The sequence below is a fragment of the Paraburkholderia rhizosphaerae genome (assembly GCF_004366595.1).
GTDB lineage: Bacteria > Pseudomonadota > Gammaproteobacteria > Burkholderiales > Burkholderiaceae > Paraburkholderia > Paraburkholderia rhizosphaerae.
This window is the reverse complement of record NZ_SORE01000003.1, coordinates 230,018-345,101: the sequence shown is the minus strand read 5'-3', so window position 1 is coordinate 345,101 and position 115,084 is coordinate 230,018. Positions and strand designations below refer to the sequence as shown.

At 62.7% G+C, this 115,084-nt stretch carries 108 protein-coding genes, 1 tRNA gene and 2 pseudogenes (2 of these 111 cut by a window edge); 60 read left to right on the top strand and 51 right to left on the bottom strand.

Annotated features, from left to right (window positions below):
- Positions 1-658, bottom strand: the 5' portion of a protein-coding gene (gene gpmA, locus BX592_RS05600) for a 2,3-diphosphoglycerate-dependent phosphoglycerate mutase (RefSeq protein ID WP_134190665.1). The gene continues 89 nt to the left of window position 1, outside the view; only the first 658 of its 747 coding nucleotides appear in the window; it begins with the start codon at positions 656-658; its stop codon lies off the left edge, out of view.
- Between the two features lie 151 nt (positions 659-809).
- Here gpmA and BX592_RS05595 point away from each other — a divergent pair, with 151 nt between their 5' ends.
- The 5 genes from BX592_RS05595 (at position 810) to BX592_RS05575 (ending at position 3,937) form a co-directional block, all read left to right on the top strand.
- Positions 810-1,235, top strand: a complete 426-nt coding sequence (locus BX592_RS05595) for a rhodanese-like domain-containing protein (protein WP_134190664.1) — start codon at positions 810-812, stop codon at positions 1,233-1,235.
- Positions 1,232-1,495 carry a glutaredoxin 3 gene (gene grxC / locus BX592_RS05590; protein WP_134190663.1) on the top strand — a complete coding sequence of 88 codons (264 nt, stop codon included), beginning with the start codon at positions 1,232-1,234 and terminating at the stop codon, positions 1,493-1,495. The genes BX592_RS05595 and grxC overlap by 4 nt, the downstream gene beginning before the upstream one ends.
- A gap of 245 nt (positions 1,496-1,740) precedes the next feature.
- The gene (gene secB / locus BX592_RS05585; RefSeq protein ID WP_134190662.1) at positions 1,741-2,214 is read left to right on the top strand and encodes a protein-export chaperone SecB; all 474 of its coding nucleotides are present in this window, start codon (positions 1,741-1,743) and stop codon (positions 2,212-2,214) included.
- Positions 2,215-2,236: 22 nt separating this feature from the next.
- The gene (locus BX592_RS05580; RefSeq protein ID WP_134190661.1) at positions 2,237-3,235 is read left to right on the top strand and encodes an NAD(P)H-dependent glycerol-3-phosphate dehydrogenase; all 999 of its coding nucleotides are present in this window, start codon (positions 2,237-2,239) and stop codon (positions 3,233-3,235) included.
- Between the two features lie 147 nt (positions 3,236-3,382).
- Positions 3,383-3,937: an O-acetyl-ADP-ribose deacetylase gene (locus tag BX592_RS05575; protein ID WP_134190660.1), complete on the top strand. Its 555-nt coding sequence runs from the start codon at positions 3,383-3,385 to the stop codon at positions 3,935-3,937.
- Here BX592_RS05575 and trmL read toward each other — a convergent pair.
- Positions 3,910-4,380 (bottom strand): tRNA (uridine(34)/cytosine(34)/5-carboxymethylaminomethyluridine(34)-2'-O)-methyltransferase TrmL, encoded by a 471-nt coding sequence (gene trmL / locus BX592_RS05570; protein ID WP_134190659.1) that lies wholly within the window; start codon positions 4,378-4,380, stop codon positions 3,910-3,912. The two genes, BX592_RS05575 and trmL, sit on opposite strands and share 28 nt — an antisense overlap.
- 19 nt (positions 4,381-4,399) lie before the next feature.
- Positions 4,400-5,137, bottom strand: coding sequence for a ComF family protein (locus BX592_RS05565; protein WP_134190658.1), 738 nt, complete (start codon positions 5,135-5,137; stop codon positions 4,400-4,402).
- 203 nt (positions 5,138-5,340) lie between these two features.
- Between BX592_RS05565 and BX592_RS05560 the strand changes: the two genes are divergently transcribed.
- From BX592_RS05560 to BX592_RS05530, 8 genes and pseudogenes are all read left to right on the top strand, one after another.
- On the top strand, positions 5,341-6,306 hold the full coding sequence (locus BX592_RS05560; RefSeq protein ID WP_134190657.1) for a methyltransferase domain-containing protein: 966 nt from the start codon (positions 5,341-5,343) through the stop codon (positions 6,304-6,306).
- Between the two features lie 284 nt (positions 6,307-6,590).
- Complete coding sequence (locus BX592_RS05555; RefSeq protein WP_134190656.1) at positions 6,591-7,064, top strand: DUF2244 domain-containing protein; 474 nt, start codon at positions 6,591-6,593, stop codon at positions 7,062-7,064.
- Between the two features lie 164 nt (positions 7,065-7,228).
- Positions 7,229-8,536 (top strand): annotated as a pseudogene (gene coxB, locus BX592_RS05550) (cytochrome c oxidase subunit II); the annotation flags it as partial.
- Between the two features lie 131 nt (positions 8,537-8,667).
- Entirely contained in the window at positions 8,668-10,281 is a 1,614-nt protein-coding gene (ctaD, locus tag BX592_RS05545; protein WP_134190655.1) for a cytochrome c oxidase subunit I, read from the top strand.
- 130 nt (positions 10,282-10,411) lie between these two features.
- On the top strand, positions 10,412-10,546 hold the full coding sequence (locus tag BX592_RS33720; RefSeq protein ID WP_243849343.1) for a cytochrome oxidase small assembly protein: 135 nt from the start codon (positions 10,412-10,414) through the stop codon (positions 10,544-10,546).
- Between the two features lie 36 nt (positions 10,547-10,582).
- Positions 10,583-11,179 (top strand): cytochrome c oxidase assembly protein, encoded by a 597-nt coding sequence (locus tag BX592_RS05540; protein WP_134190654.1) that lies wholly within the window; start codon positions 10,583-10,585, stop codon positions 11,177-11,179.
- A 52-nt stretch (positions 11,180-11,231) separates the two neighbouring features.
- Entirely contained in the window at positions 11,232-11,441 is a 210-nt protein-coding gene (locus BX592_RS05535; RefSeq protein ID WP_134190653.1) for a DUF2970 domain-containing protein, read from the top strand.
- Between the two features lie 138 nt (positions 11,442-11,579).
- Positions 11,580-12,437 carry a cytochrome c oxidase subunit 3 gene (locus BX592_RS05530; protein WP_134190652.1) on the top strand — a complete coding sequence of 286 codons (858 nt, stop codon included), beginning with the start codon at positions 11,580-11,582 and terminating at the stop codon, positions 12,435-12,437.
- Between the two features lie 176 nt (positions 12,438-12,613).
- On the opposite strand, the gene BX592_RS05525 is transcribed toward BX592_RS05530, so the two are convergent.
- Positions 12,614-12,823 carry a twin transmembrane helix small protein gene (locus BX592_RS05525; protein ID WP_075155677.1) on the bottom strand — a complete coding sequence of 70 codons (210 nt, stop codon included), beginning with the start codon at positions 12,821-12,823 and terminating at the stop codon, positions 12,614-12,616.
- Between the two features lie 87 nt (positions 12,824-12,910).
- Between BX592_RS05525 and BX592_RS05520 the strand changes: the two genes are divergently transcribed.
- From BX592_RS05520 to BX592_RS05475, 10 genes are all read left to right on the top strand, one after another.
- Positions 12,911-13,672, top strand: coding sequence for an SURF1 family protein (locus tag BX592_RS05520; RefSeq protein WP_134190651.1), 762 nt, complete (start codon positions 12,911-12,913; stop codon positions 13,670-13,672).
- Positions 13,673-13,790: 118 nt separating this feature from the next.
- Complete coding sequence (locus BX592_RS05515; protein WP_377681506.1) at positions 13,791-14,456, top strand: SCO family protein; 666 nt, start codon at positions 13,791-13,793, stop codon at positions 14,454-14,456.
- Between the two features lie 33 nt (positions 14,457-14,489).
- The gene (locus BX592_RS05510) at positions 14,490-15,599 is read left to right on the top strand and encodes a COX15/CtaA family protein (protein WP_134190650.1); all 1,110 of its coding nucleotides are present in this window, start codon (positions 14,490-14,492) and stop codon (positions 15,597-15,599) included.
- A 5-nt stretch (positions 15,600-15,604) separates the two neighbouring features.
- The gene (cyoE, locus tag BX592_RS05505; protein ID WP_134190649.1) at positions 15,605-16,510 is read left to right on the top strand and encodes a heme o synthase; all 906 of its coding nucleotides are present in this window, start codon (positions 15,605-15,607) and stop codon (positions 16,508-16,510) included.
- A 77-nt stretch (positions 16,511-16,587) separates the two neighbouring features.
- A complete protein-coding gene (locus BX592_RS05500) occupies positions 16,588-17,217 on the top strand; it encodes an SCO family protein (RefSeq protein WP_134190648.1) in 630 nt (209 codons plus the stop codon).
- Positions 17,218-17,615: 398 nt separating this feature from the next.
- Positions 17,616-18,161, top strand: a complete 546-nt coding sequence (locus tag BX592_RS05495; RefSeq protein ID WP_134190647.1) for a fimbrial protein — start codon at positions 17,616-17,618, stop codon at positions 18,159-18,161.
- Between the two features lie 161 nt (positions 18,162-18,322).
- Complete coding sequence (locus BX592_RS05490; RefSeq protein WP_134190646.1) at positions 18,323-19,084, top strand: fimbrial biogenesis chaperone; 762 nt, start codon at positions 18,323-18,325, stop codon at positions 19,082-19,084.
- Positions 19,085-19,279: 195 nt separating this feature from the next.
- Positions 19,280-21,844, top strand: coding sequence for a fimbria/pilus outer membrane usher protein (locus tag BX592_RS05485; RefSeq protein WP_243849325.1), 2,565 nt, complete (start codon positions 19,280-19,282; stop codon positions 21,842-21,844).
- Between the two features lie 122 nt (positions 21,845-21,966).
- Complete coding sequence (locus tag BX592_RS05480) at positions 21,967-22,902, top strand: fimbrial protein (protein ID WP_166676304.1); 936 nt, start codon at positions 21,967-21,969, stop codon at positions 22,900-22,902.
- A 155-nt stretch (positions 22,903-23,057) separates the two neighbouring features.
- Positions 23,058-24,902, top strand: a complete 1,845-nt coding sequence (locus tag BX592_RS05475) for a methyl-accepting chemotaxis protein (protein WP_134190643.1) — start codon at positions 23,058-23,060, stop codon at positions 24,900-24,902.
- Positions 24,903-24,974: 72 nt separating this feature from the next.
- Here the strand turns inward: BX592_RS05475 and BX592_RS05470 are convergent, their stop codons facing one another.
- Positions 24,975-25,901 (bottom strand): bifunctional helix-turn-helix transcriptional regulator/GNAT family N-acetyltransferase, encoded by a 927-nt coding sequence (locus BX592_RS05470; protein WP_134190642.1) that lies wholly within the window; start codon positions 25,899-25,901, stop codon positions 24,975-24,977.
- Between the two features lie 364 nt (positions 25,902-26,265).
- On the opposite strand from BX592_RS05470, the gene BX592_RS05465 reads away from it, so the two are divergent.
- The 5 genes from BX592_RS05465 (at position 26,266) to nagE (ending at position 33,745) form a co-directional block, all read left to right on the top strand.
- On the top strand, positions 26,266-27,000 hold the full coding sequence (locus BX592_RS05465) for a GntR family transcriptional regulator (protein ID WP_134190641.1): 735 nt from the start codon (positions 26,266-26,268) through the stop codon (positions 26,998-27,000).
- Between the two features lie 72 nt (positions 27,001-27,072).
- Positions 27,073-28,176: an N-acetylglucosamine-6-phosphate deacetylase gene (nagA, locus tag BX592_RS05460; protein WP_134190640.1), complete on the top strand. Its 1,104-nt coding sequence runs from the start codon at positions 27,073-27,075 to the stop codon at positions 28,174-28,176.
- Complete coding sequence (locus tag BX592_RS05455; protein WP_243849323.1) at positions 28,160-29,176, top strand: SIS domain-containing protein; 1,017 nt, start codon at positions 28,160-28,162, stop codon at positions 29,174-29,176. Before nagA ends, BX592_RS05455 begins: the two co-directional genes overlap by 17 nt.
- 39 nt (positions 29,177-29,215) lie before the next feature.
- Positions 29,216-31,831: a phosphoenolpyruvate--protein phosphotransferase gene (ptsP, locus tag BX592_RS05450; protein ID WP_243849321.1), complete on the top strand. Its 2,616-nt coding sequence runs from the start codon at positions 29,216-29,218 to the stop codon at positions 31,829-31,831.
- Positions 31,832-31,930: 99 nt separating this feature from the next.
- Positions 31,931-33,745, top strand: a complete 1,815-nt coding sequence (gene nagE, locus BX592_RS05445) for an N-acetylglucosamine-specific PTS transporter subunit IIBC (protein ID WP_134190638.1) — start codon at positions 31,931-31,933, stop codon at positions 33,743-33,745.
- A 95-nt stretch (positions 33,746-33,840) separates the two neighbouring features.
- On the opposite strand, the gene cydX is transcribed toward nagE, so the two are convergent.
- The 5 genes from cydX to rpoH all read right to left on the bottom strand — a co-directional run bounded on the left by cydX (position 33,841) and on the right by rpoH (position 38,294).
- A complete protein-coding gene (gene cydX, locus BX592_RS05440; RefSeq protein ID WP_134190637.1) occupies positions 33,841-33,954 on the bottom strand; it encodes a cytochrome bd-I oxidase subunit CydX in 114 nt (37 codons plus the stop codon).
- Positions 33,955-34,032: 78 nt separating this feature from the next.
- Positions 34,033-35,169, bottom strand: a complete 1,137-nt coding sequence (cydB, locus tag BX592_RS05435; RefSeq protein WP_134190636.1) for a cytochrome d ubiquinol oxidase subunit II — start codon at positions 35,167-35,169, stop codon at positions 34,033-34,035.
- Positions 35,170-35,205: 36 nt separating this feature from the next.
- The gene (locus tag BX592_RS05430) at positions 35,206-36,795 is read right to left on the bottom strand and encodes a cytochrome ubiquinol oxidase subunit I (RefSeq protein WP_134190635.1); all 1,590 of its coding nucleotides are present in this window, start codon (positions 36,793-36,795) and stop codon (positions 35,206-35,208) included.
- On the bottom strand, positions 36,785-37,045 hold the full coding sequence (gene cydP, locus BX592_RS05425; RefSeq protein WP_134190634.1) for a cytochrome oxidase putative small subunit CydP: 261 nt from the start codon (positions 37,043-37,045) through the stop codon (positions 36,785-36,787). The genes BX592_RS05430 and cydP overlap by 11 nt, the downstream gene beginning before the upstream one ends.
- 313 nt (positions 37,046-37,358) lie before the next feature.
- Entirely contained in the window at positions 37,359-38,294 is a 936-nt protein-coding gene (gene rpoH / locus BX592_RS05420; RefSeq protein ID WP_134190633.1) for an RNA polymerase sigma factor RpoH, read from the bottom strand.
- Positions 38,295-38,653: 359 nt separating this feature from the next.
- Here rpoH and BX592_RS05415 point away from each other — a divergent pair, with 359 nt between their 5' ends.
- Both BX592_RS05415 and BX592_RS05410 read left to right on the top strand, forming a co-directional pair.
- The gene (locus BX592_RS05415; RefSeq protein WP_134190755.1) at positions 38,654-39,217 is read left to right on the top strand and encodes an acyloxyacyl hydrolase; all 564 of its coding nucleotides are present in this window, start codon (positions 38,654-38,656) and stop codon (positions 39,215-39,217) included.
- Between the two features lie 45 nt (positions 39,218-39,262).
- Entirely contained in the window at positions 39,263-39,646 is a 384-nt protein-coding gene (locus BX592_RS05410) for a nuclear transport factor 2 family protein (RefSeq protein ID WP_134190632.1), read from the top strand.
- A gap of 191 nt (positions 39,647-39,837) precedes the next feature.
- On the opposite strand, the gene leuA is transcribed toward BX592_RS05410, so the two are convergent.
- Both leuA and ybiB read right to left on the bottom strand, forming a co-directional pair.
- Entirely contained in the window at positions 39,838-41,505 is a 1,668-nt protein-coding gene (gene leuA / locus BX592_RS05405; RefSeq protein WP_134190631.1) for a 2-isopropylmalate synthase, read from the bottom strand.
- Between the two features lie 541 nt (positions 41,506-42,046).
- Positions 42,047-43,021: a DNA-binding protein YbiB gene (gene ybiB, locus BX592_RS05400; RefSeq protein WP_134190630.1), complete on the bottom strand. Its 975-nt coding sequence runs from the start codon at positions 43,019-43,021 to the stop codon at positions 42,047-42,049.
- Positions 43,022-43,312: 291 nt separating this feature from the next.
- On the opposite strand from ybiB, the gene BX592_RS05395 reads away from it, so the two are divergent.
- Complete coding sequence (locus BX592_RS05395) at positions 43,313-44,011, top strand: fumarylacetoacetate hydrolase family protein (RefSeq protein WP_134190629.1); 699 nt, start codon at positions 43,313-43,315, stop codon at positions 44,009-44,011.
- Positions 44,012-44,111: 100 nt separating this feature from the next.
- On the top strand, positions 44,112-44,756 hold the full coding sequence (gene maiA / locus BX592_RS05390; RefSeq protein ID WP_134190628.1) for a maleylacetoacetate isomerase: 645 nt from the start codon (positions 44,112-44,114) through the stop codon (positions 44,754-44,756).
- 51 nt (positions 44,757-44,807) lie between these two features.
- Here the strand turns inward: maiA and ftsY are convergent, their stop codons facing one another.
- A complete protein-coding gene (ftsY, locus tag BX592_RS05385; protein WP_341803417.1) occupies positions 44,808-46,178 on the bottom strand; it encodes a signal recognition particle-docking protein FtsY in 1,371 nt (456 codons plus the stop codon).
- A gap of 285 nt (positions 46,179-46,463) precedes the next feature.
- Between ftsY and rsmD the strand changes: the two genes are divergently transcribed.
- The 3 genes from rsmD (at position 46,464) to BX592_RS05370 (ending at position 48,061) form a co-directional block, all read left to right on the top strand.
- Positions 46,464-47,081 (top strand): 16S rRNA (guanine(966)-N(2))-methyltransferase RsmD, encoded by a 618-nt coding sequence (gene rsmD, locus BX592_RS05380; RefSeq protein ID WP_134190627.1) that lies wholly within the window; start codon positions 46,464-46,466, stop codon positions 47,079-47,081.
- 135 nt (positions 47,082-47,216) lie between these two features.
- Complete coding sequence (coaD, locus tag BX592_RS05375; protein WP_134190626.1) at positions 47,217-47,723, top strand: pantetheine-phosphate adenylyltransferase; 507 nt, start codon at positions 47,217-47,219, stop codon at positions 47,721-47,723.
- A gap of 80 nt (positions 47,724-47,803) precedes the next feature.
- Complete coding sequence (locus BX592_RS05370) at positions 47,804-48,061, top strand: YfhL family 4Fe-4S dicluster ferredoxin (protein WP_134190625.1); 258 nt, start codon at positions 47,804-47,806, stop codon at positions 48,059-48,061.
- 80 nt (positions 48,062-48,141) lie between these two features.
- On the opposite strand, the gene hisC is transcribed toward BX592_RS05370, so the two are convergent.
- The 8 genes from hisC to BX592_RS05330 all read right to left on the bottom strand — a co-directional run bounded on the left by hisC (position 48,142) and on the right by BX592_RS05330 (position 55,485).
- Positions 48,142-49,212, bottom strand: coding sequence for a histidinol-phosphate transaminase (gene hisC, locus BX592_RS05365; RefSeq protein WP_134190624.1), 1,071 nt, complete (start codon positions 49,210-49,212; stop codon positions 48,142-48,144).
- A 61-nt stretch (positions 49,213-49,273) separates the two neighbouring features.
- Positions 49,274-49,876, bottom strand: a complete 603-nt coding sequence (pth, locus tag BX592_RS05360) for an aminoacyl-tRNA hydrolase (protein ID WP_134190623.1) — start codon at positions 49,874-49,876, stop codon at positions 49,274-49,276.
- A 213-nt stretch (positions 49,877-50,089) separates the two neighbouring features.
- Positions 50,090-50,716, bottom strand: a complete 627-nt coding sequence (locus BX592_RS05355) for a 50S ribosomal protein L25/general stress protein Ctc (RefSeq protein ID WP_134190622.1) — start codon at positions 50,714-50,716, stop codon at positions 50,090-50,092.
- A 172-nt stretch (positions 50,717-50,888) separates the two neighbouring features.
- Positions 50,889-51,845 (bottom strand): ribose-phosphate pyrophosphokinase, encoded by a 957-nt coding sequence (locus BX592_RS05350; protein ID WP_134190754.1) that lies wholly within the window; start codon positions 51,843-51,845, stop codon positions 50,889-50,891.
- A gap of 47 nt (positions 51,846-51,892) precedes the next feature.
- A tRNA-Gln gene (locus BX592_RS05345) sits at positions 51,893-51,969 on the bottom strand.
- A gap of 52 nt (positions 51,970-52,021) precedes the next feature.
- Complete coding sequence (gene ispE / locus BX592_RS05340; protein WP_134190621.1) at positions 52,022-52,915, bottom strand: 4-(cytidine 5'-diphospho)-2-C-methyl-D-erythritol kinase; 894 nt, start codon at positions 52,913-52,915, stop codon at positions 52,022-52,024.
- A gap of 42 nt (positions 52,916-52,957) precedes the next feature.
- Positions 52,958-53,521 (bottom strand): lipoprotein insertase outer membrane protein LolB, encoded by a 564-nt coding sequence (gene lolB / locus BX592_RS05335; RefSeq protein ID WP_377681507.1) that lies wholly within the window; start codon positions 53,519-53,521, stop codon positions 52,958-52,960.
- A gap of 101 nt (positions 53,522-53,622) precedes the next feature.
- Positions 53,623-55,485: a tetratricopeptide repeat protein gene (locus tag BX592_RS05330; RefSeq protein ID WP_134190619.1), complete on the bottom strand. Its 1,863-nt coding sequence runs from the start codon at positions 55,483-55,485 to the stop codon at positions 53,623-53,625.
- A gap of 87 nt (positions 55,486-55,572) precedes the next feature.
- On the opposite strand from BX592_RS05330, the gene mutM reads away from it, so the two are divergent.
- The gene (gene mutM / locus BX592_RS05325; protein ID WP_134190618.1) at positions 55,573-56,403 is read left to right on the top strand and encodes a bifunctional DNA-formamidopyrimidine glycosylase/DNA-(apurinic or apyrimidinic site) lyase; all 831 of its coding nucleotides are present in this window, start codon (positions 55,573-55,575) and stop codon (positions 56,401-56,403) included.
- A 7-nt stretch (positions 56,404-56,410) separates the two neighbouring features.
- A complete protein-coding gene (mutY, locus tag BX592_RS05320; protein ID WP_134190617.1) occupies positions 56,411-57,499 on the top strand; it encodes an A/G-specific adenine glycosylase in 1,089 nt (362 codons plus the stop codon).
- 86 nt (positions 57,500-57,585) lie between these two features.
- On the opposite strand, the gene BX592_RS05315 is transcribed toward mutY, so the two are convergent.
- From BX592_RS05315 to kdsD, 11 genes are all read right to left on the bottom strand, one after another.
- The gene (locus BX592_RS05315; protein ID WP_134190616.1) at positions 57,586-58,221 is read right to left on the bottom strand and encodes an LON peptidase substrate-binding domain-containing protein; all 636 of its coding nucleotides are present in this window, start codon (positions 58,219-58,221) and stop codon (positions 57,586-57,588) included.
- Between the two features lie 39 nt (positions 58,222-58,260).
- Positions 58,261-59,154, bottom strand: a complete 894-nt coding sequence (gene rapZ, locus BX592_RS05310; protein WP_134190615.1) for an RNase adapter RapZ — start codon at positions 59,152-59,154, stop codon at positions 58,261-58,263.
- Between the two features lie 73 nt (positions 59,155-59,227).
- Positions 59,228-60,196, bottom strand: coding sequence for an HPr(Ser) kinase/phosphatase (gene hprK, locus BX592_RS05305; protein WP_075155712.1), 969 nt, complete (start codon positions 60,194-60,196; stop codon positions 59,228-59,230).
- 302 nt (positions 60,197-60,498) lie between these two features.
- Positions 60,499-61,014, bottom strand: a complete 516-nt coding sequence (locus BX592_RS05300) for a PTS sugar transporter subunit IIA (RefSeq protein WP_134190614.1) — start codon at positions 61,012-61,014, stop codon at positions 60,499-60,501.
- A 310-nt stretch (positions 61,015-61,324) separates the two neighbouring features.
- Positions 61,325-61,684 carry a ribosome hibernation-promoting factor, HPF/YfiA family gene (gene hpf / locus BX592_RS05295; RefSeq protein ID WP_134190613.1) on the bottom strand — a complete coding sequence of 120 codons (360 nt, stop codon included), beginning with the start codon at positions 61,682-61,684 and terminating at the stop codon, positions 61,325-61,327.
- Positions 61,685-61,856: 172 nt separating this feature from the next.
- Entirely contained in the window at positions 61,857-63,371 is a 1,515-nt protein-coding gene (locus BX592_RS05290; protein WP_134190612.1) for an RNA polymerase factor sigma-54, read from the bottom strand.
- Positions 63,372-63,594: 223 nt separating this feature from the next.
- Positions 63,595-64,377 carry an LPS export ABC transporter ATP-binding protein gene (lptB, locus tag BX592_RS05285; protein WP_134190611.1) on the bottom strand — a complete coding sequence of 261 codons (783 nt, stop codon included), beginning with the start codon at positions 64,375-64,377 and terminating at the stop codon, positions 63,595-63,597.
- The gene (gene lptA, locus BX592_RS05280) at positions 64,374-65,117 is read right to left on the bottom strand and encodes a lipopolysaccharide transport periplasmic protein LptA (protein WP_134190610.1); all 744 of its coding nucleotides are present in this window, start codon (positions 65,115-65,117) and stop codon (positions 64,374-64,376) included. The genes lptB and lptA overlap by 4 nt, the downstream gene beginning before the upstream one ends.
- 29 nt (positions 65,118-65,146) lie before the next feature.
- Entirely contained in the window at positions 65,147-65,746 is a 600-nt protein-coding gene (gene lptC / locus BX592_RS05275; RefSeq protein ID WP_134190609.1) for an LPS export ABC transporter periplasmic protein LptC, read from the bottom strand.
- Positions 65,747-65,759: 13 nt separating this feature from the next.
- Entirely contained in the window at positions 65,760-66,296 is a 537-nt protein-coding gene (locus tag BX592_RS05270) for a KdsC family phosphatase (protein WP_134190608.1), read from the bottom strand.
- Positions 66,296-67,279: an arabinose 5-phosphate isomerase KdsD gene (gene kdsD, locus BX592_RS05265; RefSeq protein WP_134190607.1), complete on the bottom strand. Its 984-nt coding sequence runs from the start codon at positions 67,277-67,279 to the stop codon at positions 66,296-66,298. Before kdsD ends, BX592_RS05270 begins: the two co-directional genes overlap by 1 nt.
- A gap of 135 nt (positions 67,280-67,414) precedes the next feature.
- On the opposite strand from kdsD, the gene BX592_RS05260 reads away from it, so the two are divergent.
- The 5 genes from BX592_RS05260 (at position 67,415) to purU (ending at position 72,725) form a co-directional block, all read left to right on the top strand.
- Positions 67,415-69,418: a monovalent cation:proton antiporter family protein gene (locus tag BX592_RS05260; protein WP_134190606.1), complete on the top strand. Its 2,004-nt coding sequence runs from the start codon at positions 67,415-67,417 to the stop codon at positions 69,416-69,418.
- A 186-nt stretch (positions 69,419-69,604) separates the two neighbouring features.
- On the top strand, positions 69,605-70,171 hold the full coding sequence (locus BX592_RS05255; protein WP_134190605.1) for an adenine phosphoribosyltransferase: 567 nt from the start codon (positions 69,605-69,607) through the stop codon (positions 70,169-70,171).
- Between the two features lie 50 nt (positions 70,172-70,221).
- A complete protein-coding gene (locus BX592_RS05250) occupies positions 70,222-70,836 on the top strand; it encodes a LysE family translocator (protein ID WP_134190604.1) in 615 nt (204 codons plus the stop codon).
- Positions 70,837-70,932: 96 nt separating this feature from the next.
- Positions 70,933-71,805 carry an NUDIX hydrolase gene (locus BX592_RS05245; protein ID WP_134190603.1) on the top strand — a complete coding sequence of 291 codons (873 nt, stop codon included), beginning with the start codon at positions 70,933-70,935 and terminating at the stop codon, positions 71,803-71,805.
- A gap of 38 nt (positions 71,806-71,843) precedes the next feature.
- Positions 71,844-72,725, top strand: a complete 882-nt coding sequence (gene purU, locus BX592_RS05240) for a formyltetrahydrofolate deformylase (RefSeq protein WP_134190602.1) — start codon at positions 71,844-71,846, stop codon at positions 72,723-72,725.
- 39 nt (positions 72,726-72,764) lie between these two features.
- On the opposite strand, the gene BX592_RS05235 is transcribed toward purU, so the two are convergent.
- Positions 72,765-74,060 carry a PepSY-associated TM helix domain-containing protein gene (locus tag BX592_RS05235; protein WP_134190601.1) on the bottom strand — a complete coding sequence of 432 codons (1,296 nt, stop codon included), beginning with the start codon at positions 74,058-74,060 and terminating at the stop codon, positions 72,765-72,767.
- A 349-nt stretch (positions 74,061-74,409) separates the two neighbouring features.
- On the opposite strand from BX592_RS05235, the gene BX592_RS05230 reads away from it, so the two are divergent.
- On the top strand, positions 74,410-76,602 hold the full coding sequence (locus BX592_RS05230; protein WP_134190600.1) for a TonB-dependent siderophore receptor: 2,193 nt from the start codon (positions 74,410-74,412) through the stop codon (positions 76,600-76,602).
- Positions 76,603-76,642: 40 nt separating this feature from the next.
- Here the strand turns inward: BX592_RS05230 and BX592_RS05225 are convergent, their stop codons facing one another.
- A complete protein-coding gene (locus BX592_RS05225; RefSeq protein WP_134190599.1) occupies positions 76,643-77,728 on the bottom strand; it encodes an AI-2E family transporter in 1,086 nt (361 codons plus the stop codon).
- Between the two features lie 26 nt (positions 77,729-77,754).
- On the bottom strand, positions 77,755-80,706 hold the full coding sequence (gene uvrA / locus BX592_RS05220; RefSeq protein ID WP_166676303.1) for an excinuclease ABC subunit UvrA: 2,952 nt from the start codon (positions 80,704-80,706) through the stop codon (positions 77,755-77,757).
- Positions 80,707-81,207: 501 nt separating this feature from the next.
- Between uvrA and BX592_RS05215 the strand changes: the two genes are divergently transcribed.
- Complete coding sequence (locus tag BX592_RS05215; protein ID WP_341803393.1) at positions 81,208-82,398, top strand: MFS transporter; 1,191 nt, start codon at positions 81,208-81,210, stop codon at positions 82,396-82,398.
- A gap of 93 nt (positions 82,399-82,491) precedes the next feature.
- On the top strand, positions 82,492-83,007 hold the full coding sequence (locus tag BX592_RS05210; RefSeq protein WP_134190598.1) for a single-stranded DNA-binding protein: 516 nt from the start codon (positions 82,492-82,494) through the stop codon (positions 83,005-83,007).
- Positions 83,008-83,153: 146 nt separating this feature from the next.
- On the opposite strand, the gene BX592_RS05205 is transcribed toward BX592_RS05210, so the two are convergent.
- From BX592_RS05205 to BX592_RS05195, 3 genes are all read right to left on the bottom strand, one after another.
- Positions 83,154-83,678: an RNA polymerase sigma factor gene (locus BX592_RS05205; RefSeq protein WP_134190597.1), complete on the bottom strand. Its 525-nt coding sequence runs from the start codon at positions 83,676-83,678 to the stop codon at positions 83,154-83,156.
- A 375-nt stretch (positions 83,679-84,053) separates the two neighbouring features.
- Positions 84,054-85,019, bottom strand: a complete 966-nt coding sequence (locus tag BX592_RS05200) for a LysR family transcriptional regulator (RefSeq protein ID WP_134190596.1) — start codon at positions 85,017-85,019, stop codon at positions 84,054-84,056.
- A 317-nt stretch (positions 85,020-85,336) separates the two neighbouring features.
- Positions 85,337-85,708 (bottom strand): BON domain-containing protein, encoded by a 372-nt coding sequence (locus BX592_RS05195; protein ID WP_134190595.1) that lies wholly within the window; start codon positions 85,706-85,708, stop codon positions 85,337-85,339.
- Between the two features lie 464 nt (positions 85,709-86,172).
- Between BX592_RS05195 and BX592_RS05190 the strand changes: the two genes are divergently transcribed.
- Positions 86,173-86,658, top strand: coding sequence for a c-type cytochrome (locus BX592_RS05190; RefSeq protein WP_134190594.1), 486 nt, complete (start codon positions 86,173-86,175; stop codon positions 86,656-86,658).
- Between the two features lie 213 nt (positions 86,659-86,871).
- Here the strand turns inward: BX592_RS05190 and BX592_RS05185 are convergent, their stop codons facing one another.
- The gene (locus tag BX592_RS05185; RefSeq protein ID WP_134190593.1) at positions 86,872-87,615 is read right to left on the bottom strand and encodes an SDR family oxidoreductase; all 744 of its coding nucleotides are present in this window, start codon (positions 87,613-87,615) and stop codon (positions 86,872-86,874) included.
- Between the two features lie 137 nt (positions 87,616-87,752).
- On the opposite strand from BX592_RS05185, the gene BX592_RS05180 reads away from it, so the two are divergent.
- Positions 87,753-88,658 (top strand): LysR family transcriptional regulator, encoded by a 906-nt coding sequence (locus BX592_RS05180; protein WP_134190592.1) that lies wholly within the window; start codon positions 87,753-87,755, stop codon positions 88,656-88,658.
- 62 nt (positions 88,659-88,720) lie between these two features.
- Here the strand turns inward: BX592_RS05180 and BX592_RS05175 are convergent, their stop codons facing one another.
- The 7 genes from BX592_RS05175 to BX592_RS05150 all read right to left on the bottom strand — a co-directional run bounded on the left by BX592_RS05175 (position 88,721) and on the right by BX592_RS05150 (position 95,046).
- Positions 88,721-89,524, bottom strand: coding sequence for a bestrophin-like domain (locus BX592_RS05175; RefSeq protein WP_134190591.1), 804 nt, complete (start codon positions 89,522-89,524; stop codon positions 88,721-88,723).
- Positions 89,525-89,705: 181 nt separating this feature from the next.
- Positions 89,706-90,506 (bottom strand): c-type cytochrome, encoded by an 801-nt coding sequence (locus tag BX592_RS05170; protein ID WP_134190590.1) that lies wholly within the window; start codon positions 90,504-90,506, stop codon positions 89,706-89,708.
- Positions 90,503-92,122 (bottom strand): b(o/a)3-type cytochrome-c oxidase subunit 1, encoded by a 1,620-nt coding sequence (locus tag BX592_RS05165; protein ID WP_134190589.1) that lies wholly within the window; start codon positions 92,120-92,122, stop codon positions 90,503-90,505. Before BX592_RS05165 ends, BX592_RS05170 begins: the two co-directional genes overlap by 4 nt.
- Positions 92,109-92,678 carry a cupredoxin domain-containing protein gene (locus BX592_RS05160; RefSeq protein ID WP_134190588.1) on the bottom strand — a complete coding sequence of 190 codons (570 nt, stop codon included), beginning with the start codon at positions 92,676-92,678 and terminating at the stop codon, positions 92,109-92,111. Before BX592_RS05160 ends, BX592_RS05165 begins: the two co-directional genes overlap by 14 nt.
- A 9-nt stretch (positions 92,679-92,687) precedes the next feature.
- Positions 92,688-92,861 (bottom strand): hypothetical protein, encoded by a 174-nt coding sequence (locus tag BX592_RS33715; RefSeq protein ID WP_166676302.1) that lies wholly within the window; start codon positions 92,859-92,861, stop codon positions 92,688-92,690.
- Positions 92,862-92,980: 119 nt separating this feature from the next.
- On the bottom strand, positions 92,981-94,300 hold the full coding sequence (locus BX592_RS05155; RefSeq protein WP_134190587.1) for a c-type cytochrome: 1,320 nt from the start codon (positions 94,298-94,300) through the stop codon (positions 92,981-92,983).
- Positions 94,297-95,046: a c-type cytochrome gene (locus BX592_RS05150; RefSeq protein WP_134190586.1), complete on the bottom strand. Its 750-nt coding sequence runs from the start codon at positions 95,044-95,046 to the stop codon at positions 94,297-94,299. Before BX592_RS05150 ends, BX592_RS05155 begins: the two co-directional genes overlap by 4 nt.
- Before the next feature lie 405 nt (positions 95,047-95,451).
- On the opposite strand from BX592_RS05150, the pseudogene BX592_RS35120 reads away from it, so the two are divergent.
- A pseudogene (locus BX592_RS35120) lies at positions 95,452-95,883 on the top strand (hypothetical protein); the annotation flags it as partial.
- Here the strand turns inward: BX592_RS35120 and BX592_RS05145 are convergent.
- Positions 95,881-96,843 (bottom strand): hypothetical protein, encoded by a 963-nt coding sequence (locus tag BX592_RS05145; protein WP_134190585.1) that lies wholly within the window; start codon positions 96,841-96,843, stop codon positions 95,881-95,883. The pseudogene BX592_RS35120 and the gene BX592_RS05145 sit on opposite strands and share 3 nt — an antisense overlap.
- A 706-nt stretch (positions 96,844-97,549) precedes the next feature.
- Here BX592_RS05145 and BX592_RS05140 point away from each other — a divergent pair.
- The 7 genes from BX592_RS05140 (at position 97,550) to BX592_RS05110 (ending at position 106,420) form a co-directional block, all read left to right on the top strand.
- Complete coding sequence (locus BX592_RS05140) at positions 97,550-98,182, top strand: response regulator (RefSeq protein ID WP_134190752.1); 633 nt, start codon at positions 97,550-97,552, stop codon at positions 98,180-98,182.
- A 156-nt stretch (positions 98,183-98,338) separates the two neighbouring features.
- Positions 98,339-99,049: a response regulator gene (locus BX592_RS05135; protein WP_134190584.1), complete on the top strand. Its 711-nt coding sequence runs from the start codon at positions 98,339-98,341 to the stop codon at positions 99,047-99,049.
- A 181-nt stretch (positions 99,050-99,230) separates the two neighbouring features.
- Complete coding sequence (locus BX592_RS05130) at positions 99,231-99,872, top strand: response regulator (protein ID WP_134190583.1); 642 nt, start codon at positions 99,231-99,233, stop codon at positions 99,870-99,872.
- Positions 99,873-100,118: 246 nt separating this feature from the next.
- Positions 100,119-100,871: an aquaporin Z gene (gene aqpZ / locus BX592_RS05125; protein WP_134190582.1), complete on the top strand. Its 753-nt coding sequence runs from the start codon at positions 100,119-100,121 to the stop codon at positions 100,869-100,871.
- The gene (locus BX592_RS05120; RefSeq protein WP_134190581.1) at positions 100,871-104,728 is read left to right on the top strand and encodes an ATP-binding protein; all 3,858 of its coding nucleotides are present in this window, start codon (positions 100,871-100,873) and stop codon (positions 104,726-104,728) included. Before aqpZ ends, BX592_RS05120 begins: the two co-directional genes overlap by 1 nt.
- 115 nt (positions 104,729-104,843) lie before the next feature.
- Positions 104,844-105,278 (top strand): CHRD domain-containing protein, encoded by a 435-nt coding sequence (locus tag BX592_RS05115; protein WP_134190580.1) that lies wholly within the window; start codon positions 104,844-104,846, stop codon positions 105,276-105,278.
- A 179-nt stretch (positions 105,279-105,457) separates the two neighbouring features.
- The gene (locus BX592_RS05110; protein WP_134190579.1) at positions 105,458-106,420 is read left to right on the top strand and encodes an alpha/beta hydrolase; all 963 of its coding nucleotides are present in this window, start codon (positions 105,458-105,460) and stop codon (positions 106,418-106,420) included.
- On the opposite strand, the gene BX592_RS05105 is transcribed toward BX592_RS05110, so the two are convergent.
- Positions 106,387-107,220, bottom strand: a complete 834-nt coding sequence (locus tag BX592_RS05105; RefSeq protein WP_134190578.1) for an EcsC family protein — start codon at positions 107,218-107,220, stop codon at positions 106,387-106,389. The genes BX592_RS05110 and BX592_RS05105 overlap by 34 nt on opposite strands.
- A 146-nt stretch (positions 107,221-107,366) precedes the next feature.
- Between BX592_RS05105 and BX592_RS05100 the strand changes: the two genes are divergently transcribed.
- Together BX592_RS05100 and BX592_RS05095 are read left to right on the top strand one after the other, a co-directional pair.
- Positions 107,367-108,962: an MFS transporter gene (locus BX592_RS05100; protein ID WP_134190577.1), complete on the top strand. Its 1,596-nt coding sequence runs from the start codon at positions 107,367-107,369 to the stop codon at positions 108,960-108,962.
- 55 nt (positions 108,963-109,017) lie between these two features.
- Positions 109,018-109,482, top strand: coding sequence for a MarR family winged helix-turn-helix transcriptional regulator (locus BX592_RS05095; protein WP_134190576.1), 465 nt, complete (start codon positions 109,018-109,020; stop codon positions 109,480-109,482).
- Positions 109,483-109,603: 121 nt separating this feature from the next.
- Here BX592_RS05095 and BX592_RS05090 read toward each other — a convergent pair whose 3' ends face one another.
- Positions 109,604-110,881 (bottom strand): amino acid deaminase, encoded by a 1,278-nt coding sequence (locus BX592_RS05090; RefSeq protein ID WP_134190575.1) that lies wholly within the window; start codon positions 110,879-110,881, stop codon positions 109,604-109,606.
- Between the two features lie 169 nt (positions 110,882-111,050).
- On the opposite strand from BX592_RS05090, the gene BX592_RS05085 reads away from it, so the two are divergent.
- Genes BX592_RS05085 through BX592_RS05075 form a run of 3 tightly spaced genes read left to right on the top strand, consistent with a single transcriptional unit; the run spans position 111,051 to position 113,859 of the window.
- Complete coding sequence (locus BX592_RS05085) at positions 111,051-111,941, top strand: MurR/RpiR family transcriptional regulator (protein WP_134190574.1); 891 nt, start codon at positions 111,051-111,053, stop codon at positions 111,939-111,941.
- A gap of 3 nt (positions 111,942-111,944) precedes the next feature.
- Positions 111,945-113,444: an N-acyl-D-amino-acid deacylase family protein gene (locus tag BX592_RS05080; protein ID WP_134190573.1), complete on the top strand. Its 1,500-nt coding sequence runs from the start codon at positions 111,945-111,947 to the stop codon at positions 113,442-113,444.
- A gap of 28 nt (positions 113,445-113,472) precedes the next feature.
- A complete protein-coding gene (locus BX592_RS05075) occupies positions 113,473-113,859 on the top strand; it encodes a RidA family protein (protein WP_134190572.1) in 387 nt (128 codons plus the stop codon).
- A gap of 163 nt (positions 113,860-114,022) precedes the next feature.
- Here BX592_RS05075 and BX592_RS05070 read toward each other — a convergent pair whose 3' ends face one another.
- Both BX592_RS05070 and BX592_RS05065 read right to left on the bottom strand, forming a co-directional pair.
- Positions 114,023-114,748, bottom strand: coding sequence for an alanyl-tRNA editing protein (locus BX592_RS05070; protein WP_134190571.1), 726 nt, complete (start codon positions 114,746-114,748; stop codon positions 114,023-114,025).
- A 69-nt stretch (positions 114,749-114,817) separates the two neighbouring features.
- Positions 114,818-115,084, bottom strand: partial view of a DMT family transporter gene (locus BX592_RS05065; RefSeq protein ID WP_134190570.1) — the end only. It continues 693 nt past the right edge of the window; only the last 267 of its 960 coding nucleotides appear in the window; its start codon lies off the right edge, out of view; it ends in the stop codon at positions 114,818-114,820.

Below are 115,084 nucleotides of genomic sequence, written 5' to 3'. Positions count from 1 at the left end.
GCGCTTCGTCGAGTTCGTAGACGAGCGGCACGCCGTTCGGAATGTTCAGCCCGACGATGTCCTTGTCCGAAATATCGTCCAGATATTTGACGAGCGCGCGAATCGAGTTGCCGTGCGCGGCGATCAGCACGTTGCGGCCCGACTTGATAGCCGGCGCGATCGATTCGTTCCAGATCGGCATGACCCGCGCCACCGTGTCTTTCAGGCATTCGGTCAGCGGCAGCTGCTCGCGTGGCACCTTCGCATAGCGCGGGTCGTTGTACGACGTGCGCGGATCGTTCGTGTCGAGCGCGGGCGGCGGCGTGTCGTAGCTGCGGCGCCAGACCAGCACCTGTTCGTCACCGTACTTCGTCGCCGTCTCGGCCTTGTTCAGACCCGCGAGCGCGCCGTAATGGCGTTCGTTCAGACGCCACGAATGAACGACGGGCAGGTACATCAGATCCATCTGATCCTGAACGTGCCACAGCGTGCGGATCGCGCGCTTGAGCACCGACGTGTACGCGATGTCGAACGTGTAGCCGGACGCCTTCAGCAGGTCGCCCGCCTGTTTGGCCTCGCGGACGCCCTGTTCGGTCAGGTCGACGTCGACCCAGCCAGTGAAGCGGTTTTCCTTGTTCCACGTCGATTCACCGTGGCGGATGAGAACGAGTTTGTGCATGTGTGTTGCCGGTCGGTAGTAAGGAAGCGGTAATGCGAGGGCGCGAGCCGCGGTATTCCGGCGCTCGCCATCGGAACAGGTGATTATTTTATAATGGCGGGATTGCCCTTTTTTATTTCTCCCCTTTTCTTACTTTTCCGGCGGATTTTCCGTGACGTTTTTCACCGATTACTCGAACCTTGTCCTGATCGCGATCGCCCTCATCTCCGGGGCGTTGCTCCTGTGGCCGGTGATCGCCCGCCGCGGCCGCGGCGGCCTGTCCGCAGCGCAGGCGACGCAGCTGATCAACCGTCGCAATGCTGTCGTTGTTGACCTGCGTCCCGCCGCGGAGTTCGCGAATGGCCATTTGCCGTCGGCGCGCCACGTGGAATTCGCGGAACTGCAGGCCAAGGTCGGTCAACTGGTGAAGAACAAGAGCAACCCGGTGCTGCTGGTGTGTCAGACCGGCCAGCATTCGAACAAGGCGGCACGTATCGTGCGCGATGCGGGTTACGCCGAGGTTCATGTACTTGAAGGCGGCGTCAACGCCTGGCAGCAAGCCGGCATGCCGGTTGTGAAACAAGGAGCAGCGAAGTGAACAAAGTGATCATGTACAGCACGCAAGTGTGCCCGTATTGCCAGATGGCCGAGCGCCTGCTGAAGTCGCGCGGCGTCGAGCATGTCGAGAAAGTGCTGATCGACAAGGACCCGACGCGGCGCGCGGAAATGATGAACCGCACTGGGCGGCGTACCGTGCCGCAGGTGTTCATCGGCGACACACATGTCGGCGGGTACGATGACCTGTCCGCGCTCGACCGCGCAGGCGGCCTGACGCCGCTGCTCGAAGAAGCCGTCTGACTGTTTCCGCGTGACCATTCGCTTGTAAAGTCGATTGCGCTGAACGGCGTCAGTCGAATCGCTTCGCCGCCCATCGGGCTTTACGCCGGCGTTACATGTCGGCCTCACCGATGCCGGGCAGATTCCGGAACCGGCACCCGAACCGATACCGGGAACCGGTTGCGTGGGCGAGCGCATCAATCCATGCCTATAATCCGGCGGGCCGCGACGGCCCGTTGCAACGTACCGAGAGGGAGCACCGTATCATGTCCGACGAGAACAACCAGCCGTTCTTCAACATCCAGCGCATTTACCTGAAGGACATGTCGCTCGAGCAGCCGAATTCGCCGGCGATCTTTCTCGAGCAGGAAATGCCGTCGGTCGAGGTTGAAGTCGACGTGAAGGCTGAGCGTCTCGCCGATACCGTGTTCGAGATCCTCGTCACCGGCACCGTCACCGCGAAGGTGAACGACAAGGTCGCGTTCCTGATCGAAGCTAAGCAGGCCGGCATTTTCGACATCCGCAACATTCCGGCCGAGCAGATCGATCCGCTGGTCGGCATCGCGTGTCCGACCATTCTGTTCCCGTACCTGCGCTCGAACATTGCCGATGCGATCACGCGCGCCGGCTTCCCGCCGATCCACCTCGCGGAAATCAATTTCCAGGCGCTTTATGAGCAGCGTCTCGCTCAACTCGCGTCGCAAAACGGTGGCGGCGCGCAAAGCGGCGCAACCCACTGAGTTGCTGCGAACGGTGCCGGTCATGAAGGTCGCTGTTCTCGGCGCCGGCGCATGGGGCACCGCACTCGCCGGTCATCTGGCCACGCGGCACGATACGGTGCTGTGGGCGCGCGACGACGCGCTAGTGGCGGAACTTTCGTCGACGCATGAAAACGCACGCTATCTGGCGGGCGTTGCTTTGCCGGCGGCGCTGCGCTATGAGGCGGATCTGAGCGCGGCGCTCGACCACGCGCTCGCCGACGCTGCACTGTGTGTGGTCGCGACGCCGGTTGCTGGCCTGCGCCCGCTGTTTCGTGCGATGCACGACGCGCAGCGGGTGCCGGCGAACGTAGTCTGGCTGTGTAAAGGCTTCGAGGCGGATACGCAATTGCTGCCGCATCAGGTCGTCGCGCAGGAACTGGCTGGGCATCCGGCCAACGGGGTCCTGTCGGGACCGAGCTTTGCGCGCGAAGTAGGCCAGAACCTGCCGGTCGCGCTGACTGTCGCGAGCACATCGGCCATCTGCCGCGAACGCACGCTGGCCGCGTTTCACCATGGCGCGATGCGCATCTATACCGGCGACGATGTGATTGGCGTTGAAGTTGGCGGTGCGGTAAAAAACGTGCTGGCCATCGCAACCGGCATTGGCGACGGTTTGGGCCTCGGGCTCAACGCGCGCGCCGCGCTCATTACGCGCGGGCTGGCGGAAATGACACGCCTTGGCGTGACGCTTGGCGGTCGCGCCGAAACGTTCACCGGCCTCACCGGCCTTGGCGATCTGATCCTGACCGCAACCGGCGATTTGTCACGCAATCGCACGGTCGGGATGCAACTCGCGGCGGGCCGCTCACTTGCCGATATTCTTGGCGCGCTCGGTCACGTGGCGGAAGGCGTGCGCTGTGCGCAAGCGGTGCTTGCGATTGCTCGCGCTCATTCGATCGACATGCCGATCACGCAGGCCGTCTGCGCGGTACTGTTCGACGGCGTCGCGCCGCGCGACGCGGTAAGCGCGCTGTTGCGCCGCGACGCGAAAGCGGAATAGACGACGCGCCGGCGGGCGGCGTCGCCGCGCGCGAGCGCAAGCGGTGCGCCTGGGCGCGCAACGAATGTCGCGCGTTTGTGTTTGCCCAGCTCGCGTCTTTTCGTCTCGCTAACTGCGCCTGTCGTCGCATCGAAGCCGGAGGTTCCCATGCTTACCATCGGTTATTGCACGCTCGAAGCACAGGTCGTCGACATCACGACACTCGATGTCGATGCGATCGTCAATGCGGCGAATACGTCGTTGCTGGGTGGGGGTGGCGTCGATGGCGCGATCCATCGGGCGGCGGGCCGCGAGCTATTGCGTGAATGCGAGATGCTCGGCGGCTGCGCGACTGGCGACGCGAAAATCACGCGCGGTTACCAGCTACCGGCGAAGCATGTGATCCATGCGGTTGGACCGGTGTGGCACGGCGGGGCGCGCGGCGAGCCGGAACGGCTTGCGTCGTGCTACCGGCGCTCGCTCGAGCTTGCGCAACAGGCGTGCCTCAGCAGCATTGCGTTCCCGGCGATCAGTTGCGGCGTCTATCGCTACCCACCGCAAGACGCAGTGCGCATCGCGGTTACGACGGTGATCGACACCTTGCCGCACGCATGCGGCATCGAGCGCGTGATCTTCGCGTGTTTTGACGACGCGATGTTCAGCCGCTATCAAGCCGGACTCACGGCGCGGCGCGATCAGCCGCCGCCTTCGAAACCGGCCTGACGCCATGCCTCGAACACGACCACCGCGACCGTATTCGACAGGTTCAAACTCCGGTTGCCTGGCCGCATCGGCAAGCGTACCCGCTGTGCCGCGCCGAAGCAGCTCAACACCGCATCGGACAGGCCGCGCGTCTCCGCGCCGAACACGAACCAGTCGCCCGGCGCGAATGCGTGCGAGTGAAACGGACTCGAGCCGCGCGTCGTGAACGCGAACATTCTCGCAGGGTCAGGCGTTTCGGTGGCGACGAACGCGTCCCAGTTGCGATGCACGTGCATGTTCGCGTATTCGTGATAGTCAAGGCCGGCGCGGCGCATTTTCGCGTCGTCGAGCGGGAATCCGAGCGGTTCGATCAGATGTAGCCGCGCGCCGGTATTCGCGCATAGACGAATCACATTGCCGGTATTGGGTGGAATTTCGGGTTCGACAAGAACGACATTGAACATGGTCAACGAATCTTCAGAACTAGTGTTTCGGCGTACGCAGCACGACGAAATTCGTCACGCGTCGCGCGCCGGCCGCCTTTAGCGCACGGGCAAGTGCCTCGAGGGTTGCGCCGGTCGTCATCACATCGTCGACGAGCGCGACGTGCAGCCCATCCAACCGTTTGGCGACCGCGAACGCGTGGCCGACGTTCTGGCGGCGCGCGTTCAGGTCGAGCGTCGATTGCGGCACGGTTTCGACGACGCGGCGAATCAGCGTTGCATCCGCTGGCACGTGCAATGCCTTGCCGAACGGACGCGCGATTTCCCATGCCTGGTTATAGCCGCGTTCGATCAGCCTTCCGGGCGCAAGCGGAACCGGCGCGACAATGTCCGGCCGATGCGAGTGGCCGAGCGCGTCGTCGGCGAGTGCGGCAAGGCGTGTCGCGAACTCGCGGGCGAGCATCAGACGCGCGCGAAACTTCAGGCCAAGTGCCAACGCATCGAGCGGCGCGCGATAGTCGGCGAGCGCGAAAGTCGCATCGAACGGCGGCGGGTCGGCGCGACAGGCGGCACATTGATAACGCGCGGCGCCGATGCGTCGTGACGAACCGGTCAGCGGAAACGCGCAGACCGCGCAACGCAGCCGCGCTTCGTTCCAGTAAGCGGCGTCGCAGCCGTCACACAATGTTTTCTGCGACATATTGCCGCATAACGTGCACAGGTTCGGCAGCAGTCCCTGCACCACACGTGGCCAGAGATGCTTCGACCAGCGGATCATTGCACCTGACGATGGCCATATCGGTCGCAAAAACGATCGCGCACCGAACCCCGACCTTGCACGACGCAAGGTACGACGAATGGAGGCCAAAAATAGCCGCAAAAGTGGCCTGATGCGCATGAATCACCGCCTGGGCAAGCCGCTGACACTGAACGGATGGAAGCGAGCGAGTATACTTCGCACTCTTCGTCAGTACGACTCCCATGTCCCCGTCTTCAAGCCAATCCAGCCGTCCGGCCTATGATTCGCGACGCCTGAGGCGGATTTTCGATCGCCGCGCCGCGACCTTCAGCGAAGTCGCGTTCCTGCCGCGCGAAATCGCGCAGCGCATGCGCGAACGGCTCGATTACATCAAGGTGGCGCCCTCTCACGTGCTCGATGCAGGCTGCGGCGCGGGCGACGACCTGCCGGTGCTGCGTCAGCGTTTTCCCGAGGCGCCGGTATTCGGCACGGACCTGTCGTGGCAGATGCTCGCGCGCGCGGTGCATCACGATGTCGGCGATACGAGCTGGCGGCGCTTCCTGCCTGCCTCGCTCGGCAAGGCGCTTGGCGCGCGCGGCCCGCGTTTCACGCAAGCGGACTTCTCGGCATTGCCATTCGCGGCCAACGCGTTCGACCTGATCTGGTCGAATCTCGCGCTGCATTGGCATGCGCGCCCGGATCTCGTGTTTCCCGAATGGCAGCGCGTGCTCAAGGTGGGTGGCCTGCTGATGTTCAGCACGCTAGGCCCGGATACGCTCAAGGAATTGCGCGGCGCGTACGCCGAGGTCGAAGCTGCGCACGGCGGCCCGTCGCGCACGCACGTGATCGACTTTGTCGATATGCACGATCTCGGCGACATGCTGGTCGAAAGCGGTTTCGAGATTCCGGTGATGGACCAGGAGACGTTGACGATTACCTATCAATCTCCGCAATCGTTATTGACGGATGTGCGCCGCTGGGGCGCTTACCCGTTCGAACCCGCGGCGTCGTCCGGCGTGCCGGCGCGGCGCTTGCACAATGCGTTGCTGGCGGCGCTCGAAGCGCGCCGGTGCGCGGATGGCACGATTGCGCTGACCTTCGAGGTGATCTACGGACATGCGTGGAAGGCCGTGCCGCGGACGACCGCGGAAGGCCACGGTATTGTGCGTATCGAAGACATCGGACGCGGTCCTTCGAAGAGCCGTTGACGAAAAGCGCTAAAGGTGAGAGCGAGCGAATCCGTTATGTCGGCAATCGGGGCGGTAAAAAAAGACCTGCGCAAGGTGCGGCAAAACGGCGCAGAGGCTTGTCGCATATGGCTTACAGGCCGATAGGCGCTTGCTTGTGGATGCCATAGAACCCGCCTATAATGCGTCAGTTTGTCGCCCGGGGGGTCCCCACTTTGGGGCGGCAGGCGCAACGCGAGACAGGCGGTCGGTAGCGGGTAGCAGCGCCGCGGGCAGGTGGCGGCGAGCAGTACGAGGAGGCAGCGATGGAAGCAACCGATCTGCTGACAAGTTCTGAACCGGTCATGAAAGACTGGCTGATGAAGCGCAACTGCGCGGTGTCACCGCGGCAGTTCGTGTGGTTCTACATGTCGCTCGCGTCGTTCTCGCTGTTTATCGCTTTCATGCTGGTGCTGTGTGGCGCTTGGCTGGTGCTGCCGTTTACCGGCATTGAGTTGTTGGCGGTGGCGGTTGCTTTTGCGATATATGCGCGGCATGCGGTCGATTACGAACGCGTCAGGCTTTATCCGAACCGGCTCGTCGTCGAACAGGTCAGCGCGGAAGATGTCACGCAGTTCGAGTTTAATCCGCGCTGGGTGCGGGTCGAACCGGGAGCAACGCCACGCGATCGGATCAAGCTGGTCTCGCGTGGCGAGACGATCATGATTGGGCAGCACCTCGCGCAGTATCGGCGCGCCGAGTTCGCGAACGAACTGCGCAGGTGGCTCAGGCAGTGTTGACGGATGTCACGCGGGGAACAGCGGGCGTTCGCGGTGTATGTCGCACCGCATGTCGCACCGCATGTCGCACGTTACGCGCACACGATGCGCACGCAATCGGACGAACACTGCACCGCGCCTTCAGGGGGGTGCGGGACAGCCTTCCAGCGGGGTCGAGGGTTTGAATGGAAATTTTGGGTAAGGAAGCTATGAAAACAATCAAGCGAGCCCTGACGGGCGTGCTGGCGTGTAGCGGGCTGCTCTTCGCCGGTGCCGCCCTTGCAGCAGTCGGCGACGCTCCAGGTGGTCCGCGCGTCAACCAGATCAACCTGCAGCCGCCTGTGACGAAGATCGCTGAAGAGCTCTACAGCCTCCACATGTCCATGCTGGTGCTCTGTACGGTGATCTTCGTCGGCGTGTTCGGCGTGATGTTCTACTCGGTGTTCGCGCACCGCAAGTCGAAGGGCCATAAGCCCGCCAATTTCCACGAAAGCACTACCGTCGAAATCATCTGGACGATTGTCCCGTTCATCATCGTCGTGCTGATGGCGCTGCCCGCCACGAAGACGGTGGTTGCGATGAAGGACACGTCGAACGCGGACCTCACGATCAAGGTGACCGGCTACCAATGGAAGTGGGGCTACGACTACGTGAAGGGCCCGGGCGAAGGCATCCACTTCCTGTCGACGCTCTCGACGCCGCGTGCCCAGACGGATGGCCGCGAACCGATCGGTACGCTGTACCTGCAGGAAGTCGATAACCCGCTCGTCGTGCCGGTCAACAAGAAGATCCGCATCATCACCACGGCCGATGACGTCGTGCACTCGTGGTACGTACCCGCGTTCGGCGTGAAGCAGGACGCGATCCCGGGCTTCGTGCGCGATACCTGGTTCAAGGCCACGCAGACCGGCACGTTCCGCGGCTTCTGTACCGAACTGTGCGGCAAGGAACACGCGTTCATGCCGGTCGTCGTCACCGTGTTGTCGGATGAAGACTACGCGAAGTGGGTCGACGGCGAACAGAAGAAGCTGGCCGCCGGCGCGGACGATCCGAACCGCACCTACACGCTGACCCAACTGACCGAGCGCGGCGCGAAGGTCTACGCGGCCAATTGCGCGGTGTGCCACCAGCCGACCGGCAAGGGCGCGGGCCAGTTCCCGGCGCTCGACGGCAGCAAGATCGTCAACGGTCCGATCGCGCAGCACGTGAGCATCGTACTGCACGGCAAGGGCGCGATGCCGTCGTGGGCGCCGACGCTGAACGATGTCGAGATCGCATCGGTCATCACGTTCGAGCGCAACGCGTGGGGCAACCATACCGGCGACATCCTGCAACCGAAGCAGATCGCGGATGCGCGCAACGGCAAGCTGCCCGAAGGCGGCGATCACCTGGCCGGCGCGGCAGCGGCGGGTGCCAGCGACGCCGCAGCGGCAGGCGGCGCAGCGTCCGGCGCGTCGGACGCTGCCGGCGCGGCGCCGGCAGCCCCGGCATCGGGTGCACAATGAAGCGAAAAAACATCATGGGCGGCGCCCGCAGCAACAGCAGCGACGCCTCGTGTATCGAATCAGCCCTGCGGCGCGACGCTTCGCTGTCGGCCGAGCAGTATTTGTTTTAGGAGATTGTCATGTCTAGCATCGGACACGATGTTGTCGCAGGGCACGAACACGTGCACGGCGATCATGCGCACGGCACGCCGACCGGTTGGCGCCGCTGGCTGTTCGCCACAAACCACAAGGATATCGGCACGCTGTATCTGCTGTTCTCCTTCATCATGTTCCTGTCTGGCGGCGTAATGGCGCTCGCCATCCGCTCGGAGCTGTTCGAGCCGGGCCTGCAGATCATGCGCCCCGAGTTCTTCAACCAGTTGACCACCATGCACGGCCTGATCATGGTGTTCGGCGCGATCATGCCGGCGTTCGTCGGCTTCGCAAACTGGATGATCCCGCTACAGATCGGCGCGTCCGATATGGCGTTCGCGCGGATGAACAACTTCAGCTTCTGGCTGCTGCCGGCCGCTGCGGTGCTGCTGGTCGGTTCGTTCTTCGTGCCGGGCGGCGCGACGGCAGCCGGCTGGACGCTGTACACGCCGCTGTCGACGCAGATGGGCCCGGGCATGGACTTCGCGATTTTCGCGATCCACATCATGGGTGCATCGTCGATCATGGGCGGTATCAATATCGTCGTGACGATCCTGAACCTGCGCGCGCCCGGCATGACGCTGATGAAAATGCCGATGTTCGTCTGGACGTGGCTGATCACCGCGTACCTGCTGATCGCCGTGATGCCGGTGCTCGCAGGCGCGATCACGATGATCCTGTTCGATCGCCACTTCGGTACGTCGTTCTTCAACGCGGCAGGCGGCGGCGACCCGGTGATGTATCAACACATCTTCTGGTTCTTCGGTCACCCCGAGGTCTACATCATGATCTTGCCGGCGTTCGGGATCGTGTCGCAGGTGATCCCGGCGTTCTCCCGCAAGCCGCTGTTCGGCTATAGCTCGATGGTGTACGCAACGGCATCGATCGCGATCCTGTCGTTCATGGTTTGGGCGCACCACATGTTCGCGACCGGTATGCCGGTGACGGGCCAGCTGTTCTTCATGTACGCGACGATGCTGATCGCCGTGCCGACCGGCGTGAAGGTGTTCAACTGGGTCGCGACGATGTGGCGCGGCGCGCTGTCGTTCGAAACGCCGATGCTGTTCGCGGTGGGCTTCCTGTTCGTGTTCACGTTCGGCGGTCTGACGGGCCTGATGCTTGCAATGGCGCCGCTCGATATCCAGTATCACGGCACCTATTTCGTGGTCGCGCACTTCCACTACGTGCTGGTGGCGGGTTCGCTATTTGGCCTGTTTGCCGGCTGGTACTACTGGGCGCCGAAGTGGACCGGCTGGATGTACAACGAGACGCGCGGCAAGATCCACTTCTGGTCGTCGCTGTTCTTCTTCAACCTCGCGTTCCTGCCGATGCACTTCGTCGGGCTCGCGGGTATGCCGCGTCGTTACGCCGACTATCCGGCGCAGTTCACGGACTGGAATCAGGTAATCACGATCGGCGCGTTCGGCTTTGGTCTCGCGCAGGTGTACTTCCTGTTCGCGGTCGCGCTGCCCTGCTATCGTGGCGGCGGCGATCTCGAGAAAGCGGGCGACAAGCCGTGGGACGGCGCGACCGGCCTCGAATGGACGGTGCCGAGCCCGGCGCCGTTCCATACGTTCGAAAACCCGCCGACGGTCGAGTAAGCCGATCCGGTAACAGAGATAGAGCGATCCTTCGGGTCGTCCCGGTTTCCGCGCCAGAACGCGCGGTCACCGGAACACCGCAAGATCGCCGGCCGAACAAGTAGCGATGGAAGTGACCCGAAACACCAGCATGACCCGGAAACCACCGAAAAGGCGTACACCCGACGAAATTCGTGCAGGCAGCCGGCGGCTTGGTTTGATCCTGTTTGCTATTGCTGCCACCTTCTTCGTGGCGGCCTTTATCAAGCAGATATGGTTTTCGTAGCCGTTTGACGGTTCAGACGGCGCATAAGGAAGTTCGATGTCGATGCAATCGCCGGACGAGCTTAATCGCTCGTTCAACCGCTCGATGCTGGTCAAGCTCATCGTCGTGGCGTTCCTGATGTTCGGTTTCGGTTTTGCGCTGGTGCCGATGTACCGCGCCATCTGCCAGGTCACCGGTCTCAACAACCTGGTGCAGCGCGATACGAGTGCGGCCGAAGCGAAGAACACGCAGGTCGACATGACGCGCACGATTTCGGTCGAGTTCGACGCCAACGCGCGCGGGCCGCTGGCTTTCAAGCCGGAGCAGAACAGCATCGATGTGCATCCGGGTGAAGTGACGACAGTGATGTACCAGGTGACCAATCCGCAAGGACGCATCGTCGATGCGCAGGCTATTCCAAGCTACGCGCCGCGCGAGGCCACCGAGTACTTCAAGAAGATCCAATGCTTCTGTTTCACGCAGCAAAAGCTCAACGCGCACGAGACGAAGTTGCTGCCGGTGGTGTTCGTGGTCGACCCGAAGTTGCCGAAGGACGTGAAGACGATCACGTTGTCGTACACGTTCTTCGAACTGGATGCGCCAGCGGCGCCGGCGAAGGGTAACGCAGCAGCGCAGGGCTCGAATCCTGCCTGACGCGTGCTGGTAACAGCGGCTGCAAGTGCAGCGCGACGGGGAGGCGCAAAACATGAGCGACAACGGCCGGACCGGCAGGAAGAGCAGCTTTGGCCAATCGTTGAAGGCCGTGATGTGGTCGTTTTTCGGGGTGCGCAAGCGGCGCGATCTCGAAGCGGATGCGACGCAACTGAATCCGCTGCATGTGATCGTCGCGGCGCTGATCTGCGCGGCCGTGTTCATTGGCTTGCTGATTCTCGTGGTGCACGCGGTGGTGGGTTGATGCGGAACGGTTAGTGCGGTTGGGTGCGGTTGAGTGATACGCAGGACGATTAAAGCGAAGCGGTGCGGGGTACCCACGCGCCGTCGAAGATACAGCCGGGCAAGCCCGGAACAACTGGACTGAAGTGGAGAATCAAGAATGAGCGGTCAAAACGAGAGCCCGTACTATTTCGTACCGCACCCGTCGCGGCACCCGATCAGCGCGGCGGTGGGGCTGCTGATCATGCTGATATCGTTCGCCTCCTGGGTGAACGGCGAGCCGTGGGCGCCATTCACTTCGCTGGTCGGTCTGCTGTGGCTGCTCTTCACGCTGTGGCACTGGTTCGGCGACGCGATTTCCGAGTCAGAAGGCGGGATGTACGGCAAACGTGTCGACGTGTCGTACCGCTGGAGCATGAGCTGGTTCATCTTCTCCGAAGTGATGTTTTTCGGCGCGTTCTTTGGTGCGCTGTTCTACGCGCGTGCAATCGCGATGCACCAGTTGGGCAGCCTCGACTACAAGCTGATCTGGCCGGACTTCACCGGTGTATGGCCGAATATCGGACCGGCGGAACTCGTGTCCCACTTCAAATCGATGACGCCGTGGCCGGTACCGACCATCAATACGGCGCTGCTGCTGTCCTCGGGCGCGACGCTGACGGTGTCGCACCACGCGCTGCGCGACAATCACCGCAAAAAAGCGATCGCATGGCTCGCGGCAACGGTCGTGCTCGGCCTGACGTTCCTGTTCATGCAAGGCTTCGAGTATTTCCACGCGTACAACGAACTGAACCTGACGCTCGCGTCGGGCGTGTACGGCTCGACGTTCTTCCTGCTGACCGGATTCCACGGCTTTCACGTGTTCCTCGGCGGTACGATGCTCACCGTGGTGATGATCCGTTTGATCCGCGGGCATTTCACGGCGGAACACCACTTCGCATTCGAAGGGGCTGCGTGGTATTGGCACTTTGTCGACGTCGTGTGGCTGGGCCTGTACGTCGTCGTCTACTGGCTGTAATGCGGTTGTGAAGGCGCTTGCGCGCACCGACGGTTCAAAACACGGTGCGCGAGCAAGCAAACAGGCAAGCAAGGATCGCAGGGCAGGTAAAGACGGCAGTATTGAAGATCAAAAAAGCGCCGCCCTCGACTGTGTCGGGGCGGCGTTTTGCTTCACACAGCTCTGCGCGGTATTTCCTACCGGCCGTATGGAATGCCGGTCGACTGAATCCAGCCCATCCAGTGTGCGAACAGGATGAACAGGAACAGCGAAATGGATAGTCCGACGCGCGTCGCAAGCGACCAGACCATCCGCTTCGTGCGGCCACGGTCGTGCATCATGAAGTACAACGCCGAGATCATGCTGGCGATGATCAGCGCAAAAGCGATGGGAACGAGAATGTGCATGAAACCCACGGAAATTCAGGAAAGCAGAAGTAACTGTTGCATTATCGCACCGCGCGCAACGGTTCGTCGGATCGCGGGGTGGGGGCGATGAAGTTTCGTTGGCTGCCGGCGCTGCTGATCCTGATCGTCGTGGCGGTGACGGTGCGTCTCGGCTTCTGGCAGCGCGACCGCGCACATCAGAAGGAAGCGTTGCAGGCGCATATAACGCAGTTCGAGAACGCGCCGGCCGAACCGGTCGGCGCAACGGCCATTCCGTTAAAGGACATCGAGTTCCACCGCGTGCGGGCGGTTGGTCAGTTTATGCCCGAGCAAGTGGTGTACCTCGATAACCGGCCGTATAACGATCAGGCCGGGTTTTACGTCGTGATGCCTTTTAAACTGCGCGACGGCGGCTATGTGCTGGTGAATCGCGGCTGGCTGCCGCGCAACGCCGACGTGCGCACGGCGATCGGACCCTACGACACGCCTAAGGGCGACGTGGAAATTGAAGGCATTGCGCGCGCCGATGCGAGCCGCGCATTCGAGCTCGGCGAAGGCGGTTCCGCGCCGCACCAGAAGATTCGGCAAAATCTCGACGTGCAGGCGTATGCGGCCGAAACCGGCCTCCCACTGCAGCCGTTTGTGATCCAGCAGATCAGCGACGACGGCGACAAGCTGGTGCGCGACTGGCCGGCGCCCACCACGGGCGTCGAGCGCAACTACGGGTACATGTTCCAGTGGTGGGGCATGGCGGTCGCCGCGGTGGCCTTCGGTCTGTATGCGGCACGACGCGCCGCGAAGAAAGAGCAGCCGGAGCCGGACCCGAAGCAAGACCCGCAACAGAAACAGCAGCGCACAAGCGATGTGTGACCGATCGCCGCACCCGACGCGATGCGGGTCGTTGCGTCGTGTTGTCGCAGGCGGTGCGAGCATGAATGAGAACGGCCTACCCGGCCGCGCAATTAATTGAAGAGGTTACGCAGTGTCGATGCAAAAGCCGCAGTCCCAGTCATCCGCCGGACAGACGAAGTCGGGCGCGCGTTCGCCTTCCCCCGAGTCCTCTCCGAGGCGGGGCTCGTGGCAGCGCGGCCGCTGGATGATGCTGTTGATCGCGCTGATTTGCGCGGCGCCGGTGATCGGCTCTTATCTCACGTACTACGTGATCAAGCCGACCGGCGGCACGACAAGCTATGGCACGCTGATCGAACCGCAGCGGCCGATTCCCGACTCGCTCGTCGTCACCGGCGAAGACGGCAAGCCGATGAAGCTGGCCGCGCTGCGCGGCCGCTGGTTAATGATCTCCGTCGATAGCAGCGCGTGCGACAAGGCCTGCGCGACCAAGCTTTACTTCATGCGGCAGATCCGCGTGACGCAGGCCGGGGAACGTGAGCGCATCGTCAATGTGTGGCTGCGCACCGACGCGGCGAAGGTGCCGGAGGTGATCGCAACCGCTTATCCCGATACGCAAAAGGTGGTTGCGCCGGTCGCGGACATCAGCGCATGGCTACCCGTCGACAACGGTACGCAACTGACCGATCACATTTACATGGTCGATCCGAACGGCAACCTGATGATGCGTTTCCCGAAAGACGCGAATCCGAGCAAGATCAAAGGCGACGTGTCGAAGCTGCTGCGTAATTCAAGCATCGGCTGAGCTCATCCACGACCGCGGTAAAGGTAGATTCAGATGTTCGTATTGCAACTCGGCCTGATCGGACTGTGCATCGCGCTGCTGCCGCTCTCATACGTGTGGGTGAAGGCCGACGACGACAAATTCCGCAAACTGGTCTGGGTCACCACGTTTCTGACGTTGGACCTCGTGATGTTCGGCGGTTTCACGCGCCTGACCGACTCCGGCCTCGGCTGCCCGGACTGGCCCGGCTGCTACGGCACGTCTTCTCCGTTTATCGCGCATGCGGCGATTTCGGCCGCCTATCAGGCCATGCCGACCGGTCCGGTCAGTATGACGAAAGCGTGGATCGAAATGATTCACCGCTACTTCGCGATGGCCATTGGCGTTTTGATCATCGCGCAGGTGGTCATTACGTGGAGCGCGCGCCTTCGGCGGCGTCCACTGCATGTATCGCCGTGGTGGCCGACGGCGCTGCTGTTGCTGATCCTCGTGCAGGGCCTGTTTGGCGCACTCACGGTGACGATGAAACTGCAGCCGGTGATTGTTACCACACATTTGCTGCTCGGCCTTGCGCTGCTAGGCGCGCTTGGCTGGCTCGCCGCACGGCAAACCCCGCTACCGGTGTTCGAACCCGCCGCGGGCCGATGGCGCGCCGCCGCGCTGGCCGGACTCGTGCTGCTGATCGTGCAGATCGCGCTTGGCGGTTGGGTCAGCACGAACTATGCGGTACTCGCGTGCACCGACTTTCCGACATGCAACGGCCAATGGCTGCCGCCGATGGATTTCGAGCACGGATTTCATCTGTGGCGCGCGCTCGGCATGAACGGCGAGGGCGATATGATCACGCAGAACGCGCTCGTCGCGATCCATTGGACGCATCGCACTTTCGCGATCGTCGTCGTTGCGTACCTGCTGTGGCTGGCACTGAAACTGCGTCGTTTCGAATCGCTGCGGCGGCCGGCTAACGGCGTGCTGCTCGTGATCCTGATCCAGTTTTTTACGGGGCTGTCGAACATCGTTTTGCAATGGCCGTTGCCGATTGCCGTCGCGCATAACGGCGGCGCCGCAATCCTGCTGCTGCTACTCGTTATGTTAAACTTTCGAATCGCTTCTAGCCGTCCCGGCCGCGCAATGTTGCCCGCGCGCGATGCCGCACCAGCGTGACCCACATGGACAGCACAACACTTCCCCATTCTTCCGGTAGCCGGATTTCCCAATACCTTGCGCTGACCAAGCCGCGTGTGACGCAGCTGGCGGTGTTCTGCGCTGTGATTGGTATGTTTCTGTCGACGCCAGGCATGGTGCCATGGAAGGTATTGATCGGCGGCACGATCGGCATCTGGCTGCTGGCAGGCGCTGCGTTCGCGATCAACTGTCTGGTCGAACAGAAAATCGACGCGATGATGCGTCGTACCGCGTGGCGCCCGTCTGCGCGCGGCGAGATCACGACCGTGCAAATCCTGCTGTTCTCCGCGGTGCTGGGCGGCCTCGGCATGTGGACGCTCTATACGTTCACGAACCCGCTGACGATGTGGCTCACCATCGCGACCTTCGTCGGCTATGCAGTCGTGTACACATTGCTGCTGAAACCTTACACGCCGCAGAACATCGTGATCGGCGGCGCGTCGGGCGCGATGCCGCCGGCGCTCGGCTGGGCGGCGGTGACCGGCCACGTGCCGGGCGATGCGTGGATCCTCGTGCTGATCATCTTCGTGTGGACGCCGCCGCATTTCTGGTCGCTCGCGCTCTATCGCCGTAAAGACTATGAAAACGCCGGCCTGCCGATGCTGCCGAACACGCACGGCGAACAATACACGCGGCTGCACATCTTCCTCTATACGGCTATCCTGTTCGCGGTCACGCTGATGCCGTTCATCTCGAGAATGAGCGGGATCGTTTATCTGAGCGCGGCGGTGCTGCTTGGCGCCGTGTTCCTTGGCTACGCGTGGAAGATTTACCAGGAATATTCGGACGCGCTTGCGCGTAAGACCTTCCGTTACTCGATCATTTATCTGTCGCTGCTGTTCGCGGCCTTGCTGGTCGATCACTATGCGCGCGCGCTGATTGGCGCGTAAAGGTGGACTGGCCGGCAGCCCGATTGCATCGCAGGTTGCCCAGTCCACTTCATCAAGTCGCTGTTGCCTGACACATCATGCTGAACAAGAACCGGTTTGCCTTCGCGATGCGCGCCGCGCGCATCGCCGTTGCGGTTTGCGCGCTCGGCGGCGCCGCGTTGGTGGCCGGCTGCGGCCAGGACGCGCCCGCGTTCCAGAACGTCGATATCACTGGCAACAAGCAGTTCGCGACCGATTTCTCACTGCCCGACGCAAGCGGAAAGATGCGCACGCTGGCAGACTACAAGGGTAAGGTGGTCGTGCTGTTCTTCGGTTACACGCATTGCCCGGATGTATGCCCGACGACGATGGCTGAACTCTCGCAGGCGTTGCAGCAACTCGGGCCGGCGGATGCGAAGCGCGTGCAGGTGCTGTTCGTCACCCTCGATCCGCAGCGCGATACGGATGCGCTGCTCAGCCAGTACGTGCCCGCTTTCAACCCGACCTTCGTCGGTTTGCGGCCCGCGGATCAGGCGCAGCTCGACAAGATCACCAAGGACTTTCGCGTGTACTACGCGAAGGTCCCGGGCAAGACGCCCGACAGCTACACGATGGACCACACCGCGGCGAGCTACGTGTTCGACCCCGAAGGCCGGCTGCGGCTCTTCGCACGCGACGGTCAGGGCGCGGCGCCTTGGGTTCACGATATCAAGTTGCTGCTAGGCTAGAAGACGTCGCGCATTACCCCGTTTCGCCGCATTCGATGAGTTGGACCGCATGGCTAATGCCGTGCGGTCCATTTTTTTTGCTGTATCGCTTCAACGCGTATCGGCGCTTAAATCGAACGGCCGTCAACGTCGCAAAACATCTCGCGATGTATCTGACCTTCTCACGCGATCTCGCGATACAAATTAAATAGCACTCGGGAATTTAGGCCTATTCCTATCGGATTCCTAGATCGTGAATAGGAAAATTCGTTGCCTCGCGCAGCAATATTCGCGGGATCTCGACGCACCGCAGCCTCGAAACCATTCGGTTAGCGAAAAATTCGCCTGGCTCCCAATCGAATCAGGCGATCAAGCGGTTGACGTCGTCTCACAACGTTATTTTCCTAGTAGGTATCTGAATGAAGAAGTCATTCCTCTCGATCGCAGCAATCGGTGCGCTCGCGGCAACCGCTCTCGCTCCGATGTCCGCCAATGCGTACGACGGCACCATCACCTTCAATGGCAGCCTGTCCGCGCAAACCTGCACGATCAACGGCAACGGCACGTCCGCCAAGAACTTCACGGTGAGCCTGCCGACCGTTTCGACCAGCTCGCTGGGCAGCGCCAGCTCCACCGCCGGTCGCACGCCGTTCAACATTTCGCTCTCCAGTTGCACGCCGGGCACGGGCAATGTCGCGACGTACTTCGAGCCGGGCAACACGGACACGTCGAACGGCAATCTGCTGGTTAATTCCGGCGGCGCGGGCAATGTGGAAATCCAGTTGCTGAACAACGATGGCTCGGCGATCAAGGCGGGTTTTGCGAAGGACTCGCAGAATTCGAAGGCCGTCGCGCTGGACTCCGGCGCCGCGACGTTGAGCTACTTTGCGCAATATTTCGCGACCGGCGCGACCACGCCGGGTGCAGCCGTTTCGCAAGTCAACTACACGATCACGTATCCGTAAGCGATTCGGCTGATCGCCAATCGACCACTCACAATCCACCGCCTGCATGGCGGTGGCCTGGCGACCGGCGGCGCGCGACATCGCGTGCATGGCGGTCCCGCGCATCCTGCATCAAGTCGGGGCTGCGCGGACGTCAGATGCTCGCGATGAGGAAAAACGCGATGAAGTACCGCACATTCAATCTGATTTTCAAAGTTGCAATCCTGACCGGTCTCGCAGTTGCGAGCTTCGCCGTGACGACCGTTGCGCGCGCATCGATCGTCATTGGCGCTACGCGCGTTATCTACGGCGCCGAGGCAAGCGAAGTTACTGTCAAGCTGACCAACCAGGGCCAGGCCGCCGCGCTCGCTCAGACATGGATCGACAATGGCGATCCCAAAGCGGCGCCGTCGACGGTTTCCACGCCGTTCGCATTGACCCCGCCGGTTTCGCGTATCGATCCGGGCAAGGCGCAGACCATCCGTATTTTCCGCATCAACAACGCACTGCCGGATGACCGGGAATCCGTTTTCTACCTGAACGTACTCGAAATTCCACCGAAGCCGGGCGTCGATGAAGCAGGAGAGAACCATTTGCAACTCGCGTTTCGCACGCGCATCAAGCTGTTCTATCGGCCCGCAGGAATAAAGTCGTCTGCTGCCGACGCACCAAAGCAATTGAACTGGCAATGGTCTCGCGACGAGAGCAAAGCGACGCTGACCGTTACCAATCCGACGTCGTATCACGTGACCATCGCTTCATTCGAAGTGAAGGATGCAAACGGCGCGACGCTCGGGAAATCTCTCGACTCCGACATGATCGCGCCCGGTGCAAGCCGCTCGGTGCCGGTTGAGGATGCTCAGGTTCGCCCCGGCGAAGTCGTGCGCTTTTTCACAATCAACGACTACGGCGGCGAAGACCAGCACGAGACGCCGATCCGTTGATCGTGTCCCAAGCGGGCAGTGCGCGGCGCTTGTCGCGCACATGACCGCTTGAACGCACGAGAGCGCGCGAACGCCGGCCACGTCCGGCAGACGCGCCGCCGTTTCCCAGTCACCCACCGATTCAAGCGCCACGCTACGCGCGGCGCGTGGCTTCGCACGTCCCTGCTTCCCATGAAAAGGCAATCTGAATCCTCCGTGAGCGCACCTCGGCTAAAGCTCCTTGCAGCGCTCGTGCTGTCTATCGTCGCGGCGAGCGCTTATGGTTCCGTGACTGCGGTTGCGGAGCCGACGGGGGCAACGCCTGGGGTTGCCGACGTGCAGTTCAATGAACAGTTTCTGCTTGCGCAGGATGGCACGCGTGTCGACATTGCCCGATTCAATAAGGGCAACGTCGCATTGCCGGGCACGTACAAATCGGAGTTGTACGTGAACGAAGTGTGGCGTGGACGGGTTGACGTGAAGCTGGGCGATGTCGGCGGCGGGCGCGTCGAGCCGTGCTTCGACAACGAGTTGTTGCAGCGTGTCGGCGTTGATATGCGCAAGCTTTCTGAGCAGGCGCTCGCCGCGCCTGTGCGGTCTTCGTCGACTGGCGCCTGTATGACGCTGCCTTCGCTCGTCAAGGATGCAACCGCAACCTTCGACAACTCGGAACAGCGGCTCGATGTGAGCGTGCCGCAGATCGCCCTCGATAACAAGTCGCGCGGCTATGTCGATCCGAAGTACTGGGATAACGGCGTGACCGCGGCGATGCTGCAGTACAACGCGAACGTGTACCGCTCGAACTCGGGTGGCCTGTCGTCGACGCAAAGCTACGTGGGCGTCAATGCGGGTGTCAATGTCGGTGCGTGGCGGTTTCGCAGTCAGGGCAACGTGACCCAACGTACCGGAACGCCCACGCGGTACCAGAGCGTCGCGGTGTATGCGCAGCGCGGCATCACACCGCTGAAGGGGCAGTTGACGATTGGCGATTCCTTTACCGACGGTGCGGTCTACGACAGCTTCGGCCTGCGCGGCGTGCAACTGACCAGCGACGACCGGATGCTGCCGGAGTCGCAGCGTGGTTATGCACCGGTGATTCGCGGCGTCGCGAACAGCAACGCGAAAGTGCAGATCCGGCAGAACGGCAACATCATCTACGAGACCAACGTTGCGCCGGGCGCGTTTGCAATCGACGATCTTTATCCGACCGGATACGGCGGGGATCTGCAGGTCGTCGTGACTGAGGCCGATGGAAGCGTGCGTACGTCCACGGTGCCTTTTTCGTCCCCGGTTAATGCATTACGCGCTGGTGTGACGCGTTATAGCTTCGTCGCGGGCCAGTACCGCAATCCGTCGCTGCACGATAACCCGCCTGTGTTCCAGTTCACGCTGCAACGCGGCTTGAACAATACGGTGACCGCATACGGCGGAGCGGTAGTCGCACAAGACTACGTGTCCGGCGTGCTCGGTGCGGCGATCAACACGAAATATGGCGCCTTCGGCTTCGACGTAACACAGTCGTACGCAACCTTCGGCGGGCGCATGCCCGCGCGCAGCGGACAGAGTTATCGGTTCAGCTACTCGAAGCTCGTCGCTCCGACCGACACCAATGTCTCGGTCGCCGCGTACCGCTATTCGACAGGCGGCTTCCTGAGCATGCAAGACGCGGCCGCATTACGCGACCCGAATTATTCGATGCAACCGGACATGTACACCGCGTTGCAGAAGTCGCGGCTGGAATTGACGCTCAATCAGAGCCTCGGTGAAAAGCGCGGCACCCTGTATCTGACCGGCTCCACGCAGAACTACTGGAATCGAGGCGGCACCGACACGCAATTTCAGGCCGGTTATAACAATTTCTACAAGCGCATCGGCTACGGCGTATCGGTTTCTCGCGAGTTCGACTCGACAAACCGAAAGTGGGACACGCGTGTGATGGCCAACGTGACGATTCCGCTCGGCACCGGCGGCCACGCGCCGACTGCGACGACCATGCTGCAACACGATAGCGCGAGCGGTGGCACGCTGTTGCAGCAGTCGGTGGCGGGCACGCTCGGCGACGCCAATGCGGTTTCGTATGGCGTGAACGCGAGTTACGCCGGCGGTGGCTCGACGGGTGCGTCGACGACCGCAGGCGGCAACGTCTCATACACCACACGCTTTGCAACGCTGACAGCGAATGCGGGCGCCGGCACCGGCTATACCCAGGCGGGTGCGGGCATCGCCGGTGGAATTGTCGCGTATGGCGGCGGCATTGCGTTCGCTCCGCAACTCGGCGACACGTTCGGCATCGTCGAAGCGAAGGGTGCGGACGGTGCGCGCGTGGCCAGTGCGAGCGGCGTACGCGTCGATCCATGGGGGCATGCGGTCGTCTCTTCGCTGACGCCGTACGCGTCGAACGATGTCGAACTGGACCCGAAGGGGCTGCCGGTCAATGTCACGCTGAAGTCGACGGTTCAGCACGCGGTGCCGACGCTAGGTGCGGTCGTACCGCTGAAGTTCGAAACCGAAGCCGCAGGACGCGCGTTGCTGCTGCGCGTACGCCTGGGCGACGGAACACCGCCGCCATTCGGTGCGCCGGTGTTCGACGCGGACGGCGCTAACGTCGGCACCGTCAGTCAGGACGGCCTTGCGGTTGTCACCGGGTTGACGCGCAACGAAGGCGACCTGTCGATCAGATGGGACGCACCGGCGAGCAAGGCTTGCACGATTCACTACACGCTGCCGCAACAGCGCACGCGCGACGTGTTGCCCGCGCTTGTCGAAGTGCCATGCATGTAATGGCGCGCACTTGCCGCGCGCTCAATTTTCAAGGTTCAACGATGTTTTTCTTCATTGACACGAATGTCACGCTTCTCACTTCATTGCGCGCGCGATCGTCTGCCGCTGGCCGGTTCGTACGGTTGGCGCTTCGAACGGCCGCGCTGGCATTGATCGGTTCGCTGCTTGCTCCCGCCGCACACGCGACCTGCAAGTTCGCGTCAGGCGGCCCCGTAACGGTGACCATCCCGGTGGACGCGGTCGTCAATGTGCCGCGCGATGCGCCGAATGGCACGGTGGTCTACACGTCGCCGTATATCACGTCCGCGCCAACCGGGAAAACAAGCTGCAGCAACGATCCGTTCGGCGTTCAGAGCCTGATCGGCACGCAACCCGCTGCGATGCAGACGGTCTTTCCGATTGGCAACACCGGGCTGTCGTTCTCGTGGAAGTATGTGGACAGCGGGTCGGTTTATAGCTGGGTGAGCTATGGCAGCGCGAAGGGCAACGGCGGCGGGTCCACAACGATGCCCAATGCGTTCCAGCTGATCAAAACCGGACCGATTGCAGCAGGCGCTACCGTACCGGGCGGAGCAGTCGCCGTGTTGAAGTACGGCACGCTCGCGGTGACAACGATGTCGCTTGCCAACCCGATTTCAGTCGGCCAGGCGTCATGCGCGACACCGAACGTCACGGCGACCCTCGGCACGCACAATCTGTCGGAACTGGCGGCGGTCGGCTCAACGACGTCGTCGACAAAGTTCAGCATCGCGCTGAATAACTGTCCGTCTGGCATCAATACCATCAAGTACCAGATTGATCCGACCACGACCTTGCTGGACAGCGCGAATTCCGTGGTCGCACTGGATAGCGGTTCCACGGCGTCTGGCGCTGGGGTGCAGTTGCTGGACGCTGCCGGAAAGGCCGTGCCGCTCAGCAAACAGATCGCGTTCACGGACTTCGTCCCCGGCGCAGCGGGCAGCTATACGCTCCCGCTGAGTGCACGCTATTACCGCACCGGCGCCACCCGGGCGGGTACGGCCAATTCGTCAATGACGTTCACGATCAACTATCAGTAACCGCAGCGGCAGTCGCGGCCAGAGGTTCGTCTACCGCGTTTGGCGCATCCCTCAAGTCTCGTTTGAATTCTGCCGTTATCCCGTAAGCAATCGTTTGCGTCGCGTCCGCGCGTCCGGCGATTGCCGCGCAAACCACACGAAAAGAGACCAAAACAATGAGCGGGATGAGTCTGAATCGCAAGCTGTGGCTGTCGCTCGCGCTTGTCTGGCTGGGCTTGCTGGGCATCGGCATGTTGAGCGCGGTCGAAACGCGCTCGACGATGCTGGACGAGCGCAAGGCCGGCATGGTTAATCTCGTCGACTCGGCGCAGGGCGTCGTCAGCGGCTACTACGCGTTGACGCAGGCAGGCAAGATGAACGAAGCCGACGCGCAGCGCGAAGCGCTCGCGCGCCTCGCGACGATGCGCTATGGCGACGCCGGCTATCTGTTCGTGATCGACTCGAAGCCGGTCGTGCTGATGCACCCGACGTTGCCGCAAATGGTCGGCAAACCGGTGGGCGACTTCAAGGATCCGGACGGCAAGCTGCTGTACATCTCGGTGCTGGACAGCGCCAAGGCAACCGGCCGCGGCTTCACCGCGTATCGCGGCCGGCTGCCGGGCAGCGAAACCGCGTTGCCCAAGCTGAGCTATGTCGAGCGCTTTGCGCCGTGGGACTGGTACATCACGAGCGGCGTGTTCGTGCGCGACATCGATACCGAATACTATCGGACGATCGCCGAGCATCTGGTCGCGGTGGCCGTGATTGGCGCGTTGATCACGCTCGCGATGATTGTACTGATGCGCAGTATCCGCAATGGTCTCGGCGGTGAACCGCAGCAGGCCGCGCAACTCGCCGCGCGTATCGCGACCGGCGATCTGACGCAGATCGTCAGTGTGCGGGCAAACGACTCGTCGAGCATGATGGCGGCGATGAGCGCGATGCAGGATCGCCTGCAGCGCGCGATCGGCGAAATACGGCATTCGGCGGAAGCGATCGCGTCGGCCACGCAGCAAATTGCCGCGGGCAACAACGACCTGTCGCAGCGCACCGAACAGCAGGCTGCGTCGTTGCAGGAGACGTCGGCCAGCATGGAGCAGCTGACCGCGACCGTGAAGCAGAACGCCGATAACGCGCGGCAGGCGAGCGGTCTTGCGAATAACGCATCCGATATCGCGACAAAGGGCAACGAGGTGGTGAGCCGCGTGATCGGCACGATGGGTGAGATCAATGACAGCTCGCGTCAGATTGCCGACATCATCGGTGTGATCGAAGGCATTGCATTCCAGACCAATATCCTTGCGTTGAATGCGGCAGTCGAAGCGGCCCGGGCGGGCGAACAGGGACGCGGCTTCGCGGTGGTGGCGGGCGAAGTGCGCAGTCTCGCGCAGCGCAGCGCAACCGCCGCCAAAGAGATCAAGCAGTTGATCGGCGCATCGGTCGAGCGGGTCAACAACGGCTCGACGCTCGTTGAACAGGCGGGCGCGACGATGGGCGAAATCCTGCAGGCGGTGCGGCGTGTGACCGACATCATGGGCGAGATCGCGGCGGCGTCCGAAGAGCAGAGCAGCGGCATTTCGCAGGTCGGCCGCGCGGTCACGCAAATGGACGAAGTGACACAACAGAACGCGGCGCTCGTCGAACAGGCGAGCGCGGCCGCCGCGTCGTTGCAGAACCAGGCCGCGCGGTTGCGCGACGCGGTCAATGCGTTCCGCGTTGGCGATGCACAACTCGCGACCGCGCAGCGCGTCGCGCTGCCGGGTGTCGCGAAACCGGCTATCGAAAAGCCGGTCGTCAAGCAGACTCTGCCAAAGGTGTCTGCAGGATCGGTTGCGTCATCGGCGCAGTCATCGGCACCCACGCCGGCACCGTCACCGTCATTGGAGCCGGCAGCGCGTGTCGCGCACAAGTCGCCGGTGCCGGGACCGGCCGCACCCGCCGCGGCAAAAAAGACCGCAACGCCGGTGACGTCGACACCGGTTGCGAAGCCAGTCGATGACGGCGACTGGGCGACGTTCTAACGGTCATAGGCGGTCGCGTTCAGCACGCTGGTTGTGAGCGACTGAACCAACAGCCGACATGACCAGCAACCTTCAAAGATCCCGCATCCAGCGCTCCAGCACGAGCCGGCGGCCGAAGCGCTGCGCCGGCTCGGCGCTCATGCGGGTAAAGCCGGCGTGCTCGAACAGGCGCCGCGCGTCGAGTAACGCGCTTTCGGTCGTCACCGAGAGCTTTGCGTAGCCGGCGCGCTGCGCAAAGCTCACACACTCGTTCATCAACTGGGTACCGATGCCGAGCCGCTGAACATCGGGTTCGACATACAGCATCCTCACGATCGCGGTATCCGCCGCCAGCCGCGTGATCAGCGCGGAACCGGCGACCGTTCCCTGCTGTTCGGCGATCATGCAGGTCTCGATTCGCGGATCGTGGCTTTCGGAAAATTCCGCGATCATCCGCGCAAGCAAACTCTCGAACCGGTAATCCCAACCCTGTCCGCGCGCGAAGAGTTGCGCCTGCCGATGTACGAGCCAGCCATAGTCGCCGGCGCGCGGCGCGCGCAGCGTGACGTTGCGGTGCCGCGGCCCGTTATCCAGCAGACGCTCGATCAGCTTCATCGCGTCGATCAACTGATCCTGTGACCCGTCGCCGAGTCTTGCGAGCAATCCCAGCACTTCGCCGATCGCCGCTGCGTCGAGCGGTTGATATGCAGCGCGTCCCGCTTCAGTGATGGTCAGCAGCGACTGACGGGCATCGGTGACCGACGGTCTGCGATCGATCAGCTTGCGGCGCTCGAAGCCGGTCAGAAGCCGGCTCAGATAGCCGCTATCGAGGCCGAGACCGCGCGCAAGGCAAGCCGCTGTCTGGACGCGGCCGAGTGCAAGTTCACGAAGCACGCGGATTTCGGTCAGCGAAAACTCGCTGGTGTGCACATGCTCGTGGAGCTCGCCGATGTGCTTGGTGTAGAAGCGGTTGAAGTGGCGGACAGCTTGCGCGCGTCGTAGTGCGGCGGGATCGGGCACCGTAAGGACTCCAGTAGTTTTTACCTGGCGGCAACTATATTCGATCGGTGCAAGTTAAAAACCTGCACAGGTTGGCAGTGTCGTCAGCCTCGCGCGCGTGCATGCCGGGGCCACGGGCAAATGCCGTCGGTCGACGACCAACAGGGTCGACTGGTATCAGCCTGGTCTTTCATGCGGGTATGTCCTGGTCTACCCGGTTCGGTCCTAAAAAAGCAAGAATTGCGGAAAAATCGTTACAAAACAGATGGTTAAATAGAATGGACCAGCAAGATACCAGTCTGTTGACTGGTACTATTGTGGTTATATAATGGGCTCCGAATTCGTCACTCGCGAAACGACTTCGTACCTCGATCCGCCCACGCCCATGGAAACACGCTGGTCCGCCCTGATGCCCGACGCGCGCAACGTCACGCCGCTGTATCTGCAACTCGCGCGCAACCTTGCCACGGCAATTCACTGCGGCGTCTGGTCGGCAGGCGAGGCGTTGCCGTCCGAGCGCACGCTGTCGGATTCGATCGGCGTGTCGCGCATCACCGCGCGCAAGGCGATTTCGCTGCTCGTCGAGCAAGGCCTGATCCGGCGCGCGCCGGGCGCGCGCAGTTTCATCACGCCGCGCGTCGAAGACCCTCTTTCGCGCCTGACGGGCTTTACGAAGAAGATGGAGCAGCGCGGCTTCCGAACCGATTCGATCTGGCTCGAGCGCGACATACGCGCGGCGACGCGCGATGAGATCGTGCATCTCGGGCTGTCGCCCGGTGCGGCGGTGGCGAACCTGCGGCGCTTGCGCCGCGCGGACGGCATCGTGATGGCGGTCGAACACTCGGCGTTGCCTACCGCGATCGTGCCGGACCCGATCGCGATCAACGGCTCGCTATACAGCTATCTCGAGCAGCGCGGCGTCGCCGTGGTGCGCGCGTTGCAGCATTTTCGCGCGGTCAATGCGTCGAGCGAGATCGCCGAACTGATGGGCGTCGAGCCGCGCACCGCGTTGCTGCTGATCACGCGGGTCGGCTATAGCGCGGACCAGCGCGCGATCGAACTCACAGACACCTACTGCCGGGACGACTACTACGACTTTGTCGCGGAACTCCGCCTTTAACCCGGCCGCCGCTGCGGAACATCGCACCGCGACCTCAGTCACGCATTGCATCATGCTTTTCCAGAGAGACCCATGCTGACCGGAAACATACTCACCACCGATGGGTGGATCCACGGCACGCTCGAATTCGAAAACGGCCGCATCACGGCGCTGACGGGCCATGTGGCCGATCCGTCGACGAACGACGCGCCGTACATTCTGCCGGGCTTCATCGACCTGCACGTGCACGGCGGCGGCGGCGCCGACGTGATGGAAGCGGGCAATGCGATCGAGGCGATCACGCGTACGCACGCACGACACGGCACAACCAGCCTGCTCGCGACGACCATGACCGCGCCGCGCGACGAACTGATGAACGTTGTCGCCGGCCTTGGCGACGCCGCGCGCAACCGCACGCCCGGTGGCTCGCGTGTGCTGGGCGTGCACCTCGAAGGGCCGTACATCAACCCGGGCAAGCTCGGTGCGCAGCCGGACGCGGCAGTGTCCGCCGTGCTCGATGAAGTGCTGCAGTACCTCGCGCTCGGACCGATTCGCGTCGTCACGATCGCGCCGGAAATCGCCGGCCATATGGACATCATCTCGGAGATCGCGGCACGCGGCGTGCGCGTTCAACTCGGACATTCGCTCGGCACGTACGACGACGCGGTCGCCGCGATGAAACACGGCGCGCGCAGTTTCACGCACCTGTTCAATGCGATGTCGCCGCTGCATCACCGCAATCCCGGGATGGTCGGCGCGGCGCTCGCGCACGCCGAATACGCGGAAATCATTCCAGACCTGCTGCATGTGCATCCGGGCGCGATTCGCGCGGCGATGCGCGCGATTCCGCGCCTCTATGTGGTCACCGACAGCACGTCGGCGACCGGCATGCCCGACGGCGAATACCGCCTCGGCAGCCAGCACGTGACGAAGTGTCTCGGCGGCGTGCGTCTTGCAGACGGCACGCTCGCCGGCAGCACGCTGACGATGGATCAGGCGTTGCGCAACCTGTGTTCGCTCGGCCTGCCGATGGCCGATGTTTCAAACCGTCTGTCGCGCCATGCCGCCGACTACCTCGGCATCGAAGACCGCGGCCGCCTCGCGCGCGGCGCGTGGGCCGACGTGGTCGTGTTCGACCGGGAACTGGCATTGACCGCGACCTACGTCGAAGGAGAATCGATTGTCGAATATGCTTAAAGAGGCGCTGGCGTCCGCACAAGCGGTCGCCGCACAACTCGCCGACCCGTCGCCTGTCGAGTCGCTCGCCGTGCGTCTGTCGACGCGGCCGCGCGATGTCGCGCTGACTGTCGCGCGCGGCAGCTCCGACCATGCGGCGAGCTACTTCGCGAGCCTTGCGATGAGCCGGCTCGGTGTGCCGGTCGCATCACTGCCGATGTCGGTCGCGACGCTGCAGCAGGCGCCGCTGCGCGTGCGCGACCAGCTTGCGATCGCGTTTTCGCAATCGGGCAAGAGCCCGGATCTGGTCGGCACGATGGCCGCGCTGCGCAATGCGGGCGCGTTGACCGTGGCTGCGGTCAACGCGCCGCAGTCGCCGCTCGCGGATATCTGCGAATGGCAGTTGCCGCTGTCCGCGGGTCCGGAGCTCAGTGTCGCCGCGACCAAGAGCTATATCGCGATGCTGTCGGTTTCCGCTCAACTGGTCGCGCGCTGGCAGCGCGACGCAGCGTTGCTTGACGCGCTGCAATCGTTGCCCGACGCGTTGGAGAAGGCCGGTGTGCTCGACTGGTCGAAAGCGGTCGACGAATTGCGCGGCATCGAGCGGATGATCGTGGTCGGGCGCGGCCTTGGCCTTGCGATCGCGCAGGAAGCGGCGCTCAAGCTGAAGGAAACCTCCGGCATCCAGGCCGAAGCGTTTTCGAGTGCCGAAGTGCGGCATGGTCCGATGGAACTGATCGATCGTGACTATCCGCTGCTTGTGTTCGCGCTGCCCGGCCCGGAGCAGGCGGGCCTGCTGCAGCTCGCACGCGACATGCAGGCACGCGGTGCGCGCGTGCTGCTCGCGGCGCCCGACACGGTCGCGGAGCGCACGCTGCCGCTCGTGTCGACGGCCCATCCGGCGCTCGATCCGATTGCCGCGGTCCTTTCCTTCTATGTGATGGCGGCTGACCTTGCGGCCGCCCGCGGACGCAACCCTGATGCGCCTCGCCATCTGAACAAGGTCACCGAAACTCACTGATCGAGGAACCAGATGCGACGCGTCGAGGAGACAGTTTTGATGAGCCATACGGCCAGCCCTGCGAACCGTCAGCCGGCTAACGAGCTCGCAGGCCATATCGTTTTATTCGCACCATTGACCGGACCCGCGGTACTGCTCGCGGACGTGCCCGACCCGGTATTTTCGGGCGGCATGTTCGGTGACGGGATCGCCGTCGACCCGCTCGAAGGCAAACTGGTCGCGCCGTGCGACGGCGTGATCACGCATATCGCCCGCACCGGGCATGCGGTGACGATCGTCACCGCGGAAGGGGCGGAAGTGTTGCTGCATATCGGCATCGACACGGTCGCGCTGAACGGCAAAGGCTTTGCGCCGATGATCGAATCAGGCGCGCAGGTGCGCGCCGGCGACGTGCTGATCGAGTTCGATCAGGACATCATTGCGCGCGCGGCGCCGAGTCTCGTGTCGGTGATCGCGATTGCCAACTCCGAAGCGTTTGAGATCGTCGAGCGCACTAGCAATGCCGGCAAGCTGAAAGCGGGCGAAACGCAGTTGCTCGTGCTGCGGGCGCGAACTGCCGCGGCTGCGCAAGCCGCGCGCGAAGCAAGCGCGGTGACCGACGAAGCGCGCCGGCAAGTCACGCTGACGCACGCCGGCGGTCTGCATGCACGGCCCGCTGCGCGTGTGCGCGAAGCGGCGCGCGGCTTCGATGCACGCGTCGAAGTGCGCTACGCCGGGCGCAAGGCGCCGGTCGAAAGCGTGGTGGGTTTGCTCGGGCTTGGTGCGGGTGAGGGGACAACGGTCGAGATCGTCGGCCTTGGCGCTCAAGCGGCCGCGGCCGTTGAAGCGGTCGCGAACGAACTGACGCGCGAAGCGCACGGCGAGAACGAAGAAAAGCCGGCGCGGCAAAGCTCGCCGGCGCCGCAAGCGGCGGGCTCGGCCGGCATCGGCGCGGTGTCGAATGCGACAATGCTGGTGCCGAACACGGTGGCGGGCGTATGCGCGGCGCCGGGTGTCGCAGTCGGCAAGCTGGTGCGCTGGGACGATGCCGAGATTGTGCCGCCCCAACAGGCGGACGGCACGCCCGCATCGGAAAGCCGGCGTCTCGACAAAGCGATCGCCGCGGTCGACGCTGAATTGAACACGACAGTGCGCGACGCATCGCAACGCGGCGCGGTCGGCGCAGCGGGCATTTTCACCGTGCATCGCGTGTTGCTTGAAGACCCGACGCTGGTCGACGCCGCGCGCGATCTGATCAGCCTCGGCAAGAGTGCGGGCTTTGCGTGGCGCGAGGCGATCCGCTCGCAGATTGCGATCCTCTCGAATGTCGACGATGCGCTGCTCGCGGAACGCGCGGCGGACCTGCGCGACATCAGCAAACGTGTGCTGCGCGCGCTGGGCTATGCGAACACTGCCGCGCGCGCACTGCCCGACGAAGCGGTGCTGGCGGCCGACGAATTCACGCCGTCCGATCTGGCGTCGCTCGATCGCACCCGCGTGACCGCGCTCGTGATGGCGCGCGGCGGCGCGACCTCGCATGCGGCGATCATCGCGCGGCAGCTGGGCCTGCCGGCGCTGGTCGCGATGGGCGACGCGCTGCACCGGATCGCGGAAGAGTCGCAGGTGATCGTCGATGCGACCAACGGCCGGCTTGAATACGCGCCGAGCCCACGCGATGTCGAGCGCGCGCGCAATGAATGCCGGCGTCTTGCCGGCGTGCGCGAAACGAACCGGCGCGCGTCGCACCAGGTGGCGGCGACGCGCGATGGCCACGGCGTTGAAGTCGCGTCGAACATCGCGACCCTCGACGATGCGAAGACCGCTGTCGACAACGGCGCCGATGCGATTGGCCTGTTGCGCACCGAATTGCTGTTTATTCACCGGCAGTCGGCGCCGAGCGTCGATGAGCATCGGCAGAGCTACCAGGCGATCGTCGATGCGCTCGCGGGGCGTACCGCGATCATCCGCACGCTCGACGTCGGCGCGGACAAGGAAGTCGACTATCTGACGCTGCCCCCCGAGCCGAATCCGGCGCTCGGCTTGCGCGGCATCCGGCTCGCGCAGGTGCGTCCGGATCTGCTCGATGATCAGTTGCGCGGTTTGCTTGCGGTGCAGCCGGTCAACGCGGTGCGCATCCTGTTGCCGATGGTGACCGACGCGGGAGAGCTCGTGCGCGTGCGTCGCCGTATCGACGAACTCGCACGCGAAGCGCGACGCTCCGCGCCGGTTGAAGTCGGCGTGATGATCGAGGTGCCGTCGGCGGCGCTACTGGCCGACCAGCTCGCGCAGCACGCGGACTTCCTGTCGATCGGCACCAACGATCTCACGCAGTACACGCTCGCAATGGACCGTTGCCAGCCCGAACTCGCCGCGCAGGCCGACGGTCTGCATCCGGCGGTGCTGCGGCTGGTCGATGCGACCGTGCGCGGCGCGCGGAAGCACGGCAAGTGGGTCGGCGTGTGCGGCGCGCTCGCGGGCGATCCGCTCGCGGTGCCGCTGCTCGTCGGCCTCGGCGTGACCGAGCTTTCAGTCGATCCGGTGTCGGTGCCGGCGATCAAGGCGCGGGTGCGCAACCTCGATTACCAGCAGTGCCGTCAGCGCGCGCAGGATGCGCTCACGCTCGATTCGGCACAAGCGGTAAGAACGGCGAGCCGGCAACACTGGCCGCTCGATTAAGTGACAGCGCGAATGCGCGGCACCACGCGCCGCGCTGACGCGTGCCCGATGGACGTCGATCGACGTCGCGTTGAAAAGAAAGATGGAATGGAGCGGACAATGGATGCAAATCCTTTTCTGAAGGTGCAGCGCCTCGGTCGCGCGCTGATGCTGCCGATCGCGGTGTTGCCGGTTGCCGGCCTGCTACTGCGGCTGGGCCAGCCCGACGTGTTTAACATCAAGATGATCGCCGATGCGGGCGGCGCGATCTTCGACAATCTGCCGTTGCTGTTCGCAATCGGCGTTGCAGTCGGTTTTGCGAAAGACAATAACGGCGTCGCCGCGCTGGCCGGTGCGATCGGCTATCTCGTCGAAGTCGCGGTGATGAAGGACATCAACGACAAGCTCAATATGGGCGTGCTGTCGGGGATTATCGCGGGTATCGTCGCCGGGATGCTGTACAACCGGTACAAGGACATCAAGCTGCCCGACTACCTCGCGTTCTTTGGCGGCAAGCGTTTTGTGCCGATTGTCACGGGCGTGGTGTGTCTGGTGCTAGGCATAGTGTTCGGCTATGCGTGGGCGCCCGTGCAGTCGGTGATCGACACCGCGGGCCACTGGCTGACGACCGCCGGCGCTGTCGGCGCATTCGTGTTCGGGCTGCTGAACCGGTTGCTGCTCGTGACGGGTCTGCATCACATCCTGAATTCGCTCGCGTGGTTCGTGTTCGGCACGTTCACGCCGCCTGGCGGCGCCGCGGTGACCGGCGATCTGCATCGCTTCTTCGCTGGCGATCCGACTGCGGGCACGTTTATGACGGGCTTCTTCCCGGTCATGATGTTCGGCCTGCCGGCTGCGTGTCTGGCGATGTTCCATGAGGCGCCGAAGGAGCGCCGCGCGGTGGTCGGCGGCCTGCTGTTCTCAATGGCGCTCACTTCATTTCTGACCGGCGTCACCGAGCCGATCGAATTCAGCTTCATGTTCCTCGCGCCGGTGCTGTACGCGATTCACGCGGTGCTGACCGGCCTGTCGCTCGCGATCTGCTCGGCGCTTGGCATCCACCTCGGCTTTACGTTCTCGGCCGGGGCGATCGACTACGTGTTGAACTACGGGCTGTCGACGAAAGGCTGGATGGCGATTCCGATCGGGCTCGCGTACGCGGTTATTTACTATGGCCTGTTCCGCTTCTTTATCCGCAAGTTCAACATGGCGACCCCTGGCCGCGAGCCGGAAAGCGCCGATTCTGTCCAGGCGGCCTCCGCGGCGGTGACGGGCGGTTATGTCGCGCCGGCGACGGGCGCAGCGTTGCCGCGCGCGCAGCGGTATATCGCGGCGTTGGGCGGCGCGGACAATCTGACGGTCGTCGATGCGTGCACGACGCGCTTGCGTCTGTCGGTGCGGGATGCGGAAAAAGTGTCGGAGGCACAGTTGAAGTCGATCGGCGCACGCGGTGTGTTGAAGCGCGGTTCGACCAACGTGCAGGTGATCATCGGGCCGGAGGCGGACATCATCGCCGATGAAATCCGCGCGGCAATCGCGGCGGGTGTTGGTGCGGCGGATAGCCGTGTTGCTGCGGCAGGCAGCGCTGCGCATTCGGCGGCGGTGTCATCGGCGGCTGCGGCCGAGACGGTGGCGGTGGTTGCCGCAGCGTCGGCAGCGGCGAATGGCCCGCTTGACCCGGATCCGCTGCGCTGGCTTGCGGTGTTCGGCGGCGCGACCAATATCGCGTCGCTGCAGGCAGTCGCGGCGACGCGCCTGCGCGTCGTTGTGCGCGATCCGTCGGCGGTCGATCGTCAGCGGCTCGGCACCCTTGATGTCGCGTGGGTGTCGCCCGATACGTTCCACGTAGTCGTCGGGCGCGCTGCGCAGCGTTATGAGCAGCAGATGGCGGCGCGCTTGCCGGCGATCGGCGGCGCGGCGGCACAGCCGGCGTAAGAAGTCCTTCGGAACAGCTGCGCAACAGCGACAAAACAATACGCAGCCTGGAACGTACACGCGGCGCCCTGCACATCCGGGGCGCCGCGTTGCGTTTACCGCTTCGTCGTTGCCGCGGCGGTTGAACGCCGCGCTTCAAGCCACATCACGTTGATGATGCCAAACGCCAGTGCGACGCCAATCCCGAGAATCCAGCTGAAATACCACATTGACTGCTCCTGTTCCGGTTCATTTGACGCGCGACACGCACTGCAAAGCAACGCGGCACAGCGCGTCGCGCGTTCTGGTCAATACATCGAGTGACGGTTTTGCTCAAGCGCGGCCGCGGTCACCTTGCCGCGCATCACGCGATAGACCCAGCTCGTGTACGCGAGAATAAGCGGCAGAAAGATGACCACCGCGACCAGCATGATCTGCAGTGTCATACGGCTCGACGTCGAGTCCCAGACAGTCAGGCTGCTGCGTGCGTCGAGCGATGACGGCATGATGAACGGGAACATCGAGAACCCAGCGGTCAGAATTACGCCGATCACCATCAATGACGTCGCGAGAAACGCGGTTCGCTCAAAGCGCGAGTTCGCTAGCAGCGCGGCGAGCAGTCCGCCGAGCACACCGGCAATCGGCGCGGCCATCATCCACGGATACGACGCATAGTTCGTGAGCCACAAACCCGGCGCGCCATTCACGCTTTTCAGCAGCGGATTCGCGACGGTATCGAGCGGCGGCGCATCGACGATCTCATAGCCACCGATCGCGGTCGCGATCAGCGCGCCCGCGAGCAGAAACAGCACCACGGCGACGAGCGATGTGATGCGTAGCGCGCGCGCCGCGCGTTCAGCGATCACGCCGTCCGATTTCGTTCTAACGAACGCCGCGCCGTGCGCCGCGAGCATCGATACGCTGACGAGTCCGCACAGCAGCGCAAACGGATTCAGCAACGCGAAGAAGCTACCGTGATAACTCGCGCGCAGGTCCTGGTCGAACGCGAATGGCACGCCCTGCAGCAGATTGCCGAACGCGACGCCGAACACGAGTGCCGGCACGAAGCTGCCGGTGAACAACGCCCAGTCCCATGCGGTGCGCCAGCGAGGATGCTCGCGTTTGCCCCGGTAGTCGAATCCGACCGGCCTGAAGAACAACGCGAACAGCACCAGCAGCATCGCGAAGTAGAAACCTGAGAACGACGCCGCATAGACGAGCGGCCACGCGGCGAACATTGCGCCGCCCGCGGTGACCAGCCACACCTGGTTGCCTTCCCAGGTCGCGCCGACTGTATTGACGACGATGCGCCGTTCGTCGTCGGTCTTGCCGATGAACGGCAATAGCATGCCGGCGCCCATATCGAAGCCGTCGGTGAGTGCGAAGCCGATTAGCAGCACGCCGATCAGTACCCACCAGATCAGTTTGAGGGTTGCATAGTCCATGTTGATGTATTCCGTTTCTGTGCGGACACAGGTGGATCAGGCGTCCGTTTTGATCATGACCGGTTGTCCGGTGAGCGTTTCGTGGTGGTATCGACCGGTGTGCAGCGACGACGGCCCGAGCCGCGCATACTTGAACATCAGCATGATCTCGATGATGAAAAGCGCGGTATAGAACACGACAAAGCCGGCAAGACTCACATAGAGGTCGCTCGGCGCGAGGCTCGATGCGGACAGCGCGGTCGGCAGAATACCGGCGATCGTCCACGGCTGGCGCCCGACTTCGGCGACGATCCAGCCGAATTCGGCGGCCAGCCACGGCAGCGGAATTGCCCACACGGCCCAGCGCAGGAACCAGCGACGGCTATCGAGCAGCAACGAACGCTGTGCGCAGAACCAGAACGCGAGCGCGAAGGTCGCGAGGAACAGGATGCCGAGACCGACCATCAGGCGGAATGAAAAGAACACCGGCGCAACCGGCGGAATCGACTTCTTCGCGGCCTGGCGGATTTGCTCCGGTGTCGCATCGGTGACGGTCGCCGTGAACTGCTTGAGCAGTAGCCCGTAGCCAAGGTCGGCCTTATGCGCGTCGAACGTCGCGCGGACCTCGTCGCTGGTGTCGCCTTGCTTGAGCTTCTGCAATGCTTCGTACGCGATCATCCCGTTCCTGATGCGCGCTTCATGCCGTGAAATCAGCTCCTTCAGGCCGACCACGGGCACATCGACCGAGCGCGTCGCGATCAGACCAAGCACGTATGGAATGCGGATCGCGTAGTCAGTGCGCTCTTCCGTTTGATTGGGAATGCCGATGATCGTAAACGATGCGGGCGCCGGCGACGTCTCCCACTCGGATTCGATCGCCGCAAGCTTGACCTGCTGGACTTCGCCGGTGCGATAGCCGGACTCGTCGCCGAGCACGATTACGCAAAGCGTCGACGCGAGTCCGAAACCCGCGGCGATCGCGAATGAGCGCAGCGCGAATTCGGTGTCGCGACGCTTGAGCAGATACCACGACGACACGCCGAGCACGAACATCGACGCGGTCACGTAGCCAGCGGACACCGTATGCACGAACTTCACCTGCGCGACCGGGTTGAACACGACGTCGAACAGGTTTGCGAGCTCCATGCGCATCGTTTCGTAGTTGAATTCCGCGCCGACCGGATTATTCATCCAGCCGTTCGCGACGAGAATCCACAGCGCCGACAGATTCGAGCCGAGCGCGACCAGAAACGTGACGATCAGATGCTGAACGCGCGAAAGACGGTTCCATCCGAAGAAGAACAGTCCGACAAACGTCGATTCGAGAAAGAACGCCATCAGACCTTCGACGGCGAGCGGCACACCAAAGATGTCGCCGACGTAGTGCGAGTAATACGACCAGTTGGTGCCGAACTGGAACTCCAGCGTGAGGCCGGTTGTGACGCCCATCGCGAAGTTGATGCCGAACAGCTTGCCCCAGAACTGGGTCATGTCCTTGTAGATCGGTTTGCCCGTCATCACGTAGACGGATTCCATGATCACGAGAAGCCACGACAGACCAAGCGTCAGCGGTACGAACAGGAAGTGGTAGAGGGCAGTAACGGCGAACTGAAGACGCGAAAGCTCGACGACTTCGTTAACGGGCATGGTGATCACCTTCGGACGAATTCGATGCGGGCACCGATAACAGTGCCTGTGCGACTTGCGCAGGCGGCAGCGACATCTGCTGCGCCTGCGGATGGTTGAAGCAAGCGAGCTTGAGGGCGAACAGCAGAGCGAACTTGATCGCGAGCACGATGATGATGTCGCGCGCGAAGGTCGGGCCGCGCGCCCAGCTTGCGATACGCGCGCATGCTGTGGCGCGCAGTGGGTTTCTGAGATTGAGCGTGATGGGCATGATCGGTTGATGACGACGTCACCCTTGCCGGCGGCGCGTGGCGGGCGCCGGGAAGGGCATACCGATTCTAGGGGCGGGGTTATTGCGACGCGTGTTGCGCGATGCGGCATTCGGTCGCGAAGTCGTCCTGACGATCGCGGTTTTGTGATCCGCGTTGCGCTACGTCAAGGGAACGACATTAGGGAACGACGTTGGGGGGAACGATATGGGTGCCGCGAGCGAGTGCGGCAGATCGTGAGATAAAAAAACCCTGCCGTCTTTCGATGGCAGGGCTTCGTTACTTCAGTGTCCGGGACAAAGCCCGGTTCGCGCGTTACGCGTACTCAGCGAGCGCGGTGCGCATCTTCTTCATTGCACTGGCCTCGATCTGCCGGATACGTTCCGCCGACACGCCGAACTCGTCAGCCAGCTCGTGCAGCGTCGAACCGCCCGAACCGTCGTCTTCGACTTGCAGCCAGCGCGCCTCGATGATCCGGCGGCTGCGCGCGTCGAGCGACTCGAGCGCGGTGGCGATGCCATCGCTGTGCAGCTTGTCCCGCTGGCGCTGGGCGATCACCGCGGTCGGTTCGCTGTGCGAATCCGCGAGGTACGCGATCGGCGCAAATGACTCTTCGCCATCCTCGACCTGGCCTTCTAGCGCGATATCGCCGCCGGACAGCCGGGTTTCCATTTCGGCGACTTCCTCGCGCTTCACATTAAGTTCTTTCGCGAGGCCGTCGATCTCGTCCGGCGTGAACGACTGCAACCCCTGCTTGTGGCTACGCAGATTGAAGAACAGCTTGCGCTGCGCCTTCGTGGTCGCAACCTTCACCATGCGCCAGTTGCGCAGGATGTATTCGTGGATCTCCGCCTTGATCCAGTGCATCGCGTACGACACGAGACGCACGTTCTGCGTCGGGTCGAAGCGCTTCACCGCCTTCATCAGGCCGATGTTGCCCTCCTGAATCAGGTCCGCATGCGGCAGGCCATATCCGAGGTAGTTACGCGCGATCGACACGACCAGCCGCAGGTGCGACAGCACCAGCCGCCGCGCGGATTCCAGGTTGTTCTGCTCGCGGAATTCCGTCGCGAACTGCCGCTCTTCTGCCGGCGTCAGCATCGGAATCCGGTTCACGGCCTGGATGTAGGCGTCGATGTTGCCCAACTGCCCGGGCAGAAGTGAAGCGTGCGCGAGCGTCAGTGCACCTGCCGAGCCGGCCTTAGCCGACGACGGGCTGAGAGTATTCGGAAGGGTCATTGCGTTACTCACGTAGCGTACTCCTTTAGGTCAGACAAAACGCTGTTTTAAGCAGCGCCACCAAGATGTTAGCACTCTGCTATACCGAGTGCTAACACTTAGAGACTCTAAAATCATCCAAGTTCCCGTTTTTCCTATTGAAACCTAATTCTCAATAGTATTGTACTCTCGCCTGCGCGTTTTGGCCTAGCAGGTTAGGATTCATCCGCACTGCCATTGTGGCCATCTAAGGCGCATCATGGATTCCTGAAACGGAGGAAACCATTGCCGCAATGGCAGGAATTTGGGGGAATGATGTTTGCGGCTATCTCAAAAACAACCGCTTTGCTCTCAACTCACCTGAAGGTTCAATCGGCAACTCAGGGCGCAAGATGAACGACAACAAAGAGTTTTGGCGTGATCTGGCACTAAAAAGCATGTGTGCGGCGGGTTTTCTCTGTTTTTCCGGGGCCGCTGCAGCCGATCAGTTCGGCGTTCAGCTAGCGGCCGGTACGGCGGACCACCACGTTCGCAAGCTCGATCTCGGTTTCGTGTGGGACCCGAACCTCACATGGTGGCAGATAGGAGACTGGCATTTTTCGCTGGTCGGCGAGGCACATGCCGCGTGGTGGCATACCGACGAAGGCAACGTGCACGACAACATCGGTGAATTCGGTGTGACGCCGGTTGTGCGGTTTATCAGGGGCACGGGCTGGTTCCGCCCGTATGTGGAATTGGGCGTCGGCGTGCGTCTGATTACCCACCCGCGAGAGTCGACCGACTTCACGATGAGTACGGCGTTCCAGTTCGCGGACATGGCCGGCGCCGGTGTCGCATTTGGCGAACATCAGCACTACCAGGTCGGCTATCGCTTTCAGCATCTGTCCAACGCCAGTATCAAAGAGCCGAATCCTGGTATAAATTTCCACCAAATATACGTGCAGTACAACTTCTGACAACCGCGGCCGCCCTCGGCTCCGTCGGTGAAGGGGGCGAATGCGATGGCCGCTAAAGTAATCGAGGCAATTCGCGGGCTCGAGCGCGAGCGGTTTCGCGCGATGGTCGATGGCAATGGACCGCAGCTCGACGCGTTGCTTTCCGATAGCGTGATCTACGTCCACACGAACGGCAAACGCGAGACCAAGCGGCAGTTCATCGACGCGATCACCGCTGGCCGCCGCCGCTATCGCCAGATCGAAATTCAATCGCAGGACGTACTGCCTGTGGGCCGCGAAACATGCGTGGTCACCGGGCGCGCATTGATCGAGATGGAGGCGAACAACGGCGCGCTACTCTTTCCAATTGCTTACACCGCGATCCAGGCGCAGGAAGAAGGGCAGTGGCGGCTGATTGCGTGGCAAGCAACGCGTTGCGCGCTGGAATGACGGAGAAACGCGTTCTGCTGCTTTTTGCTGCTTCTTGCTGTTTCCCCCGCCGCTGTCCATCCGGTCGTGCCTTTTGAGCCAACCGATTGTGCAAGGCATCCGATCGGAACTGCCTCGCATCGCTGGCGCCCCCCCCTTCTTTTCACTGTTCCCTTTTGTTCCTGGCGATGCCCGACGCGACACGGCGCGCATCAGGCTGCGACCTTGCTGCGTTCGGGAGATGGCCACAGCGTGGCGCGATTGACTCCGCTAATGACCGCGTCGATGACGGCTACCGCTTCGTCCATGCCGATTCCCGCGCCGTGGCGCAGCGTATCGTCGCCGATCCGGCATCCGACGAACACCGCGATGCGGCCGTCGGTGGTTCGCACGGATTCGCACGACGTGATCTCGATCCGCTGTCCGGCGGCCGTGGCGAGCTCAGCGGCAACGTGCCGTGCATGCGCGTCGTGTGTGCCGCTTGCGGCGCCCGATTGGACGCGCCCGATACGCACCGGGCGTCCGTTCCACTGCACGGTGCTGGTATCGACGCGCCGCGCCGGCCCGGCCACATCGAAATATTCGCGCGCAAACAGCGCGCAGATCGCATCGCCGCTGACTTCCGCGCCTGAACGATCAGCCACGGCCTGCACCGCGTGACTGAACTCGATCTGCACTCGACGAGGCGGCGCGAAGCCCATGCCGCGCTCGAGCAGATAAGTCGCACCGCCTTTGCCTGACTGGCTGTTCACGCGAATCACCGCGTCGTAGCTACGCCCGACGTCGGCTGGGTCGATCGGCAAGTAGGGCACTTCCCACATGGCCCCGGGCGCCTGCTGCGCAAAGCCCTTGCGGATCGCGTCCTGATGCGAGCCCGAGAACGCGGTGTAGACGAGGTCGCCCGCATACGGATGGCGCGGATGCACCGGAATCTGATTGAAGCGTTCGACGACGCGCCGCACGCCATCGATATCGGACAGATCGAGGCCTGGATCGATGCCTTGCGTGTACAGGTTCAACGCGAGCGTGACGAGATCGACATTGCCGGTGCGCTCGCCATTGCCGAACAGACATCCTTCGACGCGATCCGCGCCTGCCATCAGCGCAAGCTCGGCGGCCGCCACGGCCGTGCCGCGGTCGTTATGCGGATGCACGGACAACACGATGCTGTCGCGGTAGCCGAGATTGCTGTCCATCCATTCGATCTGATCGGCGAAGACATTCGGCGTGGACACTTCGACGGTGGCCGGCAGGTTCACGATCATCTTGTGGTCGCGCGTCGGCCGCCACGTTTGCGCGACCGCGTCGCAGACTTCGCGTGCGAACGCGAGCTCGGTCATGCTGAAGGTCTCCGGCGAGTACTGGTAGATCCAGTGCGTGTGCGGCCGTGCGTTCGCATACTCGCGGATAAGCCGCGTGCCTTCTACCGCGAGCGCCTTCACTTCGTCCTTTGACTGGTTGAACACGACCTTGCGGAACGACGGACAGATCGCGTTGTACAGATGCACGATCGCGCGCGGCGCGCCTTCGAGCGCTTCGAACGTGCGTGCGATCAGGTCTTCGCGCGACTGCACGAGCACTTCGATCGTCACGTCGGTGGGAATGCGCGACTCGGTGATCAGCTTGCGGACGAAATCGAAGTCGGTTTGCGAAGCGGACGGAAATCCGACTTCGATTTCCTTGAAGCCGATCGACACCAGCATGTCGAAGAACTCGAGCTTCTGCGCGATGCTCATCGGCTCGATCAGCGACTGGTTGCCGTCGCGCAGATCGGTGCTCATCCAGATCGGCGCGCGATCGATCGTGCGGCTCGGCCATTTGCGGCCATTCAGACGGACGGTGGGAAAGGGACGGTATTTCTCGCCAGGGTTGCGCAACATGATGGGCCTCGTTCGTTTAGTCGTACGCAATGGGGTGACGCACCGGGCGGCTGGCTCGATGCGACGGATGCACGGTCCGCGCGCAGGCGGCAAGCGCCGGCGCTAGATGCAGCAACGAACGGGCGCGGACGAACAACGGTGTGAAGAATGCCATGGCGATGATGACGCCGACGGCGTTCAGCAGCGGAGCGCTTGCAACGTGCATTTGACCCTCGCGACGCGTCCGAATGGTATGCGGGCGCGTACAGACGACTACAAGTTTGTGAAGGAATTACGGTTGGGATGAAACAGGCACTACGGGGTACTTCAGGAGGGACCGCGGAGGCTTTCGGACCGGAGACCTAAGCAAACACGGCGCTACGCCTTGCTTACGCTAGACGTAGCGATAGGGGCCGCGCCAGGCGACCGATGGTAATTCGGAGGGAGTTCAGGATTGAACGCATTGGTCGAATGTAAGTCAGCGGGCGTGCGCGTGTCAACCGCGGATTGTGCGGCGCAGCTATCGTCCGCCGTCTCCCGTATTGGAAGTCAGCACACCCGTTCAGGCCGTTTTCCTTGCGATTCCGGTGATCACTTCGACCTGTCGCTCGATCGCGGCGGGCACGGGCGCCGCACCGCGCATCACGTCGGCGATCCATGCAGCCGTGGTCGCTGCGTCGCGTGCTTCGGGCAGATCGACCGCCGGCGCGTCGGTGGTCGACCGCTCGGGCATCACGAGCGTTTCGCACTGACCATCGTGCAGCCAGTCGATCTGCACCTGGCGGCGTGTGTCGGCGACCGCTTCGCCTTCGGTCCCGCGCGCCAGCAGCGCACCGCCCGCCGCGGCGTCCGGATGTGTGATGAACAACTGCGTAAGGCTCTCGCGATACGGCGGATGCGTGTAGTTCACGAGGCGCAGCGCCGGCGGCGCGAACGGCTGAAGAATTTTCACGAGCGTGTGCGTCGAGTTGCGCACGCCCATCACGCGACGCAGTGCGAGCAGCCGCGCAAGCTTTGGCGCGAGCGTCTCGATCGGCGCAAATGCGACGCGGCGCTCGGCGAGAGAAGCTTCGATATCGGCGTGTGTGCGCGCGGCGGCCACGTCCAGTTCGGCGAAAATTTCCGCGCTCGTCACGCGGCCCGGATCTTCGGTCACACCGTGCACCAGCACGGGCACGCCTTCGCGCGCGAGCAGCAGCGCAAGAAGCGGCACAAGGTTGGGTTGCTTGCGCGCGCCGTTGTAGCTTGGAATGGATACCGCGCGCCACCCGTGATCCGGCACACGGATCGGCTCAAACGACGCGTGTGCGGCGGCCAGCATCGCGGCGAGTTCGTTTGCGGTCTCGCCTTTCAAACGGTAAGCAAGCATCACGGCGCCCAGTTCGACATCGGACACACGGCCATCGAGCATCGCGCGGTACAACGCATGCGTGTCTTCAGGCGGGAGCGCACGGGCGCCGTGCGGACCGCGCCCGATCTCCTTGATAAAGCGGGCGCACGGGAAAGGGGACTGTTCGGTAGCGGCGGAATCGTTCATCGGACTGGGGTTAGCGGTGAGGCGGCGCGGTTGCACCAAACGACGGTTCGTGTGCGGCAGCGATGCCAGTGCTCACCGTAACGGTCGATCGGTTAATCGGAATACGTCGAGTATCGCATGACGCGCGGTTCGCCTGATGCCGGCATCCGCGCACGCGCGCGGCGCGTCACGCGGACAACCCATATCCCGCGAGCAGGCAAGCGTCAAGCGCGCGATATATCAGCGCGTTAAACTCGCTGCTTCGAGATTTCTATCGCCGCGCACGCGGCTTCATATTTGACGGAGAACGGAATGGGTTACGTCTTAACGCCGGCGCCGATTGTCGGCGTGCCGGTGGCCGGATCGGGCGATCAGTTCGCGGTGCGGCGCATCTACTGCGTCGGCCGCAACTACGAGGCGCACGCGCGCGAGATGGGGCACGATCCGAACCGCGAACCGCCGTTCTTCTTTTGCAAACCGTCCGACGCGGTGTTGTACGTCGCGCCGGGTGCGACGGGCGAACTGCCGTACCCGTCGCAAACCGGCAATCTGCACTTCGAAATGGAAATGGTCGCGGCGATTGGCAAGGCTGGCAAAGATATTCCCGTCGATAGCGCGCTCGATCACGTTTACGGTTACGCGCTAGGCCTCGACATGACGCGCCGCGATTTGCAGGCGGAAGCGAAAAAGCACGGCCGTCCGTGGGACACCGCGAAGGGCTTCGACTTTTCGGCGCCGCTCGGGCCGATTCATCCGGTGTCGAAGGTCGGTCATATCGGTAAGGGCGCGATCTGGCTGTCGGTGAATGGCGCCGAAAAACAGCGCTCGGATGTGTCGCAATTGATCTGGTCGGTTTCAGAGACGATCTCGTATCTGTCGACGCTGTTCGAACTGCAGCCGGGCGATCTGATCTTCACCGGCACGCCGGAAGGGGTGGGCGCCGTCGTGAAGGGCGATCTGATGAAGGGTGGCGTCGATGGGCTCGGCGAGTTCAGCGTGCGCGTGGTTTGATTGCGCGGTACACGCGTAGCCAGATAGCGATATCGCTCAGGTGCGGGCTTATCCCGTCCGCACCGGGCCGCATCGGCCGCGTTCGGGAGGGGACATATCAATGAAGCTGTACAGCTACTTTCGTAGTTCGGCCGCGTATCGCGTGCGCATTGCGCTCAATCTGAAGAAGCTTCCTTACGACTATCTGCCGGTGCATCTGCTGCGAAACGGCGGCGAGCAGTTGGCCGCCGCCTACCGCGAGCTGAATCACGATGCGGTCGTGCCGACGCTGATCGACGATGGCCACGTGCTGCAGCAGTCGCTCGCGATCATCGAGTATCTCGATGAAACGCATCCGCAGCCGTCCTTGTTGCCGGGGTCCCCGTCCGATCGTGCGTACATCCGCGGAATCGCGTTGCAGCTTGCATGCGAGATCCATCCGTTGAACAACCTGCGCGTGCTGAAGTATCTGAAGCACACGGTCGGTGCGAACGATGACGTGAAGAACGCGTGGTATCAGCACTGGATCCGTTCGGGCTTCAACGCGCTCGAAGAGCATCTCGTTGCCAGCCGACGCAGCGGTGCGTTCTGTTTCGGCGATACGCCGACTGTTGCGGATGCCTGTCTGATTCCGCAGGTGTTCAACGCGAATCGTTTCAACGTCGATATGAGCGGGTATCCGACGATTCGCGGCATTTACGACGAGGCGCAGAAGTTGAGCGCGTTCGCGGATGCGGCGCCGGACGCACAGCCCGACGCGGAGTAAATCACACGCCGTAGCGACCCGGGACGCGGCGCGGCTGCGCGCCGCGTACAGTTAGCCGCCCAGCAGCGCGTCGGAGAATTCCTCTGCGCTAAACGGCTGCAAATCCTCGACTTTTTCGCCGATCCCGATGAAGTACACCGGCACCGGCCTCTGCCGTGCGATCGCAGCGAGAATGCCGCCTTTCGCGGTGCCGTCGAGCTTCGTCACAATCAGGCCGGTGAGGCCGAGCGCATCGTCGAATGCCTTCACTTGGGCTAGCGCGTTCTGACCGGTATTCGCGTCGATCACCAGCAGCACTTCATGCGGCGCGCCGTCGAGCGCTTTACCGATCACGCGTTTGACTTTGCGTAGCTCTTCCATCAGGTGAAGCTGCGTCGGCAGGCGTCCGGCCGTATCGGCCATCAGCACGTCGATCTTGCGTGCGCGCGCGGCGCCCACCGCGTCGAAGATGACCGCGGCCGGGTCCCCGCTTTCCTGTGAGACGACCGTCACATTGTTGCGTTCCCCCCAGATCGCGAGTTGCTCGCGCGCGGCCGCGCGGAACGTATCGCCGGCGGCCAGCAGCACCGACTGATCGAAGCGCTGCAGGTGCTTCGCGAGCTTGCCGATGCTGGTGGTTTTGCCGGCGCCGTTCACGCCCGCGATCATCATCACGAGCGGCTGATCGCGGCCGAGCATCAGCGATTTTTCCAGCGGCTTCAGCAGGCCGACCAGCAATTCGCGCAGTGCCGCCTTGACCTGCTGTGGGTCGGTGAGCCGCTCGTTGCGGACTTTCTCGCGCAGCGATTCGAGCAGGAACTCGGTCGCGTCGACGCCCGCGTCGGACATCAGCAGCGCGGTTTCGAGTTCTTCGTACAGGTCTTCGTCGATTTTCGTGCCGACGAAAATGCCCGTGATGCTCGAACTCGTCTTCGACAGACCGCTCTTCAGGCGCGTCAGCCACGAACGTTTTGCGGCAGGCTCGGGCGTCGGCGGAGGGACGATCTCAACAGTTTCAAGCGTGTCGGAAGAGGCTTCGGGCTCGACCGCGGCCGGGCCCGGTTGCGGCGCAGGCTGCGGTTCGCGTGCGACGGGTGGGGCTGGCTGGAACGTCGGTTGTTGTGGTTGCGGGCTCGCCTCGTGATGGGATGCGGCGGGCGCGGGTGCGGCTGGTTTTACCGGAGCGGGTTCGATTGCAGGCGTGCCCGGCGCTGCGTCTGCAACAGGTGGCACCGGCGTCGGCGCCGGCTGCGGCGCGGCCGGGCGCGTCTGCAGCGGCGGCGGGGACTGGCTGCTGTCGGCGCGCGACGAGGTCGCAGGCGTCCCGGTTACAACTGGAGCCTCGACGGGCGCCTCGGGCGCCACGTCCGTAGTCTCTGGCGATGCGGCCTGCGCATTGTCGGACGTCTTGGAACCCCTGAATCGTTTGAGAAAGCTAAACATGTGCTGGCGTGTTGAAGAGGCGAGCCGGATCTGGCCGGCGAAGTCGCAAAGCTTAAATACGGGCCATAAGGACAAAGGCCACAGGGCGACGGAGGCCACAGCGCGAAGGTCGCGAATGGGGAAACTGCGGGCAGGCTGCGTCAAAGCCGCAAGCGCAAGCGTGCCATTTTATCAGGCGTCGTCGCACGCGCGGCGTGCTGAGACGTCCACCACCCGTGTGGTAACGTGGGCGCTCCGGACGGTGCGAAGCGCACCGCCGGCATCCGTTCAGCCACCTCCACTTACATGTCCCGTCTTTCGTCATCCCGCGCGCGCAGCGCGCCGCCGCCCGGACGCGGCCACGCCCATACGATCCGCATCATCGGCGGCGACTGGAAGCGCACGCCGCTGCCGGTCATCGATCTCGATGGTCTGCGCCCGACGCCCGACCGCGTCCGCGAAACACTCTTCAACTGGCTCGGCCAGCGTCTTGATGGCCAGCGTTGTCTCGATCTTTTCGCCGGTAGCGGCGCGCTCGGCTTCGAGGCTGCTTCGCGCGGCGCTGCGCGTGTTGTGATGGTCGAGCGCAATGCGCGCGCCGCAGGGCAATTGCGCGCAAATCAGGCAAAACTGGCCGCGCGCGCGATCGAAATTGCCGAAGCGGACGCGCTGCGACTCGCGGCGAGCCTCGCTCCCGGTTCGTTCGACGTGGTGTTCCTCGATCCACCGTTCGGCGAGAACCTGCTCGACCGCGCGCTCGAACTCGCGGCGCCGCTCGTCGCGGCAGGCGGGTTTATGTACGTGGAAGCGGGCGCCGCGCTCGACATCGAACCGATCGCCGCACTTGCCGGATGGACGATTGTCCGGCAGGGCAAGGCCGGTGCGGTCCATTATCATTTGCTGCAACGCGAAAATGATGAATAATGCGCGTTCTATTACAAGTGCCGGATACCGGCCGTTACGCGTTAAAGCGAGGAAGTCGCGCGTTGCGGGCAAGCCGCATCGGCAAGCGGCGCCGGCGCGGCGCACTTTTAGTCTGACGGAAGAGAGGAGAAATCCATGGTAGTCGCCGTGTACCCGGGAACGTTCGATCCGCTGACGCGCGGTCACGAGGACCTCGTGCGCCGTGCGTCGAGCATCTTCGACACGCTGGTGGTGGGCGTCGCCGACAGCCGCAACAAGAGGCCGTTCTTCACGCTGGACGAGCGTCTGGATATCGCGCGCGAAGTGCTTGGGCACTATCCGAACGTGCAGGTCGCGAGCTTCAAGGGGTTGCTGAAGGATTTTGTACGCAGCAATAACGCACGCGTGATCGTACGCGGTTTGCGCGCGGTGTCCGATTTCGAGTACGAGTTCCAGATGGCGGGGATGAACCGCTACCTGCTGCCGGACGTGGAGACAATGTTCATGACACCGTCCGATCAGTACCAGTTCATTTCGGGGACAATCGTGCGGGAGATTGCGCAACTGGGCGGCGACGTCAGCAAGTTCGTGTTTCCGTCGGTCGAAAAGCGCCTGCAGGACAAGGTCGCCGAAAACCAGGCACAGCAGGCGAGTCAGCCGTAATACGCGTAAACTGATGGTTTTACGCAAGACAGGCCGGCGGCGCGTCGACATCGCCCCCGCCGGCGGCAAGTGAGTCCAGTATGGCCCTGATCATTACCGACGAGTGCATCAACTGCGACGTCTGCGAGCCCGAGTGCCCGAACGACGCAATCTCGATGGGCCCGGAAATCTACGTGATCGACCCGAAGAAGTGCACCGAGTGTGTCGGCCATTTCGACGAGCCGCAGTGTCAGCAGGTGTGCCCGGTCGAATGCATTCCGCGCGACCCGCAACATGCGGAAACGCCGGAGCAATTGCTGATCAAGTACCACGCGCTGCAGGCGGCGAAGGGCGTTTGAGCTTTCGGCACCGGCGCCCTCGCGCGCTCTGACGTTAAATGCGCGTGCGGCTTGTTAGAGCTAGCGCGCTTTACTACTTACTACGGCCCAAGCACTGCTCGCAATGCGGCGAGCAGCGTGTCGCATTCGGCATCGGTTCCGATCGAAATGCGCAAATGCTGGTCGATCCTCGGCAATTTGAAGTGCCGCACGAAAATTTCCCGTTCCCTGAGCTTTGCAGCGAGCGTTGCGGCATCGTGACCGTGGTGACGCGCGAACACGAAGTTCGCCGCCGATGGCACGACGTCGAAGCCAAGCGCAATCAATCCGGCTGACAGCCGTTCGCGGCTCGCGACGACCTTCGAGCAACTGTCGCAAAACCACGCGTCGTCCGTATACGCGGCAGTGACGGCAACCTGCGCGACGCGATCGAGCGGATACGAGTTGAAGCTGTCCTTCACCCGTACGAGTGCGTCGATCAATGCGGCGTCGCCGAACGCGAAGCCGACTCGCATACCCGCAAGCGAGCGCGATTTCGATACCGTTTGCACGACCAACAGATTCGGATACCGATTGATCAGCGAGATCGCGGATTGCGCGCCGAAGTCGACATACGCTTCGTCGATCACGACCACCGAATCGGGATTCGCCGCGACGAGCTTTTCGATATCGGCGAGCGGCAATGCATGGCCAGTCGGCGCGTTCGGATTCGGGAACACGATGCCGCCGTTTGGTACGGCGTAGTCGTCGATGCGGATCGTGAACGCATCGTCGAGCGGCACGGTTCGATAGTCGATGTCGTACAGCTTCGCGTACGTCGGATAGAAGCTATACGTGATGTCCGGGAACAGCAGCGGGCGGTCGTGTTTCAGCAGCGCGAGGAATGCCATCGCGAGCACTTCATCGGAGCCGTTGCCCGCGAATACCTGGTCGACGCCGATGCCGTGATGCGCGGCGACGGTCTCGCGCAGCTTGCGCGCGGTCGGATCCGGATAGCGCCGCAACGAATCGGCTGTATCACCGAGTTCATTGCGAATCGCCGCGAGTACCGCAGGCGATGGCGGGTACGGGTTCTCGTTGGTGTTCAGCTTGACCGGATGCGCGAGCGCGGGCTGTTCGCCCGGAACATACGGTGTCAGGCGGTGAACGATGTCGCTCCAATAGCGGCTCAAGCGGGCCTCCTCAATTAAACGCGTCGGGCAGTCACGCGGTGCGCGACATGTATGTGATGCACTAACCGTTGCGATGCAATTGCATCATCGCGCGTTCGAGTTCGCCTTTGACGACTTGCGGCATCACCGCAAGCGCGCGCTCGATCGACGCATCGATGACATCCTGCTCTTCCTTGCGCGGCGGCTTCAACACGAAGTTCGCGACATCGGGTTTTGCGCCGGCACGCGCGCTTTCGGGAATCAGATCGCGCGGGTGTCCGATGCCGATGCGCAAGCGCCAGTATTGCGGCGTGGTCAGGTGAGCGGAGATGTCCTTCAGCCCGTTATGACCGCCGCTGCCGCCGCCTAATTTCAACTTGACCGTGCCGGGCGGCAGATCGAGCTCATCGTGTGCGACGAGAATCTGATCCGGCAGAATCTTGAAGAAGTGCGCGAGCGCGACGACCGACTGGCCGGAACGGTTCATATAGGTCTGCGGCTCGAGCAGATGCACCTCTTCGCCGTGCAGACGCGCTTTCGCATAGAAACCGTGAAAGCGCCGTTCGTCGCGCAACGTCGCGCCGGCTTCGCGCGCAAGTTGATCGACGAGCCAGAAGCCGGCATTGTGCCGCGTCGCGGAATATTCGGCGCCCGGATTGCCGAGCCCAACGATCAGCTTGATCATGTTGTCGAGGATAGGCGGCTATCCGTTAGCTCCGGTAGCCGGTAATTGCTAGGCCTTGGTAACCTGTAAAACCCACAGTAACAGAACTCGTCTGCGTCGCAGGGAAACCGCGAAAAAAAACCCGCCGGGGCGAACCTCGGCGGGTTACGTCGTCCGTTCCATTGAAACGGATCGAGAGGATAGCTCGCGGAATGCTGCGGCTCAGCTCGCCACTCAGGCGGCCGGCTTCGCTTCGCCTTCGCCAGCGGCGGCATCAGCCGCTTCGTCGGCCACTGCGCCAGCCGGGATCGTCGCGGACGCGATCACCGGGTTTTCCGATGCGACGTGCGCGGTCAGCGCAACGCCTGCTGGCAGCGGGATGTCGCTTGCGTGCATCGTCTGACCGGCTTCGATCTTCGCCAGATCGACTTCGAGGAACTCCGGCAGTGCGGCCGGCAGACACTCGATTTCGATTTCGTTCACGACGTGCGAGATCACCGCACCCGCCAGCTTCACGGCCGGGTTGGTTTCCTGGTTCATGAAGTGCAGCGGCACCTTCGTGTGCAGCTTCTTGTTCGGGTCGACACGCTGGAAGTCCACGTGCAGCACGAGCTGACGGAACGGGTGGTATTGCACGTCGCGCAGCAGAACCTGTTGCGACTTGCCGGCCACTTCCAGGTCGAGAATCGACGAGTGGAATACTTCCTTCTTCAGTGCATGCCACAGCGCGTTGTGATCGAGTTCGATCAGTTGCGGTTCGCTGCTTGCGCCATACACAATACCCGGGGTCTTGCCGGTGTTGCGCAGGCGGCGGCTCGCACCCGTACCTTGCAGATTACGCTCGAAAGCGATGACTTTCATTTGCTTCTCCAATGCAACTGCCCGCGACCAGGCAGTAGAAGGGACCTCATTGCCGCGATATTGCTCAATGCAGCGTGAGGCCCCGGACTAAACGGCATGAACCTTCGTTCGTTCATGCCGATTGTGCGAAGCGACCGCGCTTTTGGGAGCGCCGCAGCTTCGCAAATTCGGTTCAGCTTTCCGCGAACAGCGACATCACCGAGTCGCCGCGACGGATACGCGAGAAGGTTTCGGCAAGCAGCCCCGCGCTCGAAAGCGAGCGGATCTTCGCGCACGAACGCGCTTCTTCACCGAGCGGAATGGTGTCGGTGACGACCAGTTCGTCAAGCGCCGATGCGGCGATGCGTTCGCCGGCGCCACCGGACAACACCGGGTGCGTCGCATACGCGAACACCTTCTTCGCGCCGCGCTCTTTCAGCACTTGCGCGGCTTTACACAGCGTGCCGGCCGTATCGACCATGTCGTCCATGATTACGCAGGTACGGCCTTCGACTTCACCGATGATGTTCATCACTTCGGCGACGTTCGCTTTCGGACGGCGCTTGTCGATAATCGCGAGATCGCAATTCAGCTGCTTCGCGAGTGCGCGTGCGCGCACCACACCGCCTACGTCTGGCGACACAACCAGCAGATCTTCGTGATTCTGCTTGCGCAGATCGCCGAGCAATACCGGCGTCGCGTAGATGTTGTCGACAGGGATGTCGAAGAAGCCTTGAATCTGGTCCGCGTGCAGATCCATCGTGATGATCCGCTCGACGCCGGCAATTTCCAGCATGTTCGCGACGACTTTCGCGGAGATCGCGACGCGTGCCGAACGCGGGCGGCGATCCTGACGCGCATAGCCGAAATACGGAATCGCAGCGGTGATCCGGCCGGCGGAAGCGCGCTTCAACGCATCGACCATGATCATCAGTTCCATCAGGTTGTCGTTCGCCGGCGCGCAGGTGGACTGCAGGACGAAGACATCCTTGCCTCGCACGTTCTCCTGAATCTCGACCTGGATCTCACCGTCCGAGAAGCGGCTGACCATTGCTTTGCCGAGGGGAATACCGAGGATCTTGACGACTTCCTGTGCAAGCGCGGGATTTGCGTTGCCAGTAAAAACCATCAGGCCGTCATGGCTGCTCATCATGCACCTGCTTCAGGCTGTGGGAGGCGAGGAACTGCGAGAAATTTTGGCAGGGGAGGAAGGACTCGAACCCTCGCATGCCGGAATCAAAATCCGGTGCCTTAACCAACTTGGCGACTCCCCTACACTAACTTTGAGCACCGCCGGATGCGTAGGAACATCCGACGGTGCGAAACTCATGACGCGAAGCCAAAGAGTGGATGCGTATCCAGGCTCGCCGTTACTGCGCTCATCCATCCGCCCGGCAATGCAGCTTGCGCTGCCTGTGCTTCACCGATGCTGTGGAACGCTGCAAAAACGCTGGCACCCGATCCGGTCATCCGCGCTGGCGCGATGCTATTCGATATGGTTTCGAACCACCGCAACACCTGCGCAACTTCCGCGTATTTTCCCACGACGACTTGCTGCATGTCATTCCGGCCGAATCCGTCTGGCCATTCTGCGCTGCAACCGCGCTGTGTAAGAAAGTCCGTAATTGTGATGGGTTCGGAATCCCTTGTCAACGATTTTTCAGAGAAAATCGCTGCGGTCGGGACGTGTACTTCCGGCTTCACCACAAGGAAATAACGCGGCGGCAATTGTACCGTCTGAAGTGCCTCACCGACACCCTCTGCGAACGCATTTTTTCCAAACACGAAGAACGGCACATCGGCGCCGAGGCGCAGCGCGAGCGTTTGCAATTCGGCTCGCGACAGGTTCAGTCGCCATAGCCGGTTCAATGCGAGCAGCGTGGTGGCCGCATCCGAACTGCCGCCGCCAAGACCCGCACCCATCGGCAACCGCTTGTCGATTTCGATGTCGACCCCTTCATTGACGCCGGCGTGCTCTTTCAGCAGCGTCGCCGCGCGCACGGTCAGGTCGTGCGCGGGCGGCACGTCCGGTACGTCGGTCACGCGCTCGATGCGGCCGTCCGCGCGCCGGGTGAAATGCAGGCGATCGCCCCAGTCGAGCAACTGGAACACCGTCTGCAACGAGTGGTAACCATCGGGCCGGCGGCCGGTGATATGCAGGAACAGATTGAGCTTCGCCGGAGCGAGGCAATCGCGCAGCGAATCGTTCGTGTCGGTCATGAGTCCGGAGTGTGGCGCGTGCGTGTGTGAAGACACGTTATTTTATTGGTCAAGCACGAGCTTGATACCGAGCGGCGGTTCCTCGCGGTTCAGGTTCACGCGTTTCACGCCGGCCGCCGGCGCATCCGCGTACGCGAGATAGTCGATCGTCCAGCCGTCCTGCTCGATCTGCTTTGGCCGCGCCGGATCTTCCGGATCGGGGACCGTGCGCGCTTGCGAAGTCGGTGCGACCGACGGCTGCAACCAGTAGCGCAGTCCTTCGACCGGCAGCGCGAAGCCAAGCGAGTTTTGCATCAGTGTCGTGACGTTGTCGGCGGTGAGCGGCTGACGGTTCGGCAACTCGAGCGTTGCCGACGACGGCGATGACGTTACGATCGCCATCGTCTGGCCAAGCGGATTGCGAAGTTGCACGGTCACGGTGTCGCCGGTTTCACGCCAGTCGAAATTCCCATACGCGTTTTGCTGACGGCCATACGCGTCGACGTATTGCACCGCGAAGCGACCGTGATAGTCACGCGCGGTTTGCGCGGTGATGGCCGTCGCCGCATTCGATGTCGACGGACCTTGCGGCTTGACGCTTGCACAACCGGCGAGCGCGAGGAGCATGGCGGCGGCGAAAGCCGGAAGAACGGGCGCCGCGTAGCGCGGCGCCCGAATGCTGCGGAAAAACCGGTTGAGATGTCGAAGCAGCGGCGCAAAAAAATGCATCAAAGGTCATTCACCTGGAAGCGTTTGAGCGTCTTCAGAAGCGTGTCGTTATCCGGCTCGAGCTTGCGCGCTTCGCGCCATGCGGCGCGCGCCTGTTCCTGATCGCCGCTCTTCCACAGCACTTCACCCAGGTGTGCGCCGATTTCCGCATTCGGCTGCAGGTCGTAAGCCCTGCGCAGAATCTTGATCGCATCCGACGTGTCGCCGAGACGATACTTGACCCAGCCGACGCTATCCATGATGAACGCGTCATTAGGGGCGAGCGACGACGCCTTCTCGACCAGCTTGTCCGCTTCCTGCAGACGCTGGTTGCGATCGGCAAGCGAATACCCAAGCGCGTTGTAAGCCTGCGCGTTATCCGGCTGCGTGCGCATCAGCTTGCGCAACTGCGTTTCCATCACGTCGAACTGGCCGGTCTTTTCGGCCGCCATTGCGTAGTCGTACGTGAGATCGGGATCATCGGGGAAGTCGGCCACTGCCTGCTGCAGCCGCGCTTCGGCTTCCGGATATCGCTTCGCGTCGAACAGGATTGCCGCGTCGGTGCGCGCGAGCAGTGCCTGGTCGCGTGGGTCCATCGCATGAATGCCGGCCAGCAGCTTGCGCGCTTCGTCCGGCTTGCCTTGCTTTTCGAGCAGTTGCGCGCGCGTGATCTGCGCCGGCAGGTACTGCTGGCTCGTCGGCTGGATCTTGTCGAGATAGCTGGCCGCCGCCGCTTCGTTTTTCTGTTCGAGCGACAGTTGCGCGAGGTAGATGTACGCCTGACCCGGATCGGCGTTTTGCGTTTTCTCGGCTTGCTGCGCGTATTGCGTCAGGTAGGCCTGCGCTTCCGGGAAGTTCTTCTGCTGAATCTTGATCAACGCGAGCGCCATCAGCGGCGTGAGGTCGTTCGCGTTGTCCTTGTGCATGATTTCGAACTGCTTTTGCGCGTCATCCAGCCGGTCGCTCGCGAGGTACATCTGCGCCAGTGCGAGGCGCGCGTCATGCGACTTGGGATTCTGCTGCACATACTTTTCGAGCGTTGCGATTCCTTCCTTGCGCTCTTCAGGGCCCATCTGCGCGAGCGTCAACGCGGCCGGCAGGAAGTCCGGCTTCAGCGCGAGCGCCTGTTCGAGCGACTTGCGCGCGCCCGGCGCATCATCGGCGAGCAGTTGCTGGCGTGCGATCGCCAGTTGCGCCTCGGGCCGATTCATGTCGTTCTTCAACAGATTCTGCAGCACTTGCAGGCCGCCCACCCGGTTCGGGCCGCGCGAGATCAGCAACTGCAGCGAAAGGATGCCGGCGCCGCGATTTTCGGGTTTGATCTTCGCGAGCTCGTTTGCGAGCAGCGGCTGCGCGTCGTCGGGCTTGCCGGACAGCACGAGCAACGACGCGTCGAGCTGCGCCGCGCGTTCCGAGCCCGGCGCGTACTGTTGCCACAATTGCGCGGCCGCCAGCGCGTCGGTCGGACTTTGCGCGGCGAGCGCGATTTCAGTTGCGCGCTGCGCCATCCGCGGATCGTGCGTGTCGCGCGCGAGCGCCAGGTACGTCTGGTAAGCGGGCGCCGGCTGGTTCCGCTGCAGCGCGACTTCCGCCGCGAGCACCTGGAACACGATCTGACTACTCAGCGCGACATCCGGAAGATTTTTTTGCTCGTCGGCGTCGGCGCCGAACGCATCTTGCACTGAAACCGAATTGTCATCTGTATCGGGCGACGGGTCCTGCGCATGCGCGGGCAACGCCGCCAAAGTCCATGCGGCCAGCGCAGCGGCGCCGATCAGACGGCGCACGAAGGCTCCGCGCGGCACAATGTCCGCCTCGCCGCGGGGCTCGCGGCCGGCTTCGGCCGGGCGCTTCAGAAAGGGCTTTACGAAGGACAGGTTCATGGAAATCCGTTCAATGTTTCGGTCGATTGTAACGCGCTCGCTACAATACGCGCATAACCAACGACGCAAGTAGCAGACCTGTTAGACATGCCTGAGTTGCCGGAAGTCGAAGTCACACGCCGCGGGATCGAGCCTTATGTGGCCGGGCGGCGTGTCGAGCGAATGGAGGTGCGCACGCCCGCGTTGCGCTGGCCGATTCCCGCGGATCTGCCGCGCATGCTGCGCGGCCGGCTCGTGAAGAACGTCGAGCGGCGCGGCAAGTATCTGCTGTTCGAGATAGACGAGGGTTGGTTCATCGTGCACCTCGGTATGACGGGGACGTTGCGTGTGCTGCGCAATGTGCCGCATCCGCCGGCGGCGGCGAAGCACGACCATGTCGACTGGATTTTCGACGATTTCATTCTGCGCTTTCGCGACCCGCGCCGCTTCGGTGCGGTGCTGTGGCATGCGCGGGCGGACGGTGACGTGCTCGAACATCCGCTGTTGGCGGGACTGGGCGTCGAACCGTTCTCGCCGGCGTTCTCCGGTGCGCTCCTGCACCGCAAGACGCGCGCGCGGACCGTGTCGGTGAAACAGGCGCTGCTGGCCGGAGAAATCGTCGTCGGCGTGGGCAACATATACGCGTCCGAAAGCCTGTTTCGCGCGGGCATCCGGCCGACCACGCAAGCTGGCCGCGTGTCGCTCGTACGTTACGAACTCCTTGCGGATGCGGTGCGCGTCACGCTTGCCGCCGCGATCGAAAAGGGCGGCAGCACCTTGCGCGACTTCGTCGGCAGCAATGGTGAGAGCGGTTACTTCCAACTCGATTATTTCGTCTATGATCGCGCGGGGCTGCCGTGCCGCGTATGCGCAACGCCGATCAGGCAGATCGTGCAAGGGCAGCGTTCCACTTACTATTGTCCGACCTGCCAGCGCTGATTGTTCAATGTCCGTCCTGCCCACGATACCCGCTTTGACCGATTTCTCTGTGCGCTTGATCGCATGGCAACGCCAGCACGGCCGCCATGACCTGCCGTGGCAGAACACCCGCGACGCGTACCGGATCTGGCTGTCCGAGATCATGCTGCAGCAGACCCAGGTGTCGACGGTAGTCCCGTACTACGCGCGGTTTCTCGCGCGCTTTCCGGACATTGCGTCGCTCGCCGCGGCGGCGGCCGACGATGTGATGGCGCTTTGGGCCGGGCTCGGTTACTACTCGCGTGCGCGTAATCTGCATCGCTGTGCGCAGGTGGTCGTCGAGCAGCATCGCGGCGCGTTTCCGGAGTCGGTCGATGAACTCGCGGAATTGCCCGGTATCGGCCGGTCGACGGCGGCTGCGATTGCGTCGTTCGCGTTCGGCGCGCGCGCGACGATTCTCGACGGCAATGTAAAGCGAGTGCTCGCGCGCGTGTTCGGTGTCGAAGGCTTTCCGGGTGAGAAACGCGTCGAGAATGCGATGTGGGCGCTCGCCGAGTCGCTGCTGCCCGCGAATGCGACAAACGACGAAGTCAGCGCTTATACGCAAGGCCTGATGGATCTGGGTGCGACGCTGTGCGTACGTGGGCGGCCCGATTGCGCACGCTGTCCGTTTGCCGCGGATTGCGTCGCGAACGTGACCGGACGTCAGCGCGAACTGCCGGCTGCGCGGCCGAAGAAGGCGGTGCCGACGCGGCGGACCTGGATGCTGGTATTGCGCGATGGAAATTCGGTGATGCTGGAAAAGCGCCCGCCGTCGGGCATCTGGGGCGGCTTGTGGAGTTTGCCGGAGGCCGCCGATGAAGCCGCGCTCGCGCAGCGCGCGCGGTCGTTCGGCGCAAGCGCGGCGGCGTCGCGGCTTGCGCCGCTCACGCATACGTTTACGCACTTTCGGCTCGACATCGAGCCGCGCGTGGTCGAATTGAACCGTGTTGCGGGCGCGCAGGTAGCGCTCGCGGATGGCGAAACGGCGTGGGTCCCGTTAAGCGACATCGACGCGTATGGCGTTCCGGCGCCCGTGCGAAAGCTGCTCGATGGTTTGCAGGGTTCGCTGCTGTAGCGCCGGGTTCTTTTGCTCTTTTGCCGTGGGCGATCGGGTGTCACCGCAGGGGCAATGGTCGCCGCGGTCTCCGCGCTGTCGTATCTCTACAGCAACTGGTGCTGCTGCATATAGTGATGCACGACATCGATACGCGCGCCCGCATCGAGTAGTTCCATCAGTTTTTGTCGCGAGCGCAGCGCAATCGGCAGGACTTCCGACAATCGGTTGGACACCCACGACGGATCGTCGAGCCGGAACGGCTCATGAAACGGCAGGCGATCCGGATCGCGTTCGCGGATGCTGGATATGATCCGTTCGAGCACTTCCGCGCACGCGCCAAACTTTGCCAGATGGGTCGGGCCTTCAAGCGGAACGTCTTCCCCTAGCGGTTCGGCCATGCCCACCAGCAGACCGCTCTGTTCGACCCGGTACGACAGCAGCCTGAAGCGTTGTGTGCCGCGCGCGCGAATCAGCAGCATGCCGAATTCGTCGACATCGCATTGATCGATGTCCGCAAGGCACCCGACCGACTCGGGCACCGACGGCTCATCCGGTTTCGCGACCTCGCCGCCGCTTTTCAGCAGACACACGCCGAACGGCGATTGATCGCGCAGACAGCCGCGCGCCATGTCGAGATAGCGCGCTTCGAAGATCTTCAAGGGCAGAAGCCCATCGGGAAACAGAACGGTGTGCAGTGGGAACAGCGGCACATCGGCAATCACGGACGGGGTAGATGACATGGCGCAACGCTTCGGTTAAGGCCGCGCACGCGCGGCCGGCTAAGCCACCAGCTTCGACGACTGTTCGACGTCGATTGGTGCGTCTCGATGCCGCACGATTACGTTCGCATGAGCCTTCAGACGCGCGGCGAGCGTCTCCGCGATAAACACCGAGCGGTGCTGTCCGCCCGTGCAGCCGATGGCAACAGTCAGATAGCTGCGGTTGTCGTCGCGAAAGTGCGGCAGCCATTTGACGAGAAACGCGTCGATGTCGTCGATCATTTGATGCACGACGGGCAACGCGTCGAGAAAATCGATCACCGGTTGGTCCAGACCAGTCAGCGGCCGCAAGAGATGATCGTAATACGGGTTCGGCAATGTGCGTACATCGAAAACGAAATCGGCGTCGAGCGGCACGCCGCGTTTGAACCCGAACGACTCGAACATCAGCACGAGGCCCGCGTGTTCCTGTTCGATAAAACGTTTGACCCACGCGCGAAGCGTGTTCGCGCGCAGACTGCTGGTGTCGATCTGGTGCCCGAATTCGGCGAGACCCGCGACCAGTTCGCGCTCGCGTTCGATCGCTTCGGCCAGCGAGTTGAGCAGGCCGACGTCCGCATCGTGTGCGGTGGACCCGGACAGCGGATGGCGCCGGCGCGTTTCCGAGAAACGCTGGATCAGCGACTGCGTGCTTGCGTTCAAAAACAGCACGCGCACGTCGTGTTCGCGCGACAGGTCGCGGATCATTTCGGGCATTTCGTCGAGCGATGCGCTCGAGCGGGCATCGATCGCGACGGCGAGGCGGTCGTGGCCGCCGGCGGTGAGGTAGGTCGCGAGTTCCGGCAGAAAGCGCGGCGGCAGGTTGTCGACGCAGTAGTAGCCCGCGTCTTCGAGCGCGTTCAATGCAACAGACTTGCCGGAGCCGGAGATGCCGGTGATCAGGACGATGCGCATGGGGTAGTGAGGTCGGTTCGTTTCATCATAGCATCAGCTTTTTCCACCCGCTCCGCCGCGCACCCTTGTTACTTCAAATGAGCTTGCCTGGGAACTGGCTGTCCGGGTCCTGCATCGCGAGACGCTGGCGGTCCATGAAGTCGCGCAGCGTATCGATACCGCGCAACTGCAGGATCGTGTTGCGCACTGCCGCTTCGACCAGCACCGCGAGGTTGCGGCCGGCCGCCACCTGAATGGTCACCTTGCTGATCGGCAAACCGAGCACGTCGACCGTCTGGCTTTCGAGCGGCAGACGCTGGAATTCGCCGTCCGGCCGGCGCACCAGCTGAACGATCAGCTTGAGCTTCATCTTCCGGCGTACCGCGGTCTCACCGAAGATCGTCTTGATGTCGAGCAGGCCGAGGCCGCGCACTTCGAGCAGGTTCTGCAGCAACGGCGGGCAGCGCCCTTCGACGAAATCCGGTCCGAGCCGTACGAAGTCGACTGCATCGTCCGCGACGAGGCCGTGGCCGCGGCTGATCAGTTCAAGGCCAAGTTCGCTCTTGCCGAGGCCCGAGTCGCCTGTGAGCAGCACGCCCATGCCGAGAATGTCGAGAAACACGCCGTGTAGCGTCGCGCGCGGTGCAAGGATGCGCGACATATAGAGCCGCAGGCTATCGATGACTGCCGCCGGCGACATCGGCGTGGTGAACAGCGGCGTCGACGAGCGCGTGCAGCGCAACACCAGTTCCGGCGGCGCGGCCACGCCGCCCGCAACCACGAGGAACGGCGGCTCGAGTGCGATCAGTTCGGCCATATGGCGCGAGCGGTCTTCGTCGGATTGGCGTTGGTAGTAATTGGTTTCGGCTTCGCCCAGCACCTGAATCCGGTTCGGGTGGATCAGGTTCAGGTGGCCGACGAGGTCCGCACTGGACGTTGCAGTGGCAACCGTTTCCGCCGAAAAGCCGCGCTCCCAGCCTTCATGCCCGGTCAGCCAGCTGAGCTTTAGCGTGGCGGCATTGTCGTCAAAAATACTTTGGGCGTTGATGCTGGACGTATCCATGTGTCCATGACTCCGGTGTGCGCCGCTTATGTGCCGCTATCTGCCGCTTCCGCGCTCGTTGCCGCGACGCGTGCGCCGCGAGTTGGCCGGCGCGGGCCATTTGGGTTGCGGTTCTGGTTGCAATCCGGTCTGCCGGCTAGTCTCCGGCGGCAACCGAGGCTGCGCGAGCCGGCGACGGCCGATCGCGCGTCAGACGGTTACTTCGCGGGTTACCCGCGCAATCGCCGCCGACCGGTTGGCCAACCGCCGCGCAATCCGGGCGATGCCCCTGGTCGCGCATTGTGCCGCTATGTTGGTATCTGTCAAGGTTGCCACTGAGTGAGCAGGCTATGCAACGCCTCGCGATTTTCTTCCGTGTGCAGGCGCTCGCGGGTTTCGCGGTCGGACAGCAACTGGGCAATCTCCGACAGGATTTCGAGGTGCTGCTGGGTCGCCTGTTCGGGGACCAGCAGGAAGATCAGCAGCGATACCGGCTGGCCATCCGGCGACTCGAATGGAATCGGGTCCGCGAGACGCACAAACGCGGCGAGCGGCTGCTTCAAGCCTTTGATCCGGCCATGTGGAATCGCCACGCCTTCACCGAGCCCGGTCGAGCCAAGGCGCTCGCGCGCGAACAGATTGTCGGTGACGGTGCTGCGGGCGATGCCGTTCTGGTTTTCGAAGATCAGGCCCGCTTGCTCGAATACGCGCTTCTTGCTGGTAACGGAAAGGCCGACGACGACGTTCTCGAGCGGAAGATATTTGGCTAAACGATTCATGTTGGCAGGCGCGTTGATCGCCTGGGTTCTCCTCGCTGTGGCGTTTGAATAGCGTTCCATGCTCGGCAGATGCTCACGGCGATGCGCAGTTGAGCCCAAAAAGCAGGACTCGGGCTGATAGACCCCGAAAGTGACCAAAACATTATAGAACAGCGTTGCAATGGATGGTGCGCCGCGCCATGGCAGTCGGTTTCGCATCCGAAGCACACGCGAGCGTACCTGATCGAAAAATGGCGATTATCTGGGTGCACCTTTCACCAAACGAAAAAACCGCCCTGAAATGGGCGGTTTTGCGTAAGTGGACTCGCGTCGCGCGGCGAGTTGCCGGGCTTCGCGGCCTGTTGCGGCCAGTAGCGAGGCCAACCACCGCTTATTGCGGCGGCACCTCCACCGGAATCGCCACCGGTTGATACTTGATTGCTTCGTGCTGGTGGCCTTGCAGACGATCCTTGTGACGAATGACTTGCCTGTCCAGCTTGTCGATCATCAGGTCGATTGCCGCGTACAGATCGCTATCGCAGCTCTCGACAAAAATATCCTTGCCCTTCAGATGCAGGTTGATTTCAACCTTTTGTCTCTTTTCCTTTTCCTTGTGATTGTCGACCGAGAGGACCACGTTGCCGTCGATCACCTGATCAAAATGCCTTAGCACTCTATCTAACTTGGTGATCACGTATTCTCGCAATGCTGGTGTGACTTCGAGATGGTGTCCACTGATCTTCAGATTCATAGTGCTTCTCCAAGCGAATGGCCGCCAGGATCCGCATGGATTGCGACAGCGCCGGTCGATCTGCCGGCCCGTCTGTGCTGCTCCCCGGCAACAGCACGACAGGTCGTATCGGCCAGCCTGCTCCGCCAACCAGCGGCGCGGCCGGAAAATGCCCGCCGCGGAAAGCAGCGAGCTACAGAGACTTGCGCAGATTGACTGCTGGGATCTTTAACGCTTCGCGGTATTTTGCTACGGTGCGCCGTGCAACCACGAAACCTTGTTCGGCCAGCAGTTCGGCAATGCGGCTGTCTGAAAGAGGAGATTTGGTGTCTTCAGCTCCTATCAGTTGCTTGATGAGCGCGCGAATGGCCGTGGAAGAGGCCGCGCCCCCGGTGTCGGTCGATACGTGCGATCCGAAGAAGTACTTAAATTCAAGCGTCCCGAATGGGGTGAGCATGTACTTTCCGGTTGTCACACGCGAGACCGTCGACTCGTGTAGGCCCAGCGTATCAGCTATTTCCCGCAAAACCAAGGGGCGCATGGCAATTTCACCATGGGCAAAAAAATTCTTTTGACGCTCGACAATCGCTTGCGCGACGCGCAGGATCGTTTCAAATCTTTGCTGGATGTTTTTGATCAGCCAGCGCGCTTCCTGTAGTTGTTGACGCAGCGATCCGCTGCCCGGATCGCCCCGGTTGTTGCGCAGAATATTCGCGTAAAGATGGTTGATGCGCAGCTTCGGCACCACTTCCGGATTCAACTCGGCGAGCCATCCCTGTGCCGTTTTGCGCACCATGATGTCGGGCACCACGTAGTCCGCTTCGGCCTTGCCATAGGCCGCGCCCGGAAACGGTTCGAGCGAGCGGATCAGCGTATGCGCGTCGCGCAGGTCGTCATCGTTTGCTTTCAAATGTTTGCGCAAACGCGTGAAGTCGCGAGCGGCAAGCAGTTCCAGATGGTGCGCGACGATCTCGAGCGCAAGCGTGCGCGTCGGCGACGGCTCGAGCCGACACAGTTGCAGCTTCAGGCATTCGGATGCGGAGCGTGCGCCCACACCGGCCGGATCGAAACTATGCAGCAGCGCGAGCGCCGCGTTCAATTCGTCGAGATCGACTTCGAGTTCTTCTGGCAGGTCTGCCAGCACTTCTTCGAGCGTGGCAGTCAGGTAACCGTCGTCGTCGAGCGATTCGATCAGGAACGTGACGAGCGCGCGATCTCGCGGACTAGCCTGCGTGACGCGCAACTGCGCGGTCAGATGATCGCGCAGCGTAGTGGTGGATTCGTGGATTTGCAACGGCGGCAGATCGTCGTCATCCGAAGCGTTGCCGGAGCGGCCGTAATCGTCCAGATTCCACTGGGTCGCATCGGCGTTGCTGTCCGACGCGAGGCCATTGTATTCGTCGACGCCCTGTGGCTCGCTGCTCTCCGCGGTTTCACCGGATGCGGAAGAACCAGACGACGGCATGCTAGCCATCGGCTCCGGCGCAGCGTTGGCCGGCGCTTGCGCGATTACCGAGCCGTCGGCCGCCACGCGCAGCGGGCTTGCGATCCAGTCGTCCTCGGTTTCGAGTAGCGGGTTCTGCGAAATCGCCATCGAGACCTCTTGTTGCAGCTCAAGCGTAGACAGCTGCAGCAGCCGGATGGACTGTTGCAGTTGAGGTGTCAGCGCAAGATGCTGCGACAGGCGGAGTTGGAGGCTAGCTTTCATGGCAGTGAATTCATTGTAGAGAGTTTGCCACGACCGCGAAACCTTGCGACACCGCATAAATGCGGGTGGTGGAGATTTTTCGATGCGGATCGGCGCGCGGGGCGCGAACGCGGGGCGCGAAACGTCGAGCCTATCTTGACAAAATTACGGAAGCCACTTGTTACGCGTTCGCAAACGGCAGAACGTCGCACGTCCGCATAGCCGTTCCCAGAGTCGGGCGGCGTTACATGCGGAAGTGCTCGCCCAGATAGACGCGCCGCACGTTCTCGTTTTCGATGATGTCGCCGGGCGCGCCGGCCGCGAGCACACTGCCGTCGCTAATGATGTACGCGTGGTCACAGATGCCAAGCGTTTCGCGCACGTTATGGTCGGTGATCAGCACGCCGATATTGCGCTGCTTCAGGAACTTGACGATCTTCTGGATTTCAAGCACGGCGATCGGGTCGACGCCCGCGAACGGTTCGTCGAGCAGAATGAAGCTCGGGTTGGTCGCCAGCGCACGGGCGATCTCGACGCGCCGCCGTTCGCCGCCCGACAGTGACAGCGCCGGGTTCTCGCGCAGGTGAGCAATCTGCAACTCATCGAGCAACGCTTCGGTGCGTTGTGCGATGGCGTCCTTCGACAGGCGCTTGCCGTTGTCGTCGTACTGCAGTTCGAGCACCGCGCGGATGTTCTGCTCGACCGACAGCTTGCGGAACACCGAAGCCTCTTGCGGCAGATACGAAAGCCCGAGCGACGCGCGTTTATGAATGGGCAGCAGGCTGATTGACTTGCCGTCCAGGTCGATTTCACCGGCGTCGAGCGGCACAAGGCCGACGATCATATAGAACGACGTGGTCTTGCCCGCGCCGTTCGGTCCGAGCAGGCCGACCACTTCACCGCTTTTCACGTCGAGCGAGACGTCCTTGACGACCGTGCGCGAGCCATAACGCTTCTTCAGATTGCGCACGACGAGCGAACTGCTGGTGCCTGCCGGCTTGCGATTGGGGAGCGCAGGGGTGCTCACGGCTTCATGGTTCCTTGTTGTCCTTGACTTTCAGTGGACGACGGAGCGGTAGGGTTCGCGTTCTGGCCTTGGAAACGGGTCGACGGTTGCAGCGTGACCGGCGCGCCGGTGGTTTGTGCGCCGGTGTTGCGCGGCGCGAGCATCGCGCGCACGCGGCCCGTCGGGTTGCCGGGACCGGCGACATCCGGACCGGCTTTCGCCGTATAGAAATCTTTCTGGCCGTCGTACGTGATCACGCTGCCGTGCACCTCATCCATCACCGTCGATAGCCCTTGCAACCGGCGCACGGTCGCGCGCGTGGTCAGCGTGGTGAGGTCCTGCTTGCCGTCATAGTCGATGCGTTCGGCATTGCCTTCGATATATTCGTCGACGCCGTCGCGCTTTTGCCGGAAGTACGCGAGGTTTTTGCCGGTCGACGTGCCGGTCGCGAACTGATAGCCCTGCGGGTCCTGCGTGACCTCGACGCGATCGGCCCGGATCAGGATCGTGCCTTTGGTCGCGACTACATGACCGGTGAAGATGTTGACCTGTTTCAGGTCGTCGTACGTCATGTTGTCCGCTTCGATATTGAGCGGCTTGTCCTTGTCCGCGCGTTCGGCGTGCGCGACCGGAGCGAAGGCCGCAAGCGGCAGCGCGGCAAGCAAAGCCGCCAGCTGGACGACCAGCGGCGCGCGCCGCACGCGAAATGCGTGCAGCCTGCGCAGGCAGCCGACATAAAAACGGGGGAACGATTCGCTCATGCAGTCACGCTGGAAATGAAACACCCGGGTCACCTGGAGAGGCTGCCGGCCGAGTCCGATGCGGCGATGGCGCCGCGCACGCGTCCGAACAGCTTCATGACCCGGGTCACATTGTTGTAATTCATGCCGTCGGCCGTCATGACCGAAAGGCCGCGACGAAGTTTAACCGGCTTTTCAGTCTCGATCACATCGTCGTTCACCAGCACCCGAAAATGCTGCGAATCCGCTTGCATCTCCGGATCGCCGTCACCGGCAGCGCGGAGGATGCGCGCGTTGTCATACAGGTTGACGATCGATGCATCGCTGTTCACGGTACCCCAGTCGCCGGTTGCGGTGACGATCGGTTTGCCGGGCTGGAACGCACGGATTGCCGGTTTCGTCAGGTCGCTATCTTCCGTATCTTCGTAGTGAATCAGCTTCTGCGCGGTAAGCCGGTACTGGGTCGCGCCGGACTGGTCAAGCTCCGAGACCGAAAAATCGTCCGCGAAGTAATCGGGCGTATGCGCCTTCGGGCGGACTACGTCTTCATTCGTGTGCGGCTTCGTCGCCTGCAGCAGCCAGTAGGTGATACCGGCAAGCAGCGCCATCGCGACGACCGGAATCAGCGAAGTCCAGCGAAACCTGTTCATCCGTGCAATCCGTTCACAGTCCGCACGCGGCGCGCAGCAGATCGTCGTAACGATTCTGCGCGCGCAGCAGCGTGTCGCACACTTCGCGCACCGCGCCGTGGCCGCCGCGCGCTTCGCTGACCCAATGCGCACGGGCAATCACTTCCGGATGCGAATTGGCCGGCGCTGCCGCGAAGCCGACTTGCAGCATCACGGCGAGGTCGGGCCAGTCGTCGCCCATGTAACCGCATTGGTCGGCCTTCATGCCGGTCGTCTTCAGCAGGTCCGCGAACGCGACGCGCTTGTCTTCGACGCCCTGATAGACGTGCGTGATGCGCAGGTTCTTCGCGCGCTCGACGACAATCCCCGACTGGCGGCCGGTGATGATCGCCGTATCGATGCCCGCTTCGCGCAACAGCTTCGCGCCGTGGCCGTCCATCGAGTTGAACGACTTCATCCAGTCGCCTTCAGCCGTGAACATCAGGCCGCCGTCGGTCAGCACGCCGTCGACGTCGAAAATCATCAGCTTCACGCGGCTCGCGCGTTCGGTCGCGGTAAGGGAAACAGCCATCAGATCACCTTCTTCGAAAACAGGTCGTGCATATTGAGTGCGCCAATCAGTCGCCCGGCTTCATCGACAACGAGCAACTGATTGATGCGGTGCCGTTCCATCAGTTCCACGGCTTCGACCGCGAGGCGGTCCGGACCGATCGTGCGCGGATGCGGCGTCATCACCGTACCGATCGATAGATTGCGGAAGTCTCCGTCCCGTTCAAGTACCCGGCGCAAATCTCCGTCGGTGAAAATACCCTTCACGCGAGTATCTTCGTCGACCACCGCGGTCATGCCCATGCGCTTTGCAGTTAGCTGAAACAGCGCGTCGCGCACAGTCTCGTCGGGCGTCACCTGCGGCAATTGGTCACCGGTGCGCATCACGTCGCGTACATAGGTGAGCAGGCGCCGGCCGAGCGCGCCGCCCGGATGCGAGCGGGCAAAGTCGTCCGGGCCGAAGCCACGTTCCTCGAGCACCGCGACCGCGAGCGCGTCACCCAGCGCGAGCGCCGCGGTCGTGCTGGCGGTCGGCGCAAGATTCATCGGGCAGGCCTCTTTCGATACGCCCGCGTTCAGATGCACGTCAGCGATCGTTGCGAGGCTCGAGCCTGGCCGGCCGGTCATCGCGATCAGCTTCGCACCGAGCCGTTTGATCAGCGGCAGGATCGCAAGCAGTTCTTCCGATTCGCCCGAGTTCGACATCGCGATGAACACATCGTCCGACGTGATCATGCCGAGGTCGCCGTGACTGGCTTCGGCCGGGTGGACAAAGAATGCCGGCGTACCCGTGCTCGCGAGCGTCGCCGCGAGCTTGCGTGCGATATGGCCAGACTTGCCGATGCCTGATACCACCACACGGCCGCGACAGCCAAGAATGAAGTCGATCGCTTCGACGAAACCGTCGTCGAGCTGATCGCGAAGCGCGCGCACCGCGTCCGCTTCGATGTCGAGCACGTCACGAGCCAGAGCAAGTGCCCGGTCGCCATTGATTTTCGCTATCATTCGCGAAGTATAACAAAGGCGTATGTTCGCCGCGCCGGACGAGACCTGTCCGGACATCGCTTTCACGGGCCTCTGAACCTTGCCGCGCGGTGCTTTGCGCGCGGTGGCCGCTGACGAACCAGGACGCTTTCGCCGATGATTTCCCCGCTCGAAATGACGCTCTTCCTGCTGCTGGCTTCAGTGGTGGGCGTCGTCGTGTTCCGGTATCTGAATCTTCCACCGATGCTCGGCTATCTGACGGTCGGCATCCTGGTCGGACCGCATGCATTCGGGATCGTGCCGGACTCGAAGGGCGCGCAGAATCTGGCGGAGTTCGGCGTCGTGTTCCTGATGTTCTCGATCGGGCTCGAGTTCTCGCTGGCGAAGCTTAGAGCGATGCGCACGCTGGTGTTCGGGCTCGGCCTGTTGCAGGTGCTCGGTACGATCGGCGTTGCGCTCGTGCTGGGTTTCGCGTTCCAGCATTGGGTGCATCTGTCGTGGCAGGGCTGTATCGCGCTAGGCGGCGCGCTGGCGATGTCGTCGACCGCGATTGTCAGCAAGATGCTCGCGGAGCGGCTCGAGATCGAGACCGAGCACGGCCGCAATATCTTCGGCGTGCTGCTGTTTCAGGACCTCGCGGTGGTGCCGCTCCTGATCGTGATCGCGGCGCTCGGCGGTCAGACCGAAGACGTGATGGCGGCGCTCGGTCTCGCGTTCATCAAGATCGTCGTCGCCCTCGCGTTGCTGCTGATCGTCGGGCAGCGCTTTATGACGCGGTGGTTCAACGTGGTCGCGCGCCGGCGCTCGCAGGAGCTGTTCGTGCTGAACCTGCTGCTGGTGACGCTCGGCGCCGCGTTCATCACCGATAAATTCGGGCTGTCGCTCGCGCTCGGCGCGTTTATCGCCGGCATGCTGATCGCCGAAACACCGTACCGGCACCAGGTGGAAGAAGACATCAAGCCGTTTCGCGACGTGCTGCTCGGGCTCTTCTTCGTGACCACCGGCATGCTGCTGAACCCGCTCGTGATCTGGCATCACCCGTTTATCGTGCTCGGCTTCCTGATCGGGCCGATCCTGCTGAAAGCGGTGATGGTGACCGCGCTCGCGCGCCTGTTCGGGGCGACGCCGGGCGTCGCGATGCGTACCGGTCTCGGTCTCGCGCAGGCCGGTGAATTCGGCTTCGTGCTGCTGAACCTGATTCTCGACAAACATCTTGTCGACGCGACGTTGTTGCAGGCGATTCTCGCCGGCATGCTGCTGTCGATGCTGGCCGCGCCTTTCCTGATCCAGAACGCGGACCGGATCGTGCTGCGGCTGTCGTCGACGGAATGGATGCAGCAGTCGTTGCAGATGACGCGCATCGCAACGCAAAGCCTCAAGCAAAGCGGCCACGTGATCATCTGCGGCTACGGCCGGTCGGGGCAGAACCTTGCGCGGATGCTCGAACACGAAGGTTTGTCGTATGTTGCGCTCGACCTCGACCCGGACCGCGTGGCCGCGGCGGCGGCCGCCGGCGAACAGGTGGTGTTCGGCGATGCCGCGCGACGCGAGTCGCTGCTCGCGGCGGGCATTCATCGCGCACGAACGGTCGCGATCACTTATGCGAATACGCCGTCGGCGCTGCGGGTGCTGCACAACGTGCATGAGCTCGAACCTACGCTGCCGGTCATCGTGCGTACCGTCGACGATAGCGATCTCGACCGGCTGCTTGCGGCTGGTGCGACCGAAGTGATTCCGGAGATCGTCGAAGGCAGTCTGATGCTTGCGTCGCACACGCTTGTCGTGATGGGCGTGCCGATGCGGCGCGTGCTGCGGCGGGTCGAGGAGCTGCGCGACGAGCGCTATAGCCTGCTGCGTGGCTACTTCCACGGCGCCGACGACATCGACGATGACGACGGTCACGAACAGGTGCGGCTACAATCGGTGCCGGTCGACGAAAAGGCCGACGCGGTCGGCCGCACGCTCGCCGAACTGGGGTTGTTCGACCTGGGCCTCGAGGTGACGGCGATTCGCCGGCACGGGATTCGCGGCGTCGAGCCGGACCCGTCGACGAAGCTGCGTGCAAGCGACATCGTCGTGCTGCGCGGCTTGCCTGAAGCGCTGGCGGAAGCGGAAGAGCGGCTGTCGAAGCATCGGCGGGCGAGCGCGGCGACGGTCTGATTGAATGCAAGCGCATGCCAATTTATCCGCGCGGGCCCAAATGGGATGGTTGTTGTCCCCGAAACCGCGTGAGGCTAACTGAGGCCAATCCGCCGTCGCGCGCCGGCGCTGTGAGAAAAGCGCCGCGCCCTAATTGAAACATTCTCGAGTTTGATCCGGATCCTTACCGATCCCTCTGGAGACAGCATGTCCTACGCGCCCGCGAATCCGCCGCTCGATGCAGCGGAGTTCGTCAAAAGCCAGATCCGCACGGTCTCTGATTGGCCGCAGCCTGGTGTGCAGTTTCGCGATATCACGCCGCTTTTGCAGCACCCGAAGACGCTGCGCGTGCTGATCGATCTGTTCGTGCAGCGCTATATCGATGCGCAGCTCGACTACGTCGCGGGGCTCGATGCACGCGGTTTTATCATCGGGCCGATTCTCGCGTACGAGCTGAACATCGGCTTCATTCCAATCCGCAAGGCGGGCAAGCTACCGTACAAGCGCGTGTCGGAATCGTACGAGCTCGAGTACGGCTCGGCCACCGTCGAGATCCACGAAGACGCATGCAAGCCCGGCGATCGTGTGGTGATCGTCGACGACCTGATTGCGACCGGCGGCACGATGCTCGCCGGCAAGAAGCTGCTCGAGCGCCTGGGTGCCGAGGTGATCGAAGGCGCGGCGATTATCGATCTGCCGGACCTCGGTGGATCGGCGCTGCTGCGTTCGGCGGGATTGCCGCTTTATACGGTGACCGGTTTCGGTGGTCATTGATCTGGCTGTACTACCCATAACACGTCGTCATCATGTAAAAGGTCCTCACGATGCCCAATTTCATGCTGTTCCTTGCCACGTCGGTTGCGATCACGTTCGCGCCCGGCCCCGACAATCTGCAGGTGCTCGCGCGTGGCATTTCACAGGGCCGCGCGGCGGGCTTCGTCGCGGCGCTCGGCTTCGCGGCCGGCATCACGTTTCATACGACGCTCGCCGCGCTCGGCGTTGCCGCGGTGCTGCGCTCCTCACCGGTCGCGTTTCAGGTGATCAAGCTCGCAGGCGCTGCGTATCTGATCTGGATCGGTATCAAGGCGCTGCGCAGCAAAGGTCTTGCGACCGCGCACGATCGGCCGCCGCAACCGTTGTCGTCGATCTTCCGGCAAAGCGTGATCGGCAATATGCTGAACCCGAAGGTGACGTTGTTCTTCGTCGTGTTTCTGCCGCAATTCGTCGATCCTCATGGCGTGCAGAGCGTCGCCGTGCAGATGCTCGAACTGGGTGTGCTGTTCATGCTGCAGACGGTCGCGGTGTTTTCGCTGTTCGGCTTATGCGCGGGCGTGATCGGCAACTGGTTGAAGCGCCGGCCGCGTGCGGGCGTGTGGCTCGACCGCATTGCCGGCGCGACGTTTATCGCGATCGGCTTGCGCGTCGCGTTGCGCGATTGATGTGCTTGTTGCGGTGGTTTCGATTGATTGCGACGGGTCGCGATTGAATGGTTTCGCCCGCAACGAACTGAATAGACCGAGATCGACGGAGCTTTGATGACTTTGCCTTGCATTTGCGCCGCGCGCCGCTTCGATGCACGCGCGCACCGTTCGTTCCGGATCGACGGGCAGCAGGTTGGCTGGATACGCGTGACCGATGTGCCGCTGCTTGCAAACTGGCCGGACGTGTTCGAGATCGACGCGCAGCGCGTGACATTGAGTTCGCGCTTTTCGACAGTCGACAGCCGCAGCGCGGCGCTCGGCGCCGTCATCGGCGCACTTGCTGCTGACGGCCGCATTCCCGGCTGGCGCGACGAAACGTACGCGATCCGCAACGCATTCGATGCGCCGCCGCTCGCCTGCATCGAACGCGCTGCGTCGCGGTTTTTCGGCACGATGACCTACGCGGTGCATCTGAACGGCATCGTAGAATACGCGCAAGGTGCGCCACGGCTATGGATTGCCCGCCGCAGCGACACCAAGGCCACCGATCCCGGCATGCTGGATAACGTCGTCGCGGGCGGCATCGGCTGGGGTTTCAGTATCGGGACGACGATCATCAAGGAGTGCTGGGAAGAAGCAGGCATTCCGGAAGACGTCGCCGCGCGCGCTACACCGGGGCGCGCGGTGCATGTGTTGCAGTCGCTGCCCGAAGGCACGCAGGCCGAACAGATCTTTATCTACGACCTCGTACTGCCCGAAGATTTCGCACCACGCAATCAGGATGGCGAAGTCGGCGAACATCGGCTCGCCCGCATCGATGAAGTGGCGTGCTGGATCGAAGAAGGCGCGATGACCGTCGATGCGAGTCTTGCGACGCTCGATTGCATGCTGCGCCGGCAATGGATCGATGAAGACGCGTGCGCGGGCCTCGACGCATTGTTCGAACCGGCCGCGCCCGAATCCGGGGTTGGTCTCGCGTCGAATTGAACGAATCAAAGGTTTTGCAGAAGGGAGCCACCTGGGTCATGTCGACCGATCACAGCTTTATCCTCAAACTGTCGTGCGCCGATCGGCCCGGCATCGTGCACGCGGTCTCGGGCTTTCTGTTCGAGCGCGGCAGCAATATTCTCGACTCCGCGCAATTCGGCGACAGCCGTACCGGTGAGTTCTTCATGCGCGTGCACTTCCAGCAGGTGGGCGGTGATCCGGGTCTCGACGCACTGCGCGTCGCATTCGCGACGCTCGCCGAACAGTTCGGCATGCGCTGGGAACTGCACGACGCGACGGTGAAGCCGCGTGTCGTGATCATGGTGTCAAAGATCGGGCACTGCCTGAACGACCTGCTGTTCCGGTATCGCACCGGGCAGTTGAACATCGAGATACCGGCGATCATCTCGAACCACAAGGATTTCTATCAGCTTGCCGCGAGCTACGACATTCCGTTCCATCATTTCCCGCTCGCCGCGGCCAAGGGCGATGCAAAGGCCGATGCGAAAGCCGCGCAAGAGGCGCGTGTGCTCGAAGTAATCGACGAGCATCAGGCCGATCTGATCGTGCTCGCGCGCTATATGCAGATTCTTTCGCCGACACTCTGCGAGCGGCTCGCGGGGCGAGCAATCAATATTCACCACTCGTTTCTGCCGAGCTTCAAAGGGGCGAAGCCGTATTACCAGGCGTTCGATCGCGGCGTGAAGCTGATCGGCGCGACCGCGCACTACGTGACGACCGATCTCGACGAAGGCCCGATCATCGAGCAGGAGGTCGAGCGCGTCGACCACAGCATGGCGCCGGAGCAGCTGACGGCGATCGGCCGCGATGTCGAATGCGTGACGCTGGCGCGCGCGGTGAAGTGGCACGTCGAGCATCGGATCGTGCTGAACGGCAGCAAGACGGTGGTGTTCCGCTAGGCGGGCGGCCAACAGGCAAGTTCGCCGCTTGCCTCGCGATCACCGCGGCGTAGCGGTGGGTTCGACTCGCTCGGCGTGGTGGGTGCGATTGGCGGGCTCGGCGCGTTCGGCAGTCTGCTTGCCTGCCTGCGCCGTCCGTGGTGCTTTGCGCGGAGCGCGAATCTTGCGGCGCCGCGCTGCGAGCTTTTTCAGCCAGATCATCAGCCCGGTGACGCTCAATACGGCGACCGCCAGTCCAAGCGCGCTGATCACGATCCTGCCACCCAGTCCCGCAATCCGTCCCGAATGCAGCGGAAATTGCGCCTGCATGAAGATGTCGCCAGCCGAACCTTCACCCGGAATCGTCTCGCCCACCGGTCGACCAGTTTGCGCATTCAGATACAGCCACGCGTTGCCAAGCGGACCGTCGCCGTGATCGTTGCCCGCGGTGAAGAATCCCACGCCGTAGGTATGCAGCGTGGTCGCGTAGAAGAGGGCACCCGGCGGCGCGCTGAGGTGTTTTTCTTCCGCGATCCTGCGGGCGTCGTCGAGAATCCGCTCACGGCTCAGATTCGCTTTGCCCGGATGTGGCGTGCCGGCGAGCGTCGAGTCGGAGAAAGGCGTCGCCGTCAGCGGCGACAGTCGTGACACGATTGGCCGCACGACCTCATTGGCGAGATTCATCGACACCGACGTGACCGCCATCATCAGCAGCAGTCCCCAGATCCATACGCCGCCCGAGCGGTGCAGGTCGAACGTGAGCGGGTAGCCGCCGCGTTTGACGCGAAACACAAACGACTTGCGCCATGCATTGAAGTTCGGGAACGACAGCGCAAGCGCAATCATGCTGTCGAAAATCCATACGATGCCGACGATGCCCATCAGCCACGTGCCGACGTCGACGCCGCGCGTGAACGGCAGATGCAACGTGTAGTGCAACTTGTACAGAAACGGTATCAGGTTGAGCCGCGCGAGCGATACCGCGCCCCATTCGCGACGGCCTTGAATCGCACCTGTCGCCGGGTCGACGGCGAGCTGGTTGAAGTCGAGCTTGTACGGCTGCTGCGTATGCGGGTCGACGCGCGGCCACACCATCACTTGCAGCGTGTGGCCGGGTTCCGCTGCGAGCGGCAAATACGTGACTTGCAGACGCGGATCGTCGGCTTCGATCCGCCGCGCCACTTCGAGCGATGGCAGCGGCGGACCGTCGGTACGGGCGTGGAAGAACGACGGATTCAGCATTGCATCGAGTTCGTGGTCCCACGCGATTACCGCGCCCGTGAGTCCGGCGACAAACAGGAATAGCGCAGTCGCGATGCCGAACCATCGATGCAGAGGGACGAGAAGCGGCCTCATGCGCGAAACAAAGCGTCCGGTGAGTCCGGCAAAAGTAAAACCGCGACTGCGCGCGAAGCGAAGTCCATAACCGGCATCGGCCCTCATAAATAAGAATTGTTCGCATCTTAAAGACTTCGGCTGATCGCCGCAAGGGATCGCGCGTCCGGTATCGAAAGTGGACAGTAATCAAGCCACTGTGCGTGGTCAGCCGAAACCCGCTCCGGATCTATCTCTAAATGTGATGCGACAAAATGCCGCAGTACTTTTTCTTTCAAATTTCAGACGGAATTGGGCATCATCGCGTCTCTTGTAAATAAGAATTGTTCGCAACAATTTTCGCGAACACGCGACGAGGGCACACACAGCAATGCATCACGCCGAAGGACACGCACGGTCACTCCGATCCATACACGCATGCAACGCTCGGCTCGCGGTTAAGCCGACTCACCTGGCGGTCCTGTTCGCGATCGCGGCCGCGCCGCCCGCCGTATTCGCGCAGCAACAGCCTTCCGTTGACGCAACAGCGGATGCCGCGGAAAAAGCACTGCCGGCCGTGCGGATCACCGCATCGCAAGACGCACCGCTTCATCTGGACGAAGATGTCAGCAGCGGTGCCCTCGGCACCCGTTCGCAGCTCGACACGCCGTTCTCAACGACGATCGTGACCGACGAACAGCTGCAGGAAATGCAGCCGGCCAAGCTCGGCGAAGTGTTCATGCGAGACGCGTCGGTATCGGACAACAGCAATCCGTACAACGCATGGGCGAGCTACCTGACGGTGCGCGGCATGCAGCTCGACTGGCAGAACGCGTTCAAGATCGATGGCCTGCCGTTCAACGCGTATGGCATCACGATGCCGTACGAGCAGCTGGAGAGCGTTCAGTTGCTCAAGGGGTTGTCGGGCTTTATGTACGGCTTCGGCGCGCCTGGCGGCATCGTCAATTACGTGACGAAGAAGCCGCCGCGCTCAGCGAAGTTTTTCGGCAGCGTCGACGTCGGCTACCAGACCGACGGCATATGGAGCCAGCACGTCGATCTCGGCGGCCGGGTCGGCCCGAACGACATGTTCGGCTACCGGCTGAACGCAACGCACGAAGAAGGGCAGACGTACAACGACGGCCATGTCAGACGTAACGCGGTGTCGCTCGCACTCGATGCGCGGCTTACGCGCGACCTGACCGCGACGTTTGGTCTGCTATGGCAGGAACGGCACGCGACCGGCATCACAAGCGCGATCTATACCGCGCAATTCCCCGGTCTGAGCCTGCCGCCTCCGGTGAGCGGCGGCAGCCCGAATCTGTCGGGCCCGGACCAGCACCTGAACACGAACCTTCAGTGGTACACCGCGGGCTTGCGCTACAACCTGACGCCGGACTGGACCGCGAGCCTGACCTATGGCTACAGCAACAGCTCTCGTGACCGCAACGAAGGGACCTTCTTCCTGCAGAACTACCTCGGCAATTACAACGACTTCCGCTTCGCCGGCAAGGAGGGGAACCGCCTGACGTTCTGGCAGGCGATGGTCGAAGGCAACGTGAAGACCGGACCTTTCGCGCACCAACTGGTGTTCGGCGCGGCGTACCAGAAGCAGATCAACGATTACGAGGTCAGCAGCTTCTACGATCAGATCGGCACCGGCAATCTGTATCAGCCGAACACGAACGTGTTCTTCAGCCCGGAAGGCCTGTCGAGCTTCCCGAGCGCCGACATCATCCAGAAGTCGCTATTCGCAAGCGACACGATCCAGCTGACCGAGCGCTGGTCGGTGCTCGGCGGCGTGCGCTACACGAACTACGAACAGAACGGTTACGCGCTCGACGGTTCGACGACCTCGACGTATAGCAAGAACGGTGTGCTGACGCCGACCGTCGCGTTGATGTTCAAGCTCGCGCGCACGACGACGCTATACGCAAGCTACGTCCAATCGCTCGAACCCGGTTCGATTGTCGCGCCAACTTACGCGAACGGCGGCGCATTGCTGTCGCCGATTCGCAGCAAGCAGTACGAAGTCGGCGTCAAAAGCGAGCATGAGCGCTGGAGCGCGACGGCGGCGCTGTTCCGCATCGAGCGCGGCGCCGAGTATCCGAACAGTGCGAACGTCTACGTGCAGGATGGCGAACAGATCTTCCAGGGCGTTGAAGCGGGCGCGGATGTCAGGCTCGGCCGCGACTGGACCGTGGGTGGTGACCTGATGTGGATCGACACGAAGTATGAACGTGGCGCGGCGAATGTCGGTAACCGCGTGGCGGGTGCGCCGAAATTCGTCGGTGCGGCTTACGTCAGCTATGCGGTGCCGGCCGTTCCTGGTTTGCGGCTGGGTGTCGACGCCAAGTACACGGGCAATACGGAAGTGCGTCCGGCGGGCGGTCTGCAAACGGGCGGGTATTTGCTGGTGAATGCCGGCGCGAGCTATCTGACGCGCATTGGCGGTCACGACGTCACGCTGCGTGCATCCGTCGATAACCTGTTCAACCGCCGCTACTGGATGTTCCAGTACGCGGACTACGTGGGACCAGGCGATCCGCGCACGTTGTCGCTGAACGCGCGCTTCGACTTCTGATGTAGTGAAGGCGGACCCGACCCGGCAGGCGGCGGCTGCGTCAAACCAGCCGCAGATAGATCAGTTCGCGCTTGATGTACGCGTAAAAGATCGGCGCAGCGATCACGCCGGGAATGCCGAAACAGGCTTCCATCACGAGCATCGCGATCAGCAGCTCCCACGTGCGGGCCTCGATCTGACCGCCAACGATGCGCGCATTCAGGAAGTACTCGAGCTTGTGGATCAGGATCAGAAACACGAGCGACGTGACTGCGGCCGGAAAGCTTACCGACAACGCAACCGCGACGATCAGCGTATTTGAAATCAGATTGCCGATCACCGGCAGCAAGCCGACGATAAACGTGACCATCACCAGCGTTTTCGCAAGCGGCAGCGGCGCGTGAAAGACCGGCAGCAACAGCAGCAGGTAGATGGCGGTGAACACGGTGTTGATCAACGAGATCTTCACCTGCGCGAACACGATGCGCCGGAACGCGTCGGCAAAGCGTGAGACGCGCTGGATCAGCGCGGTCGACACCGGCAGACGCTGCACATGCTTCTGCGCGCCAACCGCGACGATCGCACCGATAATCATGCCGATCAGCACGTGCGTGAAGCCGCGCGCGACCATCTTGCCGCTTTGCTGCAGCATGCCCGCGTGCGTGTGCATCATCGACGCGGCTCTTTCCTTCATCTGATCGACGTCGACGGGAAGATTGTCGGCGATGAATTGCGGCACGCGGCCACGTGCCTGGTCGATCAGCTGCATCGCCTGATCGAGTAGCTGCTGCACGCTTGGCACGTCGTGTTCGAAGTGTTCGATGATGCCGATTGTGAAACCGGTCAGCGTGCCGACAATCACGATGGACAGCCACACGACCGCCAGCCAGCGCGCCCAATGGCTCGACATATGCCGCTCGATGCGCGGCGAGATGGTATGGACTAGCTGGAATACGAGCATGCCGGCGAGCAGCGCGCCGAGCAGCTTTAGTTCGAGCACCGCGATCATCGCCAGCAGCGCGATCACATAGCTGCCGATTTCCACCGCCGACAGCCTGGGCAGGCTCATATCGCTCGTCAGCCTGACCGGGCGGGGGCGCAGGTCTTGTACCGGCTTTTCGTCGGTCGCCTCGTTACGCTTGGCCATGGCGTTTCCAGTCTCCAAACTTCGGGTTATGCGCTTTGTTTGGCGGCTCTCGTTGACTTGTTTGCCGCGTTGCTTGCTGCCTTGCCGCTTGCACTCGCTGCTGATCCCACCGTCTGCGCGCCACGCTCGAGCAGCGGCGCCAGATAGCGGCCGGTAAAACTTGCCTTCGACTGCGCGACCTGCTCCGGCGTGCCCTGCGCGATGATTTGCCCGCCGCCTGCGCCGCCCTCCGGACCGAGGTCGATCAGCCAGTCGGCGGTTTTGATCACGTCGAGATTATGCTCGATGATTACCACTGTATTGCCTTGATCGCGGAGCCGGTGAATCACCTCGAGCAACAGCGCGATGTCGTGGAAGTGTAGCCCGGTAGTCGGTTCGTCCAAAATGTATAGCGTGCGACCGGTATCGCGCTTGCTCAGTTCCAGCGACAGCTTCACGCGTTGCGCTTCGCCGCCCGACAGCGTCGTGGCCGACTGGCCGAGGCGAATATAGCCGAGGCCGACGTCGAGCAGCGTCTTCAGCTTGCGAGCGATGACCGGCACCGCCTTGAAGAAATCGTGCGCATGTTCGACGGTCATGTCGAGCACTTCGCTGATGTTCTTGCCCTTGTACTGCACTTCCAGCGTTTCGCGGTTATAGCGCTTGCCATGGCAGACATCGCACGGCACATACACATCGGGCAGAAAGTGCATTTCGACCTTCAACACGCCATCGCCCTGGCACGCCTCGCAGCGACCGCCCTTCACATTGAACGAAAAGCGGCCCGGATCGTAGCCGCGTTCCTTTGCGGCGGGCACACCCGCGAACAGTTCGCGGATCGGCGTGAATACGCCGGTGTAGGTGGCCGGGTTCGAGCGCGGCGTGCGGCCGATCGGCGATTGATCGACGTTGATCACCTTGTCGAAGTGCTCGAGGCCTTCGATCGCTTCGAACGGCGCCGGCTCGGTTGACGAGCCGTACAGGTGATGCGCGACCGCCTGATACAGCGTGTCGTTGATCAGTGTCGACTTGCCGGAGCCCGACACGCCGGTGACGCAGGTGAGCAGGCCCACCGGCAGATCGAGCGTGACACGCTTCAGATTGTTGCCATACGCCTCGACGATACGCAGGTGCCGCTCGTCCGGCTGCTTGCGGTCCTGCGGATACTCGATGCGCCGCGTGCCGTTCAGATACTGGCCGGTGAGCGACGCCGGATCCGCCTGCACTTGATCGGGCGTGCCTTCGGCGATCACCATGCCGCCGTGCTCGCCGGCTCCCGGCCCCATGTCGACGATATAGTCGGCCATCCGGATCATGTCTTCGTCGTGCTCGACCACGACCACCGAGTTGCCGAGATCGCGCAGATGCTTCAGCGTCGAGATGAGCCGGTCGTTGTCGCGCTGATGCAGGCCGATCGACGGTTCGTCGAGCACGTACATCACGCCGGTCAGGCCGGAGCCGATTTGCGACGCGAGCCGGATGCGCTGCGCCTCGCCGCCCGACAGCGTTTCGGCGCTGCGCTCGAGCGACAGGTAATCGAGCCCGACGTTATTCAGAAACATCAGGCGTGCGACGATTTCCTTGATGACCTTGTCCGCGATATCGCGTTTCGCGCCTTCGAGACGCAGCGTCTGGAAATAGCCGAGCGTATCGCGCAGCGGCCAGCCGCTGATTTCGTAGATGCCGCGCGCGTCGCTGTCCGCGCCGATGCGCACGAAGCGCGCTTCGCGGCGCAGACGCGTGCCCTCGCACGCGGGGCACGCCTGATTGTTCTGATACTTCGCGAGTTCCTCGCGCACGGCGACCGAATCGGTTTCGCGATAGCGCCGCTCGAGGTTCGGGATGATCCCTTCGAACACATGCTCGCGCACCGACGTGCGGCCGCGCTCATTGATATACGAGAACGGGATGGTTTGCTTGCCCGAACCATACAGCAGGACCTTGCGGATTTTCTCCGGCAGTTCCTCGAACGCCGTATCGATGTCGAACTCATAGAACGCCGCGAGACTTTGCAGCATCTGGAAGTAAAACTGGTTGCGCCGGTCCCAGCCCTTCACCGCGCCCGCGGCGAGTGACAGCGACGGATGCGCGACCACCCGCTTCGGATCGAAGAACGTGATCTGTCCCAGCCCGTCGCATTCCGGGCACGCGCCCATCGGGTTGTTGAACGAAAAAAGGCGCGGCTCGAGTTCCTGCAGCGAGTACGAGCAGATCGGGCAGGCGAACTTCGAGCTGAACAGATGCTCGGCATCGGTGTCCATTTCGAGCGCGAGCGCCCGGCCGTCGGCGAGGCGCAGCGCCGTTTCGAACGATTCGGCGAGCCGCTGCTTCATGTCCGGCCGCACTTTCAGACGGTCGACGACCACGTCGATCGAATGTTTGTCGTTCTTCTTGAGCGCCGGCAGCGAATCCACTTCGTAGATCTTCGCGACGCCTTCATTCGCGGTGCCGCCGCCCGAGCGCACGCGAAAGCGAATGAAGCCTTGCGCCTGCATCTCTTCGAACAGCTCCGCGTGCTCGCCCTTGCGATTCGAGACGACCGGCGCGAGGATCATCAGTTTGGTGTCTTCCGGCAGCGCGAGCACCGCGTCGACCATTTGCGACACGCTTTGCGCTTCGAGCGGGATGCCGTGGTCGGGACAGTACGGCGTGCCGACGCGCGCAAACAGCAGACGCAAGTAGTCGTGAATTTCGGTCACCGTGCCGACGGTCGAGCGCGGATTGTGCGACGTCGCTTTCTGCTCGATCGAAATAGCCGGCGACAGCCCTTCGATCAGATCGACGTCGGGCTTTTCCATTAGCTGTAGAAATTGCCGCGCGTACGCCGACAGGCTTTCGACATAGCGCCGTTGCCCTTCCGCATAAAGCGTGTCGAACGCGAGCGACGACTTGCCCGACCCCGACAGCCCCGTGATCACGATCAATTTGTGACGCGGCAGGTCGAGATTGACGTTTTTCAGGTTGTGGGTGCGAGCCCCACGGATACGGATTTGTTCCATGAACCTGCGGGAAGAAGGGAAACTAAACCTGCTACTATAACGACTTTTCCAGACCGCCGTTACGGCGACCTGATCGTGCCCGAAAGCCTGCGCAAGCGCGCCAACGGCGCAGCAGTAGGGCGGAATGTGCGGCCAATCTGGAACGGGTGGCTCGACCATGCGTGAACGACACGCCTGAAGAAAGCGACCGAAAGCAGCGGCTAAAAGCGGCAGCTGAAAGCAGCGACTGAAAGTAGCGACTGAAAGTAGCATGCAGTCCATTGCGGCCCGGCGAGCGGTCGACATCGCAAAAGCGCGGCCAAAGTACGACTACGGCAAACAAATCGTGGCAACAGACGTAGCAGAAAGCGCGGCAAATCAGCACAGCAGCGGCAACGGCATCAATCATGAATCCGGGCGCCGTAACCTGCTAGCCGGCGAGGCCGCGACGCTGTCAGCTGCGCTTGCATCCCTGCTTGTATCGGTATCCGCACCCGCACGTTCATCCGAGTATCTCCGTCGATGTCTTCCAATCCGTCTGTCACTTCCCCACGCATGAGCGCGTCCGAGTTGCGCGCGACCATGGCGCTTGCGTCGATCTTCGCGTTGCGCATGCTCGGACTGTTCATGATCATGCCGGTGTTCTCGGTCTACGCGAAGACGATCCCCGGCGGCGACAACGTGCTGCTCGTTGGTATCGCGCTCGGTGCATATGGTGTCACGCAATCGCTGCTGTATATCTTTTATGGCTGGGTGTCGGACAAGGTGGGCCGCAAGCCGGTCATCGCGACCGGCCTGCTGATTTTCGCGCTCGGCAGCTTCGTTGCCGCGCTCGCGCATGACATGACGTGGATCATCGTCGGCCGGGTGATCCAGGGGATGGGCGCGGTGTCGTCCGCGGTGATCGCGTTTATCGCGGACCTGACTTCCGAGGAACATCGCACCAAAGCGATGGCGATGGTGGGCGGCAGTATCGGCATCTCGTTCGCGGTCGCAATTATCGGCGCGCCGATTGTGTTTCACTGGGTCGGCATGAGCGGCCTGTTCGCGCTGATCGGCGTGTTTTCCGTGCTGGCGGTCGGCGTCGTGCTGTGGGGCGTGCCCGACGCGCCGAAGCCGGTGCATGTGCGCGCGCCATTCGCCGAGGTGCTGCACAACGTCGAGTTGCTGCGGCTCAATTTCGGTGTGCTGGTGCTGCATGCGACGCAGACCGCGCTGTTTCTGGTCGTGCCGCGCATCCTCGAAGCGAACGGCCTGCCGGTCCGCTCGCACTGGATGGTGTACCTGCCGGTGATGGCGCTGTCGTTCGTGATGATGGTTCCCGCGATCATCGCCGCGGAGAAGCGCGGCAAGATGAAAACGGTACTGGTCAGTGCGATTGCTCTTATCCTGATCGGCCAGTTACTGTTGGGCGCTGCACCGCATACCATAGCGATCGTGGCGGCGATCCTGTTCGTCTATTTTCTGGGCTTCAACATTCTCGAGGCGTCACAGCCGTCGATGGTGTCGAAGCTCGCGCCCGGCACCCGCAAGGGGGCTGCGATGGGCGTCTACAACACAACGCAGTCGATCGGGCTCGCGCTTGGTGGTGTGATCGGTGGCTGGCTGCTGAAAACAGATGGATCGAGCGCGGTGTTTTACGCGTGTTCGGGGCTCGTTTTCTGCTGGCTTATAATCGCCGCAACCATGAAGCAGCCTCCGCGCAAAGCTTGACAACGCCGCCCGCGACGGAATCGATACATCGTATGGGACCGGGGTAAGCGCTGAAGCGCGAACTCCGATCGACACAGGGAAGGAGAGAATCTTATGGCATCCGTGAACAAGGTCATTCTCGTCGGCAACCTCGGCGCCGATCCGGAAGTCCGTTATCTTCCGAGCGGCGACGCGGTGGCGAACATTCGCCTTGCCACGACCGACCGGTATAAGGACAAAGCGTCCGGTGAAATGAAGGAAATGACCGAGTGGCATCGCGTGTCGTTCTTCGGCCGGCTCGCGGAAATTGTGTCCGAATATCTGAAGAAAGGCTCGTCGGTTTATATCGAAGGCCGCATTCGCACGCGCAAATGGCAAGCGCAGGACGGCACCGACCGTTACTCGACTGAAATCGTCGCGGACCAGATGCAGATGCTGGGCGGTCGCGGTGGTGCGGGCGGCGGCGGTGATGATGGCGGCTATAGCCGTGAGCCTGCCGAGCGTAGCAGTGGTGGCGGGCGCGCGGTGGGCGGTGGTGGCGCTGCGCGCAGCGGCGGCGGCGCGGCGAGCCGGCCAAGTGCGCCGGCCGGCGGTGGTTTCGACGAGATGGACGACGATATCCCGTTCTAAACCCGACGCAAGCCGCTCAGTCGGCGAACACAGCGGCATCAATACAAACACAAAGGCCGGAACCATCGATGAGATGGTTCCGGCCTTTTGTTGTTTCCTTCGTCGGGCGATGCCGCGCCGATCGCGCGGCATTGGTCAACAACCGCTCAGCACAATTCGGATTGCCAGGCGACGCCATATTGCCGATGCTTGCTCAGCGCTCCCGCGACCGTTGCACGGCCCTGCGCGACGACATCGGCAACCTCGTTCTTCGACATCGCCAGCACATCGCCCGCTTCCGCGTAGCTCAAGCCTTCGACCAGCACCAGCAGCATCGGTACGCGCTGCGCGTCGGGCAGCGAGCTGACCGCGTGCCGCAACAGGCAATGTGCGCAGCTCGTCGCAAGCTGCTCGCACGATCCGTCGCACGTGCAATCGCCTTTAAGAGGCCGCAGCCGCGCATGGCGCTGCGCGTAGCCTTCTTCAAGCCAGACGGCGGCCATAATCGAAAAGAGCCGGTGCATCGGGCCCAGGCAGCGCGACGCGCTGCGGCTCCAGTCGCCTGTCGTGAAGCGTCGGCATGCCTGCACCACGAGACGTTCGGCGTCCCGCTCCTGCTCGGTGAGGCGCAGCGCGAACGCCCAGATGCGCGGCAACGACTCGATGCCGGTCAAAGTATCCTGGTTGACCATACGTCAGTGCCTCCCTTGCATGCGTCGATTCCGCGCCGGTGTCTCGATCGGGTTCCAAACCTCGCGACCGACAAAGCCATCCGCGGTTTACGCGAATCGCCCGGACCTTGTGAAGCAACAGGTGTGAGTAAGGATTTTGTATTGAGTAAGACGGGGTCGTTGTCCACTGGATAGACCACCCGCGACTTGTGACCGATGTTAAAGACTGCGAAAGCAGTTCAACACCATGATCAACGAAAGGTAACGTTGCATGACGCGTAACGAACCTCGCGGATGCGAGCGATCACGCGGCCAATGCTCGACTCGACATCGATGAAGACTCACCATTCCGCGGCTGCAATGCTGATATGCGTTTTCAGGCGAGCACACACACAGTCAGACTTCAGTCGACGTGGCGACAAACCTCATGATGGCCAGCTCATCGCGACCGAGCGCGACCGGTAGCTTCTCCGCAATCAGGTCGATCCACGCGCGGGTTTGCGCAGGCAAATAGCGTCGCGACGAGATAAGCGAGTAGACGCCGATCTCCGGCGTGCGCCATTGCGGCAGAACCGGCACGAGCTGGCCGCTGTTCAGGCTGTCGATGATCGCCCAAGGCGGCAGCAACGCAATGCCGAGTCCGCTCAACGCCGCGCTCAACACGGCATCCGTCGAATCACCCTTGAAAGGACCGGACACCGGTAGCGTGATCGTCGAATCGCCGTCGGTCAATTGCCAGTCGCGCGTAATGTTGACGAGCTTCAGGCAACTGTACGTCATCAGATCTTCGGGGTGCGACGGCGTGCCGTGCCGCGCGAGAAAATCGGGCCGCGCGCACAGCATGCCGCGCATCCCGCCGACCCGGCGGCCGACCAGCGTCGAGTGCGGCAGTTCCTGGGCGAAGTAGACGCTCGAATCGATGCCCTCGGCGAGCACATCCGGCGCGTTCTGGCGCGTCGAGAATTCGACCTTCACATCCGGATAACGCTGCAGGTAGTCCATCAGCAACGGCAACAGATGATACCGGCCGAAGCCGGACATGCACGACACCTTCAGCGTGCCGGCGGGGCGCGTTGCCGCGTCGCGGGCTTCGTTTTCCGCTTCATCGACCAGATCGAGGATCGACCGGCACTTGAGCAGATAACGTTCGCCCGGACCGGTCAAAGATACGTGGCGAGAATTGCGATGCAGTAACTTGGTGCCGAGACGTTGCTCGAGTTCGCCGACCATCCGCGAGACCTGCGCCGGGGTCAAGTCTGACTGTAAAGCGGCAGCGGTAAAGCTGCGCGCATCGACGACGCGCACGAATAGACGTATCGCGTGTAGCAGGCCGGAATTTAAACGGGGTGGACTAGTAGGCATGGTGCCGGTTGAATGGGTGCCAAGGATCGTCCGGTCAACGCGGTCCCCGGATTTATTGTGGTTTGAGTCGGCCGCAAAGTGGCCTATTGAACGGAGAACAGCCTGATGCGTGTTTTATTCCGGGGTCCATTGCGATTCGGGTTGATCGCTGGTTAATGTAATGTATTAGTAATATTAGGGGGCTGTGCCGGTCCTCGCTTTCATGACGTCACGCCCGCGGCGATGGGGGCGAGGCCAAAAAAAAGACCCCGCGTCGCCGCGGGGTCTTTCCATCCATCTGACGAAGCCGATGTCGCGCACCGGCCAGCGAGCGTCGGTCAATTTCCGCCACCGCCTCTGCGGATGCCGAGCGTGATCTTGTTCGTTACGGATTTCACGCCGTTCACGCCCTGCGCGACTGTCGCGGCCTGGGCGATCTGGCCGCTCTCAGGCACGGTGCCGGTCAGCGTCACGTTGCCGTCGCGCGCCCTGACGAACACGTTGGATACGTCGAAGCCTTGTGCCTTGGCCAATGCACGGCGCACGTCGCGACCGAGCCGGCGGTTCGCCTGCTTCACCGCTTTCGCATCACTTGTCGTCATGGCCGGCGGATTCGCCGTCGTATCGGTCGACTGCTGCGACCAGGCGGTCGACGTCACTGCCACACATCCTGCAACAACCATCACCTTCAACAGATCGATTGCGTTCATGACCGCTCCTTTGTCTCGGTTTTTGGGGGGGCCCGCGTGACGAATCGGAAAAACACAAACAAAAATAAAAATAGGCAATCGCCGCACTAATGCAAGACCAATTTGCCGCATATCGCCTGGCGGCAAACAGAGTATGCGCGCGTCTCTCGTTAAATGCATCGCGCTTGCTGCGCGCGGTCAGTCGCGACCACTTGACCGGTAAAGCGAAGCAAACCCGATGGGTTTTGCTTGCCTGATTAGCCCGCGGAAACGTCGATTAAGCGTACGGAATAAATCCGATTCGACGATTGTTTTCGGGGTGGCGGTGACGTCCCGCTTTGACGCGTAGAAGATTCGGGCACGCGCGAAGGCCTCGTTGTCCTCTCACGTCTTCTGATCCCACGATGCTTCGGGCATGTGTCCGCGGCACCTCGTGAACTCCAGCTTATGAACCCCACCTGACGAACCTTTTGGAGGTCGGAGAGATGACGGACAACGATTCAACGCGCGCGCTGCGCCGCGCGCTTAATGGGCTCACCCCGAAACTAGCCGCGGGCTTAACCGCCGGACTGACCACGCTTGCGCTGTGGTGTCCCGCCGCCGCTTTCGCGAAGCCGCCTGTCGATTCGCAAAGCGCGCTGATTGCACATGGCGACTACATTGTTCACCGTGTCGGCATGTGCATCGACTGCCACACGCCGAAAGACGCGCACGGCATGCCCATCGCGAGCGAAGACCTGCATGGCGCGGATCTTCCGATTACGCCGGAACCTCCGGCCCCGCCGGGCTGGGTCAGTCGCTCGGTCAAGATTGCGGGCTTGCCGGCAGGCTACACCGAGGCGCAACTCATCACCTTTCTCGAGACAGGCCATACGCCGAGCGGCGGAACCGCGCATCCGCCGATGCCGGATTACCGGTTGAACGAACACGATGCGCGCGCGGTCGCTGCGTACCTACATTCGATCAATTGAGCGATGCGCGGTGTGCGCGTTCGCTGTCGTCTGAAGGCGCCCTTCGAGCGTCGTTTGCTGGAATGGGGCGTCGGCATACGGCTATCGTTTCGCGCGCAACTATTTGACGTCGCACGTCGCAGCGGCATAGTCAGGTGAACCCCGCCCGTGGGCGGGGTTTGTCCATGCGTGCGGCAACCTGCAAGCCGAAAATTCACCGCTCGCCGACGCGGCTTACGCGGCACCGCCGTTCGCACGCAACACTTGCCCGTTTACCCAGCCGCCATCCGGGCCCGCGAGGAACGAGACGACCGCGGCGACTTCATCCGGCCGGCCAAGGCGCTGCAGCGGCGGGATATTCGCGAAAGCCTGAATCTGCGCTTCGGTCTTGCCTTTATAAAACAGCTCGGTGCCGATCGGACCTGGCGCGACGGCATTCACCGTGACGTTACGGCCGCGCAATTCCTGCGAGTACGCCCGCGTGAGCGCTTCGACCGCCCCTTTCGATGCGTTGTAGAGCGCGTAGCCCGGCTTGTTCAGCGCGATTGACGTACTCGAGAAGTTGATGATGCGGCCGCCTTCGGCAATCCGCGACCATGCTTCGCGCATCGTGTTGAACGTGCCCCGCACATTCGTGTTCATCGTTTGTTCGAAGGTTTCGTCAGTGGTGTCGCTCAGCGGCGTGACTGTCATCACGCCCGCATTGTTGACGAGCACGTCGACCTTACCCAGTTCCTTTTCGACGGTGTCAAACATGCGGCGCACGTCGACCGGATCCGCGACGTCGGCTTTGACGGCGATCGCCATCGTGCCTTCCTGACGAAGTTCGTTGACCAGCGCCTCGGCGTCCGTCGCGCTCGTTGCATAGTTGACAGCGATCGAGAACCCGTCGGTGGCGAGCCGCCAGGCGACGGCCGCGCCGATGCCGCGTGCGGCGCCCGTGATGAGAGCGACTTTTTCGTTTTTGATGGCGTTCATGATTCGTATCCTCCGAAAGTGGTGAGCGGGTGAAACGAATCATGAATGAAGTGTCCGCAGAGATAATCCATCGCGTTTCGGCATTACAATTCCATTTACTTCAACAAACGCCGGACGTGACGCGACGGAGCACGCATATGGATCGGTTTCAGGAAATGCAGGTGTTTGTGCGGATCGCCGAGCGGCAAAGCTTCACGCGCGCGTCGGACGACCTCCAGATACCGCGGGCGACGGTCACGAATCTGATGAAGCGGATGGAAGAACGGCTCGGCGCCCGGCTCCTCGAGCGTACGACCCGTTCGGTGCGTCTGACGCATGACGGTGAAGCGTATTACGCGCGATGCCTGCGCCTGCTCGCGGACCTCGACGAGGCGGAAGGCTCGTTTCGCAATGTCGCGCCTAAGGGACTGCTGCGCGCGAACCTGCAAGGCACGCTCGCGCGCTTTTTCGTGATGCCGGCGTTGCCGCAGTTTCTCGGCCGCTATCCGGGCATCGAACTGCATCTGGCCGACGACGACCGCTTCGTCGACCTGGTGCGCGAAGGCGTCGATTGCGTGCTGCGCGCGGGGACGCTGCAAGATTCGTCGATGGTCGGACGTCGCCTCGCGCGGCTCGAGCAGGTGACGGTCGCAAGTCCTGCGTATCTCGCTGCGTATGGTGAGCCGAGCAGTCTCGACGAACTGCGCACACACCGCGCGGTGAATTTCGTATCGAGCGCGACCGGTAACCCGATGCCGCTCGAGTTCACCGTCGACGGGCGGGTCACCGAGATCAACATCGGCGGGATCGTCGCGGTGACGTCGGCGGACCTTTACACAGGAGCGGCGCTGGCCGGCCTCGGTATGGTGCAGGTGCCGCGCTACCGGATCGCCGACGAGCTCGCGCGCGGCGCGTTGAAAATCGTTCTGCCGGAACATGCGCCGCCGCCGATGCCGGTGACGGTGCTTTATCCGCAGAACCGGCAGTTGTCGTCGCGCGTGCGGGCCTTTGCGGACTGGCTGCGGGAAGTGTTTGAGACGGGCGAGCCAACGCGCGGACCATAACGGCTGATTTCGCAGCTCATGCGTCACGTATGTCGCGCAGGTCGCCCGCCGGGCAAGCGCACCTACCGATTCAGATGAGACAACGCGTCGCGCATCGGCTGGCTGGAAACGATCAGCGGCCCGGTCAACGGCGTATCGAGATCGACGATCACGTACATCGCCGACGCAATCGAGATCGCGCCAAGCATCATCATCACGAGCGCGAGCGCGTTGCGTGGCGCGATCAGCCCGAAGCTCAGGAAGATCACGAACAGCCAGAACGCGAGCATGGCCAGGAACGGCCGCGAGATCGAGCTATGCGCTTCCTCGAGCAGTTTCCAGCGTGCGGCCGTCAGCAAATCGAACTGATTCATGATCTGCACGAGCGCGCGCTGTTGAGCCGGGTTTTGCACGCGCAGATTGCGCGCCTCGGTGGTTGCGGCATTCAGCATATCGCCGAGTTCCAGGCTTTCCAGCTGGTTGAACCCGGTCGACGGAAATGCCCGCTTCGGATAGTAATCGCCTTTAGGCGCGGGTTCACCGGGCCACGTCGACGCGATCGCTTCCGCGGTATAGACGCGCAACAGCGCACGCACCGGGTCCGCCTCCTTGCCGAATTCGCGCAACGTCTGATCGAGCTGGATCAAATCCGACGCATACACGCGAAAGTCGCTACCGACCGTATCGAAGCCGCTCTTCGCCGACGCGGTCAGCAGGCCGAGCACCAGCGCCGCGAACGTCACGAGCATGCCCATCACGAGCTGGATCAGCTGCACGGTTTCATGCGCCTTGTGTTCTTCCGGCAGAAGCGGCTTGACGAACCAGCCGATCGCGGTGCCGACGAGCAGCACAACGAACACGACCAGCGCTGACGTGATCTCCTGCATCCGATGGGCTCCGTTGCGCGGACCGCCGCGCCGGCAGTGCGGGCTCTAGCGCCAAGCGCAGTGCGGGTGGGCGCGATCCGTCCGGCGGTAAGCGGCAATCGATGGCAATGAGCGCCAATCTGCGCCGATCGGGCGTCTCGTGCAATGCGTGTCTTCCTGGGCGCCTGGCGTTAGCGCGTCGTCACGGCCGTGCCGCGTAGAGCTTCGCGACGCCGTCGATTTCCTCCGGCGTCATATTGCGCGCGACGTTGCGCATCTGTTCGTTGATGTCATTGCGGCGCTGGCCGCTGGCGAAAAGCCTCAACTGTCCGGCCAGATAAACCGACGACTGGCCGCCGAGCCAGGGCGCCGCGCCTTTGCGGTCGCGCTCGCCATGGCACGCCGCGCATGGCGCGATATTGCGCATCGGGTCGCCCTCGTTGACGAGCCTGCGGATCGCGCGATCTTCGGTGCCGCCTGTTTCTGCCGGACCCGGCCGCGGCAGCGATGCGTAGTAGGCCGCGAGATCCTGCAGATCGCGGTCGTTCAGATTGCGGATAATCGGCGGCATGATCGAGTTCGGACGCTTGCCGGTCTGATAATCGCGCAGTTGCTTGTAGATCGCATCCGCGAACTGGCCAGCGATCACCGGTGCGGTGACCATCACGACGCCTTGCACGCCGTGGCACATCGAGCAGTTTTGCGCGAGGGTCGCGCCGCGACCGATCGACGCCTGATCGGCACGTGTGCGGCGCAGCGGCGGCAGCACGATCACATAGCTGGGCGGTGGGCCCTCGATGTCGGCCGAGCCGCTGAACCACGACTGCGGCACGCCGGCCGCACGGCAGATCTCGGCCCACAAGCCGCCGCCTGTGAAGTCCGGATGCCTCGAGGGCAACCAGATAAAGCCGATCAGTATCGAAGCGATCGCGATCCCGACCGTACAGCCAACGCTCACCGTGAACCAGCGGTTGCGGAAGCTGAACACACGTTCTTCGCTCATCGCGATGCTCCTACCGCCACGGCGGGCACGGACGGCAGCACCAGCAACTGCGCGATCGGCACGCCGTAGTTGACGACGGTCAGGCCGATCATCAGCGCGACCCACAGGCCGAAGCCGTTCAACGCAGCGGGCACGCGATTGACCGGATGCACGGGCACGCTAAAGCCAAACGTCTTCGGTTCTTCAACCGGACCGAATTGCCCCTTCACCAGGATATAGATGAACATCAGGCCGGAGATCACGAGGATGAGTCCGCCGAATGCCGACATCGCGACCCATACCGCCTGCGCCTGAATCCCCGGCGCGCTGTAGTCGTAGTACGCCATCCGGCGCGGTGCACCGAGCAGTCCGACGTAGTGCCAGGGAATCGTCACGACCATCATGCCGATGAACCACAGCCACAACTGCGTGCGGATCAGTCCGACATGGCCGAGCACGCGGCCGGTGAGTTGCGGCCACAGTTCATAGGCGATCGCGAAATACATGATCACGATCGCGCCGCCGAAAATAAGGTGGAAGTGACCGGTGACCCACTGTGTGTTGTGGATCGACTCGTTCAGCTGATAACTCATGTTGATCAGCCCGCCGGCGCCGCCGAAGCCGAGCATGATGAACGAGAACGCGATCACCAGCATCATCGGGTTACGCCAGGGCAGCGCGGTGAGCCAGCCGAACGCGCCTTTGCCGCCGCGCAGCCGGCCTGCGATTTCAACCGATGCGCAGATCGTGAACACGGTGAGCAGCGTCGGTACCGACACCATGCCGGTGAACACTGCATGGATAAACTTGAAGCCCGGACCGACCTGCGGATCGGCGAACAGATGGTGAATGCCGATCGGCATCGCGAACACGAGGAACAGCACGAACGAGATGCGCGCCATCGAATCGCTATACAGGCGCCCGCCGATCGCGCGCGGCACCAGCGTGTAGTACGCGATATACGCGGGGATCAGCCAGAAGTAGACGATCGCGTGCAGCGTCCATGAGAACAGCACGCGCGCCAGACCCGCATCGATGGTCGACTTCAGCCCAAGCGCGACCGGCAGGATCTGGAACAGTACTTCGACTGCCGCGCCGACCGCGGTCCATGCCCACAGATACGCGCCCGCTACATTCGCGAACATCGCAAGCGGCACCGGCTTGCCGGGGTTCGCGCGTTTCCACGCGCGCATGTTCACGTGCATCAGCGCGACCCAGATCCACGAGCCGACGACCACCAGCACGACACCGATGTAGTAGAACGGATTGCCGACCATCGGCGGATAGAACGTGTACAGCACCGACGCGCGGCCCATCGCGACCGGAATGGTCGCCGCCACCGCGCCGATCGCGAGCAGGATAAAGCCGGTCCACGCCCACTTGATGCCGATCAGTGTCTGCTTTAACGCCAGTTCGACGATCGCATAACCGAAACCCATCGCGACGAGCGTCGGCAGCACATAAGCCATCACCGTGCCGTGCTCGGTCACCGAACGGTAGTAAAGCTCCGGCTGGCCGAGCCACGGATGCAGCGGGCTGCGCACCAGCATTTGCCACGCGCCGAGAAAGAGCGCAATGATGAACGCGATAAACGCGAGCCAGAAATGCGCAAGAATGAGTCGCCTAGCGTGCAACACAGCTGAGTCTCCGGTTTTGTCGTGCCTGCTCGAAGAAGGCGGCCTTGTCGATCACTTTCACGTGTGCCCACATCGTCTGATGACCGACGCCGCAGAACTCATGGCACGGCATCAGGTGCTCGCCAGGTTGGTCGAAGCGCGTATTCATCGTCGCCACATAGCCGGGGACGACCATCGTGTTGATATTCGTATCGGACACCAGCAGACCGTGCACCACATCCGCGCTCGTCGTGCGCAGCTTGATCGGCGTATCGGCCGGCACCAGCAGGCATTGCGGCGTGAACGAGTATTGCTGCGCGATAAAGCGCACGACGACCGAGCCGTCAGGCTCGACCGCGCTGCCAAGATTGCTCTCGACGAATTCGCCGGAGATTTGCAGCCGCGACGGATCGATGGTCTCGACGCGCGATGGCGGCATGATCGCCCAATGCAGGCCGGTGAACACCACGACGACCAGCATGAACACGATAATCCCGCCGGCGAACCACGCCCAGCGCCGCTCCGCGCGTTCTTCGACAGAGTGGTTACCGTGATGATCGGAAGGTTGGCTCGACATGGTTGGCGGTTACTGGATGACGCCGCGTGGCAGGAATACGAGAAAGTAAAAGCCGATCCAGATCGCCAGCACGATGAGCACGGCGACACCGGCCAGCGCAATCGCGCCGCCCGGTCCGGCGGCGACGATGCGCTCGACGTCTTCATCGGAAGCGCCGGCGCTGGTGGGTTCGTTGACATCCATCTACTTGATCTCCCGATGCAAGAGTTCGGTGCGGCAGTCACGCGCATGCGGCGCCCGATGTCTGTGCGTTGCTGGCCGACTTTCGCGGCGCGTGCAACGCTTCCGCGCATCGCGCGCGTTCAGCGCAGCGGCGCGTTACGCAACTCGTTGACCTGTTTCGGCGTCACCGGCAGCCCATGGTTGCCCCACGCGGTGCGGATAAAGGTGACCACCGCGGCCAGATCCGCGTCGTTCAGTTCCTGCGCGAAAGGCGGCATGCCGTAGGGCTCGGGGTTGCGTCGCGTACCGGGCGGGAAGCCGCCGTTCAGCACGATGCGAATCGGGTTGACCGCCGAGTCCATTTCGATTGACTGGTTGCCCGCGAGCGGCGGGTAATGCGGCGGATGACCTTCGCCGTTCGCGCCGTGGCACGTCGCGCATTTGTCCGCGTAGATCTGCTGGCCTTTGGCGAATATCTTCGGATCGGCCTTCGCCGACGGACCGGTCTTGCGGCCGGGATCGCTATCCGGCAGCGACTTCAGGTAGATCGCCATCGCCTTCAGGTCGTCTTCGGTCAGGTACTGCAGGCTGTGGTACGTCACTTCGGCCATCGGCCCGTACACTGCGCCTCGATCCGAGATGCCCGCTTGCAAGAGATCGACGATGTCCTTGATGCTCCAGTCGCCGAGGCCGCCGTCCTTGTCCGACGTTAGCGATGGCGCATACCAGTTCTGCACCGGGATCAGCCCGCCGGCGAACTGTTTATCGCGCGACGAGCCGCCGAGCAGGTTGATCTTCGTGTGGCACATCGTGCAGTGGCCGAGACCTTCGACCAGATACGCGCCGCGGTTCCATTCGACCGAACGCGTCGGGTCGGGCTTGAACTCGCCTTCGCGGAAATACAGCGAGCGCCAGCCAAGCAGCAGATCGCGGTGATTGAACGGGAAGCGCAGTTCGTGCGGCCGGTTCGGTTGTCTTACCGGCGGCACCGACATCAGATAGGCGAAGATCGCATCGGAATCTTCGCGCGTGACTTTCGTGTATTGCGCGATCGGCATCGCCGGATAGATCAGCTTGCCGTCGGGCCCTTTGCCGGTGCGCATCATGTTGAAGAAGGCGTCCGCGCTCCAGCTGCCGATTCCGTATTGAACGTCAGGCGATATGTTCGGTGAGAACAGCGTGCCGAACGGCGTTTCCATCGCGAGGCCGCCGCCGAACTCCTTGCCGCGCGGCGCGGTGTGGCAGGCGATGCAGTCGCCCGCACGTGCGAGGTACTCGCCGCGGATCACGATCTCCGGACGCGTGTCCGGCGTGCCGGCGGGCTTGCCTGCAGCGGTAGCGGGCGCCGTGGCTTCGGCGGCGTGGGCCGCGCTGACGAACGGTACGTGCGCAAAGCCTGCTGCACATGCGAAGGTCGCGGCGGTGACGGCGATGCGGAGCGCGAATGAGATCGGCTTCATTCCGGTTGACTCCCGCATGCCATCGGCAACCTGCCGGTTTGTTTCGGCGCAGGTGTTGGGTCAGCCGGCCGCGGCTGTCGCGCGAGCCAGCTCGATACCGCGGTGATGTCCCGGTCGGTCAGCTTGATCGCGATTGCATGCATGCAATCGGGTGCGATCGCGTGACGCGTGCCGGAGCGCCATGTACCCATTTGTCCTGCGATGTAGCTCGCATGCAAGCCAAGCAGGCCTGGAATACCGGGCTGCACGCCGGTGAGCCGCGCGCCGTGGCAAGCTGCGCACGCAGGCAGCTTGCGCGATGGATCGCCTTGCGTCACCAGCTTCTTGCCGTAGTCGAGTACGGCGGCGGAGACGGGCTGCGTGTCCGGGTTCGGATACGGCGGCTGCAGCGCGGCAAAGTATTCAGCGATTTTGTGCAGGTAGGGGTCGGGCAGAAACGCGAGCAGATAACCCATCGGCGCATAGGTGCGGCCGCCGTCGCGAAATGCGATCAATTGATTGAACAGATAGTCGGCCGGTTTGCCGGCGATACGAGGAAAGTAGTCATTGTTGCGGCCTTGGCCCTGGACGCCATGACACGTAGTGCATGCGTGCATCCGTTCGTCCATTGCGGATGGCATCGACGCTGACGGACTTGCGGTTGCGGCCGGGCTGCCCGTTTCTGCCGCACTAGCCGGCAAGGCCGCGTCCGCCAGCACGAGGCATAGGAATAGCACGACCGATAAGCCGACAGTTCCGCGACGCACGACATTCCTCGTAGGTAGTTAGGGTTGGTTTCTGGACTGCTTTTCGTTGTTGCCCTTGCAGAAACTCCGCTATTGCGGTGAACCTGCTACTGCGAGTTCGCTCATCATACGTGTCATCGTTGACGCTTTCAACGAAGGTACCTTGATCTGGATCTAACGCGTGGCTGCTTTATGTTTGGTGTCGTCATCGGCGTGACATGCCCGATAGTCGAGACCTGGCTCAGGTATCAGTTAAAGAGCCGCGCGAACGCGGCGCGCGTCGGCGTGACGCGCGCGCTTTCGCCGATGCGCGCTGGTATCAGATGAGATTTGACTGGCGGTAGTGCAGGCAAGCCAATGTTCGCACGCGCGCGATGTTTCGGATTCTCCGATATCCGGCATTCAATAGTCCCGCTTTTCCGATAGATGCTCGCCCCGTACGATCGCCCCTGTCAATGCCTTTTGTGGAGGTTGCGATGCGGTGCGAATCAGGTCTGTGAAGGTCCGCGCGCACGGGATGTGCACCGATGGAAAGTACTGGATGCGGGCTTTGCCGCGAACGCGAGCTTTCGCGGCCGCGTTCCCCGGCACCCCGGCGATCGCGGTACTGTGCTGCGCAACGACTATCAACTGGCCAATGCGGGGCTGGGTCTCGCGCTTGGCGAACTGTCGTGGGGCATGCTGACCGACCGTTGGGGCGATCGTCGCGTGCTGCTGCCCGGACTTGCCGCGACCGGCGCGGCGTTATCCGCAATGGCGGGGTTCGCGGTGCCGCACGGCGCTCATGTGCCGGGCATCGCCGCACTTGCCGGAGGCCTGCTCGCAATCGGATTGCTGGGCGGCAGCGTTAATCCGTCAGAACCGGTAGCCGATGCCCGCCTGGATCATGTCCGCGTCGAGGCTCGAACGCGTGACCACCCGGTTCCATGTGACTCGTGTGAGCCAGTGCTTGCTGAGTCGGTAACTCGCGGAAAGGGACACCAGCCCGGATATCGTGCCTTTGATGCCTTCGGAGCCAGGCTCGTTGAACACGTCGATCGCGTAGTACGCGCCCGCTCCGACCGCGAGCGTCAGGCGTTCGTTGAAGAACGCACGCGTGAGCCAGAGCTGCGACCCGAGTCCGTTGCGCCGCACCGCCGCGGGGACGTTTTCATGCATATACGTCGCGCTCCAGTCGACGTACCTGAACAGGCCTCGCCGGTACTCGACGCTCGTCGAAAAGCCCGACTCCGAATTCAGACTGTTCTTGATCGTTTCGCCCGCGAGCACGGCGAACTCGTTGCTCGTCACGCGGTCTTTCCGTGCCAGCGGGAGGTCGCGCGGTCCCGGCTCGTCGGGCGCGTCGAGCTGATAGCCAATGCCGAGCAGGATGCCGGACGTGCTCGGGCCGCCGCCTATCTGCGCCCGGTTCAGTTGCGCCTGCAATATCCAGCGATGCGATGTGTAGTACGCGGCGCGCACGCTCATCAATGCGCCCCAGCCGTGGTTGTTCATGAAACCGTTCGGGCGGCTCGACACCGTATCGGAGTAACGGTAAGGGCCGACCCCGGCGGATAGCACGATGCGGCGGTCCGCGAGCGGTAGCCGGCCCCACAACTGGATGCTCTGGCCGTCGCGATGGTGACCGGGCAAGTGCCCTTCATTGAGCCATGTCATGCCAAGTGCCGCGTACTTGCCGAGCCCTTCGTGATAGTCGAATGCCCACGAGTACGTATGCGAACCGGCGCCCGTCAACGCTCCACCGAATAGCGCAAACTCCTGCGCGTCCGCGCGCTGTGCGTAGCCGACGCCGGTTGCCGCCAGCAGCGCGGCGAGCACGCAAAGCAATCCGGTGCGCGATTTTGACCCTGACGTTGGGCCGGTCGGCGTGACGTCCGATACGCGACAATCTGTTCGCATCGAACCTGACACCGGGACCTCCTGCCGAGCAATAAATCAAACAAAAACATTGCATTCGGAAGTCTTGTCTGGTTTAACAATTCATCAAATAAGAAATTCCTGAAATTACACCGTCAGTGGTTGATCCCTTGCCACAGTGGTCCTGCGATGCAGATTCATGCTTAGTCCGGAATCATTCAGACTGAGGCATTGATAAGAATCGACAAGACAATATGCCATTGCGCCCGATTTTCTTGCGGCGATCAGATGTCGGTGACAGATTGTTTCAGAACAATCACCAGGAATTTTCAGACCTTCCTTCAAGGAAAAATGAAAATTGGGAATCTGAAATTAAATTGGTTAACTTGGTAATCCTTATCGGTTATTTTATTGGTTTCTTTCGAATCATTGACGATTCGGAACACTCTGATTCTCAATTTCTACGCGTCATGTTTTGATTTCGATTCCCGCACGCCTTTTGTTGCCGCTACAGCTTTTCAAGCGCCATCGGTTGCACGCACCTTTGGATGAAAGTCCAGCAGGCCGCAATGTCGAACCCCCCCGTTCGCGACGCGATCGCGAACGGGGGCGTCCGGAACACAAACAACAAACAAATACCGAGGGAGCATCCGTGAATCTACGAGTCATTCTGGCGGACGATCACCCGTTCGTTCTGCTCGGCATCGAGGCCACGCTTGCTGAGCACGGTGACGTACACGTCGTCGGCCAGGCGACGAGTCCATCGTCGCTGTTCGAGGTGATGAAAACCACCGCGTGTGACGTGCTTGTCACCGATCTCGCCATGCCGAACGAATCGGGCGATGCCGAAGACGGTCTGCGTCTCATCCGGCGCATTCGCAGCAGTTGGCCGCAGGTGCGCATTGTCGTGCTGACGAGCCTCACGAATACGGCAATTCTGCGTTCGATCATCGCCGCGGGTGTACTCGGCATGCTCAACAAGATCGAATCGATGGACGAACTGGCCGCCGCGATTCGCTCGGCGGGCGCGGGGCGCGCGCATGTCAGCCGCTCGGTGATCGAGGCGCTGACCGCGGCAAGCGGCGAGACGCCACGCATGTCGTCGATGCGCGATCTGTCGCCACGTCAGACCGAGGTGCTTCACATGTTCGTGCGCGGCCACTCGATCTCCGAGATCGCACAGCATCTCGGCCGCGATGTGCGCACGGTCAGCCGGCAAAAACGCGATGCGATGGCGAAGCTTGGCGTAAGCAACGATCCGGGGCTGTTTGCATTTGTGCGTGCACACGGTCTTACGTGACCGCGTCCCCAAATTTCGATCGAATGTGCTTGTACGTTTTCTTCGCTATTTCGGAGCAATCTTATGTCTGTCTGGCGACAAGTGTTCAATTCTCGCCGGGTACAGCCATCGCTCCTCAATTTGGCCTTAGGACATAGATCAAAAGGAGCTCTTTCAATGAATGCCAGGAACGACATCACGGCGTCAGTCCGAACGATCATTGCCGACGATCATCCGCTCGTGCTACTGGCGATCGAGAATCTGATGTCGACGTATCCCAACATGGAAATCGTAGGACGCGCGACAGATTCTTCTCAGTTGTTCGCCGAAGCTGGGCGAGTGTCGTGCGATCTGGTTGTCATGGATTTATACATGCCGGGCGGCTTGTATGGCGACGGCCTTGAAATGGTCCGCGAATTCAGGCAGCGATTCCCACAAGTCGTCCTTGTGGTCCTGACAATGGAAACCGAAGCCGAGGCGCTGCAGAAAGTCATTGCGCTTGGTGTCGGTGCGATTGTCAGCAAGCGTGACCGGATCGATCTGATCCATGTCGCGATCATCACCGCGCTCGCGCATGAGTGCTACCTCGGTCCTGCGATTCGCACACTGCTCGCCGATGCAACGATCGCGCGCAGGCTTGACTACGTCAGGCAGATGCTTTCACGACGCGAGCTCGAAGTGCTGACGCACTATGCGTCGGGCCTGGGCGTCACCGAGATTGCGGCCCGGCTCGGTCGCAGCGTGAAGACGATCAGCGCGCAGAAGTGCACGGCGATGCGCAAGCTGTCGCTACACACCGATGCGGATCTCTTCAGATTCGCGGTCGAGCATGGCGTGATTCCCGGCGAACGTGTCGAACACAGCGTCGTGGGGGGCGAGCGGACGTAGGCCTCGCATCGATCGCATCCACAGACTGTCGCACCCGCGTGATCACCCTGCGTCGGCTGCCCGACGCAGGGTGCCGGACAGCGAGCGAGACGCGGCACGGCGCGACGCCGGCATAACAGGGGGGCAGGTCCCGGGGAAGCACATCGTGCGGGGACTGCCCAACCGTCACAGAAGAAAAAAGATGAATCAGACTATCCGGATTATCGTCGCCGACGATCACAGCAGTATCCGCGCGGGTGTGAGCCGGCTGCTCGACAGCGTTGCCCATATGTCGGTGGTGGGCGTTGCGGCGGATACGCTCGCGCTCGCAAAGCTGCTCGATACCTGTCCGTGCGACCTCGTTGTATCGGACATCGGTATGCCGGGCATTGACGGCGAGAGCAATGCGATTCTCTTTCTGCGGCGCATGCTGCGCTTCGTGCCGCACGTGCCGATCGTCATTCTGACGATGATTCATCAACCGAGGACGCTGGCCGGGTTGCTGCATATGGGCGTTGCGGCCATTGTCGACAAACGCGACGCGACCGCTTCGCTGGTTTCAGCCATCGATGCGGCCTACACGGGCCGTCTTTTTCTGTCGAAGCGCGCGCTGGAGGCGATCGGCGACGCTGCCGCTCGACAGCCGGGCGCTGCCGTATTGAGCGCGCGCGAGTGGGAAGTTTTCAGGATGTACACGCAAGGGATGACGATCCAGCAGATTGCCGAACGGCTCGCGCGCAGCGGCAAGACAATCAGTACGCAAAAACGCAATGCGATGCGCAAGCTGGGGCTCGACAGTGAATCCAGTCTGATTGCGTATGCGAGGCAAATTGGCCTGACCTGATGACTGAATCAGCGATCGTCGAGTGAAGTCAGGTGGGCGTTTCCATGAATCACTCATTTAAGAGTAGTCCGATTAACCTGGTCCGACATCGATTCGACAATCTGCGGTCGCGCCCGGCCCATAGCCGGGCATGGCGCGCCCATCGATCATTCGTCATGCAAAGCGACGTGCGGGCAGCGCAACTCTGAAGGTCCGCCGTTCGCAGGCCGGCCTTTGTCGACACGTGACGCATGGACGGGAATCGGAATGGCAAGCCTGGGTAAGCGGTTAGTAGTCGAAGGTGCCGGTACGGCCTGGGTGATGTTTATCGGTTGTGGCAGCGCGGTGCTGAATGCAGGCGCGGTGCAGCAGGGCTGGGGTGTGCTGGAAGTGCCGTTTGCGTTTGGACTCGCGTTGACGACGGCGATGGCGGTACTCGGCCGCGTGTCCGGTGCGCACTTTAATCCCGCGGTAACGATCGGCTTTGCGACCGCACAGCGTTTTCCGGTACGCGACCTGCTGCCCTACATCGCGGCGCAACTGATCGGCGCGCTGATGGGCGCGGCGCTGCTGGCCTACGTCGCGAGCGGCCGGCCAGGTTTCTATCTCAGTTCGAGCGCATTCGGCGCGAACGGTTACGACGATCATTCACCGTCCGACTATCGGCTTCATGCGGCGCTGGCGATCGAATTCGCGATGTCGTTTGTGTTCGTCTTCGTGAATCTGGCGATGTCCGCGCGCAAGGCATCGACGCCGTTAGCGCCGTTCGTGATCGGAGGCTGCCTCGCGCTGATTTATCTGATTGCGACGCCGGTCACCAATGCATCAGTCAACCCTGCACGCTCGACTGCCGCGGCGCTGTTCGTCGGCGACTGGGCGCTCGATCAGTTGTGGCTGTTCTGGGCCGCGCCGATGGCGGGCGGGTTGCTCGCTGGGCTCGCGTACCCTTTGCTGTGCAGCGAAGCGAACAACGAGGTCCACTCACGCGGGGCTGCCGGCGAGCCGCAGGACTTCCGTTGATGCGCGGCCGCCAACGCACCGTGGGCGCCACGCGCACGACGAAAAAAGACGGCCACGATGACCGCTTGCCGCTTTACCGCGCCGTCGGCCGTTCGCTGCGGCGCTGGGTGCTGCGCGCGCTCTTACTGCTGGCCGCGTTCGCAGTTTGTCGAGCGCTCTTCGCGTCTCCTGTGATGCCCGAAGCGGCCTCTTCTACCGACGCGCGCGCCGCACGTTCCCTTCCGCGCAAGCTGACTGTCGGCGTGCTCGCCAACGGCTGGTCGCCGTTCGAAGAATTCGACGACGGCGAACTGAGCGGCCTGAGCATTGAGTATTTGCGCGCGCTCGCCGGCCCAGGCGTCGAATTCGACGTCAAGACGTTCGCGGATATGCCGCAGTTGCTCGCCGCGGCATGCGCCAGCCAGGTCGATGTGCTGATGAGCATCGCCCGTACGCCGGAACGCGAACATTGTGTCGCGTTCTCCGCACCGTACTTCGACGCATCGACGTCCGTGGTCGCACGTTCGGACGATACGGATGCGGTGCAACGCGTGCAAAACGGCGACGTACGGGTCGCGGTCGAGCGGGGTTTCCTGCTGGATAGCGTGCTGCGCGAACGTTTCCCGCGTGCGCGGATCGATGCGTTCGAAGACACCGCATCGGCATTGCGAGCGCTTGAGCGCGGCGATGACGACGTCTATTTCGGTTACACGCCGGCGGTGCAACACTACCTCGCATCGCGTGAATTCAGCGCGCTGAAAATCGTGTTCGAAGAGCGGCGCCGCAACGGCGAGTTGCGCTTTGCGGTGCCACGCAGCCAGACCGCGTGGCGCAATGCGCTCAATCGCGCGCTGGCCGCGTTGCCGCCGGAACGCGCTGCGGCGATCCGTACGCGCTGGATCGCAGGTACTCAAAGCCAACCCGCGGCGGCCGCAGCGTCGGGCGGCGAAATGCGCGCGAGCGGCAATCCGACGGTTACCGCGTTGCGTCTATTGCCGTTACTTATCGGCATCGGTGTCACGTTGCTCGTCACGTTGCGCGCGTACTCGCTGCTGCAGCGTGAAGTGCGGCGACGCGAGCAGACCGAGCAGGAACTCGCCGCGCAACTGAACTTCCAGCAAACCATGATGGAGATGGTGCCGTACCCGCTCGTCGCGAAGGACCTCGAAGGCTGCTATATCGCCGTCAATCAGGCGTTTGAGCGACTGACCGGTTTGCAGCGCGCGTCGGTGATCGGCCGCGTGAGCGCCGAGGTGCAAGCATGGGGCGCACGCAACAGCGCCAGCCTCGAGCGACTGACGCAACATTCGCTCACGACCGGCGAGCGCTCGGAAGCCGAACTGCAGTTTTCCGACCACGCAGGTGAGATTCGCCACGGACTCTTTTCGGTCTGTATCTGCCAGGGTGTCGACGGTGCGCCGTCATGCGTGCTCGGTACACTGGTCGACATCACCGATATTCGCCGCGCCGAACTGCTCGCACGCGAAACCGAACGGCGGTTGTTCGACGTGACACGTTCGCTGCCCGCAGTGGTGTTCCAGTTGCGGCGTGCGCCCGACGGCGCCTATTCGTTCCCGTACATCGGCGGCGATACGAAGGTTTGGCTCGGCCGCGACAGCGGCGCACTGATGCGTGGTGGCGCGGTGACCTTCGGCCGCGTCTGTCCTCAGGACCGGCCGCATCTGATGGCGGCGCTCGAGCGTTCGGCCAGCAGTGAAGAGCCGATCCATCTCGAGTTCCGGATGCAAAGCGTCGACGGTTCGCGATGGGTACGCGCGGAACTCGTGCCGCGGCGCGAAGCGGATCGCGCGATGGTCTGGAGCGGGTATTGGGTCGACGCAAGCGCGGAGCGCCTGCGTTCGGACGAACTCGCCCGCGCTCGCGATCTTGCCGAAGCCGCGTCTCGCGCGAAAGACGACTTCCTCGCGATGATGAGCCATGAAATCCGCACACCGATGAACGGTGTGCTGGGCCTCGTCGAAGTGCTGGAGCGTACGCGCCTCGATGCGGACCAGGGCGAGATGCTGCGGATGATCCACGAATCGGCGGGTGCGCTGCTGCAGATTCTCGACGACCTGCTCGACTATTCGAAGATCGAGGCAGGGCGTCTGACGATCGAAGCCGAGCCGCTCGATTTGCGCGACCTCGTTGATACGGCAGTCGGCCTGCTGGCCGCGCGGGCCCATGAAAAAGGCTTGAAGGTACGCGTGGACATCGAACCGCAGGTTGCGGCGGTGGTGCGCGGCGATAGCGTGCGCCTGCGGCAGATTCTCTTCAATCTGCTTGGGAACGCGATCAAGTTCACGCCGTCGGGCGAAGTGGATGTACAGGTCGCGGTGGAACGCAACGATGGCGCAGCGCAGACGATCCGGATGACCGTCGAGGACACCGGCATCGGCATTGCGCCTGAAGTGCAGGCGCGTCTATTCGAGCCGTTCGTGCAGGCGGAAACGTCGACCACGCGACGCTTCGGCGGCACGGGACTCGGGCTGACGATCTGCCGCAAGCTGGTTGATCTGATGGGCGGCACGCTTGAGTTGCAGAGCACGCCGAGTGTCGGTACGCGGATGACACTGCAATTGCGGATGCCGGTGAGCACGCCGAGCTACACGGCGGGCGGCCTGCGCGGCAAGCGCGGTCTCGTCGCGGTCGCGGATGCGCGGGTTCAGCAGGCGCTGCTGCATTTCGGCGCGGCGCTGGGTCTCGAACTGCGTGGCGTTGCGCCCGGCGCGCCGGAATTGCGCGATCCGCGGGTGTTGTCCGCGGTCGATCTCGTCTTCATCGGCGATGGCTTCGATTTGCCGGCGCAAGGACTGCCAGATTCGCGCGTGATTCGCCTCACTGAGAAGCCGAAGCCGACCGGCTATCGGATCGTCGACGATAGGGTTCGGGTCAGCGTCAATCCGATCTCCTGGCGCGGCCTGGGCGCCGCGTGTGCGGCGGCATTGACCGGCCTCGCGCCGAAGCCCCCGCGAATGCGCGGCGCACCGGTTGCGCGCGTCACGCCGCCCGACCGTGAGCGCGCGATCGCGAGCGGCCGGCTCGTGCTGGTCGCCGAAGACCATCCGGTCAATCAGGAGCTGATTCGCCACCAGCTGGCGTCGCTCGGTTTCGCGTGCGACGTCGTGAATGACGGTGCAGAGGCTTTGCTGGCGCTTCAGCATGTGCGCTACGGTTTCCTGATCACCGACTGCCATATGCCGAATCTTTCGGGATACGAACTGGCTCGTCGTGTGCGCGAAACGGAAGCGGCAGGGACGATGCACCTGCCGATCATCGGCATTACCGCGAACACGGCGCCGGAGGACCTGAAAGCCTGCCGCGACGCGGGCATGGACGACTGCCTGATCAAGCCGACCCGGCTCGCGACGCTGCGCGATCACTTGAGCCGCTGGTTCGTCGCGGACGGCTACCGTCAGTCGGCACATGAAACGCGTCATCAGAACTTTCGTCAGCCTTCCAGTGAAGCATCGCTGAACGACACCGGCCATGAGCTGCCCGCGCCGGCGCCTGACAGCCGCGATGCGGACGAACCTTTTGTGCCGGTCGATCTCGCCCATCTGACGCGAATCTGGGGCAGCGAGTCGACGGTGAAGGCGTTGCTCGATTCATTCGTGACGTCGGTGCGCGACGATGTTCGCGCGTTGCCGCCGCTGCTCGAGGAACCGGACGTCGACGCACTGCGTGCGTGGCACCATCGCGTCGCCGGCGCGGTCGGCGTGTTGCAATATCCGCCGCTGTTCGGCGTGCTGGAAGAGTATCGGCAGGGCATGGCGGACGGCGAGCCCGAGCGTTTGCGTGCTGAGGGCCTTGCGCTCGTTCTGAAGTGCAACGCGATGCTCGACGGTATCGAAGGCCAGGCCGCGCTGCTGCCGTAGCGCGTAGCCGCGATCGCTTCACGCCATGATCGCGCCGCGGCATTGCCATGTGCGCGTCTTCGAATTCAACTAGTATGGGTTTCGCAACCTACCGATACGGAATTCGGAGTGACCCATGATTGCAATTCGTAAGTTGAGGATCGCGACGATGCTGCTCGCGCTGGTTTCGTGCGCTGCATTCGCGGATACCGTCGAGTTGAAAGCGGATCTCGAGCCGTCGAGCGAAGTGCCGCCGCGTGTCAGTCATGGTCGCGGGGCGCTGGACGCGACCTTCGATACGGCGACGCAGTCGCTGAGGTGGACGGTGACGTACGAAGGTCTGTCCGGGCCCGCGACCGCGGCGCATTTCCATGGCCCCGCGCCGGTCGGACAAAACGCGGGCATCGTGATCCCAATCGACAAGAAGGGGCTGCCGAGTCCGATCAAAGGTTCGGCGACGCTGACCGAACAGCAGGTGACCGACCTGATGGCCGGCCAGTGGTACTTCAACGTCCATACCGCGCAGAATCCGATGGGTGAAATTCGCGGCCAGGTGTTGCCCGCGAACTGAGGCCTGCGAACTGAGGCCTGCGCACTGAGCCGACAGCGAATCCGTCCATCGGCGGCAAAAGGCCGGCATGCGACCGTCGTATGCTGGCTTTTATTTTTCGGCGGCCGAGTCCGTTCGCCGCTTGCCCACGCGCGAACCCACGTACCATATAACGATAATCGTCGACGGAGCGTGTTCCGATGAGCTGGCAAAGCGCGTTGGCGTGCTGGATCCTACGCCGGCAGTATCTGCCCCAAACGCGGCACCCGGAGATCAGTGCCGAACATGCGCGGGCATTGACCTCAAAGCGTGTCTGGTCGCCGCCGGTGCCGCGCGGCTGGCAGTTGCGCGAGCAATATCAGGAAAGCGATTGGCCGCTGCATGGTGAGTGGCTCGATCCGGAAGACGCGCCCAGTTCGGCGCGCATACCGACCATCCTGTATCTACATGGCGGCGGCTACTACTTCTGCTCGCCACGCACGCATCGCTCGGTCTCGTTCGGCCTCGCAACCCGCACCGGTGCACGCGTCTTCTCGCTCGACTATCGGCGCGCGCCCGAGCACCGCTTCCCGGGCGCACTCGACGATACGCTTGCCGCATACCGTCGTCTGATCGCGGCGGGTGCGTCGCCGCAATCGCTTGTGCTGGCGGGCGACTCCGCGGGCGGTGGCCTGGCGCTCGCGGCGCTAGTCGCATTGCGTGACGCCGGGGAAGCGCTCCCGGCCGGCGCGTTGCTGTTCTCACCGTGGACCGATCTCGCCGCAACGGGCGCATCGATCATGTCGAACGACGGTGCCGATCCGATGTTCTGCGGCGCCTCGATAGCCCGCGCGGCGAAGCTGTACCTCGGCGACACGCCTGCAACGCATCCGTACGCATCGCCGCTCTATGCGGACCTGCAAAACCTGCCGCCGTTATTCATCCAGGCGGGCAGCACCGAAGTGCTGCTCGACGACGCACGACGCGTCGCCGAACGCGCGATACAGGCCGGCGTCGCGGTCGAAGTCAAAATATGGACGAAGATGCCTCACGCATGGCAGTTGTGGGTACCGTTCCTGCCGGAAGCGCGACACGCGCTCGACGACGCCGCGCACTTCGTGCGGCGCGTCACATCGATACGCGACGACGCTCAGCGATCGAGCACGACATCGATTGCCAGATAGGCAGCCTGCACCGCGTCTGTGCCATAGCGCCGCTCGAGACGTCGCACGGTGAAATGACCGTGAGCGACCTGCTGAAAGTGATCCATGAACACGGTATTGACCATCGCGCCGAGCACCGCGCCGATCGCCGGAATCGATTTGGCCGCGACCTGCTCGCTGACCTGTACTGAAAAGCGCGACGCAATCGTGCTCAACAGACGCAGCAACGCCGCCGATCCATGTGACGTGAACCCCTTCGCCGCAATCTCCGACGATGCTTTCGACACCGCCTGCGCGAGCGCGCCGCGCATGATGAAGTAACCGTAGTCGGCATCGTCGTCGGCTTTCGATGTACCGCCCATGCCAAGCACGGTCAGGCATTGCAGCTGGGTGTCGATCGACGCGAGATCTTCGCCTTCGCTGCGCGCGATATCGCAGATCGAGCGGAACATCAGCGTCGTCGTGACCGGCAGTTCGACCGGTAACGCGAGCAGGCCGAATGCGCCGCCCGCGGCGCCGGTCGTCGCGACCGCGAACTTGTGCAGCAGATTGCTCGGCTTGTCGTTTGTCGCGAGCGGCGCCGCGCGGCCCAACGTACGCAGTGCGATTTGCAGGCACTTGCGCAACGCCGCTTGCGTCGCGTCATTCACCTTTTCATTCGCCGCGCCGGGCATCCGCGCGATCAGCTTTTCGAGCGGCGCGCCGACGATGCTCGCCAGCTTCATCGTCAGCGCCGGGCTTTCGAGTTCCTGCTTCGCGCGCCTTAATGCGTTCAGCTCGTCGGGCGACAGCGTGACTTCTTCAGACGAAATCGGGTCCATGAAACTCCTCAAACACGACTCAAGACAGGTAAATGACGGCTGGTGTCATATCCGTGTTGCGACATCGGCGGGTTGCAGCAAGGTTAGAGCCCTTCGGCATGGTATGATTCCGTATCGTTGACTCGTCAACTGTTGCGCCAACAAAAATGGCTGTCCACACCGCCGCTCACCATTCGAGTGGGCAAGTTTTACCGTTCCGGGAGTCGCTGCTGGCGATGCTCGGCATCTCCTTCGTTTCGATGCTGGTCGCGCTCGATCAGACCGTGGTCGGCACCGCGCTACCGACTATCGTCGCGGAGTTGCGAGGCTTCGAACTGTACGCGTGGGTCGCGACCGCGTATCTGCTGACTTCGGTGATTACCGTGCCGATCTTCGGCCGTCTTGGCGATTATTACGGGCGCAAGCCGTTCGTGATCGCGTCGATCGTCGTGTTCACCGGCGCATCCGTGCTGTGCGGCGCGGCGAACAGCATGCTGTTTCTCGTCATCGCGCGCGGTTTGCAGGGCATTGGCGGCGGCATGCTGGTCGGCACCGCATTCGCATGCATTCCAGACCTCTTTCCCGATTCGGTCGTGCGTTTGCGCTGGCAAGTGCTGATGAGCACCGCGTTCGGCATTGCGAACGCAGTCGGGCCATCGCTTGGCGGTTTCCTTACGCAGTATTGCGGCTGGCGTTCGGTGTTTTACGTGAACTTGCCGGTCGGCCTGGTTTCGCTGTTCTTCGTGTGGCGCTATCTGCCGCATCTTCGACATGTCGCGCATAAAGGCAAGATGCGGCTCGACTGGCCGGGCGCATTGCTGATCGCGCTCGCGCTCGGCAGCTTGCAATTGTTTGTCGAGACGCTGTCGAAGCACGGCTTCAGCGCGTCGGCCGTCGCGCTGCTCGCACTCAGCGTCGCGTCCTCGTATGCGCTGTGGCAATGGGAGAAGCGCTTCCCGCAAGCGATTCTTCCCGCCGACATGTTCCAGAACCGCAGTCTCAACGCGCTTTTCGTGCTTGCGGTACTGGCCGGCTTCGCGATGTTCTCGATCCTGTTTTACGCGCCGCTGCTGTTCCAGGGCGGCTTCGGCATGTCGCCGAACGAAGCGGGGCTTGTGATCACACCGCTGGTCGTGTTCATCACAATCGGTAGCATCGCCAATGGGCGAGTCGTTTCGCGTGTGCGCAATCCGAATCTGATGCTGTATGTAGGCTTTGCTCTGTTGGCGCTCGCGTGTCTCGGCGCGGCGATCTCGACGCGCACGATGCCGCGCGGGCTGCTGATGACGTTGATGATGCTCGCCGGTCTGGGTCTGGGCTTCGTGCTGCCGAACCTGACGATCTTCGCGCAGCAGACGGCGGGTCGCGAGCACTTCGGCATTGCGACCGCGCTATTGCAGTCGTTGCGGATGATCGGCGGGATGCTAGGCACCGCGATCACCGGCACGCTGGTCACGCAGATGTATTCGAGAGCCGTGCGCCATGCGCTCGAACGCGATCACGCGAGTCACTGGTACAGCAACCTCGGTGACCCGCAGATCCTGATCGATCGCGCCGCACAGGCGAATTTGCTCGATCAGCTGACGCGCGCGGGCCATGACGGTGCGGTCTTGCTGGAAGCGGCGCGCACGTCGCTGGTCGGCGCGATCCATCTGGGCCTTGCGATCGCGACGGTGGTTGCGCTCGTGTCGATCTGGCGGACCCGCAGCGTGCCGCCGGTCAGGCTAACGCGAAAACTCGAACCCACCGTCGCCGCGGATTGATAGACTGCGCGTTGTTCGAATCATTGACTGAAACGTAGGGCGGGATAACAACCCCATGGAAGAACAGGACCGGATCGCGATCCTTCATCAGTTTGGCCGCACGTACCGCGCGTTCATGTCGGCGTTCGAGGCGCAAGTCGGCCATCCGATGCCGCGCTGGCGGATCATGCTCGCGTTGTACGAGCAGGACGGCGAGTCGTCGCAGAAGCGTCTGGTCGAGCGCTTGCGCGTCGATCCGGGCGCGCTCACGCGGCAGTTGAAGTCGCTGGAAGTACTCGGGTGGATCGAGCGCAGCATGGACGAACGCGATAACCGCGTGACGAACGTCCGGCTCACCGGCGAAGGCCGCTCAGCCATCGAAGCGAGTCTGCCGAGCCGCAATGCGTTTCTGCACGACACGATGGCGGGTTTGCCGGAGGATGCGCTCGAAGCGTTGTCGAACGCGCTGGGCATGCTCGAAGCGCGCATCGCCGAAGTCGCGGCGGGGTTGCCGGCGCGCGACGCAGCAGCGCAGCGTTGATGTGCTGAAAGATGCGCGAGGCTGGATCACGAAGCGCCCGCGCCAGTTGACGACCTGACAACGTGGCTCGAAAAAACAAACGGCGGCAATCGCTTGCCGCCGTTTTGCCATTGAACCCGCTTCAGAAAAACGTCTCGATCACTTCGGTCACGCGATATGAAGGGTCGACGACCAGCAGCTGTCGCCATTTGTCGAAAGTCAGGCACGGATGCGAGATGTCGAACGCAATCATATCGCCGACTTTCAGATCGGCTCCGGCTGGAATCCGCATGTAAGCGTGTTGATCCATCAGGCCGAACACTTCCCATCCTTCGCTTGCCGCAACGTCGCGCGGCGCCGGATTGCCTGGCCGATAGTGGCGCGCCGGTTCCGGCAGGCCGGAATCGAACGCCGCGTCACGCTTGCCGAAGCCGATGATCGCGCGATCCGGCTCGGGAATGGATTGCACATACGCCCACAACTGCAACGCCGGCAACAGCCCTTCGCCCATTTTCTTCGCCACCGGATTGCGCGCGAAGATGTCGGTTTGCGCTTTGCGATAGACACCGACATCGTGCGTCAGATAGCAACCGGGACGCAGCACGATTTCGATCCGGCTGGCATCGGCGGTCTGCGCGAACTCTTCGGCGACCACGTCGTACCACGCGGAGCCCGCGCCAGACAGAATAGCCGGCGTGCGCGCGAAGCGGCCCGCGTCGAGCAGCGCGCGTGTGGTCGCGACCGCGCCGCGCAGGAACGCGCGCACGTGCTGCTCTTCCTTCAAGATGCCTTCATAAAGTTCGATGCCCGCAAGCTGCAGTGAGTCCGGATAGCGTGCTACCGCATCGAGCACCGCGTTCAGCTGTGCCGCATCGCGCACGCCGGTGCGGCCGCCCGGTACGCCCAGCTCGATCAGCACATTCAACTCTTTGCGCAGTGAACCAAACAACTTGCCGAGTTGCTCGACATTCGCAACGGAATCGACCAGACAGTAGAACTCGAAGTCCGGATCGCTCAGCAGTTCGGCGACCATCAGCATGTTGTGCTTGCCGACCAGCTGATTGGCCATCAGCACGCGCGATACGCCGCCGTGGTACGCGGCGCGCACCTGGTGCGCGGTGGCCAGCGTGATGCCCCATGCGCCGGTTTCGATCTGCCGGCGAAACAGTTGCGGCGCCATCGTGGTTTTGCCGTGCGGCGCGAGCTTCACACCGTACTGCGCGACGAACGCCTGCATCCACTTCAGGTTGTGCTCGATGCGATCCGCGTACAGCACCGCGGCCGGCAGGCTCACGTCTTCGTCGAGCAGATTCCATTCGAGGCGGCCCGCGTCGGTCAGCTGGATGCTGGTCCCCGGGACATTGCCGAGCCCCTTGCTGAACGGATCGATCGTCGGGCCCTGATAGTTTGTAACTTTCATTACGTGCTACTCCGTCGTGTGGGGTATCGCCACAAAGTTGACTTCAACATGTTACCGAAAGTACGATGCTCAACGAAATGTTATTTATTACCAGTGTCCGGTACAACCGCTGCGGCACAATGAAACGCGCCGTTCCTGTCACCGCCTGCGCCGCTCCTGGCGAACTTCAATGAACTCCAGCGCCGAACCGCTCGCATTCGATATTGTCGCGCGCATCGCCGAATGCGCACCCGAGTTGCGTTCAGCCGAACGCAAGGTTGCCGCGCTGATTCTCGACGACCTGACGAGCGCATCGCACGCGAGCATCGGTGAGATCGCGCAGCGCGCGGACGTCAGCATCGCGACCGTCACGCGATTCGCAAAAGCGGTCGGCTGTCGCGATGTGCGGGAGCTTAAACTCAGGCTCGCCCAGGCGGCGGCGGTCGGGCAACGCTTTTTGTCGCATGGCGCGCAGGATGCCGCGCCCGAGCATATCGCGACACGCGTATTCGATGAAGTGCAAACCGCGCTCACGCACAACCATCAACTACTGCTGCAAGCGCCGCTCGCGGACGCAGCCGCCGCGTTGCGCACCGCGCGGATGATCTACGTGTATGGAATGGGCGGCGGTTCCACCGCCCTCGCCGACGAAATGCGCTTCAGACTGGTGCGTCTTGGGCGCCCGGTTGCGACGTATCAGGACGGCCTGCTGCAGCGGATGGTCGCCAGCACGGTATCACGCGATTGTGTCGTGATCGCGCTATCGACCACCGGGCGCGTACCGGAAATGATCGATAGTTGCCGGCTCGCACGCAGTTACGGCGCGACGCTGATCGCGCTGACGGCGCCTGCGTCGCCGCTCGCGAAGCTCGCGGACTGGCTGATTCCGATCGTCGCATTCGAAACCGATTTCATCTACAAGCCTTCGTCATCGCGTTACGCGATGCTGATGGCGCTCGATGTGCTCGTCACCGAGCTCGCGGTCAGTCAGGGCGATGAAAGCCGCGAGTTGCTGCGCCGTATGAAACACGCGCTCGACGCGCATCGCGGCGGTGGCAGCCGTCAACCACTAGGAGATTGATCCATGCACTCTCATCCGGAAGCGGCGGATACGCTGATCGTCGGCGCGCAGCTCTACGACGGCACCGGCGCGCCGCCGGTCGAACGCGACGTCGCGCTGCGCAATGGGCGCATTGCCGCGATCGGCAACCTGTCGAACTGGCTGGCTGAAGAGGTGATCGACGCGAGCGGCCGCGCGCTCGCGCCGGGCTTTATCGACGTCCACACGCACGACGACACGCATGTGATCCGCGCGCCGCAAATGTTGCCGAAGATCTCGCAAGGCGTGACGACGGTGATCGTCGGCAACTGTGGGATCAGCGCATCGCCGGTGACGTTGAAAGGCGATCCGCCCGATCCGATGAATCTGCTCGGCGCGCGCGATGCGTTCAGCTACCCGACGTTCGCCGCGTATGTCGATGCGGTCAATGCCGCGCAGCCGGCGGTCAATGTCGCCGCGCTGATTGGCCATACGGCGCTGCGCAACAACCATATGGACCGGCTCGATCGTGCGGCGAGCGCGCAGGAGATCGAGCAGATGCGCACGCAATTGACCGAAGCGTTGGAGCACGGCGCGCTCGGGCTCAGCTCAGGGCTTGCATACGGCTCGGCGTTTGCCGCGCCGACCGAGGAAGTGATGGCGCTCGCGGAGCCGCTGGCTATCGCGGGCGCGCTGTACACCACGCACATGCGCACCGAGTTCGATGCGATCCTCGATGCGATGGACGAGGCGTACCGGATCGGCCGCCATGCGCGCGTGCCGGTCGTGATTTCGCACCTGAAGTGCGCGGGGCCGGGTAATTGGGGGCGCAGCGGCGAAGTGCTCGAATCGCTGGAACGCGCGCGGCGCATGCACCCGATCGGCTGCGACTGCTATCCGTATAGCCGCAGCTCGTCGACGCTCGATCTGAAGCAGGTGAGCGGCGATATCGACATCACGATTACCTGGTCGACGCCGCATCCGGAGATGGCCGGCAAGCTGATCAAGGACATCGCGAACCAATGGGGCGTGACGCAGCAGCAAGCGGCGCAGCGCCTGCAGCCGGCGGGCGCGGTGTATCACAACATGTCCGAAGACGATGTGCGGCGCATTCTGTCGCACCCGGCCACGATGATCGGCTCGGACGGCCTGCCAAACGATCCGCTACCGCATCCGCGCTTGTGGGGCGCGTTTCCGCGCGTGCTGGGCCACTATGCGCGCGACCAGCAATTGATTTCGCTTGAAGAAGCAGTGCGCAAAATGACGAGCCTGTCGGCGCGCCGCTTCGGGTTGACGCAGCGAGGCGAGGTGCACATCGGCTATCACGCCGATCTGGTGTTGTTCGATCCGGCGCGGGTGCGCGATGTCGCGACTTTCGACACGCCGCAGCAAGCCGCTGCCGGCATTGACGCGGTGTGGGTGAACGGCGTGCTGTCGTATCGCGGTGGCGCGCCGACCGGCGAACGCGCCGGCCGTTTTGTTGCGCGCGGTGCGCGGCCGGCGACGGGCGAGCAGGGTGCGTACCCGACGCCACAAGATTTCTAAACCGTATCTGACTGACAGGGAGTGAGCGATGAAGCGTTATGGCGTGGAAGGCGGTAAGGGCACGGGCGGCCAGCATATGCCGTTTGCGCGGGCGGTCGAAGCGGACGGTTGGCTGTATGTGTCCGGACAGACGCCGATGGAAAACGGTGAAGTGATCAACGGCGGGATTGTCGAGCAGTCGCACAAGGCGCTGCAGAACGTGTTCGCGATTCTTGAAGAAGCCGGTTATGGCGCCGAACACGTCGTGCGCTGCGGTGTATGGCTCGACGATCCGCGCGACTTCGCATCGTTCAACAAGGTGTTTCGCGAATACTTCGGCGAGCATCCGCCGGCGCGCGCGTGCGTCGTGTCGAGCATGGTGATCGACTGCAAAGTGGAAGTGGATTGCGTCGCGTATAAGGCGCCACAAAAGTGATGTTCGGGATCGCATCCGATGCGCGTGCAGGTGTGATCCGCAAGGCCGGGGCAATTTCGACGAGAGTGCGCTTGCAAAAACCGGAGGCGCGACGGCGCTGAGCGCGGACGCCGCCCTCGCTTCATCAGGCGATACGGTGGGGCGCGTGCCGGAGCAAGCGCCGTCAGTCAACGAACCGCAACCCGATGCGCCTGTTCTGACGTCCCTTCTTTTCGATCTTTTCGCAGACCACTCGATCAATCTCGGCCGTGTTGCGCACGTGGGTGCCGCCGCACGGCTGAATGTCGATGCCGCGCACTTCGATCATCTTGACGGCGTTGGCCGAGCGCGGGGGCAAGGCATAGCGATTTCTGACGAGTGCGAGCGCAGTATCGTATTCATTGGGAGAGATCAGGCGAGTTTCGACTTCAATGCGGTCGGCGATCAACGCATTGAGCGACTCCGTAATTTGTTCTTTGGTCAAGGTCGTTTCCGGTAAATCGAAATCCAGCCGGCCTTTGCCTTGTCCGATGCTGCAGCCCGTTACCGGCGCATCAATCAGCGAGCACAGCAGATGCAGGCACGTATGCATTTTCATGTTCAGGTAGCGGGCGGACCAATCGAGTTCAGCGACTATCGCGTCGCCCACGCGCAGCCCCTCATGGCCTTCACCGAGACGATGCCAGATTAGCGAGCGATTCGTGTCGTCCCGAAAGGTGTCGACGATGCGTGTTCTGTTACCGTTCGTTTGCGTCAAATAACCGACATCGCCCTGCTGTCCCCCACCCACTGGATAGAACAGCGTACGATCGAAGCCCAGCAGGTTGTCGCATTTCTCGATGATCGTTGCTTTGAAGCTGCGTTCATACGGCTGCTCATCGAACAACGGCGTTGACGTGTGACTGGTCATCCAGCATCTCCAACAGTTTGTGAGTCAGACGAAAAGGCTGTGAGGCGCACACAGACGCCGCGAACTTGTTCACCGTTTCTGCCTGCGGGCTTCGCCGATTTCAACGCCACCTGTTGCCCTGCCGCCGCGTGCGCCAACTCCCGTCGCATACATCATTGCGGCCAGCAAAATCAGCGCGCCTCCGAAGATCTGTTCGCCGTTCATCAACTTTCCATACGCGAGGAAGTCGACGATCACCGCCACCAGCGGATAGACAAAACCCAGTACCGCGATGCTGGTGGTGAAGGCCTTCTTGAATGCGCCGTAGAGCAGCACATACATGAAGGTCGTGTGCAC

Coding starts and splice junctions, on each gene's coding strand:
- BX592_RS05500 (WP_134190648.1), top strand. CDS start 16,588: ATGCTGAACAAGAACCGGTTTGCCTTCGCGATGCGCGCCGCGCGCATC.
- BX592_RS05175 (WP_134190591.1), bottom strand. CDS start 89,524: ATGCAGGAGATCACGTCAGCGCTGGTCGTGTTCGTTGTGCTGCTCGTC.
- BX592_RS05300 (WP_134190614.1), bottom strand. CDS start 61,014: ATGGAACGCTATTCAAACGCCACAGCGAGGAGAACCCAGGCGATCAAC.
- rsmD (WP_134190627.1), top strand. CDS start 46,464: ATGTCCCGTCTTTCGTCATCCCGCGCGCGCAGCGCGCCGCCGCCCGGA.
- BX592_RS05475 (WP_134190643.1), top strand. CDS start 23,058: ATGAGCGGGATGAGTCTGAATCGCAAGCTGTGGCTGTCGCTCGCGCTT.
- BX592_RS05155 (WP_134190587.1), bottom strand. CDS start 94,300: ATGAAGCCGATCTCATTCGCGCTCCGCATCGCCGTCACCGCCGCGACC.
- BX592_RS05230 (WP_134190600.1), top strand. CDS start 74,410: ATGCATCACGCCGAAGGACACGCACGGTCACTCCGATCCATACACGCA.
- BX592_RS05205 (WP_134190597.1), bottom strand. CDS start 83,678: ATGGTCAACCAGGATACTTTGACCGGCATCGAGTCGTTGCCGCGCATC.
- kdsD (WP_134190607.1), bottom strand. CDS start 67,279: ATGATAGCGAAAATCAATGGCGACCGGGCACTTGCTCTGGCTCGTGAC.
- cydX (WP_134190637.1), bottom strand. CDS start 33,954: ATGTGGTATTTCAGCTGGATTCTCGGGATTGGCGTCGCACTGGCGTTT.
- BX592_RS05115 (WP_134190580.1), top strand. CDS start 104,844: ATGATTGCAATTCGTAAGTTGAGGATCGCGACGATGCTGCTCGCGCTG.
- BX592_RS05225 (WP_134190599.1), bottom strand. CDS start 77,728: ATGGCCAAGCGTAACGAGGCGACCGACGAAAAGCCGGTACAAGACCTG.
- BX592_RS05235 (WP_134190601.1), bottom strand. CDS start 74,060: ATGAGGCCGCTTCTCGTCCCTCTGCATCGATGGTTCGGCATCGCGACT.
- BX592_RS05355 (WP_134190622.1), bottom strand. CDS start 50,716: ATGAAAGTCATCGCTTTCGAGCGTAATCTGCAAGGTACGGGTGCGAGC.
- BX592_RS05160 (WP_134190588.1), bottom strand. CDS start 92,678: ATGTCGAGCCAACCTTCCGATCATCACGGTAACCACTCTGTCGAAGAA.
- BX592_RS05195 (WP_134190595.1), bottom strand. CDS start 85,708: ATGAACGCAATCGATCTGTTGAAGGTGATGGTTGTTGCAGGATGTGTG.
- BX592_RS05070 (WP_134190571.1), bottom strand. CDS start 114,748: ATGACCAGTCACACGTCAACGCCGTTGTTCGATGAGCAGCCGTATGAA.
- lolB (WP_377681507.1), bottom strand. CDS start 53,521: ATGCTCCTCGCGCTCGCCGGTTGTGCAAGCGTCAAGCCGCAAGGTCCG.
- BX592_RS05200 (WP_134190596.1), bottom strand. CDS start 85,019: ATGCCTACTAGTCCACCCCGTTTAAATTCCGGCCTGCTACACGCGATA.
- BX592_RS05255 (WP_134190605.1), top strand. CDS start 69,605: ATGTCCTACGCGCCCGCGAATCCGCCGCTCGATGCAGCGGAGTTCGTC.
- BX592_RS05095 (WP_134190576.1), top strand. CDS start 109,018: ATGGAAGAACAGGACCGGATCGCGATCCTTCATCAGTTTGGCCGCACG.
- pth (WP_134190623.1), bottom strand. CDS start 49,876: ATGATCAAGCTGATCGTTGGGCTCGGCAATCCGGGCGCCGAATATTCC.
- BX592_RS05575 (WP_134190660.1), top strand. CDS start 3,383: ATGCTTACCATCGGTTATTGCACGCTCGAAGCACAGGTCGTCGACATC.
- BX592_RS05560 (WP_134190657.1), top strand. CDS start 5,341: ATGTCCCCGTCTTCAAGCCAATCCAGCCGTCCGGCCTATGATTCGCGA.
- nagE (WP_134190638.1), top strand. CDS start 31,931: ATGGATGCAAATCCTTTTCTGAAGGTGCAGCGCCTCGGTCGCGCGCTG.
- BX592_RS05105 (WP_134190578.1), bottom strand. CDS start 107,220: ATGGACCCGATTTCGTCTGAAGAAGTCACGCTGTCGCCCGACGAGCTG.
- lptA (WP_134190610.1), bottom strand. CDS start 65,117: ATGAGCGAATCGTTCCCCCGTTTTTATGTCGGCTGCCTGCGCAGGCTG.
- secB (WP_134190662.1), top strand. CDS start 1,741: ATGTCCGACGAGAACAACCAGCCGTTCTTCAACATCCAGCGCATTTAC.
- cydB (WP_134190636.1), bottom strand. CDS start 35,169: ATGGACTATGCAACCCTCAAACTGATCTGGTGGGTACTGATCGGCGTG.
- ftsY (WP_341803417.1), bottom strand. CDS start 46,178: ATGTTTAGCTTTCTCAAACGATTCAGGGGTTCCAAGACGTCCGACAAT.
- BX592_RS05530 (WP_134190652.1), top strand. CDS start 11,580: ATGAGCGGTCAAAACGAGAGCCCGTACTATTTCGTACCGCACCCGTCG.
- BX592_RS05110 (WP_134190579.1), top strand. CDS start 105,458: ATGAGCTGGCAAAGCGCGTTGGCGTGCTGGATCCTACGCCGGCAGTAT.
- BX592_RS05535 (WP_134190653.1), top strand. CDS start 11,232: ATGAGCGACAACGGCCGGACCGGCAGGAAGAGCAGCTTTGGCCAATCG.
- BX592_RS05120 (WP_134190581.1), top strand. CDS start 100,871: ATGCGCGGCCGCCAACGCACCGTGGGCGCCACGCGCACGACGAAAAAA.
- mutY (WP_134190617.1), top strand. CDS start 56,411: ATGTCCGTCCTGCCCACGATACCCGCTTTGACCGATTTCTCTGTGCGC.
- BX592_RS05130 (WP_134190583.1), top strand. CDS start 99,231: ATGAATCAGACTATCCGGATTATCGTCGCCGACGATCACAGCAGTATC.
- BX592_RS05330 (WP_134190619.1), bottom strand. CDS start 55,485: ATGAACCTGTCCTTCGTAAAGCCCTTTCTGAAGCGCCCGGCCGAAGCC.
- BX592_RS05395 (WP_134190629.1), top strand. CDS start 43,313: ATGGGTTACGTCTTAACGCCGGCGCCGATTGTCGGCGTGCCGGTGGCC.
- ctaD (WP_134190655.1), top strand. CDS start 8,668: ATGTCTAGCATCGGACACGATGTTGTCGCAGGGCACGAACACGTGCAC.
- BX592_RS05290 (WP_134190612.1), bottom strand. CDS start 63,371: ATGAAAGCTAGCCTCCAACTCCGCCTGTCGCAGCATCTTGCGCTGACA.
- hpf (WP_134190613.1), bottom strand. CDS start 61,684: ATGAATCTGAAGATCAGTGGACACCATCTCGAAGTCACACCAGCATTG.
- trmL (WP_134190659.1), bottom strand. CDS start 4,380: ATGTTCAATGTCGTTCTTGTCGAACCCGAAATTCCACCCAATACCGGC.
- coaD (WP_134190626.1), top strand. CDS start 47,217: ATGGTAGTCGCCGTGTACCCGGGAACGTTCGATCCGCTGACGCGCGGT.
- BX592_RS33715 (WP_166676302.1), bottom strand. CDS start 92,861: ATGGATGTCAACGAACCCACCAGCGCCGGCGCTTCCGATGAAGACGTC.
- cyoE (WP_134190649.1), top strand. CDS start 15,605: ATGGACAGCACAACACTTCCCCATTCTTCCGGTAGCCGGATTTCCCAA.
- BX592_RS05315 (WP_134190616.1), bottom strand. CDS start 58,221: ATGTCATCTACCCCGTCCGTGATTGCCGATGTGCCGCTGTTCCCACTG.
- ybiB (WP_134190630.1), bottom strand. CDS start 43,021: ATGAACGATTCCGCCGCTACCGAACAGTCCCCTTTCCCGTGCGCCCGC.
- BX592_RS05350 (WP_134190754.1), bottom strand. CDS start 51,845: ATGAGCAGCCATGACGGCCTGATGGTTTTTACTGGCAACGCAAATCCC.
- BX592_RS05190 (WP_134190594.1), top strand. CDS start 86,173: ATGACGGACAACGATTCAACGCGCGCGCTGCGCCGCGCGCTTAATGGG.
- BX592_RS05410 (WP_134190632.1), top strand. CDS start 39,263: ATGGCCGCTAAAGTAATCGAGGCAATTCGCGGGCTCGAGCGCGAGCGG.
- BX592_RS05430 (WP_134190635.1), bottom strand. CDS start 36,795: ATGCCCGTTAACGAAGTCGTCGAGCTTTCGCGTCTTCAGTTCGCCGTT.
- mutM (WP_134190618.1), top strand. CDS start 55,573: ATGCCTGAGTTGCCGGAAGTCGAAGTCACACGCCGCGGGATCGAGCCT.
- BX592_RS05075 (WP_134190572.1), top strand. CDS start 113,473: ATGAAGCGTTATGGCGTGGAAGGCGGTAAGGGCACGGGCGGCCAGCAT.
- BX592_RS05540 (WP_134190654.1), top strand. CDS start 10,583: ATGTCGATGCAATCGCCGGACGAGCTTAATCGCTCGTTCAACCGCTCG.
- BX592_RS05170 (WP_134190590.1), bottom strand. CDS start 90,506: ATGAGCGAAGAACGTGTGTTCAGCTTCCGCAACCGCTGGTTCACGGTG.
- leuA (WP_134190631.1), bottom strand. CDS start 41,505: ATGTTGCGCAACCCTGGCGAGAAATACCGTCCCTTTCCCACCGTCCGT.
- BX592_RS05260 (WP_134190606.1), top strand. CDS start 67,415: ATGATTTCCCCGCTCGAAATGACGCTCTTCCTGCTGCTGGCTTCAGTG.
- BX592_RS05515 (WP_377681506.1), top strand. CDS start 13,791: ATGCAAAAGCCGCAGTCCCAGTCATCCGCCGGACAGACGAAGTCGGGC.
- BX592_RS05250 (WP_134190604.1), top strand. CDS start 70,222: ATGCCCAATTTCATGCTGTTCCTTGCCACGTCGGTTGCGATCACGTTC.
- BX592_RS05245 (WP_134190603.1), top strand. CDS start 70,933: ATGACTTTGCCTTGCATTTGCGCCGCGCGCCGCTTCGATGCACGCGCG.
- BX592_RS05495 (WP_134190647.1), top strand. CDS start 17,616: ATGAAGAAGTCATTCCTCTCGATCGCAGCAATCGGTGCGCTCGCGGCA.
- hprK (WP_075155712.1), bottom strand. CDS start 60,196: ATGGATACGTCCAGCATCAACGCCCAAAGTATTTTTGACGACAATGCC.
- BX592_RS05185 (WP_134190593.1), bottom strand. CDS start 87,615: ATGAACGCCATCAAAAACGAAAAAGTCGCTCTCATCACGGGCGCCGCA.
- ispE (WP_134190621.1), bottom strand. CDS start 52,915: ATGACCGACACGAACGATTCGCTGCGCGATTGCCTCGCTCCGGCGAAG.
- BX592_RS05565 (WP_134190658.1), bottom strand. CDS start 5,137: ATGATCCGCTGGTCGAAGCATCTCTGGCCACGTGTGGTGCAGGGACTG.
- BX592_RS05270 (WP_134190608.1), bottom strand. CDS start 66,296: ATGGCTGTTTCCCTTACCGCGACCGAACGCGCGAGCCGCGTGAAGCTG.
- BX592_RS05370 (WP_134190625.1), top strand. CDS start 47,804: ATGGCCCTGATCATTACCGACGAGTGCATCAACTGCGACGTCTGCGAG.
- BX592_RS05465 (WP_134190641.1), top strand. CDS start 26,266: ATGGAAACACGCTGGTCCGCCCTGATGCCCGACGCGCGCAACGTCACG.
- BX592_RS05180 (WP_134190592.1), top strand. CDS start 87,753: ATGGATCGGTTTCAGGAAATGCAGGTGTTTGTGCGGATCGCCGAGCGG.
- BX592_RS05580 (WP_134190661.1), top strand. CDS start 2,237: ATGAAGGTCGCTGTTCTCGGCGCCGGCGCATGGGGCACCGCACTCGCC.
- BX592_RS05080 (WP_134190573.1), top strand. CDS start 111,945: ATGCACTCTCATCCGGAAGCGGCGGATACGCTGATCGTCGGCGCGCAG.
- BX592_RS05135 (WP_134190584.1), top strand. CDS start 98,339: ATGAATGCCAGGAACGACATCACGGCGTCAGTCCGAACGATCATTGCC.
- uvrA (WP_166676303.1), bottom strand. CDS start 80,706: ATGGAACAAATCCGTATCCGTGGGGCTCGCACCCACAACCTGAAAAAC.
- aqpZ (WP_134190582.1), top strand. CDS start 100,119: ATGGCAAGCCTGGGTAAGCGGTTAGTAGTCGAAGGTGCCGGTACGGCC.
- BX592_RS05085 (WP_134190574.1), top strand. CDS start 111,051: ATGAACTCCAGCGCCGAACCGCTCGCATTCGATATTGTCGCGCGCATC.
- cydP (WP_134190634.1), bottom strand. CDS start 37,045: ATGCCCATCACGCTCAATCTCAGAAACCCACTGCGCGCCACAGCATGC.
- BX592_RS33720 (WP_243849343.1), top strand. CDS start 10,412: ATGACCCGGAAACCACCGAAAAGGCGTACACCCGACGAAATTCGTGCA.
- BX592_RS05555 (WP_134190656.1), top strand. CDS start 6,591: ATGGAAGCAACCGATCTGCTGACAAGTTCTGAACCGGTCATGAAAGAC.
- BX592_RS05215 (WP_341803393.1), top strand. CDS start 81,208: ATGTCTTCCAATCCGTCTGTCACTTCCCCACGCATGAGCGCGTCCGAG.
- BX592_RS05525 (WP_075155677.1), bottom strand. CDS start 12,823: ATGCACATTCTCGTTCCCATCGCTTTTGCGCTGATCATCGCCAGCATG.
- rapZ (WP_134190615.1), bottom strand. CDS start 59,154: ATGCGCATCGTCCTGATCACCGGCATCTCCGGCTCCGGCAAGTCTGTT.
- BX592_RS05520 (WP_134190651.1), top strand. CDS start 12,911: ATGAAGTTTCGTTGGCTGCCGGCGCTGCTGATCCTGATCGTCGTGGCG.
- BX592_RS05210 (WP_134190598.1), top strand. CDS start 82,492: ATGGCATCCGTGAACAAGGTCATTCTCGTCGGCAACCTCGGCGCCGAT.
- BX592_RS05510 (WP_134190650.1), top strand. CDS start 14,490: ATGTTCGTATTGCAACTCGGCCTGATCGGACTGTGCATCGCGCTGCTG.
- BX592_RS05100 (WP_134190577.1), top strand. CDS start 107,367: ATGGCTGTCCACACCGCCGCTCACCATTCGAGTGGGCAAGTTTTACCG.
- lptC (WP_134190609.1), bottom strand. CDS start 65,746: ATGAACAGGTTTCGCTGGACTTCGCTGATTCCGGTCGTCGCGATGGCG.
- BX592_RS05415 (WP_134190755.1), top strand. CDS start 38,654: ATGAACGACAACAAAGAGTTTTGGCGTGATCTGGCACTAAAAAGCATG.
- maiA (WP_134190628.1), top strand. CDS start 44,112: ATGAAGCTGTACAGCTACTTTCGTAGTTCGGCCGCGTATCGCGTGCGC.
- nagA (WP_134190640.1), top strand. CDS start 27,073: ATGCTGACCGGAAACATACTCACCACCGATGGGTGGATCCACGGCACG.
- BX592_RS05090 (WP_134190575.1), bottom strand. CDS start 110,881: ATGAAAGTTACAAACTATCAGGGCCCGACGATCGATCCGTTCAGCAAG.
- BX592_RS05490 (WP_134190646.1), top strand. CDS start 18,323: ATGAAGTACCGCACATTCAATCTGATTTTCAAAGTTGCAATCCTGACC.
- ptsP (WP_243849321.1), top strand. CDS start 29,216: ATGAGCCATACGGCCAGCCCTGCGAACCGTCAGCCGGCTAACGAGCTC.
- purU (WP_134190602.1), top strand. CDS start 71,844: ATGTCGACCGATCACAGCTTTATCCTCAAACTGTCGTGCGCCGATCGG.